The sequence below is a fragment of the Bariatricus sp. SGI.154 genome (genome assembly GCF_050313795.1).
Taxonomy (GTDB): domain Bacteria; phylum Bacillota; class Clostridia; order Lachnospirales; family Lachnospiraceae; genus CAMBRQ01.
Genome location: NZ_JBNPMC010000001.1, coordinates 288,358 through 381,143, shown reverse-complemented (window position 1 = coordinate 381,143; position 92,786 = coordinate 288,358). Strand labels below are relative to the sequence as shown.

Sequence of the window (92,786 nt, the reverse complement as noted above, 5' to 3'; positions counted from 1 at the left end):
GGCTTATGGCTGAACTGTTACAATAAATTTTAGAGTGCGCTCTAAAACTCTTGCGTTTTGTCGAGAAAAGTGGTAATATGTAAAAGATTTGAGAGATGATTTAGCGCGTTAATGTGCTGATTACAAATAAAATCCAATAAATGAAATACAACAGGCGACTATCTATCGAAAAACTGCTTGATTCATTTCAACACAGCTAGGATATAGAACGAACCTGCGATATCAATGGGGATATCTGTGTAGTACATATTGCTTTGCGCGCAATTGGTGCGAAGTGTATCTCCATTTGTAAGGCAGAACTCTAGCGAGCGGAATGTTTTCAAGAAGTTTTTTTATTTTGTAGAATTAGTCTGATGGAGGAGTGACTGATGAAATTCTATCCATTAACGGCACCGGCGCAGGATGCGGATGTGGTGTCTACCGAATATAGGTCTGCGCGGGAAATAGGGGTTATAAGATTAGGTGACAGGCATCTGTATTTCCGTAAGAGCAGAAAAGTGTATTACATACCGTATCAGGATATCCGCCGGTGTTTCCGCCGGGTGATGGCAGTGCCAATGCAGTTATGCTGCGGCAAGGGGAATCTGGAAGTGGAGAATCTTGTGATCTGGTGTGCAGAAGGAGAACTTGCTCAGATTCAACTGCCGGGAACACGGGCAGCAAAGATTCTGATGGAGGAATTGAAAGAAAGAATTCCGGATGCAAGTTTCACCTGTCCGGACCGTCAGCCGGAAGAGTGAGGAACATGGACTCATGTAAATGAACTGCCTGAGACAGATTAGGATGGAGTAGGTAAAGTGTGAAGATATGGGAGGGAGAATATGGAGGAGATGAACACCCTTAAGAAGGTGCTGAGATCTTACGAGGCTTATTACAATGTGAACCGTGATACTGCAAAGCTTCCATTCGTGGCTGAAGCAGTGTTTCGTTCTCATGATGAGCAGTTTTTCCTGATGAGAAGTGTGAAATTAGGAGAGGCTGAGTCAAACGAATATGTATTTTTTGCAACATCGGATCATCTGGATGTTGGAGAACTGCGAGAATTTGATGAGGCAGCATGGAGTGAAGGTCTTGCTCGTGTGAAACCTCATTCGAATCATAGAAATACCGACATTACGCTGGTGATATTGGGAAATACAGTCACAGCAGAGGCATTTGCATTAGTACCCCAATTACAGCATTATAAGAGTTATCGTTTTGGCTTCCAGGGGTGGAGCCACTATCGACTGATTGTTTTGGAGGAATCTTCCGGGCGTATGGCCTATAACCGCCAGGGCCAGAGTCTGAAGAAACTCTTTAGCAATATATTTCAATAAATCATTATAGATAAAGGAGAGGGAAAAAATGACAGCAATACTTATTATTCTTGTAGCGATTGTTTTGCTTGTGCTTGGCTATGTTGTCTATGGTTCCTGGCTTGCAAAACAGTGGGGGATTGACCCAGGGAAAAAGACCCCTGCAGTAGAAATGGAGGATGGCGTTGACTACGTTGCCGCTAAGCCTGCAGTACTGATGGGTCATCATTTTTCATCTATCGCGGGTGCAGGACCGATTAACGGACCAATCCAGGCGGCAGTATTCGGATGGGTTCCTGTATTTTTATGGTGTATCATCGGTGGTATCTTTTTTGGAGGACTTCAGGATTTTGGTTCTCTGTTTGCATCGATCCGACACAAAGGAAAATCTGTTGGTGAGATCATCAGAGATTCCATGGGACGCAGAGCGCAGAAGTTATTTACAATATTCTCACTGCTGGTACTGATTCTGGTAATTGCTTCTTTCGTAAATGTAGTAGCAGGTACTTTCATGAGTGATCCTGGTATTGTAGGTATTACGACGAGTCCTACCGGTAACCAGACGACAGCGATGATTTCGGTACTGTTTATCGTGCTGGCAATTATCTATGGTATCGCAACAAATCGTTTCGGCATTAAGACATTGCCGGCAACGATTGCGGGTATTATTGGTATCGTTCTGATTGTCGTTCTTGGTCTGAACTTTGGTCTGGCTATGGGACGAGTTGGATGGATTGTTTTCATTGGTATATATATCTGTGTGGCATCACTGGTTCCTGTATGGATCTTGCTTCAGCCTCGTGATTATCTGTCCAGTTTCCTATTATATGGCATGATGATTCTGGCTCTGGCTGGTATCCTCTTTTCCGGAGTTGCCGGAACTGCTACATTCAACATCCCGGCATTTACAGGATGGACAACAAGTATCGGTACACTGTTCCCGGCGCTGTTTATCACAGTAGCCTGCGGTGCATGTTCAGGTTTCCACAGTCTGATTTCTACCGGGACTTCTTCAAAACAGCTTGCAAATGAAAAGGATGCAAAACCGATTGCTTATGGTTCTATGCTGATTGAGTCTGCGTTAGGAATCGTAGCACTGATTGCGGTTGGCATGGTATTTGATAAATACACCGGCGGCGAGTTTGGCGGACCTCCGGCAGCATTTGCAGCAGGTATCGCTACCATGTTCTCTGATGAGACGACCGGTACATATCATACAATCTATGCACTGTTAACATTGGCTGTATCCGTATTCGCGCTTACCAGTCTGGATACAGGAACTCGTCTGAGTCGTTTCATGTTCTCAGAATTGTTCTTGAAAGAAGATGAGGCTACATGGAAGGATGCAAAGGGCGTGCGTAAATTTCTTGCACATCCACTTGTTGGAACCGGATCAATGGTTCTGATTGGATGTATCCTCGGCGGATTGAGCCTGAGCCAGATCTGGGGACTGTTCGGAGCAGCAAACCAGCTGCTTGCAGGTATCGCTCTGATGGCAGTTGCTGCATGGCTTGGTAATGCAGGTAAGAACAATAAGATGTTCTTCGTTCCTATGATATTCATGCTGGCTGCAACACTGACCAGTCTGCTGATTACGGTTAAGAATAAGATTGTAATGATCGGTGCAGGTGCTGCTCTGTGGGGTGACTGGTTCCAGTTGGCATTCGCGGCAGCGATGGCTATTCTGGCGATTGTTCTGGTGGTAGAAGGTGTGAATACATTTAAGACACAGGCGGCTAAGAAATAAGGAAAGTTAAAAAAGGGACACGGCAAATTTAATTGGGGACGGGGGAAATTGAAAAAACCCACGTCCCCAATTGGATTTGCCGTGTCCCTTTTTAAAGCAGGTCTCTCAGAACGTCCTCTACCGAATCGGTCACATCTGTAGCATAGTCGGATATCCCCGGCGCGCCATCAGACATTGCGTAACTGGTGCCGGCGAACTGCAGCATCTCCGTATCATTATACTGATCGCCGAAAGCCATACATTCCTCCGGCTTAATCCCAAGATGTGCCGCCAGATCAGCAAGAGCCGTGCCTTTATTGGCATTCGGCGCAATAAAATCAATCCATGCATATCCGGAGGTGACGACCTTAATCTCTTTCGCAAACCGTTCTTGAAAATAAGGCTGAATATCTTCCGTGCCCCGGAAATCGCAGATGGCTATCTTTAGAAATGGTTCTGTTACCTGTGCCAGATCATCTACAACTTTCAGGTCATAGCGCAACACGTTTTGGACGTGTTCGATAAATGCGGAATCTTTAGAATCGGTATAGCATGCGAATTCGCAGGATAGAACGCAATGGCATCCGCCATATTCTTTGACTGCACTGAATATGCGAAGCCCGAGATCGCGATCAATTAATCCTTTGGAGATCACTTTGCCGTCACAGATACACAAAGATCCGTTCTCCGCAATGTAGCAGATATCATCTTTGACGGGGGCAAAGAGAATCCGCAGGTTGTAAAGCCGGCGTCCGCTGGCAGCAGTAAAGAGAATCCCTCGCTTCTTTAATTCGCGGATCATATCGAAAAAGTTAGGATTCAGATCCTGCGTTCCTTCCTTCAACAGAGTTCCATCCAGATCACTTGCAATTAGTTTTATCATCAGTATCCCCTTCTTTAAAATGCTTTTTAGTAATGCTTTTGCACAAGGTGTGTTGCTAATTAAGCACTTAGATATTATAATATAAAAAGAAGATGAATGGAAGAGAGGTTATATAAATGAAAATAGGAATCGGAAATGATCATTCGGCAGTAGATATGAAGAATGAGATCGTGAAATATCTGGAAGAATTGGGATATGAAGTTGTGAATTATGGAACGGATACGCATGAAAGCTGCCATTATCCGATATATGGAGAAAAAGTTGCAAGAGCGGTAGTAGCGAAGGAGGTAGACCTTGGAATCCTGATCTGCGGAACCGGAGTTGGAATCTCCCTGGCAGCGAACAAGGTGAAGGGAATCCGGGCGGCAGTATGTTCCGAACCATGTACGGCAAGATTCACCAGACAGCATAATGATTCGAACATTCTCGCGTTCGGGGCAAGAATCATCGGAATCGAGACGGCGAAAGAGATCGTGAAGGCATGGCTGGATGCTGAGTTCGAAGGCGGACGCCATCAGACAAGAGTAGATATGATTATGGCATTGGAGAACGAATAAGAATGAAGATAGAAGGAATCATATTCGATGTTGACGGAACCTTGTGGGATTCGACAGAGCAGGTTGCGATTTCATGGAATCAGGCAATCAGAGAGAAGTCGCGACTTGACAGAGTTCTGACAGCGGATGACCTTAAGAAGGAATTTGGCAAGCCGTTGGATGAGATTATGGACGATCTGTTCCCGGAACTCAGTGCAGAAGAGAAAGACCAGTTGGCTGATCATCTATATAGATATGAGAATGACTGGGTAGAAAAGGCGCCTTGTATCTTATATGATAAGATGCCAGAGACAATTCGTGAATTAAGCAAAGAATACAGACTGTTCATTGTCAGCAATTGCCAGGCAGGATATATAGAAGCATTTTTGAAAAATACAGGTCTTGAGGCTTATATTACCGATTATACATGTCCTGGCGACACGGGCAGATTAAAGGGCGAGAATATTCGAATCATCATGGAACGCAATGGGATTCATAAGGCAGTATATGTCGGAGACACGCAAGGGGATGCGGATGCATGTAAAGAAGCAGGGATACCGATGATATTTGCGGCATATGGCTTTGGACAGGTTGCAGGGGAATATCCGGTGATCCATTCGTTTGATGAACTGATAGATCTGAATTATGATGCAATATCCGGTGAATAAATGCCAGAATTGTGATAAAATAAAATGATAACCGGAATGACATAAATATCCAGTTGATCGTTAGAATATAGATGGAAGTAAAGAAGACAGGTAAGACAGAGATGAGTACAGAGAAATTAAGTGCCAATGAGATTAAGACAAAAAACAGACAGATGATATACAGTTATATCAGAGAGCGGGGCTCCGTGTCGAAACAAGATATTGTTGTGGATATGCAGTTGAGTTTGCCTACGGTTACCTCGAATCTGGAATTTCTGAAAAAACAGGGATTGATTGACACGTCTCGGAAGATTAAGAACACCGGCGGGCGCAATGCGACTGCATTTACCTATATTGAGAATGCAAGACTAGCGATTGGTGTTGATATTACGGAACGCCATATTAAAGCAGTAGCAGTAAATCTATCGGGGGAAATTGTGAGCCTGGTAAGGCGGCGTATAAAGTTCGATCTGGGAGACGATGCATATCTCAAAGAGATTGGCGAAGTTGTAGAATGCGTAAAAAAGGAATCAGGTGTAAAAGAGGAAAATCTGTTAGGAGTGGGAATCTCTGTTCCGGGACTGATTTCAGATGATGGTGAGTATGTAGCGTATGGTCTTACTTTGGATTTCACAGGATATAAGAAAAAAGAAATAGCCAAATATATACCATACAGGAGTCGGCTGATTCATGATTCTTATGCGGCAGGCTACGGAGAGACCTGGAGTGATCAACGCATACGTAATGCTTTTTATATTAGTTTAAGCAATAGCGTAGGTGGTGCAGTGATTATTGACAATGCAATCTATGAGGGCAATACGCAGAAGGGCGGCGAGATTGGTCATATGACTGTCGTGCGGGATGGAGGCGAGCAATGCTATTGCGGAAAGCGTGGCTGTTTTGATACCGTGTGCAGGGCAGGCAATCTGGATCAGTATACGGATGGTGATCTGGAAGAATTCTTCAACTGCCTGAAAGCGGGAGATGAGAATGCCCGGAGATTATGGGATGCTTATCTGGATGATCTGGCAATGGCGATTCACAATATTAAGATGCTGTTTGATGGGGATATCATACTTGGCGGTTATGTGGGAGCATATATTAAAGACTATATGAAGGATCTGTGCCAGCGCGTAGATGCAAGGGATCCTTTTGAGGATCGATCAGAAGAATTCTTGATTGAATGTCAGTATAAAGTAGAAGCGGCTGCAGCAGGCGCGGCGCTGTACTTTATTGATGAATTTTTTGATCATATTTAGAGACGTGGTCTGAAATCTATGGGACGTTATTAATTATCGGTTGTAAAAGATAATTGATGATGTCCCATTTATAATTATTCGGTATAATTGCTTGGGGTAAACTCTTCGATGGCTGACTTGGAACGAGAAGTGCTATTGTGCAATATCGCTAAAAATGACAGTGATATTTTTCCTAATATGTAAATTGACAGAAAGCAGTTTTAGGTTTATTATTTAAATAAGTTTTATAAAACACGTTTAAATAATAAAAGATGAACAGGAGGAGCACAATGGAATATTTATTGGGGACCGATATCGGTACATCCGGAACAAAAACAGTATTAATGAATACGGAAGGAAAACTGATTGCACAGGATCTGCAGGAATATGATGTCCTGACTCCAAAGCCGCTGTGGGCAGAGCAGTGGCCGGACGTATGGTATGAGGCAACGAAGGATTCTATCCGCAATACGGTTGCTAAGGCAGTAGAGGCAGGAGTTAAGAGCGAAGAGATCAAAGGTATTGCAATCAGCGGTCTGTATGGAGGATCTGGTATTCCGCTTGATGAAGAGATGAAGCCAATCCGCCCATGTATGATCTGGATGGACAGAAGAGCAAAAGAAGAGACGGAATGGGTGCTTGAGAATATTGGAGAAGAGAAACTTTTAGAGATCACTCACAACGGAGCCGATCCTTATTATGGATATACAAAGATTCTTTGGATGAAGAATCACGAGCCAGAGAACTGGGCGAAGACTAAGCTGTTCTTGCCTCCGAATGACTATGTGATCTATAAACTGACCGGAGAAGTTGCAATTGATTATTCTTCCGCAGGAAATATCGGTGGAATCTTCGATATGAACACACGTACATGGTCTGAAGAATTAATGGATGCTATGGGAATCCCATCATCTATGATGCCGCAGCGTATCGTAGAATCTACAGATATCGTAGGCGGAATGACAAAAGAGATCGCAGAAGATCTTGGACTGTGGGAAGGTCTTCCGGTCATCGCAAGTGGTATTGACTGTGGTGCAGCGAATATCGGACTTGGCGTATTCGAGTCTGGCGTATATGCAGCAGCAATCGGTACTTCTATGTGTGCGGCATTGATCTCTGACAAGCCTGTAAAAGGAAAAGGATTGATTATCTGGCCATATCTGTACGATGCTAAGAACCTTTCTTATTATTTTGCAGGTGGCAATACGGCAGGTGCGATTGTAAAATGGTTCCGCAACACATTGTGCCAGTGGGAGATTGAAAATCAGAAGAATGGCGGACCAAGCATGTACGACGTGCTGAACGGACAGGCAGAGCAGATTCCGGCAGGAAGTGAAGGACTTGTGGTACTTCCGTACTTCATGGGCGAGAGAAGCCCGGTATGGGATTCCGATGCAAAAGGAACGATCGTAGGTCTGTCATTGACACATACAAAAGGTCATCTGTACAGAGCGTTCTTAGAAGCGGTTGCTTACTGCCTGCGTGATGCAATGGAAGCGACAGGAGAGGACCTTGGCGAGTATATTCTGATCGCTGGTGGAGTAACGAAGTCCAAAGTATGGAGACAGATCTTCGCTGATGTAACAGGCTACCCGGTTGTATGCCCGATCTATGATGTTGAGGCGAATATGGGTGATGTTATGCTGGCTGGTATCGGAACTGGAATTCTTACATATGAAGAAGTGAAGAAGTGGCAGGTTCTGGATGAGAAGATCATGCCGAATCAGGAGAACCATGAGAAGTATAATGAGTACTTCAGATTGTATAAGAGCATTTATCAGCATTTGAAAGAAGATATGAAGGATCTGACGAAGGTTCGGTAGGATTCTTTTGGGGGATGTTGGTGTGTGGAGGGCGGACGTCGCGAGTGTGAGCCATGGGCGGCTTGGGGGCGGAGCCTTTCGTTGAGAATATGTAACAGCAAAACGAGCGATTATTTCGTAACCGGGCATATTCGCCGTGAGCCCTTGATGGCCTCACGACTCAGATGCCCTCTCAGATTGAATTTGAGATTCAATCTTCGTACGAAATAATCGCTCGTTTTGCTGTAACATATTCTAAAACGAAGGTCAACGCCCCCAAGCCGCCCATGGCTCACACTTGCGCCTGGCGCTTCCAATGGACCAGCCGCATCCCCTGTGGGGAATCCGGCGGGATGCGCTGGAACGGTGCTGGCGATATAGCAGTGTGGATAGGGGAATTTAGAATATGAGAATATGTTATTTGGCTAATGGGGTTTCGCGTGCATTCTAACTGGAATCCCTGCCGGTAGATGGCGCAGAAGACGGGAAGGGGGATTGATTCCGGAGGTTAAGCGAAGCCTCGGAGGAATCAATCCCCCTTCCCGGCTTCGGTCACCAACTATAAAATTCCTTCTTATTTCGTTATCCTTGCTAGCATCAACTTATGCTGAATTGCCCCTTGATAATTCTTCTGCATTTCAAGTATCTCGTCCAGTCTCTTGGACGCGCTCTCATAATTCTTAAGTCCGATTTCGCTCAACGCAATCAGATATTTGCAATAGATCATGTTCCGTTCCTGGATGTTGCTTGGGAAGACTTCCAGTTCCGGCAGGGATACGGCGAAGTAATCGTAGGTTACTTTGTCGAAGAGGTGTTTTTCGCCGAATGCTTTCAACTGGTGATATGCTTTCATTGCTTTATCTGTCCGTCCCAAGGCTTCGTTTGCCAGACCCTGATATAGGATGGTGTCGGATGGCTGGTCGTTATAATACAGAACTACGGATGGCTCTTCCAGACCGGTGGATGCTTTTTCAAAATAAGCGACGGCTTTAGTCTCGTCACCTAATTCCCGGTAGCACTGTCCGATATAGTACTCGGCAATGTTATCCTGCACATTCGGGAGTTTGCCCTCGCCAAGATTATCTGGATATGTTAGGGTCTGAGTGAGGAGTTCAATTGCAGTATTATAGTTGTGCTGTTCCATCTTAAGGAGCGCTTTTTCTGTCAAAGCATATCTGTACTGGCCGCTTACCTTGCCTTCGCCGCCCTCCCAGGGGTGGAAGATATGGCTTCTTAAGCAGGCGAGTGCTTCGTCATACTGTCCGGTTTCGTTTAATAATGTAATATATTCCAGGTAGAGGACGTCGCGGGATTTGACAAGTTCTGGATATTGCTCCAGAGTTTCCAGCCGTTCTTCTACGGAAATATGATTCTTAGCGGCAAGCTGATCGTATTCCAGTAAAAATCTTGGATATGCAGGATCAAGCGTAAGTGCCTGCTTCATGAATTCCAATGCCTTCTTGGAGTCGTTACGTTTGTTATAGTAAGCAATCGCAAGATTGCGGTAGGACATGGCATACTGGTCATTCTCTTGGATGGAGAGCGTCCAATGTTCGATTGCTGCCTCATATTGCTTCTTATCATAGAGCAGGTCGCCAAGATAGTGATGAGCGAACGGTGCTGTTTTCATCTGTGCAATCGCAGTGTTCAGTATCACAACTTCTTCGATTCTGTTCGGGAAGCAATAATCCGGGTTCGCCGCTTCGGCTTTGGCAAAGGCTTCTTCTGCCGCCTCGATATTCTGCAGTTTGGTATGTACATATCCCTCATAATAGAAGGTCATAGGATTCGCATCCGTAGCAGAGGTAAGGATGTTCAGCGCATCCTGATAGAAGCCAGCCTTGATATAATCAAGGGAAAGCGTCAGATAATTGTGCGCCGGTGTCCGCATAGCCGCCTTCCATTCTTCGAACTGTCCAAGCATCCGGAGGGAGTTGCCAGTGGCAGATTCCGCAAATAGTGTGCCCTTGGATAATGTGTGATCTGCGGTTGCTGTAAGCAGGCAATTCTCGTAGATGCATCCCATAGACAGAGGATCAATTGCAAGGCTTTCTTTCAGAAGAGCCGAACTGTCCTTCCCTAATGTACGCAGAATGGCTGCTTTCAATGTTCTTGCTTTCATATTATGCCAGTTGCGGATCATAGACTGGTCGATGAATGCAAGCGCTTCCTCGTACGCATGTTTCTTGCAGCTAAGAGCAGCAAGCCAGTAGAATCCGGCACTCTGAGTCTCGTGACTCCAGGTGGATTTGTAAAATGCATCAAAAGCCTCATCCTCCCGACCAAGATAATAAAGTGCAAGCCCTAAGTTAAAGTAACATTCTCCGTAATATGGATTCGGATTCTTCCAGGTCTGTTTCTCGATTGCCCGTTCAAAATGAATCCGTGCCGTTTCAAAATTGCCTCGTTTTAACTGCAGAAGTCCGTAGCCATTGTTAAGGCGGATATCAGAAGGGTCTCTGCGTAATCCTTCCTCATAGTAGTCTGCCGGTTCATAGGTTGCATGGCGGTACTGCTCCAGATGCTGTGCGCCAAGGAAGAGTTCTTCGGTAGATTTTAATTCGGAAGGAGCCCCTAATGGTTTTGCCGGATCTGGAGTTGGCTCTAATTCTTGCTCTTTGGCAGTGTATGACACTAAGGTGCGCCCCTCTGCGGTAGTAACCGTTACGGTGCATCCACTCTCGTCTTGCAAAGTGGTAGCAAATGAAGCCTCAAAATGCTCCTTTGGAGAGGTATCGATTACAGTTTCATATAATGTGCCATCCGGACCGGTAACGGCAAGACGTAGTCCCTGGTAATTGCCGGAGGTATACAGAAGGATAGAGCCGCTGCCGTCTGCGATCTCAAGATTCACCATAGCATCCTTGGTGGCGTTCTTCACCCGTCCGACTCCTTTGTACGGCATAAAATATTGGGTAAATGTCTTCTCTTCATAAGGTTTCAGCCATGTGAAATCTGGCTGGTTATCTGCGAATACCCCCGTCATCAGTTCGATGTAAGGTCCATCTGTCTCGGTAAGGTTGCGGTCCCATGCACGACCAAAGTCTGCGTTACCCCAGGTCCACTGCTTCTTGCCAGGGGAGATGTGATGATCTGCCACATGCAGAAGACCTGCCTGTCTGCCTTCGTCATAATTGCCGATAAAATCATAGTCAGAATGAGCGGCCATGTATGAGGTCGGTACTTTGATGTTCTTATACATGGAAATATCGATTCCGGCAGAATAGTCATACTTGTAGTATTCTCCGGTGGCAATCGGGAAAGTGGATACTGCCCGTTTGCCGTGATCCATAACCGCATGAACATCCGGCGGAAATACGGAGTAAGTCTGGTCGTTCACCGGAACAGCCGGGTTCGCCCACCATAGGAAGGTCTGCGGTGTATCGGTATTGTTGAATAACTGTCCTTTGATCTCGATGTAGGCTTTGTCGGGATAGAGAGTGAATGCAGCCATTCCCTTGGTTCCATACATCTTATCAATCTCGCTGACGTACACCGTCGCGGAACCATCCTCGTTCTCTTGATAAGAACAATCTACCGGAGAATAGGTGCTTGGACGGTGGTGCTGCGGCCAGTTGAACTCGATTCCGCCCGAGATCCATGGACCGGTTAATCCCACCAGTGCCGGTTTGATCACATGATTATAATAGACAAAGTCATAATCGTTCGTCTTATCGTAAGCTCTCTGGATTCTTCCGCCAAGTTCCGGGAAGATCATGACTTTCAGATAATCATTTTCCAGGAAAATGGCACGATAACTGACATCTTCCTTCTCATCTGAGATCTTCTCGGTTACAGGTAATGGATAGACACGCCCGGTGCTGCCCTGGTAAGCGCGGTTTTCGATGAACAGCGGTCCCTTTTCTGGCGGATATACCTTATAGGTTGGAACGATAACAGATTCTTCCCATACTTTTGTGTTTGTAATTGTTTTCATGATATGTCTCCTTTTTGAATAGTCACGTTGCTTTTTATGAACTTAACTTATCACATCGGGAGATAAAAAAGAATATCATATCTTTAGTAATGATGGACAATATTCCATAGTTTTGCTATGATGAAGCCATGATGAATGAATTAAGAGATCAAGAGAAAAAACAAGATGGATTCAAGGACGAACAGTATATTATTATTCCTACGGAATCATTTGCTAATTATGCAAGGCATCCCCTGGTGCGTTCGCTGTATCTGACGGATATCGGGTTCTTCCCGAAGGCGCGCCACCATTACAGAGAAAGGGAGGAAGGAACAGAAGAATATATTCTGATATATTGTATTGAAGGGGAGGGGTATATTCATGTAGAGAATAAGAAGTACCGGATTCGAAGGAAAGAGGCGTTCTGTATCCCGAGTAATAAGAAACATCGGTATTACGCCAGTGAGACGGACCCGTGGAGTATTTTCTGGGTTCATTTTAAAGGGGAGAATACCGTGCATTTTCCATTGGAAGAGTGTGAAGTGATACAGATTAATTCAAGACATGCGGAGAATCGGATCATTACGCTGTTCGATGTGCTGTTTCGAGTTTTGGAGAGGAACTATACGTTGGGAAATTTTATCTATATCTCCCAGGTTCTCTCCCTGATCCTTGCGGAAATATATTTCCGTGAGAAGGTGGATGAGGTGAGCAAGCAGAATCGGCATATTACGGCAATCGTCAGATATATGTATAAGCATCTGGATGAGAATCTGAAACTTGAGGATCTGTCCAGGGAACTACAATTATCTAAGAGTTATATTAATGCGGTATTCAAAAAATATGCGAACCGGGCACCGATTGATTTCTTCATTAATCTGAAGATGCAGGAGGCGTGCAAACTTCTGAAATCTACGGATATGTATATTGTGGAGATTAGTCAGAGCCTGGGGTATGAGGATCAGTATTATTTTTCGCGGATATTCAAAAAGGTAATAGGGGTGTCGCCGACGGAGTATCGGAATGGAGATTATATCCAAAAGCAGTAAGATAGTCCATCAAATAGGTGGATAATTTATTTTAGTACGGAGGAAAACACGGTAATATGGTCTTAAGATCAGTCGAAACAAGGAGGTAAAATTATGAAGTATGAGATTCCGAAGAAGATGATAGGGATGAAACTGCCGGGCGGCGCGCAGGTTGAGTGTGTGGAGCAGGAAGTACCGGTACCAGGGCCGGGACAGGTGCTGCTTAAGATGAAAGCGGCGAGCCTCTGCGGAAGTGATCTGAAGTATATCTATTATGAGCATACGGATAAGACTGGCGGCGCAAGGTATGATAATGTGATCGCGGGGCATGAGCCAAGCGGACAGGTTGTACAGGTTGGAGAAGGCGTGCTTGATTTCAAAGAGGGAGACCGTGTTGTAGTGTACCATATCCAGGGGTGCGGATACTGTGACGAGTGCAAGAAAGGATTCTTTATTAACTGTCAGCAGCCAGAAAGACGTGCCTATGGATGGCAGAGAGACGGTGCATTGGCAGAGTATATGGCAGCAGATGTATCCGCTTGCATCCATTTGCCGGATTTCCTTACGTATGAGGATGGCGCGATGATTGCGTGCGGATTCGGTACGGCGTATCAGGGACTCTTAAGAGCCAATGTATCAGGCAGAGACCGTGTATTAGTGATGGGGCTTGGCCCTGTGGGACAGGCTGCCCTGATTCTTGCTAAGGCGATGGGTGCAGAGACGATCGGTATGGATATATCGGAGGAACGACTAGAGATGGCGAAAAAGATCGGTGCAGATCAGGTGTTCTTAGGGGATGATGACGCGGTGAAGAATGTGATGGACTATACTGGCGGCAAAGGTGTCGAGGTTGCGGTAGACTGCTCCGGAAGTAGCATTGGTCGTCACAGATGCCTGGAGGTGGCAAGAATGTGGGGGCAGGTTGTGTTCCTTGGCGAGCAGGGCACGGTGACTTTCGAGCCAAGTCCGCTGCTGTTGCATAAGAATCTGACGCTTCATGGTTCCTGGGTTACTTCTGTGGGTAACATGGAGCAGCTTGTGGAGTTCTTAGACCGCAAGAAGATTCATCCAAGCCAGATTATTACGCATCGTTATCCGTTAAAAGAGACAGAGGAAGCATACCGCGTATTTGCAACAGGCAAGACGGGCAAAGTGTGTGTGAACATGGAGATGGAATAGGTCTGCATACGATGTGGCATGAGACAGGAGAATCTGGTGGTGAGATAGTATGGATAATGTGAGCAGATTACAGGCATGGCTGAAAGAGACTCCTTATGAGGGAGTGATTCTTGGCAGAAGAGATAATTTCAAATGGATCACGCAAGAGAATGCGAATGCGGTGGTGACGAATGAAGAGGTTGGCATTGCGTTTCTGATTATCCGAAGAGATGGGACGATCGATCTGGTGGCAGACAGCAGCGATTGCCCGCGGATGGAGCAGGAACAGAACGCTTTGAAGGCAAGAGGCATTCTGGTGCCGTGGTATGAGACGGTGGGGCATTTCTTGGAGGAATATTGCGAGAAGGAGGCCTTGGAAGGGAAGTGTTATGCTTCCGATACCGGGATTGTTGCTACGGATCATGTGCAGAGCGACCTTGTGGATCTTCGGATGTTGTTAAATGCGACTGAAGTGGAGCGGTACCGGCAGATTGGGCAGGAGTGTGCGGCAATTGTAGAAGGAATCGTGAAAGAAGCGCGCCCCGGTCAGACGGAAGAGGAAGTAGCGATCGAACTTAAGAAGCGCTGCATCGAACGTGGAATCAGTCCGGATTGCGTGCTGGTCGGAAGTGATGAGCGAATTCTGAATTACAGGCATCCCGTGCCGACAGATAAAGAGATCAGGCATAGTCTGATGGTGGTCTTAGGCGGTGAAAAATATGGTCTGAATATCAGCATGACCAGAATGGTATATTTCGGAGAGGTCCCGGAAGAGATCCGAAAGCGAATGAAGAAGACGCAGTATGTATTCGCGGCTATGCAGAATCTGATGAAGGATGGGATGGAATATCAGGAATACTGGCGGCAGATTCAGAAGGTATATGAGGAGGTCGGATATCCTGAAGAGTGGAAGATGCATCATCAGGGCGGACCTACGGGCTATGGCTGCAGGGAATTCGTGGTAAATCCATCTACAAGGGGAACTCTGAAGGAAGGACAGGCATACGCATGGAATCCGACGATTCAGGGAACGAAATGTGAGGAGACTACCTATCTGAAGGATGGAAAGGTAGAGATTCTGACCCGGACGAAGGAATGGCCGTGTACGGCGGTTCGGACTCCGTATGGGGAACTGGATGTGGCGGATATCCTTGTGAAGTAACTGAATATGGAATAGAAAAACGGGCTGTTGTTGACTTATGGTAATAGGGAGACGGCAGTCCGTTTGTCGATGGAAGAGATACATACTTTAGAAGCATCGCAGATGCGTTTTGCGAATGGCGCGGGCTGAACTGTTACATATCTGTTACATATCTTGTGAAAAATATATAGAAACATATTGCAATATTAAAATGACCATGCTATAATAACGACAGTTGGAAAAATACTTAAATAAACAGTTTAATAAAGTTGAGCAAAATAAAAACGATGAGACAGGGTACGAATAATTTAGAAGTAAAAAAACTGAATAGAAATCGCGTGTTTCGCTATGTGAATAGTCTGGATGAGACGTGTATGCCGGATATATCAGCAGCGTTAGATATGAGCGGTCCTACTGTTCTTACAATTATTAACGAACTGAAAGAGGCTAAAGTAGTTGAAGAGGTTGGCGAGTTCAAGTCGACCGGAGGAAGGAAGGCGAAAGCGATTGCATCTATAAAGGATGTAAAATATGCAATCGGTCTTGATATTACCAAGAACCATGTGAGTATTGTCTATACAGACCTGACTCAGACAGCAATGAAGCATGAGCGGATACATAAACCTTTCTTTTTTGCAGACCAGTATTTCCGGGAACTGCTAGAACTGATCCGGAATTTTGTGGCGAAGAACCAGATACCGGAAGAGAAGATAGAAGGAATCGGCATATCGGTGCCGGCGATTGTAGACACCGAGAGGCGCATCATAACACGGTCTCACGTATTGGGGGTGGAGAATGTATCGGGAGAAAAGTGGATGGAGTATATGCCGTATCCATGTGAACTTTTGAATGATGCTAATGCGGCGGCCATTGCGGAAAGCATCAGCGGCGACTGGCAGGATAATATGGTATATCTGTCTTTGAGCAATTCCGTGGGAGGCGCGGTTATCTTCGCGGATGCGATGAGCAGCAGAACCGGACTGAAGATTGGTCGCGGGAATGGACTTTTATATCTGGGAGATAACTGGAGAAGCGGCGAGTTCGGCCATATGGTGATTCATCCGGGAGGAAAGACTTGTTATTGTGGCAGAAAGGGCTGCCTGGATGCGTATTGTTCTGCGGTTAAGCTGGCGAATCTGGAAGCTGGCAATCTGGAAGCGTTCTTCCGTAAACTGGAGGATGGCGATGCGAAGTATCAGAGAATCTGGAGGGAGTACTTGAGAGATCTGGCAATTGCGGTGGATAACCTGAGAATGTGTTTTGACTGTGAAGTGGTACTTGGGGGCTATGTGGGGAATTATATAGAACCGTATATACCGCAGTTAAGAGCGATGATTGCAGAGAAGAACCTCTTCAAAGAAGGAGACTACGTCCGGGCGTGCCAGTACAGAAAAGAGGCATCTGCTTTTGGAGCGGCACTGTATCAGATTGAAAAGTATATATCCACAATCTAAATGTGGATCAGTATAGATTATATTCTAACATATATTTATATTATAGTAGAAACAGGAGGAGATTTCTTATGGAAGGAACAATGAAAGTAGCTGTAATGAATGGCATTGGCGAGATGGGATATACAGAGAGACCAATCCCGGTGCTGGAAGATAATGAAGTATTAGTAAAATTAGAGTACGTAGGAATCTGCGGAAGCGATATGCACTACTATGAGATGGGAAGAATCGGTGATTATATTGTAGAGCCGCCATTCGTACTGGGACATGAACCTGGTGGAGTCGTTGTAGAAGTGGGAAAAGATGTTAAGCATCTGAAGGTTGGTGACAGAGTTGCATTAGAGCCTGGAAAAACTTGTGGAAAATGTAAATTCTGCCGTGAAGGCAAGTATAACCTCTGTCCGGATGTTGTATTCTTTGCAACTCCTCCGGTAGATGGCGTGTTCCAGGAATATGTTGCTCATGAAGCAGACCTGTGTTTCAAACTCCCGGAGAATGTGAGCACATTAGAGGGAGCATTGATTGAGCCATTGGCAGTAGGCTTCCATGCAGCGAACCAGGGAGGCGCTCATGCAGGACAGACAGCAGTTGTATTTGGCGCAGGCTGTATCGGACTGGTATCTATGATGGCATTAAAAGCATGTGGCGTATCCAAAGTGTATGTCGTTGATATTATGGAGAAACGTCTGGAAAAAGCATTAGAACTTGGCGCAGATGGCGTGATCAATAGCAAAGAGGTTGATGTTCTTGAGAAAACAAAAGAACTGACAGGTGGAGAAGGATTCGATCTTGCAATTGAGACAGCTGGTACAGAGATTACAACCAATCAGGCAATTCAGGTGGTTCGTAAAGGATCTAACATTGTATTAGTAGGTTATGGTAAGACCGGAATGATGAATATGATGATGAGCCTTGCTCTGGATAAAGAGATTACATTCAAGACCGTCTTCCGTTATCGTCACATCTACCCGATGGCAATCGAAGCAGTTGCTCAGGGCAAAGTGAACCTGAAAGGAATCGCAACACATATCTTTGATTTTGACGATATCCAGACGGCTATGGACAGAAGTGTCAATGAAAAGGCAGAAATCGTTAAGGCGGTTGTAAAGATTGCCAAATAAATAACATTATGCAAATTATATAAAATTCCCGAAAAGATTTTGTTTGAAATTACGTCTTGTGTTCAAAGTGACGAAGGTATATAATTAAAACATCTTTTATGAAACGGTTTTATAAAACGCATAAACAAAAAAAGCGTGAAAAGAGACAGTGAATATCAAGGAGGAAGACAAGATGGGAATTATTGAAAGCATGAGACTGGATGGCAAAGCAATCTACGTAACAGGTGCAGCAAGCGGTATTGGTAAATGTGCAGCAATGGCATTTGCAGAGGCAGGCGCAGATGTAGCAATTGTAGATATTAATATGGAAGGCGCAGAGGCAGTTGCAAAAGAGATTGCAGAGGCTACAGGATCTAAGACAATTGCAATTCAGTGTGATGTTACAAGCCAGGAACAGGTTGAAGCAATGGTTGCAAAGGTTGTTGAGACATACGGCAAACTTGATGCATGCTATAACAATGCAGGAATCGCATTGAACGTTCCGGCAGAAGAGATGACATATGAGCAGTGGCTGAAAGTTATCAATATCAACTTAAACGGTGTATTCTTATGTGCAACAGCAGCAGGACGTGTAATGTTGAAACAGGGATATGGTTCTATTATTAATACAGCTTCCATGTCAGGACACATTGTTAATGTTCCGCAGCCACAGTGTGCATACAACGCATCAAAAGCAGGTGTTATCCTGTTGACCAAGTCTCTCGCTATTGAGTGGGCTAAGAAGGGTGTTCGTGTTAACTGCATCAGCCCAGGATATATCGGAACAGACCTGATTATGAATGCTCCACATCTGAAGCCATTGATCGAACAGTGGAATGCAATGGCTCCAATGGGAAGACTTGGAAAACCGGAAGAGTTACAGTCAATTCTGGTTTACCTGGCAGGAGATACAAGCACATTTACAACAGGATCTGATATCGTTGTAGACGGAGCGTTTACCTGCTTCTAAGGGATAACTTCTTACAATTAAGCAAGTTGTTCTACATATTAAGAGATAGCTAATAGCGAAGCTATAAAAAATATTATACTTTAAACAAGGAGGAAAAAAGTATGAAGAAAAAAGTTTTAGCAGCAATTCTTTGCGTAGCAATGGTTGCATCAATGCTGATTGGATGTTCTGGTGGATCAGACAGTTCATCTGATGACAGCGCAAGTGATGAAGGCGGTTCTGAAGGCGGCGGCAAGAAGATCGGCATCACAATCCAGAATATTGAGAACGCTTACTGGGCAGGTGTTATGAGCAAACTTCAGGAGATCCTGAAATCCGAAGGCTATGAAGCTACGATTGTTGGATGTGAAGAAAACTCTGCAAAACAGATTGAGCAGATTGAAAACTTTATCACATCAGGATGTGATCTTATCATGGTTCACCCGAACGATGCTGATGCTGTTGAAGAAGTATGCGGACGTGCTATGGACGAAGGCATTAAAGTTATGTGCTGGGATAACCCGATGGAGAATACCACAGCTAACTGGGTTCTTGATAACACAGAACTTGGAAAAGAGATCGGTAAGACAGCAGCAGCTTTCATTAACGAGCACTATACAGCAGATAACAAAGCTGAAGTTTGCGTAATTGGTAAGCCAGATACACAGGTTCTGTTAGAGAGACAGAATGGTATCGAAGCTGGTCTTGAAGAATTCTGCGAAGACAATTATGAGATCGTAGCTACAATCGACGGCGTTATTAACAACGAAGTTCAGTCCAAGGCTGAGACCGTTCTTCAGGCTCATCCAGATTGTAAAGTATGGGTTGGTGTAGGCGCAGGCGCTATGATCGGTTCTAACACAGCTCTTCTTGCTAAATACGGCGGAGCTGGCAAGATTCCGGAGGATTGCGGCGTTATCACAACAGATGTTACTTCTGAACAGTTAAACTCTCTTCAGGCAGGCGATGAGGCTGTTAGAGCTATCGTAGGTTTCGAAGGATCTAACACAGATACAGCACAGGCTTGTTTCGAGATGTTCAAGAGAATTCTTGACGGCGAAGACTTCTCAGCAGACAAGAATGTTTACAGACCATTATGCGAGATTAATGACGAGAATATCGAAGAGATCCAGGCAGGAATGTAATAGTTGTTAGAAACACAACTAGTAAATGATGAGATGGAGGTGGCTCATGCCGCCTCCAAATAATATAATCACGGGGGATGAATATGAGCGAAGAATATGTATTGCAATTACAGCATATAAGAAAAGAATACCCGGGTGTTGTTGCGCTGAAAGATGTTACTCTTGAGTTGAAGAAGGGTGAGATTCTGGCATTGATCGGAGAGAATGGTGCTGGTAAATCTACCCTGATCAAATGTTGTTCCGGAGCGGTTATTCCTACTTCCGGCAAGATCATCGTAAATAATAAAGAATTCACGAGTATGACACCTCAGCTTGCAGCGGAGAATGGAATTGCGATTATCTATCAGGAATTTAATAATGTAAAAGAATTATCTGCAGCAGAAAACCTGTTCCTGGGTCGTCCGATCAAGAAGGGAATGATTGTTGATAAAGCGGCCATGGAAAAAGAAGCGGCGAAGGCCTTTGAGAGATTGAACATTAAGATCAATCCAAAGACCTTGATGAAGAACCTTACGGTAGGTTATCAGCAGATGGTTGAGATTGCGAAGGCAATCCAGCAGAATGCAAAGATATTGATTATGGATGAACCTTCTGCTCCTCTTACGAGTGCAGAAGTTGAAAGTATGTTCAAAGTAGTAGAGCAATTACGTGAAGAAGGGATTTCGATTATTTATATCTCTCATAGATTGGAAGAGATATACCGTTTGTCTGACAGAATCCTTGTAATGCGAGATGGCGAATATGTTAAGACATTAATTACCAAAGACAGTCATGTTCAGGAACTGATCAAACTGATGGTTGGACGTGAATTGACAGAGTCTTATCCGCCGAGAGAGGATTGTATCAAAGAAGATGATGTACTCCTGGAATTAAAGAACGTTACTGGTAATGGAGATAAGAATATATCTTTGAAAGTCCGTAGAGGCGAGATCCTTGGACTGGGCGGACTAGTTGGAGCAGGACGTACTGAGCTTGCGCAGGTAATATTTGGCGCAGCGAAAAAAGAGTCAGGACAGATGATTTTTAAAGGAAAAGAAATTAACCCAAAGAGTCCAAGGGAAGCGATAGATTTGGGAATAGCGCTTGTGCCGGAAGACAGAAAACGTCACGGTGCGATGCTTGGCATATCTATTAAGAATAATATTAATATGCCAATCTATGAGAGAAATTCAAAACTGAGTGTCATTGATTCTAAGAAGGAATGGGAGATTGCTGAAAAATATCAGAAGAATATGGCAATTAAGACACCTACTCTGAATCAGCTTGTTAAGAACCTTAGTGGTGGTAACCAGCAGAAGGTAATCTTAGGAAGATGGCTTGCGGCTGATTCCGAACTGATTATCTTTGATGAACCAACGCGTGGTATCGACGTAGGTGCAAAATACGAGATCTATAAATTAATGAACGATTTAGTAGAAAAAGAAGGAAAGGCAGTTCTGATGATTTCTTCCGAGATGGAAGAATTAATGGGTATGTCTGATCGAATTATTGTTCTGGCAGAAGGCAATATGACTGGAGAACTCAGTAAGGAAGAGTTTAGCCAGGAGACGATTATGGCATTCGCATCAGCAGCCAAAGTTGAGGAGGTCTAATATAATTATGAAAGATAATAAAGTTGTAAATCAGATAAAGGATAAGGCAATCTGGGTCGTACTCGTAGTCCTGGTTATTGTCTTCACAATTGCAAACTCAAGATTTATTAGTCCTAGTAACTTGCTTACACTGCTTCGTCAGGTTTCTATGTACGGTATTGCCTCTATTGGTATGACGTTCGTTATCCTGCTTGGTGATATTGACCTTTCCACAGGTACGATTATTTCATTTGTGGATATCATCTGTGCTTACATGATGGTGAATATGGGTATGAACCCGGTTATTGCTGTTATTTTATCATTGGTAGCCTCAACATTGATTGGTGTATTGAATGGCTTTATGGTATCTACGATTGGTATCCCGGCTATTATTGCTACTTATGCAACCCAGACAGCTTTCCTGGGTCTGGCATATATCATCTGTGGTGGTATGCCGATTAGTGGATTCTCAAAAGGATTTGCTGTAATTGGTCAGGGCTATGTAGGCATTGTTCCGGTTCCGGTAATTATTATGGCTATATGTTTTGCAATTGGTTCCTTTATCCTGAACAAAACATATTTTGGTCGTTATTTCTATGCGGTAGGTGGTAACGTAGAAGCTGCAAGACTTTCTGGTATCCGTGTAGAAAGAATCAAGTACCTTGTATTTGCTATCTCAGGCTTCTTTGCAGGACTTGCAGGTATCGTAATGCTGTCCCGTACTGCTTCTGGTAATGCTTCAACCGGTGCCGACGGATTTGAGTTCGAGGTTATCACTTGTGTAGTATTGGGTGGTGTATCCGTTAGTGGCGGTGTTGGTAAGATGTCAGGTGTTGTGGCTGGTACATTTATTATCGGAGCGTTAAAGAACGGCATGGTACTTATGAATATTGATTCTTATACACAGAAGATTGTTCTGGGTGTTGTACTTGCTATTGCGGTTGGATTTGACTGTCTGCAGAATAAAAAACGTGCTAATTAATATTCAATATCATGATATTAATGAGACCTCGGCGGGTTTGCGCTGCCGGGGTCTTTTTTTGTTGTATAGGAAACTTTGTCCTAAAAAAGAAAGAGGTTCATATTGACATTGAATTGGTATTGATATACAATACCAATTAAGAGGAATTGTGTCAGGAATATTTTAAAGGGGATTGTGTATGAAGATATTTCAAAAAGGTTTCAACTATTCCCAGGATGGGGATGGCAACCGTCTGGTCTATCATCTGCAGGGCTGCAATATGCGGTGCCCCTGGTGTGCGAATCCGGAAGGAATGCCGATAGAAGGTGTGATTGTGGCGGATGAAGACTGGATATTAGAATCCATCTGTCCGCATCATGCAATTACCGGGAGCAATGTGAACCGGACAATCTGTGAGAGTTGTGAGAAGATGGAATGTATCACGGAGCATAGCACGAAGGGGATGTATCTGTCGTATGAGGAATTGACGGTAGATGAAGTCGTGGATGAAGTGCTGGCAAATGAGATGATGTTCTATGACGGCGGCGGGGTAACATTTACCGGAGGCGAAGTGACGGTTCAGTTTGAAGAGATTAGAGAAGTCCTGAAACGATTGAAAGCACACGGAATACACACGGCGATTGAGACCAATGGAGCGCACGGGCGATTGGCAGAGTTGTTTCCATATATTGACCAGTTGATTATGGATTGTAAACTGTGTGACTCTAAGAAACATGAAGCGATGACGGGGATTCCGAGCGAGCCTGTGATGAAGAATATCCGGGAAGCGGCTAAGAAGCATCCGAGGCTTCATGTAAGAGTTCCTTTGGTTGGAGGCGTGAATGATAGTGAAGAGGACCGGGAGGCATTTCTTAGGTTTTTTGATGAGATTAAAGGTGAGAATGTGACCTTCGAGGTGCTTGCGTACCACGAATTCGGTAAAAAGAAATGGGCACAATGCGGAAGAGAATATCAGATGACAGAAAAAGCCTATGTGGATGATACAGTCCTAAAGTGTTTCCGTAAGGCGATTGCAGACATAGGCGCCTGTTATCGAAGGACATAGGCAAGAGGATAGGCATTGGTAAGAGGATAGGCATTGGTAAGAGGATAGGCACAGACAGGAAGATAGACATGGGTAAGAAGATAGATGGAGATAACGTTTAAGGAGGAGAACTGCTATGAGAATTGAAGAGATCCTAACCGCGCAGGAGATTACAGATCTGGCAAAAGAACGCTTCAAAGAAGAAAGGGCCACAGATCATTTGGAGGGCTGGTTTCTTGCAAAAGAGATTATGAGAGAATGTGACGAGAAGTTCAAAGATGATGTGGACAGTATCCGAATTGCCAGGACTTTGGTAGAAGTGGCAAAGAGAATCCCATTATGGCTCAGTGATTACCACATATTTGCAGGAACTCAGGACGATGCGTTTGCGAGATCATATGCATTGATCAATCCGGCGTTTTCTGTGGATTCATTTTCGGGGTATTGTGATCCGGTTGCGGTATTCGGTGATAGTGATCCGATTGGCGATATTACGCAGGAACGGATTGCTAACCTGAAAGAGTATAACAGTAATACGGAATTTGCGAAAGCGTTGTGCAAGGCTTATGATATCGCAGGTGACAATACCAGCGAAGCGATCTATTTTATTGAACAGGTGACAGGGCATCTGATCCCGGATATGCGGGGCGCGCTGAGAGATGGCGTCGAAAGTATGAAGGAGCAGATTGCAGATCATCAGGCGAAGGCGACAGATAAAAAGAAGCAAGATTATTATACGGCAATGAATATTTCCCTGGATGCCGTTCTGGTTATCGCTGACAGATATGCAGATATGGCGAGAGAGAAAGCAAATAAGTTGAATGGAAAGGATAAAGAACGATTCCTTATCATGTCGGAGACGCTTCGCAAGGTGCCAAGATATGGTGCGAAGAATCTCTATGAGGCAATTCAGTCGTTTATTCTGATGTGGCAGGTAATGTGTCTGGAGCAGACACCGAATCCATATGCATTCTCAGTTGGGAATGCGGACCGGATCTTTGAGCCGTATCGAAGTGCGGAAGATACGGATCGTGACATGACGGCAGCGTTATTGAAGCACCTGTTGGTGTTCTATAATGTAGCGGACAGAAGCTGGGCAATCTCTCAGAATCTGATCATTGGCGGTAAATCTAATACAGGAGAAGATTTGACGAATCCGACTTCCTATGCACTCCTGGATGCATATTATGACATGAATCTGCCGCAGCCGATTCTGTCTGTAAAATTGCATAAGAATACGCCGCAGGAGTTATATGAGAGTCTTGGAAGATTCTTGTTCACACCGGGCTGCCTTACCCCATCTTTCTTTAATGATGATTCGGTGTTCGAGATTCTGAAGGAGAAGAATCATGTAGCGCCGGAGGATCTGGAAGATTATTCGGTGGCAGGATGTCAGGAACCGCTGATCATGGGCAAAGACAATGGTAATACAACCAATAGCTGGCTGAATATGGCGAAGGTTCTGGAACTGAGTCTCAATGGCGGCGTATCAACCATCTCTGGCAAGAAGTTCGGAGGCACGAATGAAGAGAATGGCTGTAAGACAGAACTGGAAGTATTGCAGAATATCCGCTCTATTTTCTATAAGAATCTGGAGATTTACGTGAATCAGATGGTAGAATGTGCCAATGCGGCGTCAGAGGCAATCTCGATTCTTCAAGTGCCATTCCTGTCCACCATTATGGGTGGGATCGAAACAGGTGTTGATGTCAGAGATACGAAAGAACAAGGGACGAAATACAATGGAAGCGGTTGTCTGATTCATGGACTTTCCGTTGTGGCGGACTCCTTTATTGCCATTGATACTCTGTTAGAAGAACGACCGGAAGATGCAGGAAGGATGCTGGAGGCGCTTAGAGATAACTTCGAGCAGGACCCGGAGATGCAGCAGTATCTGTTGAAGGCGAAAAAGTATGGCAATAACATCGCGAGAGTTGATCATGAGGCGGCCGAGATTGCTAGCAGAGCCAGTGATCTGGTAACTTCCCAAAAGAACTATCTTGGCAATCCATTCCGTGCAGACTGGGCATCCCCATCTACGCATCTTCTGTATGGATACTGGGTAGGAGCGACGCCGGATGGAAGAAAAGCAAGAGAACAGTTGGGATATGGAATTGATCCGCTATATGGAGAAGCACATTCAGGACTAGGATTCAGGATTATGTCCAATATGAAACTTCCGTTTGAGAAAATGAATGGAGGCTGTGCATCCCATCTTGGAATTAATCCGAATTATTTCAAGACAAATACGTATGAAGAGAAGGGTGTGGAATTCCGGGATAAGATTATGAGACCGTTATTCTTCAACCCGAAGAAAGAGGGCATCTCTCCATTCTACTTATATGTCAATGTTACGACGCCGGAGATGCTGAGAAAGGTGCTTGCGAATCCGAAGAAATATGCTCCGAGCGGAGTCTATATTATGAGAATTCATGGTACATTCGTGAATTTTCTGGATCTGTCACCGGACATCCAGGAGGATATTATTAAGCGTCTTGACATGGAATCTACAAGTATGTAACATGGAGTAACCATAATGAAACCAGCAGTTTATCATGGAGTACTAGACAAGGAAGTGAAGGGCAACGAAGTCTGATTAATATGATGAGCCAAGAGAATCTATATCAGATTGTAAAAGAGAAGATCTATGACCGGATATTCCAGGGGAAATATGAGGATGGCGACCGGATACCGCCGGAGCGTGAATTGGCGGAAGAACTAGAGGTAAGCAGAGTCACCATTCGAAGGTCTCTGGAGGAACTGGAAGAGGAGCAGCTGATTCTTCGGGAGGTGGGCAGAGGAACGCGGATTACGTTTCATAATTGGGGCAATCAGGGGGAAATGGATATGATCGTCCTGATTGCTCCGGCTAAGAATCCGTTTTTTGCTAAATTCATCGCGCAGTTCCAAAGTTATGCTGAGGCGAAGGGGGCGCTTCTTCTGTATGTGGAGAAGCCGAGAACCGAAGAGTTAGAAGACTGCCTCTATCGCCTATATAAGAGAGGACTTCGCAATGTGGTAATCTGGCTTGAGGATCTCCCTGTCAATCTTAAGAAACTGAAACGTCTGCGGGCCATAGGCATGAATCTGGTGTTTTTTGACTCGGATAAGGGTCTGCCATATGCGGATTGTGTGACACTTGATAACCGGTTGGCAATCAAGACTCTCTACGGGGAACTGAAAAGATGCGGATATCAGAGCATCGGCTATGCCGGATGGGATCTATGGGATGTGTATAGCATCCGAGAGCGTGAACAGGCATATATCGAACAGGCCAAATGTGAGGATGTATTCCTGCGTGTGCCTTGGGAGAAACGAGGTAACAATGAAGCAATCGTGCGTAAAGTATGCAAGGATTACAAGGAAAAACTGCCAGAGGCAATCATCTGCAGTGATAGAGAGATGGGCGAGGCAGTATCCAAAGTTGTGAAGAAACTGAAACTGGGGATTCGGATTGCATCTGTGGATGAGGTGTCGAAGAACCGGAGAAGTGAGATTATTACCTATCAGCAGGATCTGGGGGCAATCGTAGAGAAAATATTCGGATGCCTTAAGAGCCAGTGCGAGGATGGGAATAAGTGGATGCCGGAGATCTATTGGATTGAGGGGATCTTGAGAGTGGGAATTTGAGGGAGAAATGTGAGTGATTGGAAGTGGACGGCGCCCCTCTTCGCCGTCCACTTCATAAACAACAACTCTTCATACTCCCAAATTCCCTTTACAGTTCCGCAATTGTGCAATCCCCATAAATGGATTTCCAATCTGCATCAAAATCAGCCACGGCCTTTTCGATATAAGGCTGCTTAAGCGCCGCCACAAGGATGGATGGGTCTAAGGTTGCGGTCTGCGCGCCTGCCAGATGAGCCTTGTTCACCTGTCCGGCATTCTTGAAACTTGCTGCAAGAATAGTGGTTTTATAATCGTACAGTGCGATCATCTCTGCAAAAGATGCGATAATGTCTTCCGGATCGAGTCCCATATTCTCCATGCGGTTGTAATAAGGCGCGATATAGTCTGCGCCAGCCTCCATAGCAAGAAGACCCTGCATCTTACTGTAGATTGCAGTGGCGGTGACATTCACTCCCTGGGATTTTAACTCTTTAATTGCCTTGATACCTTCCATATTCACAGGAATCTTAATATATACATCTTTGTCCACTTTGGTCAAGATGCGATCGGCATCTTTTAACATGCCGGCAGTATCCAGCGCAGTCACCTGGATGTGGAGTGATTTGTCGGTGCCGATGATGGAACGGATCTCGTTCATATGGGCGAAGAAATCAATCTTTCCTTCTTTTTTTACGATGGAAGGATTGGATGTTACCCCTGCGATTGGAAAGATCTCGTAGTAGCGGCGGATGTCCTCAAGATTGGCTGTGTCTAATAAGTATTTCATATTTACCTCCTGTTGAAACGTTTTGAAATATTTTGAAAATATAATTTATCTGTAATACACAGATTCTATAGCGATTTTTTCTATAGCAACTTTTCTATGGCGATCTTTATGCCAAAGTCACGACGATTCCTTGCCTGGTCAGGTATTCCTGTTCTGATGTCGGGATGCCTGAATCAGTAATGACTTCATGTACATTCTTCAATTCCAGGAAGGAAACAGAGCCGGGATGGCTGAATTTCTCTGAGTCTGTCAGCACATAAGTGTGAATCGCGGAAGTGAGCATCTCGCTTAAGGTATCAGAGCGGATCAGATCATCACCGGTAAATCCGAAAGTACGGGAGTAGCCATCCGTACCGATGAATATCTTGTCCACGTGAAATGCTTTGGCGGCGTTCTTCGTCAGCGGCCCTACAAGGGACTGGCTCTTTGGCTGGAGCGTTCCGCCTAAGAGAATCACCTGGATATTCGTATAATCTTTGATATAACTGGCGATATACATGGAATTGGTGATCAGTGTTACGTTCTGTCTGGTCTTGGCAAGTTCTTCTGCAAATAATGCACAGGTAGAGCCGGATTCGACCATGACCATCTCTCCATCCTGTACGTATGTGGCGGCTCTTTTTGCAATCTTCTGTTTTCTGTCATAGTGGAAAGCCATTCTATAATTAATATCTCCCGGATCATTGGGGACGGCATATCCCCGTTCGCGTTTTAGAACTCCCCGCTCGGACAGGTAATCAAGATCCTTGCGGACGGTTACCTTGGAAGTGTGAAGATACTCGGCAAGGATGCCGACCTCTGTCTTGCCATGTTGCGTGATGTATTCCAGAAGAGCAGTATGTCGTTCATTCATCTAAGCTCCCTCCTAACTGATCTCATAGTTTGGTAAAAGATCAATATTATAATAGCATGGAATATTGCTAAAGTCAATATTAAAAGTTTCGTACGAAAGCAAAATATATTTCGTAGTTTACTTTTCGGAAAGCGTATGCTATAATGGCATCGTAAAAATATGATGTGCGTGTAAGAACTTAGTTTGCCAGGGACAAAGGAGCGGAGTGCCGTAACAGTGTTTTGGCGGATGTGCGTGTAATAAGAATAAGAGAGGTGGCAGAAGTGGAAAGATATCTAATTGCACATGATTTGGGAACTTCAAGTGATAAAGCGTCTTTATTTTCAACGGAAGGAAAACTGGTGAAAAGTTATACCATTCCGTATGATGTTCATTTTTTTCATAAGAATTATGCAGAGCAGAACACGGAAGACTGGTGGGAGGCTGTATGTACTGCAACAAGAAAGATTGTAGAGGACATTGATCCCAAGGCGGTGCTTGCGATCTCATTTTCCTCGCAGATGCAGGCGTGTGTCGTAGTTGATAAGGAAGGAAATGCTTTAAGACCGGCGATGATCTGGGCGGATCAGAGAGCGGAAGAGCAAGCGGAGCAGTTGGTGCAGAAGATTGGTGCTAAACGGCTGTACGAGTTGAATGGGCATCGCGTCAGCGCCAGTTACAGTATTGAGAAATTAATGTGGATTCGTGACAATGAGCGGGAGATCTATGAGAAGACTTATAAGATGCTTTTGGCAAAGGATTACATTATCTGTCGGCTGACAGGTGAGTTTGTGACGGATTATTCAGAGGCATCCGGTACAGATGCGTTCGATCTGAAGAGGCTTAAGTGGTCTGGGGAGGTTCTTGAGGCAGCAGGCATTAGTTTGGATAAGATGCCAGAACTCCATGCGTCTACGGATGTAATTGGCAGCTTAAGTACATCGGCAGCAGAAGCCCTTGGTCTTACGACGGGAACGGTTGTAGTATGTGGCGGCGGAGATGGACCTTGTTCGGCACTGGGTGCGGGCAGTATAGAGTCCGGGCAGATGTTCCTGTCTTTCGGTACCTCCTCTTGGATTGCCGGAACAACGGATGAAGTATTCCTGGATCAAGAGAAGACGCTGATCTGCTTCGGACATGTAATCCCGGGTAAATACATGCCGTGCGGAACGATGCAGGCAGCAGGGAGCTCATACTCTTATATTAAGAATGCCCTGTGCAAAGAAGAAGAGAAACTGGCAGAAGAGCAGGGTGAATCCGTATATGATATATTGAATCAGTTGGTCCTGCAATCTCCGGTAGGAGCAAAAGGTCTGGTATTCCTTCCATATATGCTGGGAGAAAGAAGCCCAAGATGGAATCCGGATACATCAGGCAGTTTCCTGGGAATTAAGATGGAGCATGAGAAATGCGATTACATTCGGGCAGTATTAGAAGGTGTGGCAATGAATCTGAGCATTATCCTGGAAGCACAGAAGGAACGCACCGAGATTACAGATCTTGTGTTAACCGGCGGCGGGGCGAAAGGTGATGTGCTGGCACAGATCTTATCAGATGTCCTCAATGTAAACCTTCACCGCCTTGATCATGTAGAAGAGGCGACTTCTATTGCGGCTGCGGTGATTGCGGGAGTCGGAGTTGGCGTGTTTGAAGACTTTACGGTGATTCATCAGTTTGTGAAACAGGTAAGAGATTTTGTGCCGAATCAGGATGTGCAGGGAGTGTATGAGGAGCAGAAGGTACGATTTGAAAAGGGGTATCAGTGTCTGAGAGAGTATTATGAGGTGGAGAAGAGGGGGAATTGATGTAGGAAAAATGGGGATGGAAAGTGGACGGTGCAAGAAGGCGCATGGGAATGGTTCTAAAACCGGGATGCTCGTTAATAAGCCGTAACCGTAAAAATACCAGCAGAGTGGCAACCGAGTACACTCACTCCGAAATCTTGATGATTTCGCAGTTCGGGTACTCTTTCGACTTTGGCTTGAAGCCAAAGTCTCATGCCAATCTGCTGGTATTTTTACGCTAACGGCTTATACAACTCGCTTCACGGTCTTAGAACCATTCCCATGCGCTTTCTTGCACCTGACATTCCCATGCCTCCCGCTTTTTCTTACACGGGAGGATTCCTGCGAGAGAGTGTGGTGGTGGAGGAAAATCTATATTTGTTTTTTGTCGCATCATATACGTTATTGTGCCAGTGCAGTTCCCCAGGTATCCCCTCCCGGCTTCGGTCACCACTTGTTAAATTCCATTTGTCTGTGTTTTGACGTGATTGTTAATAATAAAACAATAAAAACCACATAAAAATGGGTTGATTTATGTTGATTTATGTGGTAATATCAATTTGAAAACAACAAAAAACAAAAAATCGTGTATAAAACCAATGCAATCAAGCACAAGCAAGATGAAAAACAACACGAAACAAAACGGAAAAGAGGTGTTGTAATGTTAGCGATAGAGAGAAGGAATGGAATTCTAGAAAAACTTCAGAAAGAGAAGCGAGTTGTCGTAAGTGAACTGAGTCAGTTGTATCAGGTGACGGAAGAAACGATCCGCAGGGATCTGGAGAAATTGGAGAATGAGGGGCTGGCAATCAAGAGTTATGGCGGTGCGGTGCTGAATGAAGAGAATGTCTTTGGGCTTCCTTTTAATATAAGGAAGAATCAATGCGTGGTTGAGAAGAAGAAGATCGCCGGATTGATTGCAGAGATGGTACGGGATCAGGAAGCGATTATGCTGGATGTCAGTTCTACGGCGGTTTACATTGCGAATGGATTGAGAGAGAAGAAGAATCTGACGGTGATTACGAATTCTGTGGAGATTATTGTCGATTTGTTCGATATGCCGGAGTGGACGGTGATCTCTACCGGAGGAGTAGCGCGGGAGAAATCATTTGCATTGGTAGGACCGCATACGGATCAGATGATCAGTTCGTATCATGTGGATAAGGCGATTGTCTCTTGCAAGGGACTGCATTTGGATGCAGGAATTACAGACTATGATGAGCAGGATGCAAGCAGTAAGAGGATGATGCTGAAAGCAGCAAAAGAACGGATTCTGGTGGCGGATCACACGAAGTTCGACGAGATTGCATTTGTAAAGGTCACGGACTGGTCTGCAATCACGAAGATTGTGACGGATAGGAAACCATCGCAGAAGTGGCTGGATGAGTTTGAGAAGCAGAGGATAGAGTGCATTTATCCAATGGAATAGAGTTTGGGTGAAGATAAAAAGGAGAGGTAGAATATAGTTATGAAAGATATTATGAGAACTATGATTGCGAAACGTAAAGCCGGTATCACCTGCGGTGTGCCATCTTACTGTACTGCGAACCGACTGGCGATTGAAGCCATTCTGGAGCAGGCGAAGAGATTCGATGATTATATCTTGATCGAGGCAACGGCTAATCAGGTGAATCAATTCGGCGGATATACGGGGATGAAACCTGCGGATTTTACACAGTTTGTCTATGAGATCGCAGATTCGGTTGGATTTCCAAGAGAGCAGATCGTACTTGGGGGAGATCATCTTGGACCATTGACCTGGGTAACGCTTCCGGAAGAAGAAGCGATGGCGAATTCCATAGAATTGGTGAAGCAATTTGTATTGGCGGGATTCAAGAAGATCCATCTGGATACCAGCATGAAACTCTCCGGCGATCCGGCAGATGAGATGCTGAGCGATGAAGTGATTGCAGAGCGCGGCGTGACTTTATATCAGGCGTGCGAAGAGGCATATCAGGAACTGCTGAAGACGAATCCGAAGGAAGTGCGTCCGGTGTTCGTCATCGGAAGCGAGGTGCCGATTCCGGGCGGTGCGCAAGAAGAAGAGGATTCCATCTCTGTTACGAAACCGGAAGCGTTTGAAAAAACGGTGCAGGTATATCAGGAGACATTCGTAAGACATGGAATCCCGGATGCATTCGAGAATATTATCGGTGTGGTGGTACAGCCTGGGGTAGAGTTCGGAGATGCGGATGTGTTCCAGTACGATCGTGCCAATGCCAGAGAGTTATGTGGGGCGCTTAAGAAATACGACGGAATTGTGTTCGAAGGCCATTCCACGGATTATCAGACTCCGGAGAGCCTGAAGCAGATGGTAGAAGATGGCATCGCAATCTTGAAGGTCGGTCCGGCGCTTACCTATGGGCTTCGGGAAGGGCTTTTTGCATTAAGTCTTATGGAAAAGGAATTGATTGTAGAGGAAAAACGTGCTAACTTTATAGATGTAATGGAAAATGTTATGCTTGCGGCGCCGGGCAACTGGCAGAAGCATTATCATGGAACGGATGAGGAGAAAGAACTGGCAAGAAAATACAGTTTCTCCGATCGTTGCAGATACTATATGAATCATGAAGAGATGGAAAAAGCGATCCGGAAATTATTCAGGAATCTGAACGAGACCGGAATTCCAATGAACATGCTGCATCAGTATATGCCGCGCCAGTACAGTAAGATCCTGGCAGGCAGCCTTAAGCCAGAAGCGTCTGCGTTAGCGAAGGACTGTGTGGTAACCTTCGTAGAGGATTACAATTACGCAACCAAGCATAACTATATGATCAGTAATATATTTGCAAAATAAAGGAGGAGAAGATATGTCATTAGTTACATCAAAGGAAATGTTATTAAAGGCTCAGGAGGGTGGATATGCGGTAGGAGCATTCAACGTTGAGAACATGGAGATGGTAAAGGCGGTCATCGCAGCAGCGGAAGAGTTAAATGCACCTGTAATGCTGCAGACAACTCCGTCAACAGTAAAATACGGTACTCTGGAGACATACGTGGGAATCGTAGCGGCAGAGGCAAAGAAGGCATCTGTTCCGGTTGCGCTTCACCTGGATCATGGCAGCAGTTTTGATCTGGCTGTACGTGCGATTAAGGAAGGATATACATCTGTTATGATTGATGGCTCCGCACTGAGTTTTGAAGAGAATATCGACGTAACGAAGCGAGTAGTTGCAGTTGCAGCTCCGAATAATATTCCGGTAGAAGCGGAACTTGGCAAGGTCGGAGGAAAAGAGGATGATCTGGAAGCAGACGGTGATACGAATACAGATCCGGCGCAGGCGGCAGAATTCGTAGAGAGAACAGGCGTAACTTCTCTGGCAGTTGCAATTGGAACTGCACATGGCTTCTATGTAGGAACACCAGTGCTTGATAAAGAGAGGCTGTCTGAGATCCGCAAAGTGGTAGATATTCCGTTGGTTCTTCACGGCGCATCCGGCCTGTCTGATGAGGATGTTATGGACTGTGTGAAGAGAGGTATCTGCAAGGTGAACTTCGCAACAGAACTTCGAGTTGCGTATACAGATGCAGTAAAAGATTTATTAAAGGAGAAACCTGAAACATTCGATCCGAAGGCATTCGGAAAAGTTGGTATTCCGGCTGTAAAAGAACTGGTTAAGAGTCGTATGAAGGTATGTGGATGCGAGAATAAGGCTTAAGGCATGTCCGAATAGCAGAAAGAGGAAGACTATGAAAGAATTGTTATTGGGAATTGATATTGGAACCAGTGCCTGTAAGATTGCGATATTTAGAAAGAATGGCGAAGTGGTTGCAACAGCCAATGGGGATTACCATGTGTATTATCCGCAGCTTGGGCTGGCAGAGCAGGACCCGGATGAGTGGTGGGGCGCTGTCTGCAAGGCAACCAAAGAATGTATTCAGAAGGGGAATGTAGATCCGGCAGATATTGTAGGTATCGGCGTAGATGGTCAGAGTTGGTCTGCGATACCGATTGATAAAGAGGGAAATGTCCTGACCAGAACGCCAATCTGGATGGATACCAGAGCCAAAGATATCTGTGACAGACTGAACCAGGAGATTGGGGAAGATGAAATATTCAGGGTAAGTGGTAATTCGCTGACAGCTCCTTACACAACTGGGAAAGTATTGTGGTATAAAGAGAATCTCCCGGAAGTATATAGGCATACGTATAAGATTCTTCAGTCTAATGCGTTCATTGTCTATCGGCTAACAGGACAGGTATCACAGGATATCTGCCAGAGTTATGGATGGCATTGCTTTAATATGGAAAAAGGTATCTGGGATGATGATATGCGTAAAGCAATGGGAATTCCGGAAGAATTCCTTCCTAAGATCAGTGCCTGTCACGCAGTCGTGGGAACGGTTACGAAGAAGGCGGCAGAGCAGAGCGGCCTGGTGGAAGGAATCCCAGTCGTTGCCGGTGCATTGGATGCGGCTTGCGGTACACTTGGAGCAGGCGTCTTACATAATGGGGAGACTCAGGAGCAGGGCGGACAGGCTGGAGGCATGAGTATCTGTATCGATACCTATAAGGCAGACCCAAGGCTTATCTTAAGTTATCATGCAGTTCCTGATTGCTGGATCATTCAGGGCGGCACGACTGGCGGCGGCGGTGTCATGCGGTGGCTGGAAAGAGAGTTCGCAGACTATGAGCGTGTGATGGCGAAGGAACTGGGGAAGAGTTCGCTGGTTCAGTTTAATGAGATTGCCGAAAAGGTGGCGCCTGGTTCTGACGGATTGATCTTCCTCCCATATATGTCCGGGGAGAGAACCCCAATCTGGGACCCACATGCCAAAGGCGTATATTATGGTATGGATTTCAGTAAGACAAAGGGACATTTCGTGCGCGCGGCAATGGAAGGTGTGGCGTATTCCCTCAGACATAATCTGGAGGTGGCAGAAGAGGCGGGCGCATCTGCGGAAGTCTTAAGAGCCATGGGCGGAAGCGCGAACTCGCTGTTGTGGACCCAGATTAAGTCCGATATTACTGGCAAACCAATCGTAGTGCCGGATTCTGATACGGCTACGACGCTTGGAGCAGTTATGCTGGCAGGTGTGGGAGTTGGCCTGTACAAAGATTTCCAGGATGCGGTGGATCTGACGGTAACGATTAAGAGAGAGCATAAGCCGAATCCGGAAGTGAAAGCTGTCTATGATAAAAATTATGAGATTTATCTGGAGTTATATAGGAATTTGAAGGAAACCATGCGTAGATCAGGAGGTATGTAAAAGTGAAAGCAGCAGTAGTAGTAGCAAATGAAGTTGTAGAATATCAGGAGATTGAAGAGCCGCAGGTGGAACCGGGTACTATCAAAGTGAAAGTAAAAGCATCTGGTATCTGTGGATCTGATATCCCAAGAGTATTGCATAACGGAGTACATTTCTACCCAATCGTATTAGGACATGAGTTCTCTGGCGATGTGGTAGAGGTCGGAGAAGGTGTTGAGAATATCAAGGTAGGCGATAGGGTATCTGGCGCGCCGCTTCTTCCATGTATGAAATGTGATGATTGCCAGAAGGGAAATTATTCTCTGTGCAAGCACTATAGTTTTATCGGTTCCAGACAGCAGGGAAGCAATGCGGATTACGTTGTAATTCCGGCAACGAATGCAGTTGTATTCGATAAGAGCATTTCCTATGAGCAGGGCGCTATGTTTGAACCTTCTACAGTTGCGCTTCACGGTGTGCTTTGCAATGATTATAAAGGCGGAGACTATGTTGCTGTACTTGGCGGCGGAACGATCGGTATGTTTACCATGCAGTGGGCGAAGATCTTCGGAAGCAAGAAGGTTGTTGTGTTCGATATCAGCGAGGAGCGTCTGGAGATGGCAAAACGCCTTGGTGCAGATGAAGTTGTCAATACATTGGAAGAAGGCTTCATGGAGAAAGCAAAAGCAATTACTGGCAGCAAAGGATATGGCTATGTATTCGAGACGGCGGGACAGCCGGTAACTATGCGTATGGGATTCGAACTGGCTGCGAATAAGGCACATGTATGCTTTATCGGAACTCCGCATGTCGATCTTACATTCACGCCTGCAATGTGGGAGAACATGAACCGTAAAGAGTTCAAACTTACCGGATCATGGATGTCTTACAGTGCGCCATTCCCGGGCAAAGAGTGGGAACTGACAGCACATTACTTTGCAACGGGACAGTTGAAGTTCGATCCGGCATTCGTATTCAAGAAAGTGCCGATGAGCCAGGCACAGGAGGCATTCCAGATGTTCAAGACTCCGGGACTGGTACAGGGTAAGGTCTTGCTGGTGAATGAAGATTAATGAAAGGATACATAAGCGGGATTATATAGAAGATGTAGATTGGCGGGCGTAGTGATGCGTCCGCCAGTTTTTAGTTACTTTTATTATCTCGCTAGCATGATATCGCTCATATATGAAACAAGGAACACAATGGGAGAATGAGGCATATTTTAATATAGAATAAAATAAACGAGGTAAAAGTATGCCCTATTCAATTATGTTAGATGCCGGACATGGTGGACGCGATCCAGGAGCCGTCTACAATGGCCGCCAGGAAAAAGATGATACCTTAAGACTCACTCTGGCAATCGGAGAGATTCTTCAGAACAATGGAATTGACGTGGAATATACAAGAACCACAGACGTATATCAGACACCTTACGAGAAAGCGATGCTGGCGAATAATGCGGGGGTAGATTTTTTCGTATCGATTCACAGGAATTCATTTCCGACGGATAATGAAGTGTCGGGGGTAGAGAGTCTTGTGTATGATCTGTCTGGCATTAAGTATCAGATGGCACTGGACATTAATGACCAGTTGGAAACCATTGGATTCGTGAATCTGGGAGTAAAGGCACGCCCGAATCTCGTCGTACTTAGAAGGACCCGGATGCCGGCAGTGTTAGTAGAGGTTGGATTCATCAATTCGGATGTGGATAATCAGTTGTTCGATGATAATTTCAATGATATTGCACAGGCGATCGCGGCAGGAATTCTGGATACTTTGAATACTGCGGGTGCAGTGGAGAATGAGTATTATCGTGTTCAGGTTGGTGCTTATCGGAATCGAAGATATGCAGAGAGGCTTCTGAATGAATTGCTGGAGCAGGAATATCCGGCGTTCATTGATGATTCTGGTCCGTATCTGCGTATTCAGGTTGGTGGATTCGATAGTTTGAACGAGGCTGCTGCTATGGAGCGGAGGCTTAAGCAGGCGGGATATCCTACGGTGATTGTGAGATAGGTTTGAAGAATTGAGATGGGCAAGGTGATTCTTATATAAAGTCCCTTGCCTGTTATTTTGCAAACAGAATTAACATAGATTTTGCATAAAGGATTGATTGGTTTTAACAATCCTTCTCTATAATGCATTTATAAAGATAATAGATCATGCATTCGGGAAGGAGAGAAACGTATGAAGAAACTGTGGAATCTGACCAATAGGGTAGACTTATTTCTTACGATAAATATTATCAGTTGGACGGTTGGTACGATGATACTGGGGCTTGCTTTTTGTGCTGTGACCGGAATGTCTATAGGGGAGAGCATCGTTAATCTTATGTGCGCTGCAATCTACGCAGGGATTATCATGGGGTTATTCGGCGGCATTCTATTTCTGATGCGCAGGGAATTTTAAGGTGCTGATACATTTATTAATTGACAAATGTAATATCCGGAGACTTGGATGATGGCTGGGAAATAACAAATGAATGAAGGTGAGTTGGTGTTGGAAAAGTCCGATGCTGGCTCATTTTTTTGACGTGGGGAAAAGAGTGTGCTAATATATTTCCAAATGAAGTATGAAGTGATTGGAGGCAGTCTATCATGGCAGATAAATTGGAGTTCAGAGAGAAATTAAGCGGGATACTGGAACTGGCCAAGAACCAGGGTGGAAGAATTGCATTGGAAGAAGTTGAGAAGTATTTTGAAGAAGATGGTCTTTCTAAGGAGCAGACAGACTTGGTATGTGAGTATCTGATGTCCCAGAAGATGGCGGTTACAGGTTATGTGAAGAGGGGTGGAACCATAAAAGAAAAGGAAGAAGAACCATCCGTACTAAGTCAGGAGGAGCAGTCGTATATTGAAGAATACTTAAGAGATATCGACCAGTTAAAGGGAAATAATATAGAAGATGCACGTATGGCATACTACCTTCCCAAGGTAATAGATGAAGCCATAAAACTGCACCATCCGGAAGTCTTTATCGGCGATATGGTTCAGGAAGGCAGCATCAGTCTGATGCTGGCATTGAATTCTTATGCAGACGGGAAAGAAGATGAGGGTAAGGTTCTGGAAGAGGTTCGTGCCGGAATGCTTGCCTTGATCGAATCACAGACGGAGACTAGACGTCAGGATAAGAAGATGGTAGCAAGAGTATCCGAACTGGACGAGGCTATCAAGAGCATGAGCGAGGAATACGGCAGAAAAGTAGCGGTAGATGAAGTGGCAGAGCGCCTTGGGATTACAGAGAAAGAGATAGATGATATTCTGAAATTGGCGGGGGAAGAAGTGGAAGATTAGTGGGAAAAAATGTAAGAATGTTGCAAGTTTTATTGAGATAATTAAAAAAATATGCTAAACTAGACATGGTTTCAAAGGTAAGGAATAAAGGAGTGAGATGCTCTTTTATTTGCTTGCCTTTTTTGTTCTGAGAATTACCATCAAAATGTTTTCCATGTGAATAATATTAAATAGGGAAAGATATGAGGAAATCTAATCTATGGATGTCATAATTACTTCGCAAGAGTTAAATAGCCTACGTTTCTATCAAGGCGACCTATTACATTACATAACCACTACAGAAGCGGAATCAATAAAATACAATTCCCCTTTCTACAAAACCAAAGGAGCATATCATATCCTGAATCTCTTATTATATCCCGGAATGGATAACGAGATAACACGAATATGCCATGAGAATAAGAAAATCCCCATACATCTGCTGGAGAATATGAGCGAACTGATAGCCATATACGGTGATATCTTCACAGTAATGTGTAAATATCAGCGTATGAACAGACGCAAAGGCAGCATCCATGCTTTCAGAAAAGACCGGATGCAGTCTATGGCAATGGTTGATAATCATGCCACATTTGCTTTCACATCATGCTCCTTAAAAGATAAAGTTGAAGATTATTTCCTGAAAAAGGATGGGCTTCTGCTTCTTGAATATGAGATTGCAGATTCGATTCCATACGTTGTTATGAATGACGTGCTGATTGATAATCCCTATCAATATCAAGAAGAGATATTATTGCCGCCTTTTACAGCTTTTACGGTGTCTGAACTTAAGTTTACGGAAAAAGAACTGAACTATAAAGACGTGAACAAAGAACCGCCAAAGGGAAAATATCTGCTTAGTCCTACACACATGCTGATTCAAGACGCATCGAATGATTCGGCGAGGGAGGTGCAGAATATGGATTTGCTGAATATATGTGACAAAGAACAGATTGACCGTGCCGTCCGGGTGCTGAAGGGATTGGCAGAAGGCGTTGTTATTGAAGAGAGCGAAGTTAGCAGTTACTGTGATTGGAAGAAGGAAGTACAGAAGACGGTAAGAACAATAATGAGAAAAAGTTATTTTTTATTTAATGAGGATGTATGAATATGGATAAAAAGTTTACAAAATTAAAACATGATGTCTATGAGCGTTTGTTGGAATATAAGAAAAAACGAGAATTATATGAGAAGAGCGTCAGCAGGTGTAATCTGGCATTATCACTTTTGAATCCGGTGGCGGCTGTCCTGATATTCATAAGCTTTTTCTTCGATAATTATGAGCCTGTGATGAAGGGGGCTGGGTTGTTTTTCTCTGTGATGTCAGTTGCGCTCAGTTATTACGCCAGAAATGAGAATTTTGGTGGGAAACTGATACAGAGGAGCACTACGTATTTCGCATTATGTAATCTACATAGGGAGATGAGTTATGCTTTGCGTGAAGATGAAAGATATGAAGAATTCGCGAAAAGATTCCAGGAAGTTATGGAGAATGATAATCGGATGAGCCTGTCTAATTCAGTTTCTGTTGTAGATATATTACAGAAAAACTACATGAGCGTGATAGAGAAGGAATCTGACATTCTATCAGGGAATCAGAAAAAACGTTAAAGATTAATTGTATACATAGGAAAAAGAAGAAAAAGAACGGCAGGAGACAATATGGGCAAGAAAAAGAAAAATAAAAAGCATCTGACCATAGAAGGGCAATTGGAAAGGCATTATCTGAATGAAAAACATACTGAGCGAAATGAAGTCCTGTGGCATGCATGGTGTCAGAATAAACGCTGGCTTTCACAGCTTCTTGAAGCAACTATGAGTTCATTTCCAACTTATAGCAAGCATGATGAGTCCCATGCCAATACGGTTCTTCATAACATTGAGATGATTCTGGGAGAGAATAGGATTGGAGAATTGTCAGCATCGGATTGTTTTATGCTGCTCCATACAGTCTATATTCATGACATCGGGATGGTTATTACACATACGGATCGGGAAGAGATTGTGAAAAATGAAAAGTTCCTCGATATGGTGAAGGAACTTGGGGATGAAAATGATGTTGTTTTTCAAAAAGCAGTAAAAGCGCTTCAGCAGACAAAGTATGAATATGATGACGAAGATAGTAAAGAAGAACAGATGAAGAAATTGTACGCTGACAAACTGTCAGTATATTATGGAATTCTTCATCTGATTGCTAATTTCAGGCGGACGGAGCATGGAAACATGTCCGAGGATCGTCTGACTGAGTGGACTTTAAAATCCGAGAAACTCGGCACTGGATTTTCTATGGCGGGTATTCCGCAAAGGATATTTTTACTGATTGCAAAGTGTGCGGGTCTTCATACAGATTCTGATTTTGAACACATTATGAACCTGCCGCAGGAGGATAACGGATATGTCTCTGATTATCTACATCCTCGTTTTGTTGCGGTACTTTTACAATTAGGCGATATTCTGGATATGGACAATGATCGGTTTCATCCTTTGACCAAGGAATTTGTCGGCGTTTTTCCGGAACTTTCAGAGCGTCATTATGAGAAACATCAGGCCATCCGGAGACTTTACATAAGGCCTGACATTATATCCATTGAGGCTGATTGTAGTTCGCAGGAAGCGTTGCGTCTGGTTAGAAAAGAATGTGATATCCTGAAGAGCATCCTGAAAGAAGCGGGTTATAACTGGATGCTGATTTGTCCCAGGAATTTCAGTGGGGCATTGCCTACGGTTGATTCTGTTAAACTGTACCTGGATGGAATGCAGATTCCAGAAGAACTGGTGGCTACACAGTTTCATATCTCTCAGAGTAAGGCATTTGCAATTCTTGAGGGTTCTAATGTGTATAAGGGGCAATTTGTCTTTTTGAGAGAATTCCTTCAGAATGCCATAGATGCCAGTAAAATGCAATATTGGCAGGAATGTGTTCGTACTTGGGGATATTATCGGTCGAGAGATGAACTAAAAAAGATGTCTCCGGATGAACTGGAGAATATTTTATCTACAGATATATTTCCGATTGAGATTGAAATGCAGATTATCAAAAGGAATGAACGTCGGGATGAATTCCCGATTACGGAAGAGGATTTTATCGATCTGCGTAATAAAAAGAATAAAGAGAAATGGCAGTATGGAGTTAAGGTCAGGATTAAAGATTTTGGGACGGGAATAGATAAAGAGAGTATACTTAATATAGCCAAAGTGGGAAACAGCAGGAAACGAGACCGCCATATTATTACGGACATGCCGGAATGGTTGAAACCTACAGCCGAATTCGGAATCGGTTTACAGAGTGCATTTATCTTAACGAATATATTCAAATGCTATACGTTTACGAGAAGTAATGAAAAATATGAAGTCACATTCTCAACAGTGAAATCCAATTATTATGAAGGATATATTAATGTAAAACCAAGAGAGTCCTTTAACACAAAAGATGATGCATATGGCACTTGTTTCGAGGTCTTTGTACCTGCGAAGAAAAAGATGCGACATGAGTTGTATCCGGCAGCATGGGACGGAAAGGATTATTTTGATCAGGACTATGAGGTGCTGCGACCGTTGCGCCACTCTGCGGAACTTCTGGCGCAGATGGCATTGTATCTGGACGAGCAGATCGGAGAACAGCTTTTTCCGATTCATCTGAAGGTTGAGTCTGTTCCAGGGGTTGTAATACCGCTTAATCTATCTGATAAAAATCAACTGAAAAGATTAAAATGTAATCTGAGAGGGGATAAAACATGGTACGATGATCTAAAAGATATTACTTCATGTTGTAAGGATGATACATTGAATCAGTTTGTTCAGAATACAATTACTGACAGGGCATGGAATCGGTCGGGCAAATCTTGGATCTTTTATTATAATAAGGGGAAAGACACCAATAATTATAAGAATAATGGATACTGTGAAAATATATTGATTGAGAAGACAGATCGTTCTATTGCATTACTAGATTGTTGGAATACTCATTTTTATTTCTGGGATAATGAATTATGTACATTTTGTATTATCAATATGAAGAATTTCCTGAAAAGTGAACAAAGAGAAACAGAAAGATTGGATGGACATTGTGAAAATAAGGATGTAAACAGAGGTGTTCTTATATATTATAAAGGGATAGAACTTGATGAAATAGAACTTCCGGATTTTGGGAACGAATTGATTCAGTCGATTGATATCAAAGGAAAACTTGCCAGAGAATATATTAATTTAAGCAGAAAAGGGTTTACCGAGAAAGGAAAAGTATATTTTCTGCGGGAAATATATGAACCGTTGCTGGAATCCGTTCATGAAATTCTAAGAGCAATGAATAAAAACCAACCGAATGAAGTGACACAAGGGATTGAAAACAGTCTGAAACAGAAAAAAGAATTATTTGATACTTTGCCTGAGATAGTTGAAGCGTATAATAGTTCCGTGGTATGTAATGGCATAGTTTCCTTCAATCAGCAAAACACAGTATTTACAAGTGCTGATATAAGACGTAGAATTGATAACATAAGAGAAAGGATAATTGAACTGTGTAAAGAGAACATAGTGATTATTACTATGCTGGCTTTCTTTGCACAAAAAGGAGAATTCAACCCATTATTCAGACTGAGTTGTGACAATGGCGAGGAAGCCAGATGCTGTTGGAATGAAGCATTAGAATGTGCGAGAGAATATGGGAAATGGCTTCAGAATGAATTGCAGGACAGATCGGTGCTGTTTAAGATCGAACACCGGCCAGAGGTAAATCTTCAGAAAATGACTGAAGTGACAGGATATGCCAGTGGTGTGATTAATTTCTCGGATGTTTTTTCGAATGACAATCGTTTTATGATTGTTTCAAAACGTGAAAACGTCTCCGCGCCATGGAAGCAATTTCTGACACCGATTTATATTAAAAGAGAGGTAAAAGATCATGAAGATCCCATTGATATTTTAAAACAGTATATTCTTACAGATAGTTTTTCGAAAGAAAAGAAGGAGTTGGAGGAAAAACTTCAGAAAATCGGTCAGAGAGCCTTGAAAATTGCAACCTATTATGGAATGGATGATGCAGGTGTGAGCGGCGAGATGAGTCCGGGGGAATATCTGCAGCAGTACTTCCTGAAATGGATGTTGAAGTATATTCCAACCGTGGCATTGTTCATGAGTGACGATGGAAATATAAGGATTAATATTATCTGCGGAAAGATATTCCCCTTTATATTCGTGAATCAGTCATTTAAGGTACTTGTGGTAAAGCGTATTCTGGAAGATGCAAAGCGATATGGGATTCAGAGATTCTCTATTCCTGCATGGCAGAAAATGGAGTATTTAAAATGTAAGGAATTGCCCTATACTCATTATTTTGTAAAACGGGGATATATGGCAAGGGAGTCTTATGGAAAATTAATCTTTCCGTTTGGTGCAGAGGAACTCAAGGCAATAATGGAAAGGATGAATTCTCCGGAAGCGAGGAATAATTCTAAAAAACTTAACCAACTTTTTGGAATTCTGAATGTTGAGAAATACTTATCTGACCAGTTTTGGATTGCTTCTGGCGAAATAGACAGACAGATAAAGCAGATTCAGGAAAAGAATTCTGATATTCATAAGAATTATATAGAGATTTATGGACAGTTTAAAGAAGGGTGGAAAAGTGGAAACAGACAAGCGCTTCCACTCATGGTTGAAGTACGCGAGGAGTATCGTAGTTTTACATTAAATTGTATAAGAAAATTGGGAGAATCGCAATCGGAAGATAACCTGCAGCAGGGCTTTCAATTGAAAAATATTACAGAATTCAGAGAGCAGTGTAGTTACATTATTGCTTGTATTTTGTTGAAAGTTATTGGAGAATATTATGGCGAAGATTTGTCAATGTTACTGACCTCCCTTCCAGAAAAACGCTATGCTTTGTTTGTCAAGGGATGGATGTATGTGATCAAGCGGGAGTATATGGCAGACGCTTCGGAAACAGCAAAATATAAGATAAGGTATCTGGAGATACTGAAAAATGAAAGAAGCAAGGAATTCTATAAGCAACAGATGATTCTGGATTATATTGCGCTGCATAATAGTTCTGGTTTACTGAGTAAGCATTTATGGAACTGCTGGTTAAGATGTTTTGAGGAGTTGTTTGATGTATTCACATTGATTGAAATGAATGCCTTTCGCAACCCATATAATGATCTGCCGGATTTGGAATATTTTGAAAAGAAAGTATGAGAAACAATAAATAGATAAAGGGAGAATAGACAAAAGATGCCAACACTTCATATGAGACCGGAGAGAAAAGAATTGATAGATGAAATTTCCCGAATTCTGAAAGAGGAGATCGGCAATGCAGGGCATATAATTAAATATTGTTGGAAGGTGGGTCTGTTTGCCGAAAAGTTAATTATTAGTATTCTCGGAGAAGAAGGATGTTTTTTTCCCGTGGATATAGAGACGCTTGCAACTGAGTTGGGAATCGAGATTGAGGAAAGGAATCTTAATGAATTCCAAAATGAAAACATTCGAGCGCTTAATAGAAAAATTGGTCAGCTTGTGATTCGTAAAGATTCATATACGGGGCAAAAAAGTGTTACAATCTATGTGGACAGTATGGCCCCACCTTCTTCCAGACGTTATGCAATTGCCAATGAGATTGTTCAATATCTGTTGAATTATGATGCTGAGAAATATTATGAAAATTATTTTATTATGCCAATGTGTCCAATGAAGATGGAAGAAATCGCTGCCGATATTTTCTCTGTATTTTTATTGATTCCTATGAGACAGTTTCTGGTAGAATTTGCACGGTATGTGAAATATCGGGTAAGTAATCAGAAGATTCCAATCACAACAGAAGAATGGATCCGCTATCTGTCGGAACGTTCGGTGCTTTCAGATTATTATGTTGCATATGGATACCAGTATCTCCGAGGGATAGGATACTGGGTATATCAGGCGAAGAATGCAGATGAAAAGCAGATGCAGAAGATAAAGATGAGTATAGAGGAAAAGAATGAGATTATAGAGTGGATGTCTGGGTATTATACAGACGAATGCGAAGAGTGGCTGTTTCAAAATTAAACGCATAACTAAGAGACTTGAACGGAGTGAAAGTTAGGATGCCGTGAGATGTGTTCTGGTAGCAGGGGCTTATAGCCTGTGTCTCGAGCCACCCGTTTTTACGGGTGGCGGCGACTATTAAAAAACAAAATTTCTAACCTTTAGGCAACGAGAAGATAAACTCCGTCCCTACCCCCTCGGTACTAACCACATTAATATTCTCCCCATGTGCCTGAATCGCCTCTTTCACAATCGCAAGCCCCAATCCAGTCCCTTTCTTATCCTTCCCGCGAGACAGATCAGACTTATAAAAGCGTTCCCAGATCTTATTCAGAGATCCGCGTGGAATTCCGATGCCGTCATCTTTCACGGAGGTATAGACTTTATCACCGCGCTCTGTTGTCTCGATGGTAACGGCAGAATCTGGTTCGCTGAACTTGATTGCATTATCCAGCAGGTTGTACAGCACTTGCTGGATTTTTCGTTTGTCTGCATTGACGTTCAGTGATTTGGCGGCAAATATTAATTCAATGGATATCTTTTTCTGCGTGCAAGTACCTTCAAAGGAGGCTGCCACATTCTTGATCATCTCGTGAATATCGAATACTTCTTTGTTCAGAAGCAGATTCTTCGTGTCGAACTCGTTGAGAGCCAGCAGATCCTGGGTAAGGTCCGTCAAGCGCTCCGTCTCGAAGAGAATAATCTTGAGATATTTTTCATGTAATTCCGAAGGTATCGTTCCATCTACCATGGCTTCCACATATCCTTTGATAGAGGTCAGAGGCGAGCGGAAATCGTGGGAGACATTTGCCACAAATTTCTTCTGGTAATCCTCCATATCCCGTAACTGGGAAGACATATAGTTCAGCGATGCAGATAGGTAACCCATCTCATCCTCCGTATCAACAGGAATCTCGTAATCCAGGTTGCCGGACGCATACTGGGTTGCGGCTTCCGTAATCTTGTGCAGCGGACGGTACACGAAGAACTGGAAGGCGAGAAGTATCATAAAGGACAGAAGATAGATGACAATCAATGTAATCATCGCCGCACGGAGCAGGATGTACTGAACTTCGTTGATGTCTGAGACATACTTGTGAATCAGCAGATACCCGCTTGGGGAATAGCCATCTATAACCGGAGCGATTACGGTAATTACATCTTCTTCAAAATAATCATGATAATTTCCAATCTGATATTGCTTACTGCCGCTTTCTGCCGGATTGAATTCCTCGATCATGGACGGTGATGAGGGGTAGTTATCGGCGGCAGCAGACGAGAGCATGTCGCCTTCTTTATCTACGAACCATACGGAAGCATCCAACTGGTTCATCATTCCGATTAATTGCAGGTGAACATCGCTGGTAGTTAACTGCTCAGAGAAATAAGAGGGCAGGTAACTGCCTGCTACCAGATTCGCCTCTTTATACATGGAAGTGGCTACATGAGTCTCTAAAGGGCTGCCGGTGAGGTTGTATGTCAGTGTGGCAACCGTAAAGAGGCTTAGGAAGCCGAATATTATGTAGATAATTGCAAATTTCAGATACAATGTGCTGCGCATGTGGTCTCCTTTGAATTGTTGCAAGCGTGAGTGGTGCTTATTTTACCTCGAATTTGTAGCCGATTCCCCAGACTGTGCTCAGGCTCCAGGACTTATGGTCCTTAATCTTCTCGCGAAGCCGCTTGATATGAACGTCAACGGTACGGGTATCACCAATATATTCATAACCCCAGATCTGATCCAGAAGCTGTTCGCGTGTGAATACCTGGTTGGGAGACGCTGCAAGGAAATACAGTAGTTCCAGTTCTTTTGGAGGCATATCTACGTTCACACCATCTACCGTTACGGAATAGTTCGTAAGATTGATGGTGATGCCGGGATATTCTACGCATTTTCCCTTGTCTTCTTTTGGCGTATCGGCTTTTGGAACTGCCTGGTAGCGGCGAAGAACCGCTTTCACGCGGGCAACCATTTCCTTTGAGTCGAATGGCTTCATAATATAGTCATCAGCCCCTAGTTCAAGCCCCAGGACCTTGTCGAAGACTTCGCCTTTGGCTGAGAGCATGATGATCGGAACGTTGGATTTGGCACGAATCTCCCGGCAGACCTGATAGCCGTCGATTCCCGGAAGCATAAGATCCAGAAGAATCAGGTTCGGCTGGTAGGTCTCGTTAGCGATTAAGGCTTTCTCTCCATCATGTACCATCATCGTGTCGAAACATTCTTTTGTGAGATATAGTGAGATCAGTTCGGCGATGTTCTCGTCATCGTCTACGATTAGTATTTTCTGCTTATTAACCATTGTTGCTCCTCCTCGTTGATCATAGTGTCTGTATGCCAGTCTCATCTGTAGCCGCATATATGGTCTGCCTGACAGGGCTGGTGGTTTATTTTAATTCTACGATGGTCACGCCTGCATCTCCTTCGCCAAATGCGCCAAGCCTGAAGGACTTCACGTGTTTCTGGCGTCTTAGATAGGTATGGATGCCAGAGCGCAGGGCTCCGGTTCCTTTGCCGTGGACTATCCGGACAGAAGACAGATGTGCGAGCGTAGCATCGTCCAGATATTTATCCAGTTCTGCAATCGCCTCATCGACTGTCTTGCCAAGAAGATTAATCTCCGTGCTTACGGAGAGTGACTTGCCCATCTTCATCTTACCTTTGCTGGTCTTGTGCATCTGTTTTGCTGAGTAGGACGGTGCCTCCTCAATAATCTCCAGATCAGAGATATTGACCTGGGAGCGGAGAATTCCCATCTGTACAGTGACATTTCCCTTAGAATCAGGAAGGGAAGTGACGGTTCCATTCAGGTTCATACTTAAGACCTTCACAGATTCACCAAGTTTGAAATCAGAAGGCTTATGCTGCTTTTTTGGCTTTTTGGATTCTAATTTCATGCCGGAACTGGTGGCTGCTATTTTCTTGCGCAGCCGTTCGCGTTCTTTTTCCATCTCGGCGGCAGAGATGTTCGCTTTGCCGAACTTGTGGAAATTACGCATGGTCTCATCGGCGGTTTCCTTGGCATCTGCTAAGATTGCATGTGCCTTTTCATTGGCTTCACGGATGATGCGTTCTTTTTGCTCTTCCAGTTTCTGCTGCTTCTGCTTAGTCTCGGTTTTCAAACGCTCCAGTTCGCGCTTGTAGGCGGCGATCTCTTCCTGTTCCTTCTGGATCGTACGCTTGCTGGTCTCCAGATCTGTCAGCAGATCTTCGAAAGATTCGTCCTGTTCGGTCAGATGCGTCTTCGCCTCATCGATAATATAGCCGGGAAGCCCTAATTTGCCCGCAATGGCAAATGCATTACTCTTGCCGGGGATTCCGATTAACAGGCGGTAGGTCGGTCGTAGCGTTTCCAAATCGAATTCGCAGCAGGCATTCTCCACGCCGGGAGTCGATAGGGCATAGACCTTCAACTCGCTGTAATGGGTGGTTGCCATCGTGCGGATGCCACGCTGATGCAAATGGTTCAGGATCGCGATTGCAAGAGCAGCGCCCTCGGTAGGGTCTGTTCCTGCGCCAAGTTCATCGAATAAGACCAGAGAATGCTCATCCACATGTTTTAAGAAAGATACGATATTGGTCATATGGGATGAGAAGGTACTCAGGCTTTGCTCAATGCTCTGCTCATCTCCGATATCTGCATATACATTGTCAAATACTGCCAGTTCGGAGCGGTCCAGTGCCGGAATGTGAAGTCCTGCCTGTCCCATGAGTGTAAAGAGTCCCACGGTCTTAAGGGAAACTGTCTTTCCGCCGGTATTAGGACCGGTAACGATTAACAGGTCGAATTCGTCTCCTAACATGATCGTGATAGGAACGACTTTCTTCTTATCTAAAAGCGGATGACGTCCCTCGCGGATGTGGATGCGGCCTTCGGTATTGAAGACTGGCATAGAGGCATTCATATCCAGTGCAAGGCTTCCCCTTGCGAAGATAAAATCAAGTTCGCTAAGCACCGTGTAGTCGGTTCGGATCGCTTCGATATATTCTGAGACGTCATTACTTAACCTGGCGAGGATGACCTGTATCTCTTCCTGCTCTTTGCCATAAAGTTCTTTCAGATCATTATTCAATTTTACAACAGCCATTGGCTCGATGAAAAGAGTCGAGCCGGTAGAGGACTGGTCGTGAATGAGTCCGGATACCTGGCTTCTGTACTCTGCTTTCACCGGGATACAGTAGCGATCTCCGCGCATGGTGATAATAGGATCTTGCAGATAAGTGCGAAGAGAGCCGTTCACCATACTGGACAGGGTGGAATGCACCTTGTCATTGATCTGTCCCATGGAGCGCCGGATCTGTTTTAACGTGCTGCTGGCATCATCGCTAATCTCGTCTTCTTCTAAGATGCAGCGCCGGATCTCTGTGGTTAGCAGCGTGATAGGCTCTAACTGCTGAAAGAATGCATCCAGACAGTCTTCCTGATCGTCACTGTTCTCATGTCTTCCATATGCTTTGGCGCGTCCGGCAGTTTCCAGTAATTTGCAGATGCGAAGAAGTTCTCCGCTTCCAAGAGCCGCTCCGACTTCCAGCCGTTTTAAGGAATCGCTGACAGGATTACAGCCGCTAAAAGAAAGCCGTCCCTTTTTCACGATTCGTGTGAAAGCGGCAGCCGTCTGTTCCTGGGCGCTTTGTATCTCCGGCAGTGAAGTCATGGGCTTTAACCTCCGGCAGCGTTCTTTGCCGCTGAAGGAGGAAGCCTGTTCTGTTAAAAGTTCTGTTATCTTATTGTATTCTAATTTGATTAATGTTTTTTTGTTCATAATTCTCACCTAGACTTATTCTAACCCATTTGCCCGATAAAGAAAAGGATAAATATTGAACATTCGCTTTTCATAGTTTATACTATAACTTGTGGAGAAACTTGCAGTATATACTCTGTAGGCAGTTTTTTTGATATAAATATAGAATGGATTTTGGTAGATGTTAGAAGGAGAAGGATGCATCTATGGAAGAGCATAAAGATCCAAAAGAAGGGCTGGAACCAAGAGAAAGGACTGACCAGGAATATTCATTCCTGCAGGAGACGATTAAAAACGAACGTGGCGGCAAGCGGAAGGGATTCTTCCGGATGGCCGGACTGGGACTGGTGTTTGGTGTGTTTGCCAGTTTTAGTTTTAGTGCGCTTAGGCCAACGATGGATAGAGTGTTCCAAAAAGATCCGCAGCAGATTACGATTCCGCAGGAGGATGAGGAAGAGCAGGGAGAAGAAGAAGCGCCGAGTCAGGAAACGGTGCAGCAGACTCTTGATGCGGACAGTTACCGGCAGATGCAGCAATCGCTGACGTTGATTGCAACGGAGGCGAATAAGGCAGTCGTGGAAGTGGTCGGAGTGCAGCAAGATCAGGATTGGACGGAAGGATCTGGCGACAGCAAGAATAGCGTGTCAGGACTGATCGTTGCAGATAACGGAAGAGAGTTGCTGATACTTGGCAAATCTTCGGTTGTGAAGGATGCACAGGAATTGCAGGTGATATTTGTTGACGGACAGAGCTGTGAAGCGACGCTCAAGAAAAGTGACGGCAATCTGGGATTCGCGGTCTATGCGGTAAATCGGGCGGAGATCGGCGAGTCTACATGGTCCAGGATTAAGACGGCAACACTTGGCAGTTCGAGTGCTGTGACGAAGGGAGATATTGCAATCGTGCTGGGCAAGCCATTCGGGTATGCGGGGGCTATGGGATTTGGATCAATTGCTTCCGGGAAGAATGTGTATGATTCTGTGGATGGACAGTACCGTCTGATCAATACGGATATTGCGGGCGTGAAGAGCGGAAGCGGCTTCGTTGTGAATATGAAAGGCGAGATCATTGCGTTGATTGACCAGAGTGTCGCAGACGAAGAGAGTAAGGAACTGATTGCCGGATATGGGATTACGGATGTGAAAGATATTATAGAGTGCCTGTCTAACGGGCATGGAGTGCCTTATATCGGGATTCATGGTGTGGATGTTACGGAAGAGATTGAACAGCAAGGGATTCCGAAAGGCGTGTATGTGAAGGAAGTAGAGCCGGATTCTCCGGCAATGGCAGCAGGCATCCAATGTGGTGATATCATTACCAGTATTGGCGGCACGGATGTGGCGACTTATGCGGCTTATCATTCCGTATTGATGGATGAGCGGTCCGGGCGCAAGGTTGTGATAAAGGGACAGCGCCAGGGGGCTGACGGTTACGTGGATATTGAGTTTGGCGTGACGATAGGAAGTAAGGAGTAGGCGCTTGGGAGTAAGTGGCTTTTGGATGGCTCTTACGGAGGCTTGCAGAAGGTTTACATAAGAATAGATTTTAATGATGACAAATCATAAAGTTGGTGTATAATTTAAAAGGCTGTAGGAATATGCATTATTGTGATGAGCCTGTTATGGTGATGGATGTTCGTCTGTGTATTCTGTGAAGGATATTTGGATGAGGATAGGATAAGCAAAAGGCAGTCAATAAAATAAAAAGATGACAGAATGAAAAGAGGCAGAATTATGAGATATATTAATACTCTCCATGAAGGGGAGACTATTAGGAACGTATATTTGTGTAAAGGAAAACGTTCCGCAGAGACCAGAAACGGCAAACCATACGACAATCTGATTCTTCAGGATAAGACGGGAACTCTGGACGGAAAAGTCTGGGACCCGAATTCCGGAGGAATCGCAGATTATGACGAGATGGATTTTATAGAAGTGTATGGAGAGGTTATCAGTTATAATAACAATCTTCAGTTGAATATTAAGCAGATACGGAAAGCGCAGGAAGGCGAATATATCCCTGCGGATTATATGCCGACTACAGAGAAGAGTACTGACAAGATGTATCAGGAACTACTGAAATATGTAGGACAGATTAAGAACCAGTACCTTAGACAGTTGATTGAGTATTATTTCGTAAAAGACGAAGCCTTCATTAAAGTATTCAAGGCACACTCCGCGGCAAAAAGTGTACATCACGGATTCTCAGGCGGATTGCTGGAACATACGCTAAGTGTGGTGAAGTTCTGCGAATACATGGCAGGGGCTTATCCGATACTGAACAGAGACTTGCTATATGCGGCAGCCATCTGCCACGATATCGGAAAGACGAAAGAATTATCCGCATTTCCGGAGAATGACTATACCGATGACGGACAGTTGCTAGGTCATATTGTGATCGGTGTAGAGATGGTCAGTGACGCGGTAAGAAATATTCCGGGATTTCCAGACAGACTGGCAAGTGAGTTGAAGCATTGTATTGTCGCTCATCATGGCGAACTGGAATATGGTTCTCCGAAGAAACCGGCATTAGCGGAGGCGCTGGCACTGAACTTCGCAGACTGCGCAGATGCCAAGATGCAGACATTGACAGAGATATTCAAAGATAAAAATAGTAATGACTGGCTAGGGTATAACCGATTGTTCGAGTCAAATTTGAGAAAAACAGTGATCTAATTCCAATTGGGGACGGGGGATTTTTCAATTTCCCCCGTCCCCAATTGAAATTCCCCTGTCCCTTTTTCGATTTGCCCTGTCCCCAATTAAAATTCCCCTGTCCCCATTTATGAAAAAGAGGTATGTTTATGCAGAAAAATGAGATTGTTACGGTTGTAATTGAAGATATAGGAACGGCTGGCGAAGGTATCGGCAAAATAGATGGATATACTTTATTCATTAAAGATGCCATTATCGGCGACATAGTGGAAGCGAAGATTATGAAGGCAAAGAAGAATTACGGTTATGCAAGACTGATGAATATTCTTACGCCGTCCAAGTATCGTGTAGATGAGCCAAAGTGTCCAATGGCGAGAAAGTGCGGCGGATGCCAGATTCAGGAGATGGATTACGGCAGACAGCTTCAGTTTAAATCGGATAAGGTGAAGGGAAACCTGATGCGGATTGGAGAAGTGCCGGAAGTGTTGCTGGAAGAGGTTATGGAGCCAATCATGGGTATGGAGAATCCGTTCCATTATCGGAATAAGGCGCAGTTCCCTATAGGAACGGACAAAGAAGGCAAGATTATTACAGGATTCTATGCGGGAAGAACCCACAGCATTATTCCGAATACGGATTGTGCTCTTGGGGTGGAAGTGAATGAAGAGATTCTTAAGTGCATTCTGTCTTTCATGGAGGAATATCACATCAGTGCGTACGATGAAGAGAAGCATCAGGGACTGGTGCGCCACGTACTGATTCGTTATGGATTCACGACGAAGGAGATTATGGTTTGTCTGGTGATCAATGGGCGTGCGATTCCTTATGGTGATGTGCTGGCCGGGCGTCTGTCGGCGATAGAAGGAATGACCAGCATCACATACAGTATGAATCGCGATAAGACGAATGTTATCATGGGAAACGAGATTAAACTGATGTGGGGACAGACATATATTACTGATTATATAGGAAATGTAAAGTATCAGATATCACCGCTTTCTTTCTATCAGGTTAATCCCGTGCAGACGGAGAAGTTATATGGTTTGGCGATGGAATATGCAGGGCTTACGGGAAATGAGGTCGTGTGGGATCTGTATTGCGGCATTGGAACGATCTCTTTGTTCCTGGCGCAGAAAGCGGAGAAGGTCTATGGGGTGGAGATCGTGCCTCAGGCGATAGAGGATGCGAAGAATAATGCTAAGATTAATGGAATAGAAAATGCAGAATTCTATGTGGGGAAGGCGGAAGAGGTTCTGCCGGAGTATTATGAAAGGTATGAAAAAGAGCATGAAGGGAAGAAGGCCCATGCGGATGTGATTGTGGTTGATCCGCCTAGGAAAGGGTGCGAGGAGTCGCTGCTTCAGACGATGGTGGATATGCGGCCGGAGAAGATTGTGTATGTGAGTTGTGACTCGGCTACCTTGGCTAGAGATGTGAAGTTTTTGCGGGGGAATGGGTATGAAGTGAGGAGAGTTAGGGCGGTGGATCAGTTTCCGCATACGGTGCATGTTGAGACAGTCGCTCTTCTCGTTAAGAAACGTTGATTTTCCGGGCTTTTCGGGCACTTTTGGGAAAAATGGACTTGTGTTTTTACGAAGAAGTCAGATGTGAATTGAAAATTTTACTCCGGGTGGGGTAAGAGGAAAATAGGGTTTTGTTCTGTGGTATTCGGGAAAGTGGGTACCACGGGACGAAACCCTGTACTTTTTGGCAAAAGTCTATACTCTGTGGCAAAAGTGAGAACCACGGAACGAAAGTTTATACTGCACAGAAAATTAATCTTTGTATGCGAAATATTATGGTGTCTGTATAGGGTTCCATGATATACTGAAAAAATGAAGATTGAAGGTTGAAACTGACAGATAGTTGTCACACTTATTTACGATACGATGAAAAGAAGAAAAGCTGTATTTTGAAATGGAGAGAGGGTATGGACAATCTGGGGATATTGACAATATAAAATCACCCATGCCTTTCCAGCAGGAGGATTTGGGATGATGCAGAATGAGGAGAATAAAACCGGTGATTTGAAGAAGATACCGGGTGTGGGAGCAAATATGGAACAGCATTTGAAAAATATTGGAATCTACTGCATTTCAGACTTAAGGGGAAAAGACCCGGAAGAATTGTATCGTCTGGATTGTATGAAAAAGGGATTCCAGGATGACAGATGTGTGCTGTATGTATTTCGCTGCGCAGTATATTTTGCAGAACATGATCAGCATGAACCGGAGAAATTGAAATGGTGGTATTGGAAGGATAAGGAGTATCCGGAAAGGTGTGAAAATCAATGATTCGATATGTAACGAAAGAGGATATTAACAAGGTACGTTCCATGATGGAACAGGTGAAAGAAGCTTTTCCCGGATACCAGGAGACAGAATTCCTGGAAGCACTTGATAAGGCCATAGACGATAAGGAAGCACTTTTGGAGGAGAAAGAGGGCAGATTGGCGGGAATGCTTACTTTTTCTTATCAGGAAAAAGAGCTTATGTTCCTGGCAGTCATGCCGGAATTCCGAAAACAGGGCGTTGGGAAACGACTAATTAAACGGATGGCAGAGTGCTTTGAGGATGGGGAAGTGGTTCATGTGATTACATTTAGGGAAGGAGACCAGAAAGGAATGGCTGCCCGTTACTGTTATCATTCGTGCGGATTTGTGGATGATGAAGAACTGGTGGTATTTGAATATCCATGCCAAAAAATGGTTCTGAAAGTGGAGCAGATAAAAGGCTAAACAGGGTAGAGGGGAGAGACATTTTGAAGGATTTTACAAGATCAGATTTATTGTTTTCTTTGTGTGGATTAAATTGCGGACTGTGTCCTATGCACCTGGATGCGGCGGCGATGAAGGAAACCAGTCCTGCAAAATAGCCAGATGCAGCCTGCAGCATGAAAAGCCGGAATATTGCAGCCAGTGTCAGGAATTTTCTTGTGAAAAATATGAGAATATTGATGCGTTTGATTCGTTTGTCACGCATCAGAACCGGAAAAAAGATTTGGAGAAGCAGCAGGAAATCGGTGTGGAGGTGTACAGGGCAGAGCAGGAAGAGAAAATCCGTATTCTGAAGTGGCTGCTGCAAAATTATGTGACAGAGCAGTTTCAGAAGGCAGCAGATAAGCAGGGTATTGTGCTAAAACTGAGAAAGAAAAAGTAATTTTGCCTGGGAGGTCGTGATGGATAGAAAAGAAATCGTGAAATATTTTTATGAAGTTGTGGTGACGAATCATCTGCTGGAAGAAGTCGGGAAATATATATCTGAGGACTGTGTGCATAAAAATGGAGAAGAATTGATTCTAATAGGAATTGAAGGAATGAGAAGCCATCTTATTGCAGTAAAGAATACATATCCCGATTATTCTATGAAGATCATCAGGCAGTATTGTGACGGTGATCATGTTATCTCTGAGTTTATCATGGAAGGGACACATAAAGGCGAATGGTTGGGAATGAAGCCTACGAATAAAAAGCTGGTTTTTACCGGGGTAGATATAGACAAAGTGGTTGATGGGAAAATCGTGGAGCATGGGGGAGCAGTAAATACATTTGAAACATTGTTTCAGGAAGGGCTTATAAAGCCTGAAGATTGTACGGATAAATTAGGAGAAAATTGAAAAATGTTTGAGTCTGATATTTCTTGATCTGCACAGTGAAGCAAGGATTGAAGAAGTGATGTATTCCGAAAAAATCTATTTTGCGATGGTACAGGGAAACATCATAGGAACCGGGAGCATCCGGAAGAATGAGATTTGCAGATTGTTTATTTTGCCTGAATATCAGGGAAAGGGATATGGAAGCAAATTGATGGATTTGCTGGAAACAAGGATTTTGGAAAATTATCCCAGGGTTCATGTAGACGCTTCTTTCCCGGCGGAAAGTATGTATCTGAAACGGGGTATCAAATTATTTCGTATGAAAAGATTGAAACGGAAAATGGAGATTTCCTCTGCTATCATACTATGGAAAAAGAGATGTGCAGGAATTTTTCTGTATTGGAAACTGGGATTTCAGGTATTAAGGGAGCAGAATGAAGACTACCTGATGGTATTGGAATTGCAGGAATAAGAAGACTATGAAAAATATTTACTTAATAGGCGGAATGATGGGAGTTGGAAAAACTACCACCTGCCGGATTTTGAAAAATAAACTTCCGAACTGTGTTTTTCTTGACGGGGACTGGTGCTGGGACATGCATCCCTTTCAGGTAACACCGAAAATAAAGAAAATGGTAATGGAGAATATCTGTTTTCTGCTGAATCAGTTTATTCGTTGCAGCGCATATGAGAATATCATATTCTGTTGGGTAATGCACGAGTAGGGTATTATAGATGAAATTATATCAAAGTTGGAAACAGAAGATTGTCAGATATATACCATTTCTTTGATGTGTGATGCGGATGTTTTAAGGAAACGTCTGCAAAAGGATATAGACGCAGGTATCCGGTCAGAGGACGTGATTCAGAGAAGTATTGCCAGGATTGGTTTATATGAAAAACTGGATACGGAAAAAATAGATGTTTCCCATATAATGCCGGAGCAGGCGGCGGAAAGGATTATAAATGGAGAAAGAGGAAAAACGGATGCAGAAGAGACTGCCTGACAGAGTAGCAGACTGATCTTGGCGCTGAGTGGTAGGATTTTCCAGTGCCGTTACGGTGCCAATACAGTGCCATTTTTGAACGTTTTTATCCTAAAATGCGTTATACTGTTCGGGGAATAACAGCAACAGCGGGTTGCTTGTCAGGTGTGAAACATCAATTTATAATGAGAGTACATTATTAAGCAGAAAGGTTGAGGATGAGCAGGGATGGAAACACGGGATATCATTAAGAAACTGCGTGAAAAGAATGGTCTTACGCAGGAGCAGATGGCGGAGCGCCTGATGATCAGCAGGCAGGCTGTCAGCCGTTGGGAAAACGGCGAGACACAGCCGGATACAGAATCATTGAAATTGTTGTCAAAAGAATTTAATGTATCAATTAATACACTGTTAGGGACTCCGCGGCAGCTTATTTGCCAATGCTGCGGTATGCCCTTGAATGAAGATAGTTTGATCAGCCGCGAAAAGGATGGAAGCTATAATGAAGATTACTGCAAGTGGTGTTATGCGGATGGAAAATTTGTCTATCAGTCAAAGGAGTCGCTGTTGGATTATCTTGTGAGCCATATGCCGAATCCTGACAATCTGAAAGACGAAGATCGGCGCATCCAGTTTGATGTGTATCTTTCACAATTGAAACACTGGAAATAATTTCCACCTGTGCGGTTGCAATATTCTTGATATTCCACCTGTGCGGTTTGAATGATTTTTAAAAGTAAATATAGAAGTTACAGGCACTTGCAGGAATGCAGGTGCCTTTTCTGCGTTTAATTTTAGGGGATAATGAATGGGAATCAGGTTTTTGGGGTTTGGGTCAGGCGAGGGATAAGCAGACCAATAATACGCTGCACTTGTGACACAGGAACACATAGATCGTTTTTAAAATATTCCGGCAGGGAATACGGTATTCTCTGCCGGATTTCAGAATTACAGATGCGGGAGATTTTTTCTGTAATTTCGCAGATCTTCTTCACTGACTTCAGAAATGATTTTATCAAATGTTTCCAATAATTTCGGTTTATCCTCCGGCAAATGTCCCCTGAGCTGGAAAGCATTGGAAGCTCCCATTGCGGCGAAATAGGTGGATATATTCAGATTTTCCACAAGGGTACGGAGTTCACGGTATTTTTCCAGTTCACCTTCTTCCTGCCAGTTTCCGTTTTGGATTTCCTGATATAAATCGGATTCCGGATAAACTGTCAGCATATTTGGACCAATTAGGAACGGATGAAGCTGATTGAATATTCCTGCGGATAATTTTGCTCCGGTTTCGCCGTGTCCCTTACCGGAAATACTGGTCAGATAGAAGAAGCCATATTCGATACCGGTCTGCTCTAATCTTTTGCATTGGGTTAGAATGTCCTTGGAAGTATACCCTTTACGCATAAAGGCAAGTGCATCATCATCTCCTGTTTCAACGCCGATGGTCAGCCCGGTGTATCCTGCCTGCCGAAGCCGGATCAGCTCATCATCTGTCTTCTTTATGGAATCCGTAATGCGGGCAAAGCATCCAATGGATTTAACAGAGGGAAAATACTTGTGAATGAGGGATGCAATTCCAAGTAATTTTTCTGTTTTCAGGACAAATGGGTTGGCTCCTGTTAAGAAAACACGGTGAATTGGCTCCGGGTTTTCTTTTCCCTGCAGGCGGGTTAACATTTTTGAATAGGGATTTGTACGCAGAACCTGAGCTTCCAGTAAATCGTCTTCTATGTCTTCCATAGGTGACATTCTGAATTTGAACGGCAAATCACTGTACAGGGTACAGAACTTGCACTTATGATGGGTACAGCCCGCTGTTACTTCCAGCAGAAGCGAGTCTGCTTCATAGGGCGGACGCCAGATTGTTCCTGTGTAATGCATGATAACCACCTCAAATCAAATTAAGATTATGTACAGGCAACGAGGCAAACCTGTACATTGCTGTCCCGTTAGGATGATTATAGCAAAGCACACCAAAAAGAAAAGTACTGTACTTTTTTGCAGTACCTTTTATTTTTGCGCAGAATAGGGTATGATGTTGAGGGAAGGAGATGGAGAAATGAGAAAATCGGAAGAAGCAGCAAACCGTTGTAAGACGATTTCTATGGTGCAGAAATTACTGGGAGGGAAATATAAGATTGAGCTTCTCTGGTATATTGGAAAGTGTGATATCCGGCGTTTCGGACAGCTTCGCCGCCAGATAGGGGAAATTACAGAAAGCTCTCTTACGAAGCAGCTCCGGGAACTGGAAGCAGATGGCTTCATTATCCGGCATGATTTCTGTGAGGTTCCTCCACGGGTGGAGTATACGTTGACAGATCTTGGGAAGAGCTTTTTATCCGTTCTTGATTATATGAAATCCTGGGGAGATGAGAATCTGCTGGTATAGACAAGGTATGATGGCTATATAAAATGATAAATTGGAGAGTTATATGGATTATAGAATAATTTTGACAGGAGGCAGTTCGTGATGAAAGAGAGGAAGGAAGTTCTGGACTTTGGGCTGACTTTCCCGGATATGAAAACAGGGAAGAGATGATTTTAATATGAAAATTGACAGATTATTGGAGATTATTATCTATCTTTTAAATCATGAAAACGTATCAGCAAGTGTTTTGGCAGAAAAATTTCACGTGACAGTCAGAACGATTCAGCGTGATATGGTGTGTATCACGGAAGCAGGCATTCCGGTTTATTCAAACCATGGAAAAAACGGAGGCTATTCGATTCTTCCGTCTTATAAGATGAAAAATTGTGATATCCGCAGGGATGAACAGCAAATGATCCGGCAGGCGCTGGAAAGCCTGGCGACCTCTTACGCAAATGAAACACTGGCAGGATTGATAGAAAAGTATCATGCTGTTTCTGAGGATACAGAAAGTCAGAAGACCTTTTTCGATTTTGGAATCGCGAAGGAAAACCGAAAGGTACAATGGGACAATCTGATTTTGGAAAAGGCCATCGCAGAGGAAAAACTGGTAACCTTTTCGTACAGGGATGCGAAGGGGCAGGAAACACGGCGGCTGGTTCAGCCGCTGGCAATCCAATATAAATGGTATTCGTGGTATTTGTTCGTCTGGTCTGTGCCGCAGGAAGCATACCGTACTTTTAAAATAGCAAGAATCTCAGAATTACGGGTAACTTCCAAACATTCTGATAAGAAGCATGAGGATGTGGGACTTCTTATAAAACAGGCGGATGAGGCATATTCGGATACCTGTGTCACAATCGAAGTACATTTTGACAGTAAAATAAATAGCATCATCGAAGAATATTTTCCAGACAGTGAGATGGAAGAACTTTCCGGAGAAATGTCACGGGCGTGGATTCGGGTCCCTCCGGGGGAACGGTTATGGAAAGCATTATTACTTAGCCTTGGAAACCAGGTTACGGTGATTTCGCCGGAGATGTATCGTAATGAGCTGATTGAAACAGCTCAAAATTTTTTATCTAATTACGACATATAGCTGTCGCATACATGTGATAAGATGCTAAGAAAAAAGAGAGGATACAATGTATGAGTGAATTTGTAAAAGCGTTATTGGAATGCCGGGAAGTTTCTAAAATTCCGGAGCAGTACGACTGGTTTGCATCCTTGTTGGGAGACTGGGAGTTTGATTACTATGATGTTATGGATGGAAAGGGGGGACGTCATGTGGAGGGGGAATGGCTGTTCCGCCGGGCGTTGGACGGAACCTGTATTGAAGACCTCTTTATCTGCCCATCCAGGGCCACAAGAGAGAGTAATCCGCAGCCGGATGGGGAATATGGAGCAGCCATTCGGATGTTTCAGCCGGAAACGAAGGGCTACGATATGGTTTATACAACAAGAGGAAGTATGACCCGGCTGAGGATACAGAGAGAGGAAGGCGGGATTGTCTGCACGGTATTGAGCGATGCCTGTGCAAAATGGGTATTTGACAGGATAGCAGGAGATACCTTTCACTGGAAAAACGTAACGGTAATGGAAGACGGTTCTTGGAGAACAAATTGCGAAGTGTTTGCTGTGCGTAAGAAAACCTCTGATTATGGGAAGGTGTATGAGGATTGCCCGATATTTGACACCGGGAGATATCGTCTGCGTCTGGTGGAAGAGTCTGATGGATCAGACCTGCTGAAGGTATATTCCGATGAGAAAGCAGTACCGCTGTTTAACAGTGACAATTGCCATGGAGATACGTTCCACTATACATCTCTGGAACGTATGGAAGAAGCAATCCGGTACTGGCTTTGGGAATATGAAAGAAAAGGTTTTGTCAGATGGAGTATTTTTGACCGTGCCATTGGAGAAGCAGTGGGGACAATTGAGCTGTTTCACAGGGATGCAGAAGATTATTTTACAGAATGCGGTTTGCTGAGGCTGGATCTGCGCAGTGATTATGAAAAGAGGGAGTGTATCAAAGAAATACTGAAGCCTCTGCTTTCCCCTGCTTTTCTTATGTTTTCCTGTGAAATTCTGGCTACAAAGGCAGTGCCAGAAGCGCAGGAACGCGCGGAGGCATTGACAGAATTGGGATTTCAGAAAAGGCGGGAGACATTGAGGGGGCATGATGGGATACAGTATGGTGCCTATTGGATATTGAGAAAAACGGAAGCGTAAATAGGAATTTTATTTAATGAGAGAGATGATTGGAAGTATCTATTAGCGGCAATACTCTTTATACATGGTAGATTATGGAAAGTGGGATTGCATCGTAACAGACAGGTCCAAGGCGGATTGCATTAGTACATGAGAAGTCATGAATATGTGCGGTACTGCCGGGAAGGAGAAAGACGATGCCTGACCCTGCGCTTTTATCGGCTGCGAAATGCTTGATAAGCGGAATGCTAGACACCAATGAAAAATATTGTAGTATAAGTGAAAATCAGATATTTCGTCCGCCGGGACATGCCCCGTGCGTAGAGGTTCATTTTAGAGACCGTAAAAAGTTGAATGTTAGCTTTTTGCGGTCTTTTTTTGCGTTTATGGAGAAGGCTGTCAGTTTTTTCTGGCTTTACCGCAAGGTAAAGAAAGGAAAGCTGTATGGCAAAACGAAAAATTAGAATCCGATCCGGAGAACTGGAAGCATGGCTTGAGGTTACAGAAGAGGAATACCAGAAGTATTACCGCCCATGGTGGCAGCAGAAAAAGCGGGAGCAGAGGAACAGGGAAGCAATGGGGGAACAAGGGTATAAAGAGGAATCGTATGAAGAATGGAAAGAGAACGATATGCGTACAGAGCTTTTTTCAGAGAGCATGGAGGAACTTTTGCAGAAAAGTTACACGGCGGGCTTTCTGACAAAAAAGCGTGTGATGAACGAAGGGGAGATTCAGCAGTTTTATATTGAGGATGACCATGAAGCCATCATTGAGCCATGGATTTGGGAGTGCGTACAGTTGGAGATGGAACGCAGGAAACGGTATCTGGAAGAGTATGGGACAAATTCCTTTTCCCACAATACAGAGCAGAATCCATTTGCGGCGAAGATTATTTGCGGAGAGTGCGGCAAGGTTTTTCATAGGAAAGGTTGGCAGAGCAGCACCGGTAAGACTCGCAGAATCTGGCAGTGCAGTGAACGGTATAAGGTGAAAGGCGTGTTGGGATGCTCCAATCGGCATATAGATGAGGATACCGTGCGGAAGATTTATTTCATGGCATGGAATAAGCTGCTGGAATGCCGGGATGCGCTTCTGCCGGAGTGGGAAGAGAAAGCACAGGGAGCGGATTTGCTTGCGAGGTTCCGAGCGGTGGATTTTATGGAATTGACGGAACATGCACAGCCCATACAAGAGCTGGATGCCGATTTGATGCTGCGGACGCTGGATCATATTAAGGTATATGAGAGCGGCGTGATGGTGACGGTGTTTCTGGATGGGACGGAGATTGAGTATAAAGCGGAATAATGATAGATGGGAACCAGCCGGGATAAAAAATATCTTGGCTGGCTTTTTTGATATAAATTCGAAAAATAAAGTTTACAACGTAATGACAATGTTGTACAATAAAAGTACCAAATATCGAGGAGGAATGAATATGGCAAATACATCATTGTTACAAGTCAGGACTTCATCAGAGGATAAGGAGAAGGCATCGGAGATCCTTGAAAAGCTGGGAACGAATTTATCTGCTGTGGTAAATATGATGATAAAGCAGATTATTCTTACAGAAAGTATTCCATTTGAGGTGAAAATAAACCATTCAGCATATTCAGCGGCAGAGGCAATCAAGGAAGTGAAAGCGACTATGGCGTTTGAAGGAATGGATTTGAATGAAGAAGATATCCGGATGCTGCGTGCTTATAAAAACGGAGAAATTTCGGGAGATGAGTTAAGAAGCCAGATATTAAGTGAGGTCAGATAAAATGCCGGATCGTATATACTGTTATCCGGATTCCGATGTTTTGAAAAACAAAATGGGAGTCAGGGATTCCGAACGGTTGAGCCAGTTGGAAAGACGGCTTACAATGCTGCGTTTGTTGGAACTGATAGACAAACCAATCAGGGGAAAGTTCAATTTGAAACATCTGCAGGCAATCCATAAATATATTTTTCAGGATATATATGAATGGGCAGGGGAAATCAGAAAGGTTGATATCGCAAAAGGAAATATGTTCTGTAATGTCAGATTCCTGTCAGGCCAGGCAGCAGAAATCTTTGGAAAATTGAAAGAAGAAGATTACCTGCGGGGGTTAGAGGAAGAAAATCTCATAGGTCGGCTGGCATATTATTTTTCAGAAATCAATGCCCTGCATCCCTTCCGAGAAGGAAATGGCAGAAGCCAGCGTGAGTTTATCCGATGTTTAGCATTGCATAATGGGTATGTGCTGAATTTCGCAAATGCAAGCAAAGAAGAAATGATGAAAGCGAGTGAGGATTCCTTCCTATGTGATTATAGAGCGATGGAACAGCTGTTTAAAAAGTGCATCAGAAGAAAGGGATTATAACTCTCTTTGCTTTGATTTGTTGAAGTGGGTAAAAAAGGTTGAAAATGGTGTATAATTTGAAGAAAAGATGGGGGAGAAGGTAAATGGCACAAGGAATCATTGGTGGTGCGACATCTTATGAGGAGCAATCATTAAGTGATATTTTGCTTGACATTAAGAAATGGCTGGAGTATACAGATAAAATCAAGCATAGTATGGAGTTGTGGCTGAAATCATCGAAAGAAAATGGGTTTTGGCAAAGGGTAGAGTTTGATTTTCAAATGACAGTTTATTCGTCTATTTCATATTTTAATACAATTGTCGAAGATTTAAAAATGGTGAAAGTTGCTATTGAAACGAATAGTATTACGGAGAGAGAGGTTTCACTGTTACGCAAAATTGGTTGCAAAACTAATGAGTATAATAATGAATATCCTCGAACGTATAAAAGTGAAAAAAGATATTGGCATGATTATGGCAATCCAGATTTTGAAATTGTTGAAAAAATGTATGCAAAAGGCAGAGATTACTTTGTTACGTTGCAAGACGCTGGTAATGCAGCATCTAGATTGGAGGATTATATGAGTAGAGGACAAACGATTAATAATACTATGAATATTTCAGGGAATGTTACAGGCTCTCAAATACAACAGGGAACTGTGAATTCATGTCAGCAGATGAATAATGAGGGGGAATTTTCATATGAAAAAATATTAACTATCTTAAATCAAATTAAACAATATTCGGAGAATGAACTTTTTAATAGCGAATTTGGCGATAAAGCGGATGCGATTCGAGAAATGGTAGATGAAGCATTAGAGGCAACTGAACAGAAAAGTGAACCGTCAAAAATAAAGAATACATTGACTAAACTTAAAGGATATGTAGCGAATGTCGGATGTGGAATTATTGCAAGTGGAATTTTTAAACTGATTGAGTCTGTTTTGGAAAATTGGTAAGGAGAAAAATGTCAATAGTTATAGAATTGCAGAAGGCGGCTATCGATAGCAATAGTGATATATTGTCTTTGCTGAGAAAGGCATATTTGATAGCTAGAAAACTAGAAATTTCAGATTTTCAAGAATGGATTTCCAGTGAATTGAATGGGTATGAAGATTATGATAAAATTCCTGATTATAGAATGATAACAGGTAGTTTAAAAGGGTGGAACCCATATCATGGCTGGATTCCAGTAGTTATACCGGACAGTAGCACGGAAGATGCTTTTCATACGAGAAAATTATTTGATTCTATTCCCAGTTTAGTTAATATTATTAACGAAACGGATAATAATGTATTGTCTTATTCTTTTGATGGAAAGACTCTTGAAACTTTGTGTAGAATGACAGGACATGCATCAAATTATACGCTTCAATTCTCAAAGAATGCAATTGTAAATATTGTAGAGCAAGTAAAAAATAAAATATTAGAATGGGCATTGTTGCTAGAAGAGAATGGAATTCTTGGTGAGGGATTACAGTTTACGGCAGAAGAGAAAGAGAAAGTATATAATATTCCTCAAATTGTAAATTATGTGAGTAATTTTTATGGGGATGTTAGAGAGTCACAAGTACAGCAAGGAACAACTGATTCTGTGCAAAATAGAAGTACATAGAAAAGGGATTCTGTATAATGGCAAGAATTATAGCTTGCTATATCTGGTGGACTAATACTTAACTCCGAATTGCTTACTGAATGAATCAGCCGTTGGCGGACAACGAAAAAATTAGCCATAAAAGAGAGTTGGTAATGCTGCGGTATTATGGCTTTCTTTTTAAATTAATAAGGAGAATAAGAGAACTGTATAAAAAGAACTTCTTGACAAAAAAGCAATCCAGAGTGATTACTGGACTACTAAATTTGTTAAGGAGTTGATTTTGAATGACAGAGGAACAGAAACAGATGATTGTGCGTCTCCGTAATGTTGGGATTGGCTATCGAAAGATAGTTGACGTATTGGACATTCCACGGGATAAGGTCAGGAATTATTGTAAAGCAAATGGTTTGGATGGATATGCAAAAAGACTTGTGGAAAGAAAAGATCGGGAACAAATACGGAATGAGTGTCCGGAAATTTCATGCAAACAGTGTGGGAAACCGCTTAAAGTAGAAACGGCAGGAAGAAAGCGGGTTTATTGTTCAGAAAAATGTAGGAAACAATGGGCAAAGGAGCATCCCACATTATATAAGCATGAGTGCGTATTCTGCGGAAAAGAATTTGAAAGCCGGAACAGACAGCAGAACTTCTGTAGCCATGATTGCTATATCAGGAACCGATTCTGGCGTCAGGAAGATGCAGAAGAAATCTTTAATATGCTTCTTTCCGGCAAGAAAGTGCAGAAAGTTCCCAAATGGATGAAGGATTTGCTTTCAGACTGAGTTTACCCCTTTGGATTGAAAAAGGGGTGAATCTGTTAGAAAAGAAGAGAAATTTTGACAAGTAGTATACAATTGGAACAAAAAATATTGAACATTTGTGTATATACGGTAAGTTTGAAAAGGACACAAACAATATTGATGTTGAAGAAATAATAAAAGCAAGTGATGCAGGATTTGTTTTTATTGTTGATGCAATAAATGAAATGTCTGAGGAAGGTCAGTATAATTTATTAGGCGTTTTAACAGAACTTAAAAAATATCCTATTGTATTCAAATAATGCGTTATTGTTAAGCATGCTATGTGATGTACTATCGTCAAAAAAGATTGTTGATGAAACTGAAAATGGAATTGCGTCTATCACTTTTATTTTGGAGCAATATATAAAAAAGACCATAGGTAAGGTGTTTAAGGATCACCTAACTTGCCAGGGTGTAGATGTTTGGAAAGATACAAAAAGAGTTGCTCAATGGATGTATAGGAATGGGGAAAAGCGTATTGATGAGAATAGTCTACTCTCGGTAATTAAAACAGGAGAAAACTTTCTTCCATCCATGATACAGATGGGTTTTATGGATTGCTATGAAAGTGATAATAAAAAGCAATATTACTTTGTTATTGATTCTTTGACAGATTTTTTGATTGCCCGTTCCTTATTTGAAGATATCAGAGGGAAAAAATATGAGGAACAGATTAGTATTATAAAATCAAAAGTAGAGTCTTTGTATAATCTTGAAGAAGCCTTGATTATAGCAATATTTGATAATATGTCTCCAGATTATGAGAAAATAAAGGACTTATTAATTGGTACAGAACTAATTGAGGACCTGGATTTTAATACATTGGTTAAAATTCATTATAAACGAGAGAATATTGCAACTTTTCTGAGGATGTTTAAACCTATTGACCATAGTACATTATTGTGGGTATTATTTCCAAAATGGGATAAAGAATAGGCTGAAAAATGTGTTGTACTTTACGACATTAAATGACAGAGAAGACAGAAGAGACGATGAGGCATTTTATTTTGGATTGCTCTGTTGTGCAGCACCTAATAAAGATGTTAGGTGTTTGGCAATGAAACTACTATATGAGGTGGTTTCAAAGAATGAAGGCTATGTTAATAGACTTATTATTGAATATGAAAGAATTTTTGATTTCTATATACAAGAAGCTATTATTTATGTTCTAAGCCAAATAAAAAAAGATAACGGTAAAATTCTAGACTTTTATAATAAGATTATCGAAACGCAGGATAATCTGACAGCAAAAAGCATTCGCAGAATTTCGACTTATTTTGGGAATCCTTACTCTTATATTAAGTGGAACAGGAAAAACTTATTGGTTATGGTAGACGGAATAGTGAAAATAATCCATTGTGTTCTGTGTGTCCACATACCAATATTATTGAAGACGAGCCAGACGATTCTCTGATTCCTGATATAGAATGGCTGAACAATATGTTTGTAGAATATGGAATTGCAGATGATATTGATACGATTGACGAGATAGATTTTTAATACCAGTTGACTTCTTTATAAAGAAATACAGTTTAAGGGCAAGATTCCTACATTGCGCGAAGAATGGTAAAACTGCTTGCTACGAAATGTCTGGAATTATGGGATATCATGCTTGAGAGGCAGGTGGGATCTGTAAGAGTGCTCAGTGAGTTGAAAATTAATGGAACGATGAAAGGAGGTTCGCAGATGAAAAATAAAAAAGATGATTCTAATATTGTTGGAAACGAAATCATCATATATCAAACGGAAGATGGACTTACCAAAATTGATGTTAAATTGGAAGACGAAACGGTTTGGCTTACGCAGGCGCAATTATGCGAACTTTACCAAACCAGTAAATCTAATATCAGTGAGCATATTAAGCACATCTTTGAAGAGGGCGAACTAGAGGAAAATGCAGTTGTTCGGAAATTCCGAACAACTGCTGCTGACGGAAAAAACTATAATGGACATACAGCAGCAGAAGTTATATACGAGCGTGCGGATGCCAATCAGCCTTTTATGGGATTAAAAAGTTTTTCTGGTGATTTTCCTGTATTGAAAGATATAAGTATTGCAAAGAATTACCTTAATGATGAGGAATTGAAAATTCTAAATAATATTGTATCAGGTTACTTTGATTTCGCAGAAATTCAGGCTATGCGCCATAATCCTATGTATATGGCAGATTATGTGGAGCATCTTGATAATGTTTAAAAAACAACAGGTGAAAAGGTATTACAAGGGGCTGGAACGATTAGTCATGCACAGGCAATCGAAAAAGCAACAGAAGAATATAGGAAATATCAGGCACAGAACTTATCGCCGGTTGAAGAGGAGTATTTGGAAAGTATTAAAAATATTCATAGCGTAGTAAAGAAAAAGGGTAAGAATTGACTTCAAAAGTGTATCTGTGTAAATGATGAGATTAAAAAGAGATTTTTTAGATATTGGTGAAAATATAAGTTTGGACAACGATAATCATGTTGAGAGTGTCGTGTTGATGTCACGAGTTGAGAAATAAAGAACTGAAAAAGTGTAGAAACAAGGGATTTCCGGGAGTTGAGACGGTTTGGATGACAGTTTCAATTCCCGGATTTTTTGCGTTTGGGAAGTCTGTGGGAACTGGTCTACTGCAAAAAATGACGGAGAGTTGAGAGGACAGGATAGATATTGGGTATGTTGTGGAGACAGGATAGATAAAAGGGGTGTCGAATTGACAGGATTGTTAAATCCGATAAAACTTGCAATTGTTTTTATATTCGATTAATATGCTACTACCTTGAAAATAAGCATGAAAAGTGCCGTTGACTTTTCCCCTGGGGCAAAGTTTATACTGGTACCAGAAGGAGGTCTATTATATGTTGACAATTGGAGAATTTTCGAGTATATGCCGGGTATCCACAAAAACACTTCGATATTATGCGGAAATAGGATTGATACTTCCAGAAGAAATCAATCCGGAAAATGGTTATCGGTATTATTCTATTAAGCAGTTGGAGACGATGCTGTTCATTAATCGGCTGAAAGCATATCATTTTTCGTTGGAAGAGATTAAGGCAATTCTTGAGTCAGAGGAGGTAATGGATGACAAACTATATGCGGCTCTTAGTAAAAAGAAAAAAGAGATTTCAATGCAAGTGATGATGTATAGAAGTACGTTGGAGCAGATAGATGCTGATATGTCCGCCTTAAGAAAGGGAAAGTCAATTATGTCATATATGGAAGATATTGGTATAGAACTGGTGGAGGTGCCAAAGATGTATCTTCTGTCCATCCGAAAGATGATTCAGGAACAGGATTTCCCTGATGAATATGGGTATTGTTTTGGAGAGCTGTTTAAGAAAATGAAGGAAAAGCGCCTGACAGCATCCGCTCCACCGATGGTTTTGTTCCATAGTGATGAATATAGTCCATTAGGGTTGGATACAGAATTTGCTGTCCCAATCAAAGAGTATGCAACGGGAACCAGGGACTTTTATCCTGGACTTTGTTTGAAAACTGTTGTGCATGGTTCCTACTCGCAGCTCTCTTCTGTTTATGCGAAACAAATTGAATGGGCAGAAAAAGAAGGGTACGAAAATTGTAATGCACTTTATGAAGTTTATGTAACAAGTCCTTCGGAGGTTTTGCAGGAGAGCGATCTCATTACAGAGGTCTATTATCCAGTAAAAAAGATATTAAAAAAATAAAGCGGGAAATAAATGCGTTTACAAATTGGTTAAAGTAAAGGAGATACCATGGATCAGAAAAGAATTAGAGATCTTGAACATAAAATCAACACTGATTATGGAAATACCACAGGTGTGGCGGTATTAAAAGAAGGAAAATTGGTATATGAAAAATATTTCAAGGGATGTACAAGAGAAAGCCAGGTTCATGTTTATTCTGTAACAAAAAGTATTATTTCAATACTGATTGGGATTGCAGTAGATAAAGGATATATCCAAAGTATTGATCAGAAAGTGCTGGATTTTTTCCCTGAATACATAGTAAGGAAGAGAGAAAACACCATCCAAAATATCACAGTCAAGGATATGCTGACAATGACAGCACCTTATAAGTATCGTTTTTTTGCTCCGTATGTGAAATATTTCACTAGTGAGGATTGGGTGAAATTCTCTCTAGACTTGCTAGGGGGCCGGGGGAAGATCGGAACATTCCGATATGCACCTCTGATTGGTCCGGATATTTTTTCGGGAATATTAGTAAAAGCAACAGGGCAGTCGGTATTTGAGTTTGCAGATGAAAATTTATTTTCTCCATTAGAAATTCATATAGAAGGAGATTTGATGTTCAAAAGCAAGGAAGATCAACTGGCATTTAATGAATCTATAGATACCAGCGGATGGGTTCGGGATTCATTAGGGATTCATACAGCGGGGTGGGGACTTACACTTTCCCCTATGGATATGGCAAAAATCGGTCAGTTATATTTGAATAAAGGCATATGGAATGGAAAACGAATTGTATCAGAAAAGTGGGTGGAAGAAAGTACGAGAGAGCATAGCCGATGGAAGAAACATGATTTACCGTATGGATATTTATGGTGGGTAAATGAAGATGGTTATGCAGCGATGGGGGATGGAGGAAATATCATTTATGTGAATACAAGAGATAAAATAGTTGTGTCATCTTCTGCGCTTTTTGTGCCAAAGGCAAGAGATAGGATAGATTTAATCAAAACATATATAGAACCAATATTTAGATAGCCTGATAAAACGGTTGTTTAGAGTATTCCGTAGCGTTGCTAGTTGTCTGCGGAGGCTTTGCTATCCGTTTCTTTAAATGGGAATAGATGCGGAATTTGTAGTTGACTTTATGCCGACGGCGATTGAGGAAATCATACGTTGGATTGGAGATAACCGCTATAAATTGAATGGAAATCATTTTAATATATACCATATATCACCTGAGATGGAGCAGTCAGAAGATGAGATGGTTACAGAAGTATGTTTTCCAGTCAGCCCAATTTGATGTTGTCTGCAATTATCTTGCCAGAACTTTTGCGAATATGCTCTTGACTCTCAGACTATGCGAGGGCTTATAGTGGAGGTCGCAAAGGAGGTTGGAGAATGAAACGATTAGGCGTGGGCAAAGAACTATATTGGCATCAGCAAGAAAAATACATATTTTGGGATTAACATGAAATCGCCGGAAGCAGACATTTCGCAGATCGTACAAAAGGGAATGGCAAAAAATGCAGAATTTTTATCTGTTACTCTGAATCTGAAGGCATTTCACTCTCGGACAGTAACGCTTCTGTGGTGGCAAGGATGACACGAAGCTGCCCTTCATCACAGCGTGTAAGCAGACGCTCAATCTGCTGATATGTAGTATTGGTCAGATTCTCGTTTGGATAGATGACAGTATCTGCTGACAGGTTGAAGTAGTGGATTACTTTTTTGAAGACATCGTAGCTCGGATTGTTCCGGAAGCGCTCTAGGTCTTTGAGATATGGTAAAGAAATATCCAGTATTTCAGCTAATTCTGCTTGTGTGAGTTTCTTATCCATTCGTGCATTTTTACGGTTAAAAAAATTCAGGCAGTATCCGTAGAGAACTGCACCATCAGCCTGCGGGCATTGGGAAGAATCCTGATGTTCGCAGGCTGTTTTTTGTTTGCGAAAATATCTTTAACTGCTATAATAAACATGACATACTATTGTCGTGTTGAGTTTGCTATGATATGAACGGAGCGTGAGAGATTATGAAGATAGATAGGCTTATCGGGATATTGTCGATCTTACTGCAGGAAGAAAAGACAACGGCTCCTGAACTGGCGGAAAGGTTTGAGGTATCTCGCAGGACAATAAATCGAGATATTGAAGATCTTTGCAAAGCGGGTATTCCTATAAGGACTACTCAGGGTACTGGTGGTGGTATCAGTATTATGGACGGATATCGTATGGACAGGACGATTCTGACTTCCAAAGATATGCAGATGATTCTTACGGGACTGCGGAGTCTGGATAGTGTGACCGGCAGCAGATACTATGGCCAGTTGATGGAAAAGATTCAGGCTGGATCATCTGAATTCATTAGCGGCAAAGAATCCATGCTGATCGATCTGTCATCCTGGTATAAAGGTTCTCTTGCTCCTAAAATTGAGGTGATCCAAGACGCTATAGAAAACAGACATCTTCTGGAGTTTAAGTATTATGCACCGACCGGAGAAAGTAACAGGACGATAGAACCGTATTATCTGGTTTTCCAATGGTCAAGCTGGTATGTATGGGGATGGTGCTCAGACCGTGAAGATTACAGGCTATTTAAGTTGAACCGTATGGATCGGGCTGCTGAAGCAGAGCAGGGATTTGTATGCAGAGATGTACCGATGCCTGATCTGTCAAGTGAGAAGATATTTCCGGGCGGGATTAAGGTAAAAGCTCTTTTCACACCGGATATGAAGTGGCGACTGGTTGAAGAATTCGGGCCGCATTGTTTTACAGAAGCGGATGATGGAAGGCTGCTCTTTTCGGCGGACTATACGGATATGGAAAACCTTGTGACATGGCTCATGACATTTGGGGCAAAGGCAGAGGTGCTGGAGCCGAGAGAAGCGCGGGACATTATCCGCAGGAATGCGGAAGAAACATTACAGATTTACATGGAGGATTAGCATAATGAGATTAGATGGTTTCGGATTATTTGTTGATGATATGGCAAAGATGATCCGTTTTTACAGGGACGTTCTTGGATTTGAAATCAAGGAAGAAGAAAACACATCAAATGTTTACCTTTGCTGATCCGGAGGGGAATCTGATTGAGATGGGTTCCTGGAATAAGCCTTATGAAGAGAAGGATCTGACGGAGGGATAAAGAATATGGCGTTTGATTATAAGAAGGAATACAAAGAATTCTATATGCCGAAGGGTGCGCCGACTATTGTCACCGTCCCGAAAATGAATTATATAGCAGCGAGGGGTAGCGGGAATCCCAATGATGAAGATGGCGAATATAAGCAGGCTATCGGTCTTCTGTATGGGATCGCATTTACGATCAAGATGAGTAAAAAGGGAAATCATCAGATAGACGGATATTTTGATTATGTGGTACCGCCATTAGAGGGATTCTGGTGGCAAGACGGAGTGGTCGGCGTAGATTATGCGCATAAGGATTCTTTTCAGTGGATATCTGTCATCCGCCTGCCGGATTTTGTTACCAAGGAAGATTTCGATTGGGCGGTCAAAGAAGCTACAGTTAAGAAAAAACAGGATTTTTCTAAGGTTGAGTTTTTTGCCTATGATGAAGGCCTGTGTGTGCAGTGTATGCATATCGGATCGTATGACGATGAACCTGCTACGGTAGATGCGATGCACAGGTTTATGGAAGAGCAGGGATATGTACTGGATATCACGGAAAAGAGAATGCATCACGAGATATATCTGAGTGATGCACGGAAGGTTGCACCGGAGAAATTGAAGACCGTGGTACGGCATCCGATAAGGAGGACTTAAGCGTATGGAATATATAAGGGTTACGAAGGAGAATCTCGAAAAGGAGCATATTTGCTGCGCTATTTCCAACAATAAAGATGTTCAGGTATCGTCAAAGAAGGCGTGGCTTGCGGACAGATTTGATGAAGGGCTTGTATTCTTGCAGCAGCAAAGAAGAAGCCGTTCCTGGCTGATCCGAAGTTCTTAAAGTATAAGGGCTTTGAAGTCTGTGATGAGGCTGATAACGGGATTCAGCTATGGTATCTGCCGTTTGAAAAGGGAGCAGAGGCTCCGGTGTTCAAAGAATGCGCAAAGCATCCCCATATAGATGAAAACGGTTATGTCCTTTACTATACGAATCAATGTCCATTTAATGCAAAGTATGTGCCGGTTCTGGAAGAGACCGCTGAGAGGAACGGCATATCATTCAAGGTCGTGAAGATCGAAAGCAGGGAGGATGCTCAGAATGCACCGACTCCGATCACGACGTATTCGCTGTTTTATGATGGGGAGTATGTCACTAATGAGCAGATGAATGATAAGAAGTTCCTAAAGCTTATCAACGGGTAGGAGGAAGTAATATGGCATCAACAAAAGAGTATCTGGATTTTGTCCTGGAACAACTACTTTGGAAAGAAAACCGTTATCTTTCCGGTATGAGGAAACAGATTGATAAGAGAATGGCAAAGGATTTACTGCAAAAAGGGCGTACTCATGTGACGGATTTCTATTCGCAAAAAACAGGAAAGAACTTTACTGCAGATCTGCTTTTGGAAGTTGTGGACGGACGGGCAAATTTCCATTTGGAATTTCCAAAACGGAAGGGAAGTAAAAAAGCAAACAGATAAAAAAATCCCCGCCACCTGCGGGGAGTGACCTATATTAATGGAAAACCAAGTTTCAAAATAGAGTGCCAGTCGCTTTTGGCGTACAAGAACCGTACAATATTTACCTGCTTTTCTTCCTCTGAAATGGTATAGAAAGCAAGATGATTTCCTACCGTTACGAAACGGACTCCCCAGGAAGAAAGAATTTTATCATCTACAAGCGGATGTTTCATGGGAAATTGTGAAAGTGTGTTGATCTGGCGTTCTGCTTCATCTAACAGATGATCTGCGGCCTGCGGGTTCTTTAAAACATATTCGATATAATCCGCTGCATGAACCATATCTTTTTCGGCTGTAAGGGTAATGTGGATATGATAATTCATCGTTTGCGGCGGCTCCTTATGTCAGTCATTGCTTCTGAAAATGGGCGTGTTCTGCCTGCAGCGACATCTTCAAGACCTTCATGGATCAGCCCGTATAATTCAAAGCGGCCTACAAGCTGTTCGTATGCTTCAATACTCATGACGGCGAGATCACCTTTCCCATTTTTAGTAATAAAAACAGGTTCAGAATAATCATGGCAGAATGTAGAAATTTCGTTGTAACTGTTACGCAAATCTGCGCTTGAACGGATTGTTGGCATATCAGCACCTCCTTTGTAAAGAAATTATACAAAAATTTCTTTATATCGTCAAGGGGAATGGGAAGGTTTTTGTATTTGTATAGTATAGGTGTTTTTTAGTATACGGTAAACTATGAGTACCGCCTTGTTTATTAGCCGCCATTTGGCGGCCTGAATTATACGTTTGTTGTTTTGGTTTGCTATGACAGATATCCGGAAGATTCTCTGACCATGGTAACAATTCCTGAATAAAGCTGTAATCCGTATCATCCTGATGATTCTTCAGAATTGTCAGGACGTATTCCAGATAACGGAATGGATTGAGATTGTTTGCCTTGGCTGTTTCCGTGATACTGTAAATAATAGCACTGGATTTTGCACCATCAATACTGTCGATCAGTTTCCAGGTATGCTTATGCAGACAGAAACTGCGCAATGAACTCTCTGTTGCATTGTTATCAAGAGGCACTTCTCCGTCATTCAGGAATACTTTTAAGGCTTCTTCCTGATTAATACAGTATGTAATCCCGTCCAGTGTCTTGCCTTTGGAGAGCCGGTTTCCTGTCTGGATATCTTTTGCCCATGCAAAGAAAGCCTCTACCAGAGGTTTGATATTGATCTGTTGTTATTTTTTTCGTTCATCTGCAGATAGCGTTTTTAACTGGTTATCCAGATGATAGATTGCGGCGATCCGTTTCAATGCTTCATAGGCAACGGTTCCTTTTGCATTCTTTTGTGATGCTTTCGGAAGTGCTGACAGTAGTGGAAAGATATAACCAGGCATTGGAATTGTTGGATGCCTATGATCATCAGAATATGGAACGTCCGAAAGGAAATAAGCCAACGTATATTCTAACTTATGAAGAATGTAGAAAAGTCATTGATAATATGAAATTTGGAGATAGTAGTTCCTTATTTGGTAATGAGAAGGATGATTCTTTCAAGGGAGCATCGGGGCAATTTATCAAAGTTTTGCGGGAGAAGATTTGTATCCCGCTTTGGAGGAAAAGGCAGCAAATTTATTGTATTTTGTCACAAAGAATCACAGTTTTTCTGATGGAAATAAGAGAATTGCAGTAACGATGTTTCTGTATTTTCTGGACAAAAATGGTGTGTTATTTCAAGATGGAGAAAAATTAATTGATGATCATACTCTTGTGGCACTTACTATTATGATTGCAGAATCGAATCCCGAAGAAAAAGAAATGATGATAAGTGTAATTATGAATTGTATAAAAATTGTATAAAATCTGGAAAAAACTCCGAAATACCCTATAATCAAGGGCACTGAAAAACTCCCATTTTTGTGTGGGAGTTTTTCTTTATATAGTATTTAAAATATTTTTTTCAATGACGCTCATTAAAAACACTGTGCCTATCCCACAGCATATGCTACTAATCGGTTATTCTTTTTTGCGTTCGCAACAAATGCTGTAAAATATGTTTGTAACTGCATGACAAACGGCCCTGTTGAATCTGCCCTACGCAGTCCATGGGCTTCTTTTAATTCTCCAAGGATCAAATGTACTTGCAGAAAGCACACCACTTGCCATGGCACGGAATATAAACAAGCTTCATAATAAGATTCAAAAAGGCAGGACAGGAATTCATTTATTTTCTTTAGAAAGTGCCTGAATTTTAACTTTTCAAAATGAATTTTAAGCCATCGAAAATGGCTTATTAAAGTGCGTCTTTATCATCAATTGACCAAATAAATCTTTAGTTTCTATTGGATTTAAAAAAAACAGAAAAATGAAGTTGCCGCTTTGGCATGCATTATCAATTTGTCAACTATTCATTTTTAAGCCTCTTATATTTCCGACGATATTGGGCAGGGGTAGTCTTATAATATTTCTGGAATGCCCTATTATAACAGCGAAGATCAGAAAAGCCGTTCTTAATTGCAATATCAATTAATGGCAGATCACTGCCTAACAAGTCTTTATGTGCATTATTAAGACGAATGTTTGTTAGATGTTCGCGGAATCCCTCCCCTACATAAGTAGGAAATTCCCGTGAGAGATGCTCCTTGGATAAGTGAATGAAAGAGGCGACATCTTCCAAACTAATTGGTTCATTGTAATGTTCCTCCATGTAGCGCATAATTTCGCGATAACGATTGTAATATTTCTCAGAATAATGGAGTCTATCTGCCGGATAGTCGCTACGAATATGCGTAACCATCAGATATACAATATGAAATAAAATGGAGTTTGCTTCTAAAAGCAAGTACGGCTGGGTATTTTCTTCAGAATAAAGTTCATATAATTTCTGAGCACAGTCTGCAATTTCTTTGCGAGCCTCCGGGCTTCGATTTAAGTCAAACCAGCAGTGATTTTTACCGCAGTATTTTTGGAAAATCTCAGGTGCAATGCGAAGTGACAAACTGGTAAAGGAATGACCTTCCAGAGCGGAAACACAGTGTATCTGTGAGTTGTTTATTATGGCAACATCGTTTTCCTTGAGATTAAATGTATTTTGATCGCAAGAGATATGTAACTGTGAATCTAAAGAAGCAAGCAGTTCCACCGATTCATGCCAATGGGGTTGGTTAATGGATTTACTTGTATGCAGTAGTATGATGGCAGGAATGTTTTCTGGTGTGATAACTATCTCGTGAAAAGCCTGCATTTTCCTCCTCCTTTGCTGTTGATATGTTTTTATTTGGCATTTTGCTGAAAAATGCATATGATTGATGTCAAAAACAGCAATTAATTGATATTGTAGATGAAAAATTGTGCAATATAATCAAAATAGTAATTATAAATTACCACAACTTAACCAATGCGTCAATGAGTATTCTCTAATATAAATCAATTTTGAGTATATAAATCTTTCAAAAAATAAATCAATTTTTGGCGGTTTTCTCCGCATATAATTCCAGTCAATTTATTTGTTAATTCTATATAATTGAACACAATGAAGGCAAATAAGAAGCAAAGGAGGGAGATTATGGCTATTATTCGTGTTCGTTTTTTTTCTAATTGCCTGATGCGTACGGTTCCGTTCACGGCAGTATTGCCCAATGATGGAGGGTTTCTGAAAGATGGAAGTCCTGATTTTGTGTTGGAAAATATGAAAACACTGTATTTGCTGCATGGATATACCGGAGATGAGAACGACTATCTTGTACATACTCATATCAGTGAGTTAAGTAAAAAGTATGGGATTGCAGTAATTATGCCGGATGGTGATAACAGTTTCTATATTGATCATGTAGCAGAAAACCGTCATTTCGGGAAATATATTGGGGAAGAACTAGTCGAGTATACGCGCAGGCTATTTCCATTGTCGAAAGAGAGGGAAGATACATATATCGGCGGTCTGTCAATGGGTGGATATGGTGCCATGCGTAATGGATTAAAATATGCACACACTTTTTCGAAGATTTTGGCATTTTCCGGAGCATATATACCCATTCGTATTGTTGATAACGGAGGAGTTCCGGTTGACGATGGCGTGTCAAATGTGGAGTTCCAATGTCGTGTATTTGGAGATCCGAAGATGCTTGCAACGAGCGATTTGGACCCAAGGGTTATTTATCAGGAATTGGAAAAGAGCAAAAAAAGTATTCCAAGAATTTTTATGACAGAAGGCAGTGAGGATTTTCTGCTCAAAGAAAATCATGCTATGCGCGACTTCTTACAAGCGCAAAATGCGGATTTTACATACATTGAGGATACAGGGGAGCATGATTGGGATTTTTGGAATAAGCACTTGGAGGAAGCATTTGCTTTTCTAAATGAGTAAAAGGAAGGTTATTTTATGGAAGTAAAAGAATGGACTTATGAAGAAATTCCGGAATTTACAGAGGAAATAGAAGGTGTTCAAGTGATTCAGACCACCGGTGACGAAATGGGTGTTTCCTATATCCATAATGTAGAGTATGCCGAGATAGATTCTGTTCGGCTGCATCTGCAGATCCTGTTGCCTTTTAGTCGTAACAATCCTGAGATGGTCTGTCCTTGTATTGTGTTTGTGCAAGGTTCAGCATGGCTTCCCCAAGATGTGTTCCATCAATTATGTCGTGTTTCCAAATTGGCTGAGCGTGGTTATGTTGTGGCTGTTGTCGAGTATCGGCATTCTGGCATTGCGCCTTTTCCTGCACAGATTATGGATGCAAGAAATGCGGTGCGTTTTATGCGTGCCCATGCTGCAGAATATCATGTGGATGCTGAGAATATTGTTATTGCGGGTGATTCTTCTGGCGGGCATACAGCTATGTTTGCAGGTATGATTCATGATGATGTGGAGAATAACCTATTTCCCGGCATTTCTGCTGAGGTCAAAGGCATTATTAATTATTATGGAAGCTGCAGCGTCATGAACGAAGACTCCAATCCTATTCAGGTTCTTCACTGCCAGCCGGATAGTCCGGAAGGACTGGTTATGGGGCGCGTGGATTTGAGAGATAATCTTGAATTAAAGAAAAAACTTTCTGTTGAATGCAACATTACCGAAGAAACGGTTATGCCGCCGACCATTATCTTTCATGGTACGAAGGATCGTTTGGTCAATTGCGAAGGTAGTGTGATTCTCTACCGCCAGATGAAAAAGTGTGGTAAGGATGTTCAATTGTATTTCATAAAAGGAGGCGATCATGGAGGGGCGGAGTTCTGGACCAGCCAGGTCGTCGATATTGTGGATGACTTTCTCAAGTACTGTTTCAGAAGATAGTTATCTTGCTGAATGCCGGTCTGGTTGGCGGTGTTATTGCGTTCTCTAAGATTTTCGATGGCGTGTCTGACTTGATTGCAGGTCAAATTATTGATAGCCACAAAAGTAAAAGAGGGCATTGTATTCCCGTTATACTGAAGTGGGCTATTCCTATGGTGCTTTCCGTTATTCTGGTATTCCTGGTTCCGGACGGAAGTGTAGCCTTGCGTATAGTTTACATCTTTGTTACATATAACCTGTTTAATACTGTTTTGTACACTTATGTGGGCATGGCCGCTAATTCTCTTCCGTCCTATGTCACAAATGACTCTGTTGACCGTTCGCAGATGCTGATTTTTTTCATGATGTTTTCAGCTTTGACACAGACTATTATGGCATCTGTTATGATGCCGATGGTTGATTTTTTTGGAGGTCAAGGGCTGCAGTCTGCATGGATTAAGTCTATTATGGTCTTTGGTATTATCGGTCTGATACCTTTGGCATTGAATGTATTGTTTGTCAAAGAACGGGTAGAGAATGATGTTCCTCCGGAGAATCTCATCGTTGGTATCAAATGTGCTGTTGTAAACAAATATTGGTGGATGGCCTTTGTTGTTAATTTGATGGCCAATTTTATTCTGACCTTTAACCTGTCTGTTTCCATTTATTACCTAAACTCTGTGTTGGGAAATATGGCTTTGATGGGAACGTTTGTTGCATGCTCCAACTTGCCTGGCGTATTTCTGTCTGCAGTGGCTCCTTTCTTTTTGAAAAAGTATACGAAGCGACAGATGGTATTGTTCGGTTCAATCTGTATGGTGGTGGCTCAGGTTGTATTTATAGTAGTGCCGACATCCTCTACTATTTTATTTGCTACGGCGCTGTTGCGCGGTATTGGAATGGGCTTTGCGATGGGTATGGCCGGAGCCCTCATCGGTGACACTATCGATTATGGCGAGTGGAAGACCGGTATACGTGTTCAGTCTGTCTTGTTCTCTGCAAGTTCTGTAGGCGCCAAAATCGGGCAAGGAGCTTTGACAGCAGCCTTTGGATTCTTCTTAAGTGCAGTTGGATATAATGGTGCTTTGGAGGTTCAGTCTGCAAGTACGATCAGCGGTATTGATGCATTCTTTAAATTCGGTCCCTTAGTTGTTGCTATCATCTTGCTGGTTGATATCTGGTTCCTGGATGTTGAAACAAAAAATCCGCAGTATATTAAAGAAATTGCAGAGCGTAAAGCAACTCAGAATGCAGGCGAATAGATATACTTGTAATGTAAGACCCATCTGGAAAATGATAAAAAAAGGTGTATCGAAAAAATTTTCGATACACCTTTCTAATCATCCTAACAACTTCTTAGTTAAGTTTCTCTATAAATATTGACAAAGCAGTTTCCCCAGAAAAATACTCTTTAAGAGCATTGAATAACTTCATCATTATCATTCACTTCCTTCTCATTTATTCTCGTTCCTTAAACTGTTAAAATATTAACACGTAGTATAGATAATGTAAAGATAAATTTTTAACAAAGTTTGGCTTGATTTCATTAGATATTTTGTGCGCTTTTTCAAATGACGCGAATCTCGCAAATTTAGCAGAATTGAAATATACAAGTTACAGACCTATTGATTGATTAGAGAGATGCCTGCAAGGTAAGAAAGATAATCTGATGTAATGGAGTTGACATTTCCAAGCAGCATGTATATGATAATGACTGGACAAACTACATAAGATTGATAACAAGGGGAGCTTATAGAATAGGCTGAGAGGAAGTTGTCAACTTCGACCCATAACCTGATGTGGATAATGCCAACGTAGGGATGCGTTATAGATTGGCTTCAAGCCCTTTTTGTTTTCAATCGGAGACAAGGAGGGCATTTTTATGTTTGATCTATTAGTCAATGCAGAAGGCGGTCTGACAACTGCCGGATATGCGGTATGTATTGTTGTTGGAGTTGTACTCTTTATCGTTGCGTTATTTTTTGCGGGGAAGAAATCCGGGAAAAAGAAGATGAGCACAAAGCAGTTAGTGTTCTGCGCGATGGCAATGGCGCTGGCGTTTGTGACTTCTTATATGAAGATATTCAAGTTGCCGTGGGGTGGAAGCGTAACGCTGTGCAGTATGCTGTTCATTGTATTGGTCGGCAACTGGTACGGAGTACAGACTGGAATCCTTGTGGGGCTTTCTTATGGGCTCCTACAGTTCATCCAGGAACCGTATGTGCTTTCATTCTTTCAGGTTTGCTGTGACTATGTGCTGGCATTCGCGGCGCTGGGCGTTGCCGGATTTTTCGCAAAAAGCAAGAATGGCTTGCTGAAGGGATATATTGCGGCGGTTCTCGCCAGAGGAGCATTCCACTCTCTGGGAGGATACCTATATTGGATGGACTACATGCCAGATAATTTCCCGCAGTCATTGAAGAGCATCTACCCGATTGCTTATAACTATAGTTTTCTGCTGGCAGAGGCGGTCATGACGGTGGTTATTATCTCAGTTCCGGCGGTGGCAAAAGGACTTAGCAGGGTAAAACAGACAGCGTTAGATTAACGCACTAAAGAGGGGACATTGTTTTTTTCAATTTCCCCCGTCCCCAATTAAAATAGCCGTGTCCCTTTTTGAATTTGCCGTGTCCCTTTTTAATTCATGATAATCCCGACTTTATCTAACCCCTCGCCAGTATACAGATCTTTTATTCGAATTTCTTTTGTTACGCCTCCGGCGAATTCGATGATCAGTTTTTTATTCCGTCTCCTTAATTCTTTGTGCCATAGATTTTTGCGATCTGGCACAGCCAGGTGGATACCTTGCAGTTCCCGTTATACTTGTTTGCGCATCGGACTGCCTGATGGAATGTTTCTTGTGTCAGTTCTTCGGCAGTATCTGTCTCGTGGCATAAGGAGATTAGAAATTTATATACCAGTTTTGCATGTTCGCTATATATGGAATCCATATCTAACATCGCGTCACATCCTTCTTTGCTTATATATACCCCAACTAGTCATTTCGTTACATCATGTCGTCATTATTTTATAGAAAAATGTTCTCGGATAAAAGGTTAATTATCTGTGAGGATTCAGAGATTGTAGCAGAAATGCAGGGATAACTGTTGCCAGATAATATGTATTACAGTTCTTTAAAAATTCGTACACTTCCTGCATGGTAAAATCCTCCCTATATGTAAATGTAATGCCCAATATGGTTTGAAAATATTTAAGTTTATGAAATTATTGCAGTTCTCTCTCGAGATTATTATAATAAATAATAAGAAATTGGGTAAAATGCAGTCCGGTATACCTACTCTGTCGGACAGGAAAAATGTAAAGGAGAAGCAATATGACTGAATTTGAAAAAATGCACAGCACGGATCTATACCTTCCCAATGGCGAAGAGATTATGAAAGAACAGGAGCAGTGCCTGGAGCGCCAGTACGATTACAACCTGACACGACCGTCAGAAGGCGCCAAAAGAGAGGCGTTATTAAAGGAGATGTTTGCTGAGATTGGTGACGGCTGTTATATAGAACCGCCTCTTCACAGCAACTGGGGTGGTCATCATACGCACTTCGGGAAGAATATCTATGCGAATTTTAACCTGACACTAGTGGATGATACGCATATCTACGTAGGCGATTACACCATGTTTGGCCCGAATGTGACGATTGCCACGGCGGGGCATCCGATCCTGCCGGAACTTCGCCAGCAGGCATATCAGTATAATGCACCTGTTCATATTGGGAAAAACTGCTGGATCGGAGCAGGAGTAATGATTATGCCTGGAGTAACCATCGGTGATAATACGGTGATCGGAGCAGGAAGCGTTGTCACGAAGGATATTCCATCTGATGTGGTAGCTGTTGGTAATCCCTGTAAAGTGATGCGGCCAATCGGTGAACGGGATAAAGAATATTATTTTAAGAACAGAAGAATTGATGAAAGTATAAGATAGAAGGCGTAACCCTGATTCCAACTGAAAATAGGATAATAAGAGAAAAATATCGGCAGATCTTATGAAGTATAAGTTCCGCCGATATTCATTCTGTTATTTACCAGTATTTCTTGCTGTTCGTTTATTTTCTTAGCCATATAACCGCCAGAAGAATCAGGATTCTTCTATAAAGTTCTGTAGAAATTCCTGTATAAATGGCAGTGCTGCCCCGATCGCCACGGCATCATTCCGGCATTTCCCAGGCAGAATATAAGTAGGCGCATCCCCAAATGCCGAAAATTCAACGACCTTATCCTGAAGCATTTTCAGATCTTTATCGGTGAGATACGGGATGATATCTCCGCCGAGAATGACGGTACTTTCTAAGACCATGTGCAGATTATTGATCAGGATGGCAAGATAGTATAAGAATTCTTCCCAGCGTTTCTGGTAATCAGAGTTGCCCTGTGCTTTCTGCTGGAAAAAGTCATCAAGATCCATCTGGTCATCAAGAAAAGTACTGGCGGAACAATAGCATTCTGCGCATCCTGTACGTCCGCAATAGCAAGGACGTCCGCCGGGAATCAGAGTCATGTGCTCAAAGATGCCTGATTTGCCCGTAATGCCCTCTTTAATCTGTCGGTTTAGAATCAATGCGCCGCCCAGATGCATGCAGAGAGATAGATAGATAGCATCGTTGATCTCAGGATTCACCCACAGTTCACTGTTCGCGGCACAGTCAGTGTTATGTATAAAACGGCATGGCCAGGAAAAATATTTTTCAAAGATATCAATGGAAAGGCCCTCCACATCAATAACCGTCGCATAAGTGATCCGGCGGCCACCTTGTGAAACCAGTCCCTGAATCCCGATGCCAATTCCAAGAATCTGCTCATTTTTAAAATGATATTTCTCAATGAAAGCAAGAACATGATCACGAAGTGTCTCAAAATACGCCTCTGTTCTTTCGAATTTCAAATTAATCTTTACTTTTGCTTTTTTGACAACGTATAAGTCAACTGCCGCGATATGAACGGTGTGTTCCGTAAGTTCAATGCCGATAGCAATCCGGGCAGTAGAGATAATAGAATAAGAAGTTGCCTTTCTTCCGCAAGTGGAATTTAACTGGCCGCTTTTTTCTACGAGCTGATCTTCCATCAATGCTGTCAGATGCTGAGTGACAGTAGGAAGCGTTATGCCAAGCTGGTTGGCAATCTTCTGCTTGGAACTGCAAGGATTGTTATAAATATAATGAAAGATGTCTATGCGATTCTTTACTTTTATATCTGAAAGAGAAAAGCGTTCCATAATGATTCCTCCTCATAATAATAAAACTATAGTGGTTAATATTTGAAATGGTTTTATGAAATGCATTTTAAAATGATTATATCAGAAAAATCAGAAAATAGAAATACAAATAAAAGTAAATATAACTAAAAAGTGGAAATGAGATTTGTTCAATATATCATATTGCGTAGTTTTTTATCCAGTGCTATTATATAACTATATTATATAAAACTGTTTTATAAAATGAACGACTAAAATGAAACATAAGGAGGAAGAATACATGAAAAGTGAATTAGACATCAAAAAAGAGATGTGCGAGATTGGAAGACGGGTATATGACCGGGGAATGGTGGCTTCTAATGATGGCAACTTTTCGGTAAAACTGAATGACAATGAGTATCTGTGCACCCCGACAGGAGTCAGCAAAGGTTTCATGACACCTGAGTATATCTGTAAGGTAGACGGTGAAGGTAATGTACTGGAGGCAAATGAAGGATTCCGTCCATCATCTGAGATTAAGATGCATATGAGAGTCTACAAGGAGAGACTGGATGTGAATGCTGTTGTTCATGCACACCCGATGTATGCAACAACATTTGCTATTGCAGGTATTCCACTAGAGGAGCCAATCATGCCGGAAGCAGTCATTGCGCTTGGCAGCGTTCCGATCGCAAAGTACGGAACTCCTTCTACCGTAGAAGTGCCGGATTCCATTGCCGAATTCCTGTCACGCTATGATGCCGTGTTATTAGAGAATCATGGCGCGCTTACATATTCAGATTCTTTGCTGAATGCATATCATAAGATGGAATCTTTGGAGTTCTATGCAAGGCTTCTGTATCAGGCTAAGATGCTGGGTGGACCGCAGATCTTAAGTCAGGAGAGAGTAGAGCAGTTATATGATATCAGGAGACAGATGGGGCTGACCGGAAGACATCCGGGAATCGACAAATAATCAGTGATAGTGAATCGAAGATAACTAGTCATAGGTACCTTACTGTGTGAGACTATGAGTACAGGGAAGAAGGAGAGTGTGGTATGGGAGAGAAGGCGAAGAGCGTACTGGCATTTGATTTTGGCGCATCCAGTGGACGTGCGATTCTGGGAACGTTGGAAGATGGCAAGATCGCTATGAAGGAAGTACATAGATTCTCCAATGATCCGGTGACCGTAAACGGAACCATGTATTGGGATACACTGCGGCAGTTTTATGAGATAAAGCAGGGGATGATCAAGGCAAAAAGGTGTGGGGATTTTGAAAGTATCGGAATTGACACCTGGGGAGTAGACTTTGCTCTGTTGGATGAACATGGGGAACTGCTGGAGAATGCAATCCATTACAGGGATGACCGGACCCAGGGGATGATCGAAGATGTATTTTCCAAGATTTCCAAAGAGCGCCTCTATGAGATTACAGGAAATGAATTCATGTATTTTAATACAATTTTCCAGATGAATGCATTGAGGGAGAAGCGTCCGTGGATGCTGGAACGAGCGAAGAAGTTCTTATTTACACCGGATCTGTTAGGGTATTTCCTTACGGGGAATCAGAAGTCAGAGTATACCATGGCAACGACCTCTTCCATGTATGATATCCGTAATAAACAATGGTCGAAAGAGGTGGCGGATGCCCTGGAACTTAAGGAGGATTTCTTCCCGGAGGTGATTGAAAGCGGGACGGTGATCGGAGAGTTGAAACCAGAGATCTGCGAGGAGTTGTCCATTGATTCCAAGAAAGTGATTGCGGTGGCGTCTCACGATACACAAAGCGCATCTGTTGCGGTGCCGACTCAGGAGGAGGACTTCATCTTCATCAGTTGTGGCACCTGGAGTCTCTATGGTACAGAATTATCAGAACCTGCGATTGGCAAGAGATCTCTGGAACTGAGCGTGACAAATGAAGGAAGTTATGGCGGCAAGGTGAATTTCCTGAAAAATATCACTGGCTTATGGATGGTTCAGGAATGCCGGCGTCAGTGGATTCGCGAAGGGCAGGAATATAGTTTTGGTGAACTGGAGCAGATGGCGGCAAAAGCAAAGCCTTTTAGAAGTTATATCGATGTAGATGCACCAGAATTCGTACCCGCAGGCAACATGCCAAGAAGAATCCGGGAATTCTGCCAAAAGACAGGACAGCCGGTTCCTAAGACCGTAGGTGAGATCGTGTGCTGCATTAATCAGAGTCTTGCTTTAAAATATAGGAACGTTCTGGAGAAGATTGAATTCTGTCTGGATAAAAAGTATCACAGAATCCATATGATTGGTGGGGGGATTCAAAGCAAGATGCTTTGCCAGATGACGGCTTGTGCCAATCATTGTGAAGTGATGGCAGGTCCGGTGGAAGCAACGGCGCTTGGAAATCTGGCGGTTCAGTTTATGGCGCTGGGCGAGATCAAGGATATTAAAGAGGCAAGGCGAATTGTTGCGAATTCCGAGAATGTGATGTCGTATGAGCCGCGGGATGCAGAGGCTTGGGATGCGGCATATGAGGAATTCAAGGGGGTTCTTAGGTAGAAAATGAGAGATTAGAAGTGAACGGCGAGGGAGGATGCTTGAGGGGATGCCAGCCGGAGTCCTGCGCCGTACACTCTCTATTCAATTCCGTATTCTTCCATTAAGTGTTCCTGATATGCTTCATCTTCGATGGAATGTTTCAAATCTTGTATACGATTATCTTCTATAAGATGGTAGTGAAGTTTGTTAACACGCTCTTCACCTAGTTTTTTGCCGGTTTTGTTGCCTTCCTGCCATGCTTCATCACGTTCCTGTTGAAGATGGCGTTCTTCGTTATATTCATATATGCTCACTTTGATTACCTCGTTTTTGTTCTTTCGTAAAAATTCCGCTAAAATATCTTCGTTGATACATTCGTCTACGGCATATTCTACAGCTTCTGCAAAGGGCATTTCTTGACTGTAATTCCGAATCTTGGATACCAGGATCATGTACTCTCGCAGTGTTTGACATTTATTCATTAATTCTTCATTATATCCCGAATTGATATTCAACTCAGTTACTTTTAATTCCAGGTCTGGATTCTCGCTTTTTATTTCATATGCATCTGAGAGTTTTAATTCTCGGCGTTCTTCCATAGATTCTATTCCGTTATAGAATACGACAAACTTTGGCTCTGGTATCTTTACTAGAGTAGAACTATATAGATTTTTATCTTTTGTCAGATTAGAATAGACATCTGCTACGTACAGTAAATCCCGTAATGGCATGTTGGGATTCTTGGTGGATTGGTGTTCATACAATGTCAACTGGTCGTAAAGCATAAAAGATATGTCATTTTTCATGCCTAGATAAATTGCATTTTCTAACGTTGTTACAATTAGATCATCCTCATTGGTATAACTGGTTCCATTCATGGCATTGTAAAGTTCGAGCAATTCCCGTTTTTCTTTGAATATCATGCGAAAGATTCTGTCTTTATAAGCACGCAGTGGCATGCCGATTACTTTGTGATGCGTGACAATCTCATTCGCTGCCTGTATGATTCTTTGGTCTTCCGTCATTCATGGTCCTCCTTTTTTGGGATATAAGAGGACTCTTTCATTCTTCTTAGAATCCTCTCTGCTGTTCTTGGGTCTGTGATTAAGCATCGAATTTTCTAAGATTATAAATATCATTAGAATTTGGAATGACTTTGTCATATAGAATGTTTAGAAAAATAATGCTTGTTTGAATTATAGCATGCATCTTTAAAAATGTCAGCCTTTATGTTCAAGGAAATTCCTTGATTTTATCGACATTTTTCGCTAATATCGGGAGTTATAGGTTGACACATAATGGTATTATGATATAATACCATTAAAGGGAAACTATGGAAGTATCAGGAAAGGAGGGGACTTGTGAATTCGGAGATAACAGAATTAAGGTATATCGATCTAAAGAATGACATCTGCCGTCAGATCTATGAAGGTGTCTACAAGAATGGCGAGAAGATTCCTTCGGAGCGTCAGCTTGCCCAGGATTACGAAGTCAGCAGAATTACGGTGAGAAAAGCATTGGAACTTCTGGAGGCGGAAGAACTGATTGTGCGTGAAGTGGGTAATGGGACACGGGTAACGCTTAAGAATTACGGCAATCATAATATGCTGGATATGATTGGAGTAGTTGCGCCATCCAAGAACCCGTTTTTTGCCAGGTTTATCGCAGACTTCCAGAAATGTGTCTGGGAGCGGGAGGGTCTGATGCTGTATGTAGAAGTGCCGGAGCATACGTCTTTGGAAGATTGTCTGTACCGGCTGTACAGTAAGAATATCAGAAATGCGGTTGTGTGGCAGGATGACCAGAAGATTGACCCGGAAAAATTACTGCGTTTGAGAAGTATTGGGATGAATCTGGTATTTTTCGATACGGATAATGCATTTCCCTATGCAGACAGTGTATTCCTGGATAATGAGGATGCAGTAAAGGTTTTGCTTGACTGTCAGAAAAAGCAGCATCAGGAGTATGTGTATATTGGCTGGGATAATCAGGAGATCAGCAATGTAAGAAAGAGGGAAGAAGCGTTCCGGGGACTGCATCCTGAGGCAGAGATATTACATGCGCCTTGGCGGCGTGACAGGAGGATGTCTGAAGAAGCGCTGAAGGCAGTGGAGGAGAAGGCTTCGGGGATGGAAGAAGGTCTGTTCTTGTGTGGGACTGGTGAGATTGGGCAGCAGACGGCAGAGAGGCTTCTGCAGGCAGGATTCTTGGAAGAGGGAAAGATAGCCCTTGCGGTGATTGATGATTTTGAAGGATCAGAACGTTATCCGGTGGATATCTATAATCAGGATTTGCGGGCAACGGCAAAACGGATCTATCGGCAGTTGGAGATCCAGGCAGAGGAAAGATCTGCATGGAAGGCCAAAGATTGGCAGGTAAAAGGGAAGCTAAAATAGAAATGTCAGCAAGGCAATGAAGATAAAGATGATAGGAAGACAAGGAGGTAGCGTATGGAGACAGTGAATCCATCTCTGGTTCCTCAGAGAAAACTGAACAATGGAATGATCATTCCCGGAATTGGTATGGGGACATTCGGGAATGACCGATTCACATCCGAAGAGGTGGCCGATGCGGTGTACGGAGCGATCAGAGCAGGTTATCGTCTTTTTGACGGAGCGGCGGCTTATGGCAATGAGAAAGCCATTGGAGAAGTGTATGCAAGAGCGTTCGCAGATGGAATCGTACAGAGGCAGGATCTGACAATCATGACGAAGGTGTGGAATGATATGCACGGGAAGGGAGATGTCCTGGTGGCGTGTGCGCAGAGTCTGAGAGATTTGCAGTTGGACTATGTGGATATCTATATGGTACATTGGCCGTTCCCGAACTATCATGCTCCGGGAGCACATCTTACTGGGCGCAACCCGGATGCGGTTCCATTTACCGTAGAGGAATATATGACGGTATGGAGGCAGATGGAGAGGCTTGTAGACCTGGGACTGGTAAGAGCCATTGGAATGTCCAACATGACGATTACAAAACTTGAACAGGTTCTTCCGCTTTGCAGAATCAAACCGGCGGTACTGGAGGTAGAGATCAACCCAACATTCCAGCAGCCGAAGTTATTCGAATACTGCAAGGCACATGATATTCTTCCGATTGCATACAGCCCGATGGGATCACCGTGCAGGCCAGAGCGTGATACGGAAGAAGGAGATGTGGTGACATTTGAGATGCCGGAACTTGTAGAGATTGCGAAAGCGCATCACTGTCATCCGGCGACCATATGTGTGAAATGGGCGGTACAGAGAGGTCACGTACCGATTCCATTTTCAATCTATGAAAATGAATATGTAGGGAATCTTAAGTGTACGACAGAGGATTTCCTTACAGAAGAAGAGATGGAGATATTAAGAAAGGCAGATAAGAACGCACGTCTGATCAAGGGAAAGGTGTTCCTGTGGGAAGACGCGAAGGACTGGCGGGATATCTGGGATGGTGAAGATGCATGGAATGTTTTGTAGGAATTGATCTTGGGACATCTAGTGTAAGAGCAGTTGCGGTTGATCCGCTGGGAAGAACAATCGCAGAGGGACAGTGCGAGTACGACATTATGAAGCCGGAACTGAACCAGGCAGAGCAGGATATGGAGCAGTTGTGGCAGGCGACGATTCGGGCAATCCGCAAGATGCTTGGAACAGCACCTGAGATTCGAGAAGGAATCCGAGGAATCGGATACTCCGGGCAAATGCATGGATTGGTTATGGTAGATGCAGACGGCAAACCAATTCGTAATGCAATTATCTGGGCGGATCAGCGAACCGGAGAGACGATTCGGAAGATATATGAAGTTGTGCCGGAAGAGCAGTTCGGCCAGGTATTCTGCAATCGCTTAAGTGCCGGATTCCTTCTGCCGTCCCTGATGTGGGTGAAGGAGAATGAACCACAGAATTATGAGAAGATCTATAAGGTGATGCTGCCGAAAGATTACATTCGGTACCGGATGTGCGGAGAATGGGGGACAGATGCTTCAGATGCCAGTTCGACAGGTATGTGGGATATGAAACATCGAACATGGGCATACGAGATTCTGGAGAAATTAGGAATTTCGGCAGATCTGCTGGTGGAAAGCCATGAGGCATATGAGCAGGCGGGTGTGATTACGGAAGAATGTGCCGGGCAGACCGGACTTAAGAAGGGAACTTTTGTTGCATTTGGCGGCGGAGATTCTCTGATGATGGAACTTGGCAATG

The 92,786-nt window shown here is 42.9% G+C and carries 89 protein-coding genes, 3 pseudogenes and 1 riboswitch (1 of these 93 running past the window's edge); of the genes and pseudogenes, 75 read left to right on the top strand and 17 right to left on the bottom strand.

What is annotated here, in order from left to right; all coding sequences use genetic code 11:
- Positions 1-368: 368 nt before the first annotated feature.
- From ACQRBN_RS01905 to ACQRBN_RS01895, 3 genes are all read left to right on the top strand, one after another.
- Positions 369-740: a hypothetical protein gene (locus ACQRBN_RS01905; RefSeq protein ID WP_427737232.1), complete on the top strand. Its 372-nt coding sequence runs from the start codon at positions 369-371 to the stop codon at positions 738-740.
- Between the two features lie 81 nt (positions 741-821).
- Positions 822-1,316 carry a hypothetical protein gene (locus ACQRBN_RS01900; RefSeq protein WP_427737231.1) on the top strand — a complete coding sequence of 165 codons (495 nt, stop codon included), beginning with the start codon at positions 822-824 and terminating at the stop codon, positions 1,314-1,316.
- 28 nt (positions 1,317-1,344) lie between these two features.
- Entirely contained in the window at positions 1,345-3,042 is a 1,698-nt protein-coding gene (locus ACQRBN_RS01895; RefSeq protein WP_427737230.1) for a carbon starvation CstA family protein, read from the top strand.
- A gap of 91 nt (positions 3,043-3,133) precedes the next feature.
- On the opposite strand, the gene ACQRBN_RS01890 is transcribed toward ACQRBN_RS01895, so the two are convergent.
- Complete coding sequence (locus tag ACQRBN_RS01890) at positions 3,134-3,904, bottom strand: HAD family hydrolase (RefSeq protein WP_427737229.1); 771 nt, start codon at positions 3,902-3,904, stop codon at positions 3,134-3,136.
- A 116-nt stretch (positions 3,905-4,020) separates the two neighbouring features.
- On the opposite strand from ACQRBN_RS01890, the gene rpiB reads away from it, so the two are divergent.
- From rpiB to ACQRBN_RS01870, 4 genes are all read left to right on the top strand, one after another.
- Positions 4,021-4,461, top strand: a complete 441-nt coding sequence (rpiB, locus tag ACQRBN_RS01885; protein WP_427737228.1) for a ribose 5-phosphate isomerase B — start codon at positions 4,021-4,023, stop codon at positions 4,459-4,461.
- A 2-nt stretch (positions 4,462-4,463) separates the two neighbouring features.
- The gene (locus ACQRBN_RS01880; RefSeq protein ID WP_427737227.1) at positions 4,464-5,108 is read left to right on the top strand and encodes an HAD family hydrolase; all 645 of its coding nucleotides are present in this window, start codon (positions 4,464-4,466) and stop codon (positions 5,106-5,108) included.
- A gap of 71 nt (positions 5,109-5,179) precedes the next feature.
- The gene (locus ACQRBN_RS01875) at positions 5,180-6,346 is read left to right on the top strand and encodes an ROK family protein (RefSeq protein WP_427737226.1); all 1,167 of its coding nucleotides are present in this window, start codon (positions 5,180-5,182) and stop codon (positions 6,344-6,346) included.
- Between the two features lie 269 nt (positions 6,347-6,615).
- Entirely contained in the window at positions 6,616-8,148 is a 1,533-nt protein-coding gene (locus ACQRBN_RS01870; RefSeq protein WP_427737225.1) for an FGGY-family carbohydrate kinase, read from the top strand.
- 553 nt (positions 8,149-8,701) lie between these two features.
- Here the strand turns inward: ACQRBN_RS01870 and ACQRBN_RS01865 are convergent.
- The gene (locus ACQRBN_RS01865; RefSeq protein WP_427737224.1) at positions 8,702-12,064 is read right to left on the bottom strand and encodes a DUF5107 domain-containing protein; all 3,363 of its coding nucleotides are present in this window, start codon (positions 12,062-12,064) and stop codon (positions 8,702-8,704) included.
- Between the two features lie 128 nt (positions 12,065-12,192).
- On the opposite strand from ACQRBN_RS01865, the gene ACQRBN_RS01860 reads away from it, so the two are divergent.
- The 12 genes from ACQRBN_RS01860 to ACQRBN_RS01805 all read left to right on the top strand — a co-directional run bounded on the left by ACQRBN_RS01860 (position 12,193) and on the right by ACQRBN_RS01805 (position 27,222).
- Positions 12,193-13,092 (top strand): AraC family transcriptional regulator, encoded by a 900-nt coding sequence (locus ACQRBN_RS01860; protein ID WP_427737223.1) that lies wholly within the window; start codon positions 12,193-12,195, stop codon positions 13,090-13,092.
- A 93-nt stretch (positions 13,093-13,185) separates the two neighbouring features.
- Positions 13,186-14,250, top strand: a complete 1,065-nt coding sequence (locus ACQRBN_RS01855) for a zinc-dependent alcohol dehydrogenase family protein (protein WP_427737221.1) — start codon at positions 13,186-13,188, stop codon at positions 14,248-14,250.
- 49 nt (positions 14,251-14,299) lie between these two features.
- A complete protein-coding gene (locus tag ACQRBN_RS01850; protein ID WP_427737220.1) occupies positions 14,300-15,391 on the top strand; it encodes a M24 family metallopeptidase in 1,092 nt (363 codons plus the stop codon).
- 248 nt (positions 15,392-15,639) lie between these two features.
- Entirely contained in the window at positions 15,640-16,824 is a 1,185-nt protein-coding gene (locus ACQRBN_RS01845) for an ROK family protein (protein ID WP_427737219.1), read from the top strand.
- A gap of 68 nt (positions 16,825-16,892) precedes the next feature.
- A complete protein-coding gene (locus ACQRBN_RS01840; protein ID WP_427737218.1) occupies positions 16,893-17,942 on the top strand; it encodes an NAD(P)-dependent alcohol dehydrogenase in 1,050 nt (349 codons plus the stop codon).
- 172 nt (positions 17,943-18,114) lie between these two features.
- Complete coding sequence (locus ACQRBN_RS01835; RefSeq protein ID WP_427737217.1) at positions 18,115-18,891, top strand: SDR family oxidoreductase; 777 nt, start codon at positions 18,115-18,117, stop codon at positions 18,889-18,891.
- Between the two features lie 101 nt (positions 18,892-18,992).
- Entirely contained in the window at positions 18,993-20,015 is a 1,023-nt protein-coding gene (locus tag ACQRBN_RS01830; RefSeq protein WP_427737216.1) for a sugar ABC transporter substrate-binding protein, read from the top strand.
- Positions 20,016-20,098: 83 nt separating this feature from the next.
- Positions 20,099-21,607, top strand: a complete 1,509-nt coding sequence (locus ACQRBN_RS01825; RefSeq protein ID WP_427737215.1) for a sugar ABC transporter ATP-binding protein — start codon at positions 20,099-20,101, stop codon at positions 21,605-21,607.
- A gap of 7 nt (positions 21,608-21,614) precedes the next feature.
- A complete protein-coding gene (locus tag ACQRBN_RS01820; RefSeq protein ID WP_427737214.1) occupies positions 21,615-22,568 on the top strand; it encodes an ABC transporter permease in 954 nt (317 codons plus the stop codon).
- A 178-nt stretch (positions 22,569-22,746) separates the two neighbouring features.
- The gene (locus ACQRBN_RS01815; protein WP_427737213.1) at positions 22,747-23,613 is read left to right on the top strand and encodes a glycyl-radical enzyme activating protein; all 867 of its coding nucleotides are present in this window, start codon (positions 22,747-22,749) and stop codon (positions 23,611-23,613) included.
- Between the two features lie 115 nt (positions 23,614-23,728).
- Positions 23,729-26,113, top strand: coding sequence for a pyruvate formate lyase family protein (locus tag ACQRBN_RS01810; protein WP_427737212.1), 2,385 nt, complete (start codon positions 23,729-23,731; stop codon positions 26,111-26,113).
- A gap of 80 nt (positions 26,114-26,193) precedes the next feature.
- Positions 26,194-27,222: a GntR family transcriptional regulator gene (locus ACQRBN_RS01805; RefSeq protein ID WP_427737211.1), complete on the top strand. Its 1,029-nt coding sequence runs from the start codon at positions 26,194-26,196 to the stop codon at positions 27,220-27,222.
- 88 nt (positions 27,223-27,310) lie between these two features.
- On the opposite strand, the gene ACQRBN_RS01800 is transcribed toward ACQRBN_RS01805, so the two are convergent.
- Positions 27,311-27,988, bottom strand: a complete 678-nt coding sequence (locus ACQRBN_RS01800; RefSeq protein ID WP_427737210.1) for a fructose-6-phosphate aldolase — start codon at positions 27,986-27,988, stop codon at positions 27,311-27,313.
- Positions 27,989-28,094: 106 nt separating this feature from the next.
- Entirely contained in the window at positions 28,095-28,841 is a 747-nt protein-coding gene (locus ACQRBN_RS01795; RefSeq protein ID WP_427737209.1) for a DeoR family transcriptional regulator, read from the bottom strand.
- A gap of 263 nt (positions 28,842-29,104) precedes the next feature.
- Between ACQRBN_RS01795 and xylB (ACQRBN_RS01790) the strand changes: the two genes are divergently transcribed.
- From xylB (ACQRBN_RS01790) to ACQRBN_RS01730, 13 genes are all read left to right on the top strand, one after another.
- Positions 29,105-30,625 (top strand): xylulokinase, encoded by a 1,521-nt coding sequence (xylB, locus tag ACQRBN_RS01790; RefSeq protein WP_427737207.1) that lies wholly within the window; start codon positions 29,105-29,107, stop codon positions 30,623-30,625.
- Positions 30,626-31,265: 640 nt separating this feature from the next.
- On the top strand, positions 31,266-32,033 hold the full coding sequence (locus ACQRBN_RS01785) for a DeoR/GlpR family DNA-binding transcription regulator (protein ID WP_427737206.1): 768 nt from the start codon (positions 31,266-31,268) through the stop codon (positions 32,031-32,033).
- Between the two features lie 39 nt (positions 32,034-32,072).
- A complete protein-coding gene (locus tag ACQRBN_RS01780) occupies positions 32,073-33,401 on the top strand; it encodes a class II D-tagatose-bisphosphate aldolase non-catalytic subunit (RefSeq protein WP_427737205.1) in 1,329 nt (442 codons plus the stop codon).
- A gap of 13 nt (positions 33,402-33,414) precedes the next feature.
- Positions 33,415-34,263: a class II fructose-bisphosphate aldolase gene (locus ACQRBN_RS01775; RefSeq protein WP_427737204.1), complete on the top strand. Its 849-nt coding sequence runs from the start codon at positions 33,415-33,417 to the stop codon at positions 34,261-34,263.
- A 31-nt stretch (positions 34,264-34,294) separates the two neighbouring features.
- Positions 34,295-35,815 (top strand): xylulokinase, encoded by a 1,521-nt coding sequence (locus tag ACQRBN_RS01770; protein ID WP_427737203.1) that lies wholly within the window; start codon positions 34,295-34,297, stop codon positions 35,813-35,815.
- A gap of 2 nt (positions 35,816-35,817) precedes the next feature.
- Positions 35,818-36,867 carry a galactitol-1-phosphate 5-dehydrogenase gene (locus ACQRBN_RS01765; RefSeq protein WP_427737202.1) on the top strand — a complete coding sequence of 350 codons (1,050 nt, stop codon included), beginning with the start codon at positions 35,818-35,820 and terminating at the stop codon, positions 36,865-36,867.
- 181 nt (positions 36,868-37,048) lie between these two features.
- Positions 37,049-37,810, top strand: coding sequence for an N-acetylmuramoyl-L-alanine amidase (locus ACQRBN_RS01760; protein ID WP_427737201.1), 762 nt, complete (start codon positions 37,049-37,051; stop codon positions 37,808-37,810).
- A 171-nt stretch (positions 37,811-37,981) separates the two neighbouring features.
- A complete protein-coding gene (locus ACQRBN_RS01755) occupies positions 37,982-38,203 on the top strand; it encodes a hypothetical protein (protein WP_427737200.1) in 222 nt (73 codons plus the stop codon).
- 188 nt (positions 38,204-38,391) lie between these two features.
- Positions 38,392-39,087, top strand: coding sequence for a sigma-70 domain-containing protein (locus tag ACQRBN_RS01750; RefSeq protein ID WP_427737199.1), 696 nt, complete (start codon positions 38,392-38,394; stop codon positions 39,085-39,087).
- A 430-nt stretch (positions 39,088-39,517) separates the two neighbouring features.
- Complete coding sequence (locus tag ACQRBN_RS01745; protein WP_427737197.1) at positions 39,518-40,174, top strand: hypothetical protein; 657 nt, start codon at positions 39,518-39,520, stop codon at positions 40,172-40,174.
- Positions 40,175-40,176: 2 nt separating this feature from the next.
- On the top strand, positions 40,177-40,677 hold the full coding sequence (locus ACQRBN_RS01740) for a hypothetical protein (protein WP_427737196.1): 501 nt from the start codon (positions 40,177-40,179) through the stop codon (positions 40,675-40,677).
- 51 nt (positions 40,678-40,728) lie between these two features.
- Positions 40,729-45,258: an HD domain-containing protein gene (locus tag ACQRBN_RS01735; protein WP_427737195.1), complete on the top strand. Its 4,530-nt coding sequence runs from the start codon at positions 40,729-40,731 to the stop codon at positions 45,256-45,258.
- 36 nt (positions 45,259-45,294) lie between these two features.
- Positions 45,295-46,107, top strand: coding sequence for a hypothetical protein (locus ACQRBN_RS01730; RefSeq protein WP_427737194.1), 813 nt, complete (start codon positions 45,295-45,297; stop codon positions 46,105-46,107).
- Between the two features lie 133 nt (positions 46,108-46,240).
- Here the strand turns inward: ACQRBN_RS01730 and ACQRBN_RS01725 are convergent, their stop codons facing one another.
- The 3 genes from ACQRBN_RS01725 to ACQRBN_RS01715 form a co-directional block, all read right to left on the bottom strand.
- Positions 46,241-47,647 carry a sensor histidine kinase gene (locus ACQRBN_RS01725; protein WP_427737193.1) on the bottom strand — a complete coding sequence of 469 codons (1,407 nt, stop codon included), beginning with the start codon at positions 47,645-47,647 and terminating at the stop codon, positions 46,241-46,243.
- A 37-nt stretch (positions 47,648-47,684) separates the two neighbouring features.
- Positions 47,685-48,389 carry a response regulator gene (locus ACQRBN_RS01720; RefSeq protein WP_427737192.1) on the bottom strand — a complete coding sequence of 235 codons (705 nt, stop codon included), beginning with the start codon at positions 48,387-48,389 and terminating at the stop codon, positions 47,685-47,687.
- 85 nt (positions 48,390-48,474) lie between these two features.
- Positions 48,475-50,850, bottom strand: coding sequence for an endonuclease MutS2 (locus ACQRBN_RS01715; protein ID WP_427737191.1), 2,376 nt, complete (start codon positions 50,848-50,850; stop codon positions 48,475-48,477).
- A 185-nt stretch (positions 50,851-51,035) separates the two neighbouring features.
- Here ACQRBN_RS01715 and ACQRBN_RS01710 point away from each other — a divergent pair, with 185 nt between their 5' ends.
- The 11 genes and pseudogenes from ACQRBN_RS01710 (at position 51,036) to ACQRBN_RS01660 (ending at position 58,735) form a co-directional block, all read left to right on the top strand.
- The gene (locus ACQRBN_RS01710) at positions 51,036-52,304 is read left to right on the top strand and encodes a S1C family serine protease (RefSeq protein WP_427737189.1); all 1,269 of its coding nucleotides are present in this window, start codon (positions 51,036-51,038) and stop codon (positions 52,302-52,304) included.
- Positions 52,305-52,562: 258 nt separating this feature from the next.
- Positions 52,563-53,504 carry a 3'-5' exoribonuclease YhaM family protein gene (locus ACQRBN_RS01705; protein ID WP_427737188.1) on the top strand — a complete coding sequence of 314 codons (942 nt, stop codon included), beginning with the start codon at positions 52,563-52,565 and terminating at the stop codon, positions 53,502-53,504.
- Between the two features lie 128 nt (positions 53,505-53,632).
- Complete coding sequence (rlmD, locus tag ACQRBN_RS01700) at positions 53,633-55,027, top strand: 23S rRNA (uracil(1939)-C(5))-methyltransferase RlmD (RefSeq protein WP_427737186.1); 1,395 nt, start codon at positions 53,633-53,635, stop codon at positions 55,025-55,027.
- Between the two features lie 450 nt (positions 55,028-55,477).
- The gene (locus ACQRBN_RS01695) at positions 55,478-55,777 is read left to right on the top strand and encodes a helix-hairpin-helix domain-containing protein (RefSeq protein WP_427737184.1); all 300 of its coding nucleotides are present in this window, start codon (positions 55,478-55,480) and stop codon (positions 55,775-55,777) included.
- Positions 55,774-56,220 carry a GNAT family N-acetyltransferase gene (locus ACQRBN_RS01690; protein ID WP_427737182.1) on the top strand — a complete coding sequence of 149 codons (447 nt, stop codon included), beginning with the start codon at positions 55,774-55,776 and terminating at the stop codon, positions 56,218-56,220. The genes ACQRBN_RS01695 and ACQRBN_RS01690 overlap by 4 nt, the downstream gene beginning before the upstream one ends.
- Positions 56,221-56,243: 23 nt before the next feature.
- Positions 56,244-56,572 (top strand): annotated as a pseudogene (locus ACQRBN_RS01685) (DUF3795 domain-containing protein); the annotation flags it as partial.
- A gap of 88 nt (positions 56,573-56,660) precedes the next feature.
- The gene (locus tag ACQRBN_RS01680; protein ID WP_427737181.1) at positions 56,661-57,098 is read left to right on the top strand and encodes an ester cyclase; all 438 of its coding nucleotides are present in this window, start codon (positions 56,661-56,663) and stop codon (positions 57,096-57,098) included.
- Positions 57,099-57,105: 7 nt separating this feature from the next.
- The gene (locus tag ACQRBN_RS01675) at positions 57,106-57,549 is read left to right on the top strand and encodes a GNAT family N-acetyltransferase (protein ID WP_427737180.1); all 444 of its coding nucleotides are present in this window, start codon (positions 57,106-57,108) and stop codon (positions 57,547-57,549) included.
- A 7-nt stretch (positions 57,550-57,556) separates the two neighbouring features.
- Positions 57,557-57,802 carry an AAA family ATPase gene (locus ACQRBN_RS01670; protein WP_427737179.1) on the top strand — a complete coding sequence of 82 codons (246 nt, stop codon included), beginning with the start codon at positions 57,557-57,559 and terminating at the stop codon, positions 57,800-57,802.
- Positions 57,803-57,829: 27 nt separating this feature from the next.
- Positions 57,830-58,084 (top strand): hypothetical protein, encoded by a 255-nt coding sequence (locus ACQRBN_RS01665; protein WP_427737178.1) that lies wholly within the window; start codon positions 57,830-57,832, stop codon positions 58,082-58,084.
- Positions 58,085-58,291: 207 nt separating this feature from the next.
- Positions 58,292-58,735, top strand: a complete 444-nt coding sequence (locus ACQRBN_RS01660; RefSeq protein ID WP_427737177.1) for a zinc ribbon domain-containing protein — start codon at positions 58,292-58,294, stop codon at positions 58,733-58,735.
- 276 nt (positions 58,736-59,011) lie between these two features.
- Here ACQRBN_RS01660 and ACQRBN_RS01655 read toward each other — a convergent pair whose 3' ends face one another.
- Positions 59,012-59,947, bottom strand: coding sequence for a radical SAM protein (locus tag ACQRBN_RS01655; protein WP_427737176.1), 936 nt, complete (start codon positions 59,945-59,947; stop codon positions 59,012-59,014).
- Between the two features lie 178 nt (positions 59,948-60,125).
- Between ACQRBN_RS01655 and ACQRBN_RS01650 the strand changes: the two genes are divergently transcribed.
- From ACQRBN_RS01650 to ACQRBN_RS01575, 16 genes and pseudogenes are all read left to right on the top strand, one after another.
- On the top strand, positions 60,126-60,455 hold the full coding sequence (locus ACQRBN_RS01650; RefSeq protein WP_427737175.1) for a winged helix-turn-helix transcriptional regulator: 330 nt from the start codon (positions 60,126-60,128) through the stop codon (positions 60,453-60,455).
- 157 nt (positions 60,456-60,612) lie between these two features.
- A complete protein-coding gene (locus ACQRBN_RS01645; RefSeq protein ID WP_427737174.1) occupies positions 60,613-61,533 on the top strand; it encodes a helix-turn-helix transcriptional regulator in 921 nt (306 codons plus the stop codon).
- A 50-nt stretch (positions 61,534-61,583) separates the two neighbouring features.
- Entirely contained in the window at positions 61,584-62,666 is a 1,083-nt protein-coding gene (locus ACQRBN_RS01640; RefSeq protein WP_427737173.1) for a GNAT family N-acetyltransferase, read from the top strand.
- A gap of 423 nt (positions 62,667-63,089) precedes the next feature.
- Complete coding sequence (locus ACQRBN_RS01635; protein ID WP_427737172.1) at positions 63,090-63,950, top strand: zinc ribbon domain-containing protein; 861 nt, start codon at positions 63,090-63,092, stop codon at positions 63,948-63,950.
- Positions 63,951-64,080: 130 nt separating this feature from the next.
- Positions 64,081-64,407, top strand: a complete 327-nt coding sequence (locus tag ACQRBN_RS01630) for a type II toxin-antitoxin system RelB/DinJ family antitoxin (RefSeq protein ID WP_427737171.1) — start codon at positions 64,081-64,083, stop codon at positions 64,405-64,407.
- A 1-nt stretch (position 64,408) separates the two neighbouring features.
- A complete protein-coding gene (locus tag ACQRBN_RS01625) occupies positions 64,409-64,990 on the top strand; it encodes a Fic/DOC family protein (protein WP_427737170.1) in 582 nt (193 codons plus the stop codon).
- A gap of 83 nt (positions 64,991-65,073) precedes the next feature.
- Positions 65,074-65,928, top strand: a complete 855-nt coding sequence (locus tag ACQRBN_RS01620) for a hypothetical protein (RefSeq protein ID WP_427737168.1) — start codon at positions 65,074-65,076, stop codon at positions 65,926-65,928.
- Positions 65,929-65,936: 8 nt separating this feature from the next.
- Entirely contained in the window at positions 65,937-66,584 is a 648-nt protein-coding gene (locus ACQRBN_RS01615; protein WP_427737167.1) for a hypothetical protein, read from the top strand.
- Between the two features lie 266 nt (positions 66,585-66,850).
- Positions 66,851-67,348: a hypothetical protein gene (locus ACQRBN_RS01610; protein WP_427737166.1), complete on the top strand. Its 498-nt coding sequence runs from the start codon at positions 66,851-66,853 to the stop codon at positions 67,346-67,348.
- A gap of 95 nt (positions 67,349-67,443) precedes the next feature.
- Positions 67,444-67,626 (top strand): hypothetical protein, encoded by a 183-nt coding sequence (locus ACQRBN_RS01605; protein ID WP_427737164.1) that lies wholly within the window; start codon positions 67,444-67,446, stop codon positions 67,624-67,626.
- Positions 67,627-67,642: 16 nt separating this feature from the next.
- Complete coding sequence (locus ACQRBN_RS01600; RefSeq protein ID WP_427737163.1) at positions 67,643-68,302, top strand: hypothetical protein; 660 nt, start codon at positions 67,643-67,645, stop codon at positions 68,300-68,302.
- A 420-nt stretch (positions 68,303-68,722) separates the two neighbouring features.
- Entirely contained in the window at positions 68,723-68,866 is a 144-nt protein-coding gene (locus ACQRBN_RS01595; protein ID WP_427737162.1) for a hypothetical protein, read from the top strand.
- 186 nt (positions 68,867-69,052) lie between these two features.
- Positions 69,053-69,742 (top strand): annotated as a pseudogene (gene rhuM, locus ACQRBN_RS01590) (RhuM family protein).
- Between the two features lie 464 nt (positions 69,743-70,206).
- Complete coding sequence (locus tag ACQRBN_RS01585) at positions 70,207-71,037, top strand: MerR family transcriptional regulator (RefSeq protein ID WP_427737161.1); 831 nt, start codon at positions 70,207-70,209, stop codon at positions 71,035-71,037.
- A gap of 48 nt (positions 71,038-71,085) precedes the next feature.
- Entirely contained in the window at positions 71,086-72,057 is a 972-nt protein-coding gene (locus tag ACQRBN_RS01580; protein WP_427737160.1) for a serine hydrolase domain-containing protein, read from the top strand.
- Positions 72,058-72,133: 76 nt separating this feature from the next.
- On the top strand, positions 72,134-72,322 hold the full coding sequence (locus ACQRBN_RS01575) for a hypothetical protein (RefSeq protein WP_427737159.1): 189 nt from the start codon (positions 72,134-72,136) through the stop codon (positions 72,320-72,322).
- 241 nt (positions 72,323-72,563) lie between these two features.
- Here ACQRBN_RS01575 and ACQRBN_RS01570 read toward each other — a convergent pair whose 3' ends face one another.
- Entirely contained in the window at positions 72,564-72,860 is a 297-nt protein-coding gene (locus tag ACQRBN_RS01570; RefSeq protein WP_427737158.1) for a helix-turn-helix transcriptional regulator, read from the bottom strand.
- Positions 72,861-73,054: 194 nt separating this feature from the next.
- On the opposite strand from ACQRBN_RS01570, the gene ACQRBN_RS01565 reads away from it, so the two are divergent.
- The 5 genes and pseudogenes from ACQRBN_RS01565 to ACQRBN_RS01545 all read left to right on the top strand — a co-directional run bounded on the left by ACQRBN_RS01565 (position 73,055) and on the right by ACQRBN_RS01545 (position 75,631).
- Complete coding sequence (locus ACQRBN_RS01565; RefSeq protein ID WP_427737157.1) at positions 73,055-73,966, top strand: helix-turn-helix transcriptional regulator; 912 nt, start codon at positions 73,055-73,057, stop codon at positions 73,964-73,966.
- Positions 73,967-73,970: 4 nt separating this feature from the next.
- A complete protein-coding gene (locus tag ACQRBN_RS01560) occupies positions 73,971-74,093 on the top strand; it encodes a VOC family protein (RefSeq protein WP_427737156.1) in 123 nt (40 codons plus the stop codon).
- 78 nt (positions 74,094-74,171) lie between these two features.
- A complete protein-coding gene (locus ACQRBN_RS01555; protein ID WP_427737155.1) occupies positions 74,172-74,804 on the top strand; it encodes a GyrI-like domain-containing protein in 633 nt (210 codons plus the stop codon).
- Between the two features lie 4 nt (positions 74,805-74,808).
- A pseudogene (locus ACQRBN_RS01550) lies at positions 74,809-75,353 on the top strand (YoaP domain-containing protein).
- A gap of 11 nt (positions 75,354-75,364) precedes the next feature.
- On the top strand, positions 75,365-75,631 hold the full coding sequence (locus ACQRBN_RS01545) for a hypothetical protein (RefSeq protein ID WP_427737153.1): 267 nt from the start codon (positions 75,365-75,367) through the stop codon (positions 75,629-75,631).
- Between the two features lie 29 nt (positions 75,632-75,660).
- Here the strand turns inward: ACQRBN_RS01545 and ACQRBN_RS01540 are convergent, their stop codons facing one another.
- From ACQRBN_RS01540 to ACQRBN_RS01525, 4 genes are read right to left on the bottom strand one after another with little or no spacing between them, the layout of a single operon-like run.
- Complete coding sequence (locus ACQRBN_RS01540) at positions 75,661-75,993, bottom strand: type II toxin-antitoxin system RelE/ParE family toxin (RefSeq protein WP_427737152.1); 333 nt, start codon at positions 75,991-75,993, stop codon at positions 75,661-75,663.
- Positions 75,990-76,253, bottom strand: coding sequence for a type II toxin-antitoxin system prevent-host-death family antitoxin (locus tag ACQRBN_RS01535; protein ID WP_065551042.1), 264 nt, complete (start codon positions 76,251-76,253; stop codon positions 75,990-75,992). The genes ACQRBN_RS01540 and ACQRBN_RS01535 overlap by 4 nt, the downstream gene beginning before the upstream one ends.
- A 40-nt stretch (positions 76,254-76,293) precedes the next feature.
- Positions 76,294-76,803 carry a transposase domain-containing protein gene (locus ACQRBN_RS01530; RefSeq protein ID WP_427737241.1) on the bottom strand — a complete coding sequence of 170 codons (510 nt, stop codon included), beginning with the start codon at positions 76,801-76,803 and terminating at the stop codon, positions 76,294-76,296.
- A 54-nt stretch (positions 76,804-76,857) separates the two neighbouring features.
- A complete protein-coding gene (locus ACQRBN_RS01525) occupies positions 76,858-77,016 on the bottom strand; it encodes a hypothetical protein (protein ID WP_427737151.1) in 159 nt (52 codons plus the stop codon).
- Between the two features lie 214 nt (positions 77,017-77,230).
- Here ACQRBN_RS01525 and ACQRBN_RS01520 point away from each other — a divergent pair, with 214 nt between their 5' ends.
- Positions 77,231-77,479 carry a type II toxin-antitoxin system death-on-curing family toxin gene (locus tag ACQRBN_RS01520; RefSeq protein WP_427737149.1) on the top strand — a complete coding sequence of 83 codons (249 nt, stop codon included), beginning with the start codon at positions 77,231-77,233 and terminating at the stop codon, positions 77,477-77,479.
- Positions 77,480-78,023: 544 nt separating this feature from the next.
- Here ACQRBN_RS01520 and ACQRBN_RS01515 read toward each other — a convergent pair.
- Positions 78,024-78,863, bottom strand: a complete 840-nt coding sequence (locus ACQRBN_RS01515; RefSeq protein WP_427737146.1) for a helix-turn-helix transcriptional regulator — start codon at positions 78,861-78,863, stop codon at positions 78,024-78,026.
- A gap of 321 nt (positions 78,864-79,184) precedes the next feature.
- On the opposite strand from ACQRBN_RS01515, the gene ACQRBN_RS01510 reads away from it, so the two are divergent.
- The 4 genes from ACQRBN_RS01510 to ACQRBN_RS01495 all read left to right on the top strand — a co-directional run bounded on the left by ACQRBN_RS01510 (position 79,185) and on the right by ACQRBN_RS01495 (position 83,436).
- Positions 79,185-79,982 carry an alpha/beta hydrolase gene (locus ACQRBN_RS01510; protein WP_427737145.1) on the top strand — a complete coding sequence of 266 codons (798 nt, stop codon included), beginning with the start codon at positions 79,185-79,187 and terminating at the stop codon, positions 79,980-79,982.
- 15 nt (positions 79,983-79,997) lie between these two features.
- A complete protein-coding gene (locus tag ACQRBN_RS01505; RefSeq protein ID WP_427737144.1) occupies positions 79,998-80,909 on the top strand; it encodes an alpha/beta hydrolase fold domain-containing protein in 912 nt (303 codons plus the stop codon).
- A gap of 5 nt (positions 80,910-80,914) precedes the next feature.
- Positions 80,915-82,150, top strand: coding sequence for an MFS transporter (locus ACQRBN_RS01500; RefSeq protein WP_427737143.1), 1,236 nt, complete (start codon positions 80,915-80,917; stop codon positions 82,148-82,150).
- 470 nt (positions 82,151-82,620) lie between these two features.
- Positions 82,621-82,726: riboswitch (TPP riboswitch) on the top strand.
- 44 nt (positions 82,727-82,770) lie between these two features.
- The gene (locus ACQRBN_RS01495) at positions 82,771-83,436 is read left to right on the top strand and encodes an energy-coupled thiamine transporter ThiT (RefSeq protein ID WP_427737142.1); all 666 of its coding nucleotides are present in this window, start codon (positions 82,771-82,773) and stop codon (positions 83,434-83,436) included.
- Positions 83,437-83,641: 205 nt separating this feature from the next.
- Here ACQRBN_RS01495 and ACQRBN_RS01490 read toward each other — a convergent pair whose 3' ends face one another.
- Entirely contained in the window at positions 83,642-83,848 is a 207-nt protein-coding gene (locus tag ACQRBN_RS01490; protein WP_427737141.1) for a sigma-70 family RNA polymerase sigma factor, read from the bottom strand.
- Positions 83,849-84,222: 374 nt separating this feature from the next.
- On the opposite strand from ACQRBN_RS01490, the gene ACQRBN_RS01485 reads away from it, so the two are divergent.
- Positions 84,223-84,834 (top strand): sugar O-acetyltransferase, encoded by a 612-nt coding sequence (locus ACQRBN_RS01485; protein ID WP_427737140.1) that lies wholly within the window; start codon positions 84,223-84,225, stop codon positions 84,832-84,834.
- Positions 84,835-84,987: 153 nt separating this feature from the next.
- On the opposite strand, the gene ACQRBN_RS01480 is transcribed toward ACQRBN_RS01485, so the two are convergent.
- Positions 84,988-86,121 carry an ROK family transcriptional regulator gene (locus ACQRBN_RS01480; protein ID WP_427737139.1) on the bottom strand — a complete coding sequence of 378 codons (1,134 nt, stop codon included), beginning with the start codon at positions 86,119-86,121 and terminating at the stop codon, positions 84,988-84,990.
- Positions 86,122-86,380: 259 nt separating this feature from the next.
- On the opposite strand from ACQRBN_RS01480, the gene ACQRBN_RS01475 reads away from it, so the two are divergent.
- Positions 86,381-87,055, top strand: a complete 675-nt coding sequence (locus tag ACQRBN_RS01475; RefSeq protein WP_427737138.1) for a class II aldolase/adducin family protein — start codon at positions 86,381-86,383, stop codon at positions 87,053-87,055.
- A gap of 83 nt (positions 87,056-87,138) precedes the next feature.
- Positions 87,139-88,614, top strand: a complete 1,476-nt coding sequence (locus tag ACQRBN_RS01470) for a rhamnulokinase (RefSeq protein WP_427737137.1) — start codon at positions 87,139-87,141, stop codon at positions 88,612-88,614.
- A gap of 77 nt (positions 88,615-88,691) precedes the next feature.
- On the opposite strand, the gene ACQRBN_RS01465 is transcribed toward ACQRBN_RS01470, so the two are convergent.
- Positions 88,692-89,618 (bottom strand): hypothetical protein, encoded by a 927-nt coding sequence (locus ACQRBN_RS01465; RefSeq protein ID WP_427737136.1) that lies wholly within the window; start codon positions 89,616-89,618, stop codon positions 88,692-88,694.
- A gap of 336 nt (positions 89,619-89,954) precedes the next feature.
- On the opposite strand from ACQRBN_RS01465, the gene ACQRBN_RS01460 reads away from it, so the two are divergent.
- The 3 genes in view from ACQRBN_RS01460 to xylB (ACQRBN_RS01450) are tightly spaced (at most 54 nt apart) and all read left to right on the top strand, a layout consistent with a single transcriptional unit that may run on beyond the window.
- Positions 89,955-90,989, top strand: coding sequence for a GntR family transcriptional regulator (locus ACQRBN_RS01460; protein WP_427737135.1), 1,035 nt, complete (start codon positions 89,955-89,957; stop codon positions 90,987-90,989).
- Positions 90,990-91,043: 54 nt separating this feature from the next.
- On the top strand, positions 91,044-92,057 hold the full coding sequence (locus ACQRBN_RS01455; RefSeq protein ID WP_427737134.1) for an aldo/keto reductase family protein: 1,014 nt from the start codon (positions 91,044-91,046) through the stop codon (positions 92,055-92,057).
- On the top strand, positions 92,042-92,786 hold the 5' portion of the coding sequence (gene xylB / locus ACQRBN_RS01450) for a xylulokinase (RefSeq protein WP_427737133.1). The gene runs 734 nt beyond the window's last position; only the first 745 of its 1,479 coding nucleotides appear in the window; its start codon is at positions 92,042-92,044; the stop codon falls past the right edge of the window. The genes ACQRBN_RS01455 and xylB (ACQRBN_RS01450) overlap by 16 nt, the downstream gene beginning before the upstream one ends.

Excerpts from the sequence above, each read along its gene's own strand:
- ACQRBN_RS01490 (WP_427737141.1), bottom strand. The coding sequence starts at position 83,848 with ATGTTAGATATGGATTCCATATATAGCGAACATGCAAAACTGGTATAT.
- ACQRBN_RS01880 (WP_427737227.1), top strand. The coding sequence starts at position 4,464 with ATGAAGATAGAAGGAATCATATTCGATGTTGACGGAACCTTGTGGGAT.
- ACQRBN_RS01600 (WP_427737163.1), top strand. The coding sequence starts at position 67,643 with ATGCTATGTGATGTACTATCGTCAAAAAAGATTGTTGATGAAACTGAA.
- ACQRBN_RS01540 (WP_427737152.1), bottom strand. The coding sequence starts at position 75,993 with ATGAATTATCATATCCACATTACCCTTACAGCCGAAAAAGATATGGTT.
- ACQRBN_RS01810 (WP_427737212.1), top strand. The coding sequence starts at position 23,729 with ATGAGAATTGAAGAGATCCTAACCGCGCAGGAGATTACAGATCTGGCA.
- ACQRBN_RS01750 (WP_427737199.1), top strand. The coding sequence starts at position 38,392 with ATGGCAGATAAATTGGAGTTCAGAGAGAAATTAAGCGGGATACTGGAA.
- rlmD (WP_427737186.1), top strand. The coding sequence starts at position 53,633 with ATGCAGAAAAATGAGATTGTTACGGTTGTAATTGAAGATATAGGAACG.
- ACQRBN_RS01850 (WP_427737220.1), top strand. The coding sequence starts at position 14,300 with ATGGATAATGTGAGCAGATTACAGGCATGGCTGAAAGAGACTCCTTAT.
- ACQRBN_RS01580 (WP_427737160.1), top strand. The coding sequence starts at position 71,086 with ATGGATCAGAAAAGAATTAGAGATCTTGAACATAAAATCAACACTGAT.
- ACQRBN_RS01715 (WP_427737191.1), bottom strand. The coding sequence starts at position 50,850 with ATGAACAAAAAAACATTAATCAAATTAGAATACAATAAGATAACAGAA.
- ACQRBN_RS01475 (WP_427737138.1), top strand. The coding sequence starts at position 86,381 with ATGAAAAGTGAATTAGACATCAAAAAAGAGATGTGCGAGATTGGAAGA.
- ACQRBN_RS01705 (WP_427737188.1), top strand. The coding sequence starts at position 52,563 with ATGAGATATATTAATACTCTCCATGAAGGGGAGACTATTAGGAACGTA.
- ACQRBN_RS01690 (WP_427737182.1), top strand. The coding sequence starts at position 55,774 with ATGATTCGATATGTAACGAAAGAGGATATTAACAAGGTACGTTCCATG.
- ACQRBN_RS01575 (WP_427737159.1), top strand. The coding sequence starts at position 72,134 with ATGGGAATAGATGCGGAATTTGTAGTTGACTTTATGCCGACGGCGATT.
- ACQRBN_RS01895 (WP_427737230.1), top strand. The coding sequence starts at position 1,345 with ATGACAGCAATACTTATTATTCTTGTAGCGATTGTTTTGCTTGTGCTT.
- ACQRBN_RS01870 (WP_427737225.1), top strand. The coding sequence starts at position 6,616 with ATGGAATATTTATTGGGGACCGATATCGGTACATCCGGAACAAAAACA.
- ACQRBN_RS01615 (WP_427737167.1), top strand. The coding sequence starts at position 65,937 with ATGTCAATAGTTATAGAATTGCAGAAGGCGGCTATCGATAGCAATAGT.
- ACQRBN_RS01535 (WP_065551042.1), bottom strand. The coding sequence starts at position 76,253 with ATGCCAACAATCCGTTCAAGCGCAGATTTGCGTAACAGTTACAACGAA.
- ACQRBN_RS01555 (WP_427737155.1), top strand. The coding sequence starts at position 74,172 with ATGGCGTTTGATTATAAGAAGGAATACAAAGAATTCTATATGCCGAAG.
- ACQRBN_RS01650 (WP_427737175.1), top strand. The coding sequence starts at position 60,126 with ATGAGAAAATCGGAAGAAGCAGCAAACCGTTGTAAGACGATTTCTATG.
- ACQRBN_RS01515 (WP_427737146.1), bottom strand. The coding sequence starts at position 78,863 with ATGCAGGCTTTTCACGAGATAGTTATCACACCAGAAAACATTCCTGCC.
- ACQRBN_RS01655 (WP_427737176.1), bottom strand. The coding sequence starts at position 59,947 with ATGCATTACACAGGAACAATCTGGCGTCCGCCCTATGAAGCAGACTCG.
- ACQRBN_RS01805 (WP_427737211.1), top strand. The coding sequence starts at position 26,194 with ATGATGAGCCAAGAGAATCTATATCAGATTGTAAAAGAGAAGATCTAT.
- ACQRBN_RS01620 (WP_427737168.1), top strand. The coding sequence starts at position 65,074 with ATGGCACAAGGAATCATTGGTGGTGCGACATCTTATGAGGAGCAATCA.
- ACQRBN_RS01570 (WP_427737158.1), bottom strand. The coding sequence starts at position 72,860 with ATGGATAAGAAACTCACACAAGCAGAATTAGCTGAAATACTGGATATT.
- ACQRBN_RS01780 (WP_427737205.1), top strand. The coding sequence starts at position 32,073 with ATGAAAGATATTATGAGAACTATGATTGCGAAACGTAAAGCCGGTATC.
- ACQRBN_RS01610 (WP_427737166.1), top strand. The coding sequence starts at position 66,851 with ATGACAGAGGAACAGAAACAGATGATTGTGCGTCTCCGTAATGTTGGG.
- ACQRBN_RS01785 (WP_427737206.1), top strand. The coding sequence starts at position 31,266 with ATGTTAGCGATAGAGAGAAGGAATGGAATTCTAGAAAAACTTCAGAAA.
- ACQRBN_RS01860 (WP_427737223.1), top strand. The coding sequence starts at position 12,193 with ATGATGAATGAATTAAGAGATCAAGAGAAAAAACAAGATGGATTCAAG.
- ACQRBN_RS01725 (WP_427737193.1), bottom strand. The coding sequence starts at position 47,647 with ATGCGCAGCACATTGTATCTGAAATTTGCAATTATCTACATAATATTC.
- ACQRBN_RS01670 (WP_427737179.1), top strand. The coding sequence starts at position 57,557 with ATGAAAAATATTTACTTAATAGGCGGAATGATGGGAGTTGGAAAAACT.
- ACQRBN_RS01775 (WP_427737204.1), top strand. The coding sequence starts at position 33,415 with ATGTCATTAGTTACATCAAAGGAAATGTTATTAAAGGCTCAGGAGGGT.
- ACQRBN_RS01900 (WP_427737231.1), top strand. The coding sequence starts at position 822 with ATGGAGGAGATGAACACCCTTAAGAAGGTGCTGAGATCTTACGAGGCT.
- ACQRBN_RS01840 (WP_427737218.1), top strand. The coding sequence starts at position 16,893 with ATGGAAGGAACAATGAAAGTAGCTGTAATGAATGGCATTGGCGAGATG.
- ACQRBN_RS01455 (WP_427737134.1), top strand. The coding sequence starts at position 91,044 with ATGGAGACAGTGAATCCATCTCTGGTTCCTCAGAGAAAACTGAACAAT.
- ACQRBN_RS01695 (WP_427737184.1), top strand. The coding sequence starts at position 55,478 with ATGATGCAGAATGAGGAGAATAAAACCGGTGATTTGAAGAAGATACCG.
- ACQRBN_RS01480 (WP_427737139.1), bottom strand. The coding sequence starts at position 86,121 with ATGGAACGCTTTTCTCTTTCAGATATAAAAGTAAAGAATCGCATAGAC.
- ACQRBN_RS01660 (WP_427737177.1), top strand. The coding sequence starts at position 58,292 with ATGGAAACACGGGATATCATTAAGAAACTGCGTGAAAAGAATGGTCTT.
- ACQRBN_RS01770 (WP_427737203.1), top strand. The coding sequence starts at position 34,295 with ATGAAAGAATTGTTATTGGGAATTGATATTGGAACCAGTGCCTGTAAG.
- ACQRBN_RS01835 (WP_427737217.1), top strand. The coding sequence starts at position 18,115 with ATGGGAATTATTGAAAGCATGAGACTGGATGGCAAAGCAATCTACGTA.
- ACQRBN_RS01645 (WP_427737174.1), top strand. The coding sequence starts at position 60,613 with ATGAAAATTGACAGATTATTGGAGATTATTATCTATCTTTTAAATCAT.
- ACQRBN_RS01560 (WP_427737156.1), top strand. The coding sequence starts at position 73,971 with ATGAGATTAGATGGTTTCGGATTATTTGTTGATGATATGGCAAAGATG.
- ACQRBN_RS01470 (WP_427737137.1), top strand. The coding sequence starts at position 87,139 with ATGGGAGAGAAGGCGAAGAGCGTACTGGCATTTGATTTTGGCGCATCC.
- ACQRBN_RS01635 (WP_427737172.1), top strand. The coding sequence starts at position 63,090 with ATGGCAAAACGAAAAATTAGAATCCGATCCGGAGAACTGGAAGCATGG.
- ACQRBN_RS01755 (WP_427737200.1), top strand. The coding sequence starts at position 37,982 with ATGAAGAAACTGTGGAATCTGACCAATAGGGTAGACTTATTTCTTACG.
- ACQRBN_RS01745 (WP_427737197.1), top strand. The coding sequence starts at position 39,518 with ATGAGCGAACTGATAGCCATATACGGTGATATCTTCACAGTAATGTGT.
- ACQRBN_RS01905 (WP_427737232.1), top strand. The coding sequence starts at position 369 with ATGAAATTCTATCCATTAACGGCACCGGCGCAGGATGCGGATGTGGTG.
- ACQRBN_RS01730 (WP_427737194.1), top strand. The coding sequence starts at position 45,295 with ATGCCAACACTTCATATGAGACCGGAGAGAAAAGAATTGATAGATGAA.
- ACQRBN_RS01795 (WP_427737209.1), bottom strand. The coding sequence starts at position 28,841 with ATGAATGAACGACATACTGCTCTTCTGGAATACATCACGCAACATGGC.
- ACQRBN_RS01680 (WP_427737181.1), top strand. The coding sequence starts at position 56,661 with ATGGATAGAAAAGAAATCGTGAAATATTTTTATGAAGTTGTGGTGACG.
- ACQRBN_RS01800 (WP_427737210.1), bottom strand. The coding sequence starts at position 27,988 with ATGAAATACTTATTAGACACAGCCAATCTTGAGGACATCCGCCGCTAC.
- rpiB (WP_427737228.1), top strand. The coding sequence starts at position 4,021 with ATGAAAATAGGAATCGGAAATGATCATTCGGCAGTAGATATGAAGAAT.
- ACQRBN_RS01740 (WP_427737196.1), top strand. The coding sequence starts at position 40,177 with ATGGATAAAAAGTTTACAAAATTAAAACATGATGTCTATGAGCGTTTG.
- ACQRBN_RS01630 (WP_427737171.1), top strand. The coding sequence starts at position 64,081 with ATGGCAAATACATCATTGTTACAAGTCAGGACTTCATCAGAGGATAAG.
- ACQRBN_RS01545 (WP_427737153.1), top strand. The coding sequence starts at position 75,365 with ATGGCATCAACAAAAGAGTATCTGGATTTTGTCCTGGAACAACTACTT.
- ACQRBN_RS01505 (WP_427737144.1), top strand. The coding sequence starts at position 79,998 with ATGGAAGTAAAAGAATGGACTTATGAAGAAATTCCGGAATTTACAGAG.
- ACQRBN_RS01495 (WP_427737142.1), top strand. The coding sequence starts at position 82,771 with ATGTTTGATCTATTAGTCAATGCAGAAGGCGGTCTGACAACTGCCGGA.
- ACQRBN_RS01525 (WP_427737151.1), bottom strand. The coding sequence starts at position 77,016 with ATGCCTGGTTATATCTTTCCACTACTGTCAGCACTTCCGAAAGCATCA.
- ACQRBN_RS01815 (WP_427737213.1), top strand. The coding sequence starts at position 22,747 with ATGAAGATATTTCAAAAAGGTTTCAACTATTCCCAGGATGGGGATGGC.
- ACQRBN_RS01485 (WP_427737140.1), top strand. The coding sequence starts at position 84,223 with ATGACTGAATTTGAAAAAATGCACAGCACGGATCTATACCTTCCCAAT.
- ACQRBN_RS01565 (WP_427737157.1), top strand. The coding sequence starts at position 73,055 with ATGAAGATAGATAGGCTTATCGGGATATTGTCGATCTTACTGCAGGAA.
- ACQRBN_RS01710 (WP_427737189.1), top strand. The coding sequence starts at position 51,036 with ATGGAAGAGCATAAAGATCCAAAAGAAGGGCTGGAACCAAGAGAAAGG.
- ACQRBN_RS01825 (WP_427737215.1), top strand. The coding sequence starts at position 20,099 with ATGAGCGAAGAATATGTATTGCAATTACAGCATATAAGAAAAGAATAC.
- ACQRBN_RS01890 (WP_427737229.1), bottom strand. The coding sequence starts at position 3,904 with ATGATAAAACTAATTGCAAGTGATCTGGATGGAACTCTGTTGAAGGAA.
- ACQRBN_RS01510 (WP_427737145.1), top strand. The coding sequence starts at position 79,185 with ATGGCTATTATTCGTGTTCGTTTTTTTTCTAATTGCCTGATGCGTACG.
- ACQRBN_RS01760 (WP_427737201.1), top strand. The coding sequence starts at position 37,049 with ATGCCCTATTCAATTATGTTAGATGCCGGACATGGTGGACGCGATCCA.
- ACQRBN_RS01735 (WP_427737195.1), top strand. The coding sequence starts at position 40,729 with ATGGGCAAGAAAAAGAAAAATAAAAAGCATCTGACCATAGAAGGGCAA.
- ACQRBN_RS01855 (WP_427737221.1), top strand. The coding sequence starts at position 13,186 with ATGAAGTATGAGATTCCGAAGAAGATGATAGGGATGAAACTGCCGGGC.
- ACQRBN_RS01865 (WP_427737224.1), bottom strand. The coding sequence starts at position 12,064 with ATGAAAACAATTACAAACACAAAAGTATGGGAAGAATCTGTTATCGTT.
- ACQRBN_RS01640 (WP_427737173.1), top strand. The coding sequence starts at position 61,584 with ATGAGTGAATTTGTAAAAGCGTTATTGGAATGCCGGGAAGTTTCTAAA.
- ACQRBN_RS01625 (WP_427737170.1), top strand. The coding sequence starts at position 64,409 with ATGCCGGATCGTATATACTGTTATCCGGATTCCGATGTTTTGAAAAAC.
- ACQRBN_RS01720 (WP_427737192.1), bottom strand. The coding sequence starts at position 48,389 with ATGGTTAATAAGCAGAAAATACTAATCGTAGACGATGACGAGAACATC.
- ACQRBN_RS01830 (WP_427737216.1), top strand. The coding sequence starts at position 18,993 with ATGAAGAAAAAAGTTTTAGCAGCAATTCTTTGCGTAGCAATGGTTGCA.
- ACQRBN_RS01875 (WP_427737226.1), top strand. The coding sequence starts at position 5,180 with ATGGAAGTAAAGAAGACAGGTAAGACAGAGATGAGTACAGAGAAATTA.
- ACQRBN_RS01820 (WP_427737214.1), top strand. The coding sequence starts at position 21,615 with ATGAAAGATAATAAAGTTGTAAATCAGATAAAGGATAAGGCAATCTGG.
- ACQRBN_RS01465 (WP_427737136.1), bottom strand. The coding sequence starts at position 89,618 with ATGACGGAAGACCAAAGAATCATACAGGCAGCGAATGAGATTGTCACG.
- ACQRBN_RS01585 (WP_427737161.1), top strand. The coding sequence starts at position 70,207 with ATGTTGACAATTGGAGAATTTTCGAGTATATGCCGGGTATCCACAAAA.